99 protein-coding genes, 1 tRNA gene and 2 pseudogenes (1 of these 102 only partly in view) are annotated in these 114,696 nt (G+C 70.2%); 42 read left to right on the forward strand and 60 right to left on the reverse strand.

The window, feature by feature from the left end; translation table 11 throughout:
- Positions 1-163: 163 nt before the first annotated feature.
- The 4 genes from Q1V88_RS10220 (at position 164) to Q1V88_RS10235 (ending at position 3,192) form a co-directional block, all read left to right on the forward strand.
- Positions 164-742 carry a YdeI/OmpD-associated family protein gene (locus Q1V88_RS10220; protein ID WP_300681057.1) on the forward strand — a complete coding sequence of 193 codons (579 nt, stop codon included), beginning with the start codon at positions 164-166 and terminating at the stop codon, positions 740-742.
- 61 nt (positions 743-803) lie between these two features.
- A complete protein-coding gene (locus tag Q1V88_RS10225) occupies positions 804-1,205 on the forward strand; it encodes a DUF3054 domain-containing protein (RefSeq protein ID WP_300681059.1) in 402 nt (133 codons plus the stop codon).
- A gap of 4 nt (positions 1,206-1,209) precedes the next feature.
- A complete protein-coding gene (locus Q1V88_RS10230) occupies positions 1,210-2,202 on the forward strand; it encodes a MarR family transcriptional regulator (RefSeq protein WP_300681061.1) in 993 nt (330 codons plus the stop codon).
- A gap of 66 nt (positions 2,203-2,268) precedes the next feature.
- Positions 2,269-3,192 carry an NAD(P)-dependent oxidoreductase gene (locus Q1V88_RS10235; protein WP_300681063.1) on the forward strand — a complete coding sequence of 308 codons (924 nt, stop codon included), beginning with the start codon at positions 2,269-2,271 and terminating at the stop codon, positions 3,190-3,192.
- Positions 3,193-3,332: 140 nt separating this feature from the next.
- On the opposite strand, the gene Q1V88_RS10240 is transcribed toward Q1V88_RS10235, so the two are convergent.
- From Q1V88_RS10240 to Q1V88_RS10250, 3 genes are all read right to left on the reverse strand, one after another.
- A complete protein-coding gene (locus Q1V88_RS10240) occupies positions 3,333-7,985 on the reverse strand; it encodes a S8 family serine peptidase (protein WP_300681065.1) in 4,653 nt (1,550 codons plus the stop codon).
- Positions 7,986-8,192: 207 nt separating this feature from the next.
- The gene (locus Q1V88_RS10245) at positions 8,193-9,005 is read right to left on the reverse strand and encodes a hypothetical protein (protein WP_300681066.1); all 813 of its coding nucleotides are present in this window, start codon (positions 9,003-9,005) and stop codon (positions 8,193-8,195) included.
- Entirely contained in the window at positions 8,998-9,516 is a 519-nt protein-coding gene (locus Q1V88_RS10250; protein ID WP_300681068.1) for a SigE family RNA polymerase sigma factor, read from the reverse strand. Before Q1V88_RS10250 ends, Q1V88_RS10245 begins: the two co-directional genes overlap by 8 nt.
- A 127-nt stretch (positions 9,517-9,643) precedes the next feature.
- Here Q1V88_RS10250 and Q1V88_RS10255 point away from each other — a divergent pair, with 127 nt between their 5' ends.
- Both Q1V88_RS10255 and Q1V88_RS10260 read left to right on the forward strand, forming a co-directional pair.
- Complete coding sequence (locus tag Q1V88_RS10255; protein WP_300681070.1) at positions 9,644-10,330, forward strand: response regulator transcription factor; 687 nt, start codon at positions 9,644-9,646, stop codon at positions 10,328-10,330.
- Between the two features lie 24 nt (positions 10,331-10,354).
- Positions 10,355-11,563, forward strand: a complete 1,209-nt coding sequence (locus Q1V88_RS10260; RefSeq protein ID WP_300681072.1) for a HAMP domain-containing sensor histidine kinase — start codon at positions 10,355-10,357, stop codon at positions 11,561-11,563.
- Here Q1V88_RS10260 and Q1V88_RS10265 read toward each other — a convergent pair.
- Positions 11,550-12,002 (reverse strand): hypothetical protein, encoded by a 453-nt coding sequence (locus tag Q1V88_RS10265; protein WP_300681073.1) that lies wholly within the window; start codon positions 12,000-12,002, stop codon positions 11,550-11,552. The genes Q1V88_RS10260 and Q1V88_RS10265 overlap by 14 nt on opposite strands.
- Positions 12,003-12,169: 167 nt before the next feature.
- Between Q1V88_RS10265 and Q1V88_RS10270 the strand changes: the two genes are divergently transcribed.
- Positions 12,170-13,888: a long-chain-fatty-acid--CoA ligase gene (locus tag Q1V88_RS10270; RefSeq protein WP_300681074.1), complete on the forward strand. Its 1,719-nt coding sequence runs from the start codon at positions 12,170-12,172 to the stop codon at positions 13,886-13,888.
- A 61-nt stretch (positions 13,889-13,949) separates the two neighbouring features.
- On the opposite strand, the gene Q1V88_RS10275 is transcribed toward Q1V88_RS10270, so the two are convergent.
- Positions 13,950-14,222, reverse strand: a complete 273-nt coding sequence (locus tag Q1V88_RS10275) for a hypothetical protein (protein ID WP_300681075.1) — start codon at positions 14,220-14,222, stop codon at positions 13,950-13,952.
- Between the two features lie 59 nt (positions 14,223-14,281).
- Positions 14,282-15,592, reverse strand: coding sequence for an HNH endonuclease signature motif containing protein (locus Q1V88_RS10280; protein WP_300681076.1), 1,311 nt, complete (start codon positions 15,590-15,592; stop codon positions 14,282-14,284).
- A 140-nt stretch (positions 15,593-15,732) separates the two neighbouring features.
- Here Q1V88_RS10280 and Q1V88_RS10285 point away from each other — a divergent pair, with 140 nt between their 5' ends.
- A complete protein-coding gene (locus Q1V88_RS10285; protein WP_300681077.1) occupies positions 15,733-16,566 on the forward strand; it encodes an SDR family oxidoreductase in 834 nt (277 codons plus the stop codon).
- Between the two features lie 84 nt (positions 16,567-16,650).
- On the opposite strand, the gene Q1V88_RS10290 is transcribed toward Q1V88_RS10285, so the two are convergent.
- The 3 genes from Q1V88_RS10290 to Q1V88_RS10300 form a co-directional block, all read right to left on the reverse strand.
- Entirely contained in the window at positions 16,651-18,735 is a 2,085-nt protein-coding gene (locus Q1V88_RS10290; protein ID WP_300681078.1) for a hypothetical protein, read from the reverse strand.
- Between the two features lie 68 nt (positions 18,736-18,803).
- Complete coding sequence (locus Q1V88_RS10295; RefSeq protein WP_300681079.1) at positions 18,804-19,490, reverse strand: ATP-binding cassette domain-containing protein; 687 nt, start codon at positions 19,488-19,490, stop codon at positions 18,804-18,806.
- Between the two features lie 25 nt (positions 19,491-19,515).
- Positions 19,516-19,815 (reverse strand): hypothetical protein, encoded by a 300-nt coding sequence (locus Q1V88_RS10300; protein WP_300681081.1) that lies wholly within the window; start codon positions 19,813-19,815, stop codon positions 19,516-19,518.
- A gap of 274 nt (positions 19,816-20,089) precedes the next feature.
- On the opposite strand from Q1V88_RS10300, the gene Q1V88_RS10305 reads away from it, so the two are divergent.
- The 4 genes from Q1V88_RS10305 to Q1V88_RS10320 are packed head-to-tail and all read left to right on the forward strand — an operon-like array spanning position 20,090 to position 22,114.
- Entirely contained in the window at positions 20,090-20,674 is a 585-nt protein-coding gene (locus Q1V88_RS10305; RefSeq protein ID WP_300681083.1) for a carboxymuconolactone decarboxylase family protein, read from the forward strand.
- Positions 20,671-21,540: an RNA polymerase sigma-70 factor gene (locus Q1V88_RS10310; RefSeq protein ID WP_300681085.1), complete on the forward strand. Its 870-nt coding sequence runs from the start codon at positions 20,671-20,673 to the stop codon at positions 21,538-21,540. Before Q1V88_RS10305 ends, Q1V88_RS10310 begins: the two co-directional genes overlap by 4 nt.
- A 54-nt stretch (positions 21,541-21,594) precedes the next feature.
- Entirely contained in the window at positions 21,595-21,852 is a 258-nt protein-coding gene (locus Q1V88_RS10315; protein ID WP_300681087.1) for a type II toxin-antitoxin system prevent-host-death family antitoxin, read from the forward strand.
- A gap of 1 nt (position 21,853) precedes the next feature.
- Entirely contained in the window at positions 21,854-22,114 is a 261-nt protein-coding gene (locus Q1V88_RS10320; RefSeq protein ID WP_300681089.1) for a Txe/YoeB family addiction module toxin, read from the forward strand.
- Here the strand turns inward: Q1V88_RS10320 and Q1V88_RS10325 are convergent.
- On the reverse strand, positions 22,102-22,617 hold the full coding sequence (locus tag Q1V88_RS10325; RefSeq protein WP_300681091.1) for a DUF4279 domain-containing protein: 516 nt from the start codon (positions 22,615-22,617) through the stop codon (positions 22,102-22,104). The two genes, Q1V88_RS10320 and Q1V88_RS10325, sit on opposite strands and share 13 nt — an antisense overlap.
- A 50-nt stretch (positions 22,618-22,667) precedes the next feature.
- A complete protein-coding gene (locus Q1V88_RS10330; RefSeq protein WP_300681093.1) occupies positions 22,668-22,844 on the reverse strand; it encodes a DUF5302 domain-containing protein in 177 nt (58 codons plus the stop codon).
- Between the two features lie 223 nt (positions 22,845-23,067).
- Between Q1V88_RS10330 and Q1V88_RS10335 the strand changes: the two genes are divergently transcribed.
- Positions 23,068-23,400 (forward strand): hypothetical protein, encoded by a 333-nt coding sequence (locus tag Q1V88_RS10335; RefSeq protein WP_300681094.1) that lies wholly within the window; start codon positions 23,068-23,070, stop codon positions 23,398-23,400.
- A gap of 58 nt (positions 23,401-23,458) precedes the next feature.
- On the opposite strand, the gene Q1V88_RS10340 is transcribed toward Q1V88_RS10335, so the two are convergent.
- Both Q1V88_RS10340 and Q1V88_RS10345 read right to left on the reverse strand, forming a co-directional pair.
- Positions 23,459-24,133 (reverse strand): hypothetical protein, encoded by a 675-nt coding sequence (locus tag Q1V88_RS10340; RefSeq protein WP_300681095.1) that lies wholly within the window; start codon positions 24,131-24,133, stop codon positions 23,459-23,461.
- 111 nt (positions 24,134-24,244) lie between these two features.
- Positions 24,245-24,637: a hypothetical protein gene (locus tag Q1V88_RS10345; RefSeq protein WP_300681096.1), complete on the reverse strand. Its 393-nt coding sequence runs from the start codon at positions 24,635-24,637 to the stop codon at positions 24,245-24,247.
- A 114-nt stretch (positions 24,638-24,751) separates the two neighbouring features.
- Between Q1V88_RS10345 and Q1V88_RS10350 the strand changes: the two genes are divergently transcribed.
- On the forward strand, positions 24,752-25,375 hold the full coding sequence (locus Q1V88_RS10350) for a nucleotidyltransferase domain-containing protein (protein ID WP_300681097.1): 624 nt from the start codon (positions 24,752-24,754) through the stop codon (positions 25,373-25,375).
- The gene (locus tag Q1V88_RS10355) at positions 25,372-25,776 is read left to right on the forward strand and encodes a hypothetical protein (RefSeq protein WP_300681098.1); all 405 of its coding nucleotides are present in this window, start codon (positions 25,372-25,374) and stop codon (positions 25,774-25,776) included. Before Q1V88_RS10350 ends, Q1V88_RS10355 begins: the two co-directional genes overlap by 4 nt.
- A 62-nt stretch (positions 25,777-25,838) precedes the next feature.
- Here the strand turns inward: Q1V88_RS10355 and Q1V88_RS10360 are convergent, their stop codons facing one another.
- Positions 25,839-27,431, reverse strand: coding sequence for a calcium-binding protein (locus Q1V88_RS10360; RefSeq protein ID WP_300681099.1), 1,593 nt, complete (start codon positions 27,429-27,431; stop codon positions 25,839-25,841).
- A 241-nt stretch (positions 27,432-27,672) separates the two neighbouring features.
- Here Q1V88_RS10360 and Q1V88_RS10365 point away from each other — a divergent pair, with 241 nt between their 5' ends.
- Positions 27,673-27,969, forward strand: a complete 297-nt coding sequence (locus Q1V88_RS10365; protein WP_300681100.1) for a hypothetical protein — start codon at positions 27,673-27,675, stop codon at positions 27,967-27,969.
- A gap of 187 nt (positions 27,970-28,156) precedes the next feature.
- On the opposite strand, the gene Q1V88_RS10370 is transcribed toward Q1V88_RS10365, so the two are convergent.
- Positions 28,157-29,188 (reverse strand): XRE family transcriptional regulator, encoded by a 1,032-nt coding sequence (locus Q1V88_RS10370; protein WP_300681101.1) that lies wholly within the window; start codon positions 29,186-29,188, stop codon positions 28,157-28,159.
- A 30-nt stretch (positions 29,189-29,218) separates the two neighbouring features.
- Complete coding sequence (locus Q1V88_RS10375) at positions 29,219-29,791, reverse strand: hypothetical protein (protein ID WP_300681102.1); 573 nt, start codon at positions 29,789-29,791, stop codon at positions 29,219-29,221.
- 677 nt (positions 29,792-30,468) lie between these two features.
- Between Q1V88_RS10375 and Q1V88_RS19585 the strand changes: the two are divergent.
- A pseudogene (locus tag Q1V88_RS19585) lies at positions 30,469-30,807 on the forward strand (DUF2314 domain-containing protein); the annotation flags it as partial.
- Positions 30,808-30,852: 45 nt separating this feature from the next.
- Positions 30,853-31,113 (forward strand): annotated as a pseudogene (locus Q1V88_RS19590) (DUF2185 domain-containing protein); the annotation flags it as partial.
- Between the two features lie 914 nt (positions 31,114-32,027).
- Here the strand turns inward: Q1V88_RS19590 and Q1V88_RS10385 are convergent.
- From Q1V88_RS10385 to mfd, 6 genes are all read right to left on the reverse strand, one after another.
- Positions 32,028-32,552, reverse strand: coding sequence for a sigma-70 family RNA polymerase sigma factor (locus Q1V88_RS10385; protein ID WP_300681104.1), 525 nt, complete (start codon positions 32,550-32,552; stop codon positions 32,028-32,030).
- 61 nt (positions 32,553-32,613) lie between these two features.
- Positions 32,614-32,853 (reverse strand): twin-arginine translocation signal domain-containing protein, encoded by a 240-nt coding sequence (locus Q1V88_RS19595; protein WP_366914082.1) that lies wholly within the window; start codon positions 32,851-32,853, stop codon positions 32,614-32,616.
- Positions 32,854-32,855: 2 nt separating this feature from the next.
- The gene (locus tag Q1V88_RS10390; protein ID WP_300681105.1) at positions 32,856-33,719 is read right to left on the reverse strand and encodes a hypothetical protein; all 864 of its coding nucleotides are present in this window, start codon (positions 33,717-33,719) and stop codon (positions 32,856-32,858) included.
- A gap of 123 nt (positions 33,720-33,842) precedes the next feature.
- Entirely contained in the window at positions 33,843-34,292 is a 450-nt protein-coding gene (locus Q1V88_RS10395; RefSeq protein WP_300681106.1) for a MazG nucleotide pyrophosphohydrolase domain-containing protein, read from the reverse strand.
- A 2-nt stretch (positions 34,293-34,294) separates the two neighbouring features.
- Positions 34,295-34,882 (reverse strand): DUF4916 domain-containing protein, encoded by a 588-nt coding sequence (locus Q1V88_RS10400; protein WP_300681107.1) that lies wholly within the window; start codon positions 34,880-34,882, stop codon positions 34,295-34,297.
- A gap of 46 nt (positions 34,883-34,928) precedes the next feature.
- On the reverse strand, positions 34,929-38,450 hold the full coding sequence (gene mfd / locus Q1V88_RS10405) for a transcription-repair coupling factor (protein WP_300681108.1): 3,522 nt from the start codon (positions 38,448-38,450) through the stop codon (positions 34,929-34,931).
- 83 nt (positions 38,451-38,533) lie between these two features.
- On the opposite strand from mfd, the gene Q1V88_RS10410 reads away from it, so the two are divergent.
- Positions 38,534-39,502: a M15 family metallopeptidase gene (locus tag Q1V88_RS10410; RefSeq protein WP_300681109.1), complete on the forward strand. Its 969-nt coding sequence runs from the start codon at positions 38,534-38,536 to the stop codon at positions 39,500-39,502.
- A 16-nt stretch (positions 39,503-39,518) separates the two neighbouring features.
- Here the strand turns inward: Q1V88_RS10410 and Q1V88_RS10415 are convergent, their stop codons facing one another.
- The 8 genes from Q1V88_RS10415 to pstC all read right to left on the reverse strand — a co-directional run bounded on the left by Q1V88_RS10415 (position 39,519) and on the right by pstC (position 50,333).
- Complete coding sequence (locus Q1V88_RS10415; protein WP_300681111.1) at positions 39,519-40,220, reverse strand: lytic transglycosylase domain-containing protein; 702 nt, start codon at positions 40,218-40,220, stop codon at positions 39,519-39,521.
- A gap of 46 nt (positions 40,221-40,266) precedes the next feature.
- The gene (locus tag Q1V88_RS10420) at positions 40,267-41,040 is read right to left on the reverse strand and encodes a phosphate ABC transporter ATP-binding protein (protein ID WP_300681290.1); all 774 of its coding nucleotides are present in this window, start codon (positions 41,038-41,040) and stop codon (positions 40,267-40,269) included.
- Between the two features lie 183 nt (positions 41,041-41,223).
- Complete coding sequence (locus Q1V88_RS10425) at positions 41,224-42,750, reverse strand: substrate-binding domain-containing protein (protein ID WP_300681113.1); 1,527 nt, start codon at positions 42,748-42,750, stop codon at positions 41,224-41,226.
- A gap of 42 nt (positions 42,751-42,792) precedes the next feature.
- Positions 42,793-43,758, reverse strand: coding sequence for a sortase (locus Q1V88_RS10430; protein WP_300681115.1), 966 nt, complete (start codon positions 43,756-43,758; stop codon positions 42,793-42,795).
- Positions 43,755-46,514 carry a hypothetical protein gene (locus tag Q1V88_RS10435; RefSeq protein WP_300681117.1) on the reverse strand — a complete coding sequence of 920 codons (2,760 nt, stop codon included), beginning with the start codon at positions 46,512-46,514 and terminating at the stop codon, positions 43,755-43,757. Before Q1V88_RS10435 ends, Q1V88_RS10430 begins: the two co-directional genes overlap by 4 nt.
- A complete protein-coding gene (locus tag Q1V88_RS10440; RefSeq protein WP_300681118.1) occupies positions 46,511-48,094 on the reverse strand; it encodes a substrate-binding domain-containing protein in 1,584 nt (527 codons plus the stop codon). Before Q1V88_RS10440 ends, Q1V88_RS10435 begins: the two co-directional genes overlap by 4 nt.
- A 26-nt stretch (positions 48,095-48,120) precedes the next feature.
- Positions 48,121-49,329: a phosphate ABC transporter permease PstA gene (gene pstA / locus Q1V88_RS10445; RefSeq protein ID WP_300681120.1), complete on the reverse strand. Its 1,209-nt coding sequence runs from the start codon at positions 49,327-49,329 to the stop codon at positions 48,121-48,123.
- Entirely contained in the window at positions 49,326-50,333 is a 1,008-nt protein-coding gene (pstC, locus tag Q1V88_RS10450) for a phosphate ABC transporter permease subunit PstC (RefSeq protein WP_300681122.1), read from the reverse strand. Before pstC ends, pstA begins: the two co-directional genes overlap by 4 nt.
- A 402-nt stretch (positions 50,334-50,735) precedes the next feature.
- Between pstC and Q1V88_RS10455 the strand changes: the two genes are divergently transcribed.
- Together Q1V88_RS10455 and Q1V88_RS10460 are read left to right on the forward strand one after the other, a co-directional pair.
- A complete protein-coding gene (locus Q1V88_RS10455; protein WP_300681124.1) occupies positions 50,736-51,719 on the forward strand; it encodes an LCP family protein in 984 nt (327 codons plus the stop codon).
- Entirely contained in the window at positions 51,716-52,501 is a 786-nt protein-coding gene (locus Q1V88_RS10460) for a CDP-alcohol phosphatidyltransferase family protein (RefSeq protein WP_300681125.1), read from the forward strand. Before Q1V88_RS10455 ends, Q1V88_RS10460 begins: the two co-directional genes overlap by 4 nt.
- On the opposite strand, the gene Q1V88_RS10465 is transcribed toward Q1V88_RS10460, so the two are convergent.
- Positions 52,411-53,169: a hypothetical protein gene (locus tag Q1V88_RS10465; protein WP_300681126.1), complete on the reverse strand. Its 759-nt coding sequence runs from the start codon at positions 53,167-53,169 to the stop codon at positions 52,411-52,413. The two genes, Q1V88_RS10460 and Q1V88_RS10465, sit on opposite strands and share 91 nt — an antisense overlap.
- 141 nt (positions 53,170-53,310) lie before the next feature.
- Between Q1V88_RS10465 and Q1V88_RS10470 the strand changes: the two genes are divergently transcribed.
- Positions 53,311-54,690 carry a polysaccharide biosynthesis tyrosine autokinase gene (locus Q1V88_RS10470; RefSeq protein WP_300681127.1) on the forward strand — a complete coding sequence of 460 codons (1,380 nt, stop codon included), beginning with the start codon at positions 53,311-53,313 and terminating at the stop codon, positions 54,688-54,690.
- Positions 54,691-55,901: 1,211 nt separating this feature from the next.
- On the opposite strand, the gene Q1V88_RS10475 is transcribed toward Q1V88_RS10470, so the two are convergent.
- Genes Q1V88_RS10475 through Q1V88_RS10490 form a run of 4 tightly spaced genes read right to left on the reverse strand, consistent with a single transcriptional unit; the run spans position 55,902 to position 62,873 of the window.
- The gene (locus Q1V88_RS10475; RefSeq protein ID WP_300681129.1) at positions 55,902-57,035 is read right to left on the reverse strand and encodes a glycosyltransferase; all 1,134 of its coding nucleotides are present in this window, start codon (positions 57,033-57,035) and stop codon (positions 55,902-55,904) included.
- Complete coding sequence (locus Q1V88_RS10480) at positions 57,013-57,948, reverse strand: glycosyltransferase family 2 protein (protein WP_300681131.1); 936 nt, start codon at positions 57,946-57,948, stop codon at positions 57,013-57,015. The genes Q1V88_RS10475 and Q1V88_RS10480 overlap by 23 nt, the downstream gene beginning before the upstream one ends.
- Positions 57,945-62,171, reverse strand: coding sequence for a PKD domain-containing protein (locus Q1V88_RS10485; protein ID WP_300681133.1), 4,227 nt, complete (start codon positions 62,169-62,171; stop codon positions 57,945-57,947). Before Q1V88_RS10485 ends, Q1V88_RS10480 begins: the two co-directional genes overlap by 4 nt.
- Before the next feature lie 42 nt (positions 62,172-62,213).
- Positions 62,214-62,873 carry a hypothetical protein gene (locus Q1V88_RS10490; protein ID WP_300681135.1) on the reverse strand — a complete coding sequence of 220 codons (660 nt, stop codon included), beginning with the start codon at positions 62,871-62,873 and terminating at the stop codon, positions 62,214-62,216.
- 170 nt (positions 62,874-63,043) lie between these two features.
- Here Q1V88_RS10490 and Q1V88_RS10495 point away from each other — a divergent pair, with 170 nt between their 5' ends.
- The 3 genes from Q1V88_RS10495 (at position 63,044) to Q1V88_RS10505 (ending at position 67,469) form a co-directional block, all read left to right on the forward strand.
- Positions 63,044-64,456 (forward strand): hypothetical protein, encoded by a 1,413-nt coding sequence (locus Q1V88_RS10495; protein WP_300681136.1) that lies wholly within the window; start codon positions 63,044-63,046, stop codon positions 64,454-64,456.
- A complete protein-coding gene (locus Q1V88_RS10500) occupies positions 64,453-66,555 on the forward strand; it encodes a glycosyltransferase (RefSeq protein WP_300681137.1) in 2,103 nt (700 codons plus the stop codon). The genes Q1V88_RS10495 and Q1V88_RS10500 overlap by 4 nt, the downstream gene beginning before the upstream one ends.
- A 77-nt stretch (positions 66,556-66,632) precedes the next feature.
- Positions 66,633-67,469, forward strand: a complete 837-nt coding sequence (locus tag Q1V88_RS10505; RefSeq protein WP_300681138.1) for an ATP-binding cassette domain-containing protein — start codon at positions 66,633-66,635, stop codon at positions 67,467-67,469.
- Between the two features lie 155 nt (positions 67,470-67,624).
- On the opposite strand, the gene Q1V88_RS10510 is transcribed toward Q1V88_RS10505, so the two are convergent.
- Entirely contained in the window at positions 67,625-67,969 is a 345-nt protein-coding gene (locus Q1V88_RS10510) for a hypothetical protein (protein WP_300681139.1), read from the reverse strand.
- Between Q1V88_RS10510 and Q1V88_RS10515 the strand changes: the two genes are divergently transcribed.
- On the forward strand, positions 67,956-68,693 hold the full coding sequence (locus tag Q1V88_RS10515) for a hypothetical protein (RefSeq protein WP_300681140.1): 738 nt from the start codon (positions 67,956-67,958) through the stop codon (positions 68,691-68,693). The two genes, Q1V88_RS10510 and Q1V88_RS10515, sit on opposite strands and share 14 nt — an antisense overlap.
- Here the strand turns inward: Q1V88_RS10515 and Q1V88_RS10520 are convergent.
- The 3 genes from Q1V88_RS10520 to Q1V88_RS10530 form a co-directional block, all read right to left on the reverse strand.
- Positions 68,658-69,815, reverse strand: coding sequence for a glycosyltransferase family 4 protein (locus tag Q1V88_RS10520; protein ID WP_300681141.1), 1,158 nt, complete (start codon positions 69,813-69,815; stop codon positions 68,658-68,660). The genes Q1V88_RS10515 and Q1V88_RS10520 overlap by 36 nt on opposite strands.
- Positions 69,812-70,960, reverse strand: a complete 1,149-nt coding sequence (locus Q1V88_RS10525; protein ID WP_300681142.1) for a glycosyltransferase — start codon at positions 70,958-70,960, stop codon at positions 69,812-69,814. The genes Q1V88_RS10520 and Q1V88_RS10525 overlap by 4 nt, the downstream gene beginning before the upstream one ends.
- Before the next feature lie 114 nt (positions 70,961-71,074).
- Positions 71,075-71,812: a LuxR C-terminal-related transcriptional regulator gene (locus Q1V88_RS10530; RefSeq protein ID WP_300681143.1), complete on the reverse strand. Its 738-nt coding sequence runs from the start codon at positions 71,810-71,812 to the stop codon at positions 71,075-71,077.
- Between the two features lie 383 nt (positions 71,813-72,195).
- Here Q1V88_RS10530 and Q1V88_RS10535 point away from each other — a divergent pair, with 383 nt between their 5' ends.
- A complete protein-coding gene (locus tag Q1V88_RS10535) occupies positions 72,196-72,906 on the forward strand; it encodes a response regulator transcription factor (protein ID WP_300681144.1) in 711 nt (236 codons plus the stop codon).
- 94 nt (positions 72,907-73,000) lie between these two features.
- Complete coding sequence (locus tag Q1V88_RS10540) at positions 73,001-73,666, forward strand: sugar transferase (protein WP_300681145.1); 666 nt, start codon at positions 73,001-73,003, stop codon at positions 73,664-73,666.
- 29 nt (positions 73,667-73,695) lie between these two features.
- Here Q1V88_RS10540 and Q1V88_RS10545 read toward each other — a convergent pair whose 3' ends face one another.
- The 5 genes from Q1V88_RS10545 to glmU all read right to left on the reverse strand — a co-directional run bounded on the left by Q1V88_RS10545 (position 73,696) and on the right by glmU (position 79,434).
- Positions 73,696-75,456 carry an ATP-binding protein gene (locus tag Q1V88_RS10545; RefSeq protein ID WP_300681146.1) on the reverse strand — a complete coding sequence of 587 codons (1,761 nt, stop codon included), beginning with the start codon at positions 75,454-75,456 and terminating at the stop codon, positions 73,696-73,698.
- 233 nt (positions 75,457-75,689) lie between these two features.
- Positions 75,690-76,271, reverse strand: a complete 582-nt coding sequence (gene pth / locus Q1V88_RS10550) for an aminoacyl-tRNA hydrolase (RefSeq protein ID WP_300681147.1) — start codon at positions 76,269-76,271, stop codon at positions 75,690-75,692.
- Positions 76,272-76,280: 9 nt separating this feature from the next.
- Positions 76,281-76,730, reverse strand: a complete 450-nt coding sequence (locus Q1V88_RS10555; protein WP_300681148.1) for a 50S ribosomal protein L25 — start codon at positions 76,728-76,730, stop codon at positions 76,281-76,283.
- 248 nt (positions 76,731-76,978) lie between these two features.
- Entirely contained in the window at positions 76,979-77,968 is a 990-nt protein-coding gene (locus Q1V88_RS10560; protein WP_300681149.1) for a ribose-phosphate diphosphokinase, read from the reverse strand.
- A gap of 44 nt (positions 77,969-78,012) precedes the next feature.
- Positions 78,013-79,434: a bifunctional UDP-N-acetylglucosamine diphosphorylase/glucosamine-1-phosphate N-acetyltransferase GlmU gene (gene glmU, locus Q1V88_RS10565; RefSeq protein WP_300681150.1), complete on the reverse strand. Its 1,422-nt coding sequence runs from the start codon at positions 79,432-79,434 to the stop codon at positions 78,013-78,015.
- 161 nt (positions 79,435-79,595) lie between these two features.
- Between glmU and Q1V88_RS10570 the strand changes: the two genes are divergently transcribed.
- On the forward strand, positions 79,596-81,356 hold the full coding sequence (locus tag Q1V88_RS10570) for a bifunctional diguanylate cyclase/phosphodiesterase (protein ID WP_300681151.1): 1,761 nt from the start codon (positions 79,596-79,598) through the stop codon (positions 81,354-81,356).
- A gap of 2 nt (positions 81,357-81,358) precedes the next feature.
- Here Q1V88_RS10570 and Q1V88_RS10575 read toward each other — a convergent pair whose 3' ends face one another.
- Together Q1V88_RS10575 and Q1V88_RS10580 are read right to left on the reverse strand one after the other, a co-directional pair.
- Positions 81,359-82,582 (reverse strand): hypothetical protein, encoded by a 1,224-nt coding sequence (locus tag Q1V88_RS10575; RefSeq protein WP_300681152.1) that lies wholly within the window; start codon positions 82,580-82,582, stop codon positions 81,359-81,361.
- A 116-nt stretch (positions 82,583-82,698) separates the two neighbouring features.
- A complete protein-coding gene (locus Q1V88_RS10580) occupies positions 82,699-83,322 on the reverse strand; it encodes a TetR/AcrR family transcriptional regulator (RefSeq protein WP_300681153.1) in 624 nt (207 codons plus the stop codon).
- 106 nt (positions 83,323-83,428) lie between these two features.
- On the opposite strand from Q1V88_RS10580, the gene Q1V88_RS10585 reads away from it, so the two are divergent.
- From Q1V88_RS10585 to Q1V88_RS10620, 8 genes are read left to right on the forward strand one after another with little or no spacing between them, the layout of a single operon-like run.
- Positions 83,429-84,217, forward strand: coding sequence for a 3'(2'),5'-bisphosphate nucleotidase CysQ (locus Q1V88_RS10585; RefSeq protein ID WP_300681154.1), 789 nt, complete (start codon positions 83,429-83,431; stop codon positions 84,215-84,217).
- A complete protein-coding gene (gene cysD, locus Q1V88_RS10590; RefSeq protein ID WP_300681155.1) occupies positions 84,214-85,119 on the forward strand; it encodes a sulfate adenylyltransferase subunit CysD in 906 nt (301 codons plus the stop codon). Before Q1V88_RS10585 ends, cysD begins: the two co-directional genes overlap by 4 nt.
- Positions 85,119-87,020: a sulfate adenylyltransferase subunit CysN gene (gene cysN / locus Q1V88_RS10595; RefSeq protein WP_300681156.1), complete on the forward strand. Its 1,902-nt coding sequence runs from the start codon at positions 85,119-85,121 to the stop codon at positions 87,018-87,020. Before cysD ends, cysN begins: the two co-directional genes overlap by 1 nt.
- A 53-nt stretch (positions 87,021-87,073) precedes the next feature.
- The gene (locus Q1V88_RS10600) at positions 87,074-87,433 is read left to right on the forward strand and encodes a nuclear transport factor 2 family protein (RefSeq protein ID WP_300681157.1); all 360 of its coding nucleotides are present in this window, start codon (positions 87,074-87,076) and stop codon (positions 87,431-87,433) included.
- The gene (locus Q1V88_RS10605) at positions 87,430-88,227 is read left to right on the forward strand and encodes an SDR family oxidoreductase (protein ID WP_300681158.1); all 798 of its coding nucleotides are present in this window, start codon (positions 87,430-87,432) and stop codon (positions 88,225-88,227) included. Before Q1V88_RS10600 ends, Q1V88_RS10605 begins: the two co-directional genes overlap by 4 nt.
- Positions 88,228-88,248: 21 nt before the next feature.
- The gene (locus Q1V88_RS10610; RefSeq protein WP_300681159.1) at positions 88,249-89,400 is read left to right on the forward strand and encodes a sulfotransferase; all 1,152 of its coding nucleotides are present in this window, start codon (positions 88,249-88,251) and stop codon (positions 89,398-89,400) included.
- A 22-nt stretch (positions 89,401-89,422) separates the two neighbouring features.
- Positions 89,423-90,484: a hypothetical protein gene (locus Q1V88_RS10615; RefSeq protein ID WP_300681160.1), complete on the forward strand. Its 1,062-nt coding sequence runs from the start codon at positions 89,423-89,425 to the stop codon at positions 90,482-90,484.
- Positions 90,484-91,386, forward strand: coding sequence for a TIGR03619 family F420-dependent LLM class oxidoreductase (locus Q1V88_RS10620; protein WP_300681161.1), 903 nt, complete (start codon positions 90,484-90,486; stop codon positions 91,384-91,386). Before Q1V88_RS10615 ends, Q1V88_RS10620 begins: the two co-directional genes overlap by 1 nt.
- 97 nt (positions 91,387-91,483) lie before the next feature.
- Here Q1V88_RS10620 and Q1V88_RS10625 read toward each other — a convergent pair whose 3' ends face one another.
- From Q1V88_RS10625 to Q1V88_RS10640, 4 genes are all read right to left on the reverse strand, one after another.
- Entirely contained in the window at positions 91,484-93,184 is a 1,701-nt protein-coding gene (locus Q1V88_RS10625) for an MFS transporter (RefSeq protein ID WP_300681162.1), read from the reverse strand.
- A gap of 63 nt (positions 93,185-93,247) precedes the next feature.
- A complete protein-coding gene (locus tag Q1V88_RS10630) occupies positions 93,248-95,413 on the reverse strand; it encodes a hydantoinase B/oxoprolinase family protein (RefSeq protein ID WP_300681163.1) in 2,166 nt (721 codons plus the stop codon).
- 1 nt (position 95,414) lies between these two features.
- Entirely contained in the window at positions 95,415-97,526 is a 2,112-nt protein-coding gene (locus Q1V88_RS10635; RefSeq protein ID WP_300681164.1) for a hydantoinase/oxoprolinase family protein, read from the reverse strand.
- Positions 97,527-97,665: 139 nt separating this feature from the next.
- Positions 97,666-98,259 carry a TetR/AcrR family transcriptional regulator gene (locus tag Q1V88_RS10640; protein WP_300681165.1) on the reverse strand — a complete coding sequence of 198 codons (594 nt, stop codon included), beginning with the start codon at positions 98,257-98,259 and terminating at the stop codon, positions 97,666-97,668.
- 95 nt (positions 98,260-98,354) lie between these two features.
- On the opposite strand from Q1V88_RS10640, the gene Q1V88_RS10645 reads away from it, so the two are divergent.
- Genes Q1V88_RS10645 through Q1V88_RS10660 form a run of 4 tightly spaced genes read left to right on the forward strand, consistent with a single transcriptional unit; the run spans position 98,355 to position 101,329 of the window.
- Complete coding sequence (locus Q1V88_RS10645) at positions 98,355-99,185, forward strand: hypothetical protein (RefSeq protein WP_300681166.1); 831 nt, start codon at positions 98,355-98,357, stop codon at positions 99,183-99,185.
- Positions 99,182-99,448, forward strand: a complete 267-nt coding sequence (locus Q1V88_RS10650) for a hypothetical protein (RefSeq protein WP_300681167.1) — start codon at positions 99,182-99,184, stop codon at positions 99,446-99,448. The genes Q1V88_RS10645 and Q1V88_RS10650 overlap by 4 nt, the downstream gene beginning before the upstream one ends.
- Position 99,449: 1 nt before the next feature.
- Entirely contained in the window at positions 99,450-100,343 is an 894-nt protein-coding gene (locus tag Q1V88_RS10655; protein ID WP_300681168.1) for an alpha/beta hydrolase, read from the forward strand.
- Entirely contained in the window at positions 100,340-101,329 is a 990-nt protein-coding gene (locus Q1V88_RS10660) for a hypothetical protein (protein ID WP_300681169.1), read from the forward strand. The genes Q1V88_RS10655 and Q1V88_RS10660 overlap by 4 nt, the downstream gene beginning before the upstream one ends.
- A gap of 106 nt (positions 101,330-101,435) precedes the next feature.
- Here Q1V88_RS10660 and Q1V88_RS10665 read toward each other — a convergent pair whose 3' ends face one another.
- From Q1V88_RS10665 to Q1V88_RS10710, 10 genes are all read right to left on the reverse strand, one after another.
- Entirely contained in the window at positions 101,436-105,437 is a 4,002-nt protein-coding gene (locus Q1V88_RS10665; RefSeq protein ID WP_300681170.1) for a putative Ig domain-containing protein, read from the reverse strand.
- Positions 105,437-108,265 (reverse strand): 5'-nucleotidase C-terminal domain-containing protein, encoded by a 2,829-nt coding sequence (locus Q1V88_RS10670; RefSeq protein ID WP_300681171.1) that lies wholly within the window; start codon positions 108,263-108,265, stop codon positions 105,437-105,439. Before Q1V88_RS10670 ends, Q1V88_RS10665 begins: the two co-directional genes overlap by 1 nt.
- A 228-nt stretch (positions 108,266-108,493) precedes the next feature.
- Positions 108,494-108,575 (reverse strand) — tRNA-Gln (locus Q1V88_RS10675).
- A gap of 42 nt (positions 108,576-108,617) precedes the next feature.
- A complete protein-coding gene (locus Q1V88_RS10680; protein WP_300681172.1) occupies positions 108,618-110,201 on the reverse strand; it encodes a class I SAM-dependent methyltransferase in 1,584 nt (527 codons plus the stop codon).
- A 1-nt stretch (position 110,202) separates the two neighbouring features.
- Positions 110,203-110,388, reverse strand: a complete 186-nt coding sequence (locus tag Q1V88_RS10685) for a DUF6752 domain-containing protein (protein ID WP_300681173.1) — start codon at positions 110,386-110,388, stop codon at positions 110,203-110,205.
- The gene (locus Q1V88_RS10690; RefSeq protein WP_300681174.1) at positions 110,388-111,953 is read right to left on the reverse strand and encodes a LicD family protein; all 1,566 of its coding nucleotides are present in this window, start codon (positions 111,951-111,953) and stop codon (positions 110,388-110,390) included. Before Q1V88_RS10690 ends, Q1V88_RS10685 begins: the two co-directional genes overlap by 1 nt.
- A gap of 7 nt (positions 111,954-111,960) precedes the next feature.
- Entirely contained in the window at positions 111,961-112,215 is a 255-nt protein-coding gene (locus Q1V88_RS10695; RefSeq protein WP_300681175.1) for a DUF6752 domain-containing protein, read from the reverse strand.
- Positions 112,215-113,822: a LicD family protein gene (locus Q1V88_RS10700; protein ID WP_300681176.1), complete on the reverse strand. Its 1,608-nt coding sequence runs from the start codon at positions 113,820-113,822 to the stop codon at positions 112,215-112,217. Before Q1V88_RS10700 ends, Q1V88_RS10695 begins: the two co-directional genes overlap by 1 nt.
- Positions 113,819-114,277 carry an adenylyltransferase/cytidyltransferase family protein gene (locus Q1V88_RS10705; protein WP_300681177.1) on the reverse strand — a complete coding sequence of 153 codons (459 nt, stop codon included), beginning with the start codon at positions 114,275-114,277 and terminating at the stop codon, positions 113,819-113,821. The genes Q1V88_RS10700 and Q1V88_RS10705 overlap by 4 nt, the downstream gene beginning before the upstream one ends.
- Before the next feature lie 25 nt (positions 114,278-114,302).
- Positions 114,303-114,431 carry a hypothetical protein gene (locus Q1V88_RS10710; protein WP_300681178.1) on the reverse strand — a complete coding sequence of 43 codons (129 nt, stop codon included), beginning with the start codon at positions 114,429-114,431 and terminating at the stop codon, positions 114,303-114,305.
- Positions 114,432-114,631: 200 nt separating this feature from the next.
- Between Q1V88_RS10710 and Q1V88_RS10715 the strand changes: the two genes are divergently transcribed.
- Positions 114,632-114,696 carry the 5' portion of a nucleotidyltransferase family protein gene (locus Q1V88_RS10715; protein ID WP_300681179.1) on the forward strand. The gene runs 223 nt beyond the window's last position, so only the first 65 of its 288 coding nucleotides appear in the window; the start codon lies at positions 114,632-114,634; the stop codon falls past the right edge of the window.

The raw sequence follows: 114,696 nt of genomic DNA on the forward strand, positions 1-114,696 counted from the left end.
GGCTGGCTCCAAGTTCCCGAACAAGGACACCGCTCGACCAGACACCGGGCCCGCGGACGACCACTCAGAAGTCAGGGATCACCACGTGTCCCGGTCGGACGTTCGGCCCGCCCGCGGACCCACTCAAAGGCTAAATGTCGGCGGCTGGAGCTAGGGTCGCGACATGGCCTTGTCCGGTGAGGAGCTGCTGTTCCCCGACGCCGCGGCCTGGCGCGCCTGGCTGGAGGCGCACCACGCCGACACCGCGGCGGTCTGGCTGGTGCTCTCCCGCAAGGGCGGCACCGTCACCGACCTGGACTACGACGCTGCTCTCGACGCGGCGCTCTGCTTCGGCTGGATCGACGGCCAGACCCGGCGCCGTGACGAGCAGACCACGTTCCAGCGGTGGACGCCGCGCGGGCCGCGCAGCCGCTGGTCGGCGCGGAACGTCGGACACGTCGCCCGCCTGGAGGCGGCCGGTCTGATGCAGCCGGCGGGGCGGGCTGCCGTGGCGGCAGCCCAGGCCGATGGCCGCTGGGAGGCGGCGTACGCCGGCCCGGCGACCGCCGAGCTGCCGACCGAGGTCCTCGACGCGATCGCGGCGAACCCGGCCGCTGCCGCCACCTACGCGACCCTCACCTCACAGAACCGGTTCGCGCTCTACCACCGCTACCAGGCCCTCACCACCGACGCCGGGCGCCAGCGCAAGATCGCCGCCTACGTCGCGATGCTGGAGCGCGGCGAGACGTACTACCCGCAGTGAGCGGCACGGCCACGATGAGGGCGAAGTCGCCACGCCGAGGAGCGGCGGGGATCATGGAGACATGAGCACCCCGTCGACCACCCGTCCGCGCCGCGACCTGGGCCTGGTCTGGGTGCTGCTGCTCGACCTGATCGTGATCGTGGTCTTCGCCGCGATCGGCCGTCGCAGCCACGACGAGGGCGACGCCGTCACCGGCGTGCTGCGGACCGCCTGGCCCTTCCTGGTCGGCGGTGCGCTGGGCCACCTGATCAACCTCGCCGCGCTGCGCCGTGCCGCCGCCTCGATCCCGGCCGGGGTCGTGGTCTGGGTCTGCACCGTCGTCGGCGGGATGGTGCTGCGTCACCTCACCGACAAGGGCACGGCGTTCTCCTTCATCATCGTGACCACGGTCTTCACCGGCGTCTTCCTGCTCGGCTGGCGCGCGGTGGCTGCCGCGCTGGGCCGCCGGGGTGTGCGACCGTAGCGCCATGACCTCGGGCCCGGCCGTGGGGTCCAGGGCGGACCTGGGCTCCGAGCATCGACACCTCTACCGGACGTTGCTGCATCACCCGGGCGCCGACCCCGCCGAGCTCGCTGAGCACAGTGGCCTCGCGCCCAGCGTCGTACGCCGTCTTCTGGACGACCTGACCACTGCGGGTCTGGCCCAGTCCTCCCCCGCGGGCTGGGACGTGCTGCGTCCCGGTGACGACCTGCCCGACCTGCTCGCCGCCCAGCGTGCCTCCCTGGAGGCACTCGCCCGGCACCACGACGTCACCCGTCGCCTCGACGAGCTCTTCGTGGCCCAGCGCGGCGGCACCCACTACGAGGGCATCGAGCTGATCCCGCACTCCTCGGTCCTGGTCTCACGCACCGACGAGCTGCTGGCCCGCACCACCTCGATGGTGCGGGCCTTCGACCGGGCCCCGCACTACACCGTGTCGGACCCGGCCGACGTCGACGCCCAGATCGACCGGGAGTCGGCCCGGATGGCGACCGGGATCCGCTACCGGGTGGTCTACGAGCAGTCGCTGTGGGACGACCCGGTGCATGCGGCCAGCACGCTGCGTGCGGTGGCCGCCGGGGAGGAGGCGCGGATGGTCGACCAGCTGCCGACGAAGCTCTACCTGTTCGACGACGACCGGGCGCTGCTCCCGCTCGACCCGGTCCGGCATGCCGACGGCTCCAGCCTGATCGTGCACCCCTCGGGACTGCTGCGCGCCCTGATCGAGGTCTTCGAGCTGGTCTGGCGGACCGCCGCGCCGATCTCCCCGCCGAGCGACCTGGTCGCCTCCGACCTCAGCGAGCGCGACCGCGCCCTGCTGACCCTGCTCGCCGGAGGTGCCAGCGATGCCCGGATCACCCACCAGCTCGGCATCTCGCGCAGCACCGTGACCCGCACCATCGCCGACCTGTGCGCCCGGGTGAACGTCGGGTCGCGGTTCCAGCTCGGGGCCGAGGCGGTCCGTCGGGGCTGGCTCTGAGCCACGGCAGTGCCGCTACGTGGGACCTCGGCACCATGCCGCCCGCTCCCCCGGCAGGGTGACAGCGTGAGCACCCACCTCCCTCCCCAGTCCCGCATCCTCGTCGTCGGCGGCACCGGCATGATCGGCCAGCACGTCGCCCGCCTGCTCGCCGAGCAGGGCAACGACGTCACCATCGCCGGCCGCAACGCCCCGGCGGAGGGCTCCTGGGTCGAGGGGTTCGCCTTCCTGGAGGGCGACTACGCCACCGGCGGCCTCACCGTCGAGGAGCTCACCGGCTTCGACGCCGTCGTCTTCGCCGCCGGGCAGGACATCCGGCACGCGGGTGGGCCCGGCGACGACGACTTCTGGAGGACGTACCAAATCGAGGGCGTCCCGAACATCGCCGCGCGCGCCAAGGCCGCGGGGGTGAAGCGCTTCGTCCAGATCGGCTCCTACTACCACCAGGTCCGCCCCGACCTGGTCAGCAACGAGTACGTCGCTGCGCGCAAGGCGGCCGACGACGGCGCGCGTGCGCTGTCGGACGAGACCTTCGCCGCGATCACCCTCAACCCGCCGTCGATCGTCGGCGCCGCGCCGGGCGGCTCGGTCAAGCAGCTCAAGGGCCAGCTGCGCTGGGCCAACGGCGACCTGGCCGGCAAGATCCCGGACTTCGCTCCGGCCGGTGGCACCAACTACATGTCGGTGCGCTCAGTCGCCGAGGCCGTCTCCGGCGCCCTGGCCCGAGGCGAAGGCGGGACGGCGTACCTGATCGGTGACGAGAACCTGCGCTTCGTCGACTTCTTCAACCTGGTCTTCGCCGCCTCCGGCTCGGGCCGGGTGCTGGAGGAGCGCGACGAGGAGCACCCGTTCCTGCCCGACTGGGCGATCGTGCCCGGTCGCGGCAACGTGGTCGCCTACGAGCCCGACGCCGACGAGGTGGCGCTGCTGGGCTACCGCCGCGGTGACGTCGCCCCGATGATCGCGGAGATGGTGGCCGCGCTCGACTGAGCCAGAGCCGGGCCAGACCGGAGGCTGAGCCACACCCGACCGGCCCACGACACACGAAGGCCCCTCCCACAGGAGGGGCCTTCGCCGGTGTCACCCGTTCACTCCAGAGACTCCGGATACCGGGGTCTCAGGCGTCACGCTCACTTCGCGTGAGCGGTCAGCACCTCCTTGAGGTGCAGCAGCTGGGCCGCGGCACCGTTGGTGGCCGCTGCTCCGGCGGCCGGTCCCGACTGGGGCAGCAGGGTGAAGGAGGGACCCGTCACCGTGCCCCCGGCAGGCGGGGTCAGCAGCGTGGTCCCGGTCGGCAGCGGCACGTTGGCGTCGCTCACCGCCTTGTCGGGCGCACACGTCAGGGTCGCCGCGGTGGGGACGCCGGCGCAGATCCCGAGCGACTCGGCCGGCAGGCCGATCACGGTGTAGTGCCCGACGTCGTCGGTCGCCCCGATGCCGCCGTACATGCCGCCGTCCTTGGCCAGCGCCACGACCATGACGCCCGCCTTCGGGGTGCCATCGGAGGTGAGCACGGTGCCGGTCACGCTGGCACCGTCGCGGAGCACGACGTCTCGGGTGTTCACCTGACCCTCGACCAGGCTGAACGGTGCCGCCGTCGCCGGAACCTCGGCCCCGGTCCCCCGGTAGGCCCACGCCGCCCCGCCACACTGGCTCACCAGGCCGCGCGGGTGCTCGGTGGAAGCGGGCAGCAGCAAGGTCTGCACACAGATCGTGGACGTCGCGGCCGGCTGGTCGTAGCTGAACGACCCGGTCGCATCGGTGAGCTTCAGCGAGCTCATGTCGACCACACCGGTCGTGGTGTCACCCAACATCACCATCGCGTTGGCGATGGGGTTGCCGGCCGAGTCGAGCACCCGCCCGGCGACCGAGGTCGGGATCTGCAGCACCGCATCGATCCCGGTCACCGGGCTGCCCGGTGCCGGCGCGGTGACTGGGGTCGCCCCGCTCGGAGCGGTCGTGCCGTCCCAGGCGACGTCCTTCCAGCACTGCGCCTTCGCGGTCGACTTCGGCGTCACCGAGGACGGGTCGAAGCAGACGCTGTACGCCGTGCCGGCGGTCAGTCCACCGAGACGGTAGGTGCCGTCGGCGGCGGTGAGACCGTTCTGCACGATCGCGCCACTGGCATCGAACGCCTTCACCGTGACTCCCCCGATCGCGGCACCATTGCTGCCGGTGACCGTGCCGGCCACCTGGGGCTGCGCGGCACCGACCTTGTACCGGTAGTCGAAGGAGTCGACCACCTGATCGGTCGCAGTCAGGTAGGGCAGGATCAGGCTGAACAGGCCCGTGTCGCCCAACGTGATCACGTTGATACGTCCGGTGACCGTGCTACCGACGGCCGCCTGCGGGTCGATCCGCAGAGTCACCGTCGCCGTCGCCCCCGGCTTCACGTCGAACGTGTGCGCCACCATCGGGTCGGAGGTGGGCAGGTACGGGTCACCCAGATCGGTCCGCACCGCCGTGTCGAACCCTGCGGTGTAGGCGGTCGGCCTGATCGTCGCGGTCGCCTTCGGTGCGCCGTCGGCACCGAACGGCCCGACGTTGCCCGGCTGCGTGCTGTAGAGGCCGGGGGTGAGCTGACCTGACGCCGAGCTGAGCGTCGCGGTTGAGGTCGCCGACCCGTTGCTCGGCTGGGCGGCACGGCCGACGGCACTGGTGCCGGCCAACGCCAGCTGGGTGCCGGGACCGGCCACCGAGGCCTGGATCGCCACCGGCGCCGTCATCGCGACATCGAGCCGCCGAGTCTGCGGAGCGACGTTGAGCGAACCCAAGATGCCGAGCACGTCGGCGGGCATCTTCGCGGTGTAGCTGGGGTAGGTCACCGACTCCAGGGACGCCGTCCGCGGGTCGATGCCGTAGGACTGCGTGATGGAGGAGTCGTTGCGCACCGTCACGTTCACCCGGGTCTCCTGACCCGCCGGCAGCGTGGTCAGCGGGGCGTTCGTGCCGAGCGCGGCCAGACCCGAGCTGGACACGCCCGAGTTGTCGAACCCGATGGTGCCGACGTACGGCGTGGAGACCTGGCGGCCGAAGGTGGTGACGAGCTGCCAGACCACGATCTTCCAGTCCCCGGCCACCGGACGGGCGACGTTGAGGGTGGCACTGGAGCCGGCGTCCGCCACCGAGGCGTTGGACTGGACCGCCTGGACGATGCCGTTGGGGTCGACCAGGCCGACCCGCAGGCCCTGGGCCTCGTAGCCGAGCGGGAAGGCGACCTTCACCTGCAGGCTCTGCTTGCCCGACGGCACCGTCATCGCGAACGTGTCCTGCTGGGCCGGGGCACCGCCACGACCATTGCCTCCGGTCATGGTGCCGGTGAACCGGCCGCCGGTGGCGCTCAGCGGGACGACGACGCGCTGCGAGATCGGGATCACCGGAGCGGTGACGCCGCGCGGGGCGCCGAGGCCGAGCGTGATGGTGGAGTCACCGGAGGCCTGCGGCAGCGCCGAGGTGACCTTGACCGTGGCGCTGGCGTGCCCCTTGAGGGTGACCTGCGCGGGCGTCACCACGCCGGTGTTCTGCCACCGGTTGAGGTCGACGCGGTAGTCGATCGGGCCGGCGTACGGCACCGTCGCGACCGGGGCGCCGAAGGTGGCGTTGCGCTGGCTCGGCGCGGAGGCGAAGACCGCGGTCCAGGTCCCTGCTGCCGGGTGCACGACGTCGAAGCGTCCGTAGGCCGACGTACCGGTGGCGGCGACGCCGTTCTGCGGACGGGTGTTGCCAACGTAGGAGCCGTCGGGTGAGATCAGGCTCATGTTCACCGCGGTGTAGGGCGAGTCGACCGTCTCGGTGCCCTTGGCGCCATAGGCGTAGCGCAGTGCGAACTGGTCGATCCCCTTCGGCACCTCGAACGTCACCTTCTTGTACGTCGTCACGGCACCCCCCGCACCGAGGAAGGTCGGTCCGTCCTTGGCCAGAGCGGTCGACGCGTTGACGTAGCTGGCGGGCACCAGCTGCCGCAGCCGCGGCGCGAGCGAGACCTTCTTGTTCGACTGGTTGGTGATCGTGACGTTCCGGCTCACCGCGGCACCGGGGGCACCGGTGACCTGGAGCTGGTCGACGTCGGTGGTGAGCGCCGCGGTGCCCGGACCGGTGCGCTGGCCGAAGGTCCGCGCCAGGGTGACGGCGGCGAGCGCGTCGACCTGACCGGAGCCCTGCTGCTGGCCCGGGGCACCGATGTCGGTGGCGGTGGCGGTCATGATCTGACGGATCTGGGCCGGGGTCGGGGCGGTGCCGTGGTGGCTGGACTTGAAGGCGTCGACCACCAGGGCTGCCACACCGGCGACGAACGGGGCCGACTGGCTGGTGCCGCCGAAGAGCTCGATCGAGGAGGCCCCGCCCTTGTTGTCGGCGCAGCCGGGCTTGTCCCGCTTGTCGGTGCAGGCAGCCCAGCCGGAGTCACCGGGGGCGGCCAGGACGGGGAGCTTGCCGGACTGGGAGAAGCCGCCGGAGGAGAACGACGAGATGTTGCCGTTGATCCAGCGGTGCTTGGCGAACAGCGTGCCGGTGTAGCCGATCTGCTCGTAGGCCCGCAGCGTGGTGGTGGCGGCCGCACCGATCACCTTCGGGTCGACCGAGGGCGAGCCCATCGTCCCGGTCACGCCGGCGTCGCCGGTGGAGGCGACCACGGTCACGCCGGCGTCGACGGCAGCGTCGTTGAACTGCTGCACGGCGGCGCGGGTGGACTCGTCGGGGATCGCGTTCTGGCCGATCGACTCGCTCAGGATGTCGACGTGCCGGACCGTGACGGCGTAGTCGATCGCCTGGGCGATCACGCTCGGCAGCGCATAGCTGGGCGAGTCGTCGGTGCCGGTGCCGCCGCCGAGGATGTTGAGGGCGACGATGCCGGCGTCGGGGGCGACGCCCTTGATCCGGATGGTGCAGCCCTGCGGCAGGGCGTGCGAGACGTGCACGTAGTCGGCGAGGTCGTGCACCACGGTGCCCTGGGCCGCGATCGAGGAGGCGTCGCCGAAGATCTCCTCGCCGTACTGGACCGAGGACTCCGGGGCGCCGGAGAAGTTCTGGTAGTCGACGATCGCGCTGGTGCCGTCGGCACGGCGGTAGTCGGGTGCGGTCGGGTCGATCCCCTCGGCCATCACGGCGACCTTGACGCCCTTGCCGGTGGCGTGGTCCCAGGCGGCGTCGCTGCCGTCGGTGCTGGCGGCCTTGATCGCGGTCAGCGCCTCGGGCTCGAGCATCGGCTTGGCCGGGTCGGAGGGGCAGATCGCGTACGGGTCGGTCTTCGCGGTGGGGACCTTCGACGGCTGCTTCTTCGGGCCGCCCTTGCGTCCGGTCTGCTCCCGGGTGGCCTGGGCGGCGGTCGCAGGGCTGGTCACGTCGACACGCGTGTTCGGCACGATCGAGGCGACCCGCGGGTCCTGCGCGAGCTTCTGCGCCTGGGCCGGGGTCACCGTGGTGGCGACGGCGTTGACCAGGGTGAAGTGCTGGGCGCCGGTGAGGGAGACGCCCGCATCGCGCAGGACCCCGCTCTGCTGGCCGGTCGCGGCGGAACGGCGCGCACCGATGTGGGACGGGTCTGCCGGGGTGCCGTCGAGCTGGTTCTTCAGCAGCACCATCACCGCGCCGCTGGGCACGTCGGTGCCCGCCGCGACGCCGGTGGACTTCTGCGTGACAGCGCCGCCGGCCGACGACGTGCCCGACGCGCTGGGCGTGCTCGACGGGCTCGCCGTCGCCGCGGTGGCTGCAGCAGAGAGGGAGGACGCGAGCAGGACGGCTACCGCACCCGCGCTCACCCCCAGCCGGCCTGTTCTCAACCGCATGGTGATCTCCTCGTGTCAGAGTCATGAACGGCCAGGTGACCGCCGTCACACTCTTTCCCGCGGCGCCCCTGAGCGGGATGCGTCAGGGGTGCGCTGTTTGCGGCATGAAGCAAAAGCGCCAGGGGTCGCGCGGGGTGGATACCGAAACGAGGGGAGGCTGGCGTGGGCGGGCGGGGCGTTCCACTCCCCCACCGGCCCGCTGTCGGGTCAGCCGAGCCAGGCCCGATCCTGGGCGATCGCGGTCAGCGCGGTCACCGGGACCACCCCCTGGTCGGGCGTGGTCACCCGCACGATCGTCCCGTCGGCGATCAGCAGCGACACGATCGCCGGGCCGGACGACGGCACCGGACTGCGATCACGGCCGGTGAAGCGCGCACCTTGAGTGAGGACGATCCCACGGTCGGTGCGCTCGACAGTCCCGCCCCGGGAGCCGACCAGGTCACCGGGCACGGTGGCGGTGATCGGCACCGCGGTGGTGCGGTGCTCGATCATGACCGCGACCTGCGCCTCCCGTCCGCTCTGCCGGTACGTCGCCGACGCAGTGCGCACCGAGGAATCCGCGGTCGACAGGGCGAGGTCGAACGCCCCGGCGACCCTCCGGATCCACGCCGGCGCCCCACCGAGGCTGACTTGGGCGACGTCGTCGACCTGTCCCGCAGCGACGAGCGTCCGGGCGAGGGTCGGTCCCATCTGCGCCGCCGAGAGGGCGGAGGTGACAGCGGCCGGACGCGTCTGCGTGCCCGAGGTCGTCCGGCCCGCCCCACCGGCATGGGTGGCGGCCACCCCGGCGGCAGCGCCGAGGCCTCCGACCAGGACCAGGGAGGCCGCGATCCCGGTGATCCGCCGCCCGCGGGGGTGGCTCTCCCGAGCGTGCTCCTGGGTGCTGAGCCGAGCCTGCGCGCCACCGATCGCCGCGTCGACGAGGTCGGCGCGCGGTGCGGGCACGGTGGCCGCGGCACGCTGGAACAGGGCGTTCACCTGGGCGGCGAGCTGGTCGTCGTACGGGATCAGGTCAGTCATGGCAGGGGCCTTTCGCAGTGGTGGCTTCGGGGGTGGGGTGGCGCTCGACGACGGCACGCAGCCGGGCCAGCGCGCGGCTGGAACGGACCCGGACCGCGCCCGGGGAGATGCCGACGGTGGCGGCGACCTCGTCGACCGAGCGGTCCTCCAGGTGGCGCAGCACCACGATCGCCCGGTCCCGCGGGGTGAGGTCGGCCAGCGCCCGCTGGAGGTCGAGCCGGGCCGCCACGTCGGAGTCGTCGTAGCTGCCCTCGGGGATGCGGTCGACGGGCTGCTCGGTCGAGCTGCGCCGTCGCTTCGCCGACAGGAAGACCCGGGTGAGGGTGGTGTGGGCGTACGCCGCCGGATGCTCGATGTCGCGGCGTCCCCACACCAGGTAGAGCCGTTCCAGGGTCTCCTGGACGAGGTCCTCGGCGAGGTAGGGGTCACCGGCGAGGAAGAGCGCGGAACGGTGCAGGGCCGCCATCCACTCGGCAGCGAACGATCGGAACCCGTCCTGGTCGTGCGTCATCGGCCCACCTCGTCGGAGTCGTCCTGTGCTGAGTCTGGCCGCCACGGGGGCGGCCCTTCATGAACTCAGACGCACCACCCTCGGCACGGCGTTACAGGGATCGTCGTTCCTCGACCACACTGGAGACATGTCCGAGCCGTTGCACGTCCTGGTGGTCGAGGACGACCCGGACCTCCAGGTCACCACCCGACTGGTGCTCGAGCAGCAGGGCTGTGCGGTGCGGGTCGCGCCCGACGGGATCGCGGCGCTGGAGCTGCTCGCCCAGGCGCCGGCCGACGTCGCGCTGGTGGACGTCGTGATGCCGCGGATGGACGGGATCACCCTGACCCGGCGGCTGCGGGAGTCGGCGGCGTGGAGCGCGCTGCCGATCGTGATGCTGACGGCGCGGGACCTGAGCCACGACCAGGTCGCGGGGCTGGAGGCCGGCGCTGACGACTACGTGGTCAAGCCCTTCGACGGGGACGTGCTCGCGGCGCGCCTGCGTGCCGTCGTACGCCGCAGCCGGAGCGCTCCTGCCCCGGCCGACGACCTGGTGCGGCGCGGTGATCTGGTGATCGACCGACTCGGCGCCACGGTCACCCGCGGCGGAGCCGATGCGGCGCTGAGCGCCACCGAGTTCAGGATGCTGGAGGCGTTCGTCGACAACCTCGGCGTGGTGCTCTCCCGCGAGCGGCTGCTCGACCTGGTCTGGGGCAGCGCCGCCTGGCGCGACGCCCACGTCGTCGAGGTCACCGTGCAGCGGCTGCGGGCCAAGATCGGCGCGGACCAGGTCGAGACGGTGCGGGGGCTGGGCTACCGGATGGGGCGCCGATGAGGGCGGCGCGATGAAGGCCCGGCGATGAGGGTTCGCTGGTGGCGCTCGCTACGACTGCGGATCGCACTGTCGGTGACGGTGGTGAGCGCAGCGCTGATGATCGGCTCCGGGCTGGTGATCTCCCACGAGACCCTCGACGCCGCCCGCGACCGGCTCCGTGACCAGGCGATCGCCCACCTCGACGCCGCCACCCAGGTCTACTCCCTGACCGGGGACCTCGACTTCGGGGCCTCGGTCGACCCGGAGGCACCGCCGGCACCGTTGCGTGCCGAGCCGGTCGGCCAGCGTTGGACGTACTACGACGGCCACACCATGTGGGCCGCCACCCGGCTCTCCTCCCAGATCCTGGTCTCGGTCGAGGAGTCGGGGCGCGACCTCGCCTCGCTGCAACGCACGCTGCGGATGAGCATGATCGCTGTCGCCGCGGTCGGGCTACCGCTGGCCGCCCTGCTCGGCTGGGCGGCCGGCACCGGCCTGTCGCGACGGCTGCGCCGCAGCGCCGCGACCGCCGCCGACATCGGCCGCGGCTCCCCCGCCCGGGTGCACGCCACTGGCCACGACGAGGCCGCCGCCCTGGGACGGGCGGTCAACGCGATGGCCGACAGCCTCGACGCCCGGCTGCGCGAGGAGCAGGCCTTCACCGGCGAGGTCGCCCACGAGCTGCGTACGCCGACCACCGCCCTGGTCAGTGCCGCCGAGCTGCTCCCACCCGGCCCCGAGGCCGACATCACCCGTCGGCTGGTCGGTCGGCTGCGGGCCCTGGTGGAGGACCTGCTGGAGGTCTCGCGCCTGGAGTCGGGCCACGAGCAGGTCGCCCTGGTCGCGATCCCGATCACGGACCTGGTCCGCCCCGACGGTGCTGTCGACGCGGCGCTCCAGGCGCTCGGGGTGGCCGACCTGAGCGAGGTGCGCGATCCGGCGACGGTGCTGGCCGAACCTCGCCGGGTGGAGCGGATCCTGGCGAACCTGGTCGCCAACGCCGTACGCCACGGCGGCGGCGCACCGCGGATCAGCGTCGACGGCGCCCGGATCGTGGTCGCCGACGACGGCCCCGGCTTCCCGCAGGACCTGCTCGAGGACGGACCGCGCCGGTTCCACCACGGCGAGGGCGGCGGCACCGGGCTGGGCCTCGTGATCGCGGCCCGTCAGGCCGCCGTGATGGGCGCCCGGGTCGAGCTCAGCAACGCCCCCGAGGGCGGTGCCAGGGCCACGGTGGTCTTCACTTCGCGGTGAAGACGACCTCGGTGCGGTGGTGCCCGGAGGGGACGGTGCCGGTGAAGGTGATGCTGAGCTGGCGGTACTCGTGCCGCTTGAGGTGGCTGGCGCGGACCGTCACCGGGTAGCGCACGAGCTTGCCCGCGGCACAGTAGGGCGTGCAGGTGTTGGCGACCCAGGTGCCAACGGCGGTGGCCTGCGGCTCGCCCCACGTGCTCCAGACCAGCTTGTCGAGGTTCTCGTTGTCGTCGGCGCAGGCGAGGGTGACGCTCGTGGGCTTCACGCTGCGCTCGTTGAGGCAGCCGATCAGGTACGTCTTCACGGCGGTGCGCTGGGCCGAGGTGGTGGCCGCGACCGGCTTGGCGTCGGCGGCGGTGGCGGCACAGGCACTGACGGTCGCCAGCGCTGCGACGAGGGCCAGCGCGGAGGCCGAGGAGCGGGTGAGGCTGGTGATCATGAGGACTCCTTGAGGTCGAGAGGGGTGGTGCGCTCTCAGCGTGCTGCGGCTCCCTCTCACACGCGGCGCAGGAGCCTCACAACCACCTCACAGTCGCAGGGACCGCTGCTGGGGAGACTACGTGGCCACCTGGCGCCGACCGGCTCGCCCCTCCGTAGCCTGTACGGATGCAGATGAACGCCGACCGCACCTGGACCCAGTTCTACGCCCCGGGCACTCCGGACCAGATCGAGGTCGCGACGGGTTCGCTGGTGGACCTGCTGGAGGAGCGCGTCGCGCAGTACGCCGCCCAGGACGCGATCGCGTTCTTCGGGGCGACGGTGAGCTACGGCGAGCTCGGCGACCGGGTCGCGCGGGTCGCCCAGGGCCTGCACGATCTCGGCGTACGACGTGGGGACCGGGTCGCCCTGATCATGCCGAACGCCCCGCAGCACGTGGTCGCGTTCTACGCGGTGCTGCGGCTGGGCGCGATCGTGGTCGAGCACAACCCGCTCTACACGCGTGACGAGCTCGAGGGTCAGTTCCGCGACCACCGGGCGAGCGTCGTGATCACGTGGGACAAGATGGCGCCCGTCGTACGGTCACTGCCGGCCGACCTCGAGATCCGCACCGTGATCTCGGTCGACATCACCCGAGCGATGCCGCTGAAGATGCAGCTGCTGTTGCGGCTGCCGATCGCGAAGGCGCGTGAGTCGCGGGCGAAGCTGACCGCTGCGGCACCGGGCGCGATCCCGTTCCAGAGGCTGGAGCGCTCGGCCCCGATCGGTGCCGAGGGCGAGCGTCCGGGTGCCGACGACGTCGCCTGCCTGCAGTACACCTCGGGCACGACGGGGACGCCGAAGGGCGCGATCATCACCCACCGCAACCTGTGGTCGAACGCGCGTCAGGGCGCGGCGTGGATGCCGGAGTTCCCGCGCGGCGGGAGCTCGATCTACGGGCTGCTGCCGATGTTCCACTCCTTCGGGTTGCTGCTGTCGGTGATCTACTCCGTCGAGACCGGGTCGCGGGCGGTGCTCTTCCCGACGTTCGACCCCGAGCTGGTGCAGACCGCGGCCCAGCAGTTCCCGCCGACCTTCGTGCCGGCGGTGCCGCCGATGTTCGACCGGCTGGCGCGGGTGGCCAAGGAGGGCAAGCTGGACCTGAGCCAGGTGGTCTACGCGATCTCGGGTGCGATGACGCTGACCGACGCGGTCGTGGGCCGGTGGGAGAAGCTCGCCGGGTCGATGCTCAACGAGGGCTACGGCCTGACCGAGTGCAGCCCGGTGGCGCTGGCCAACCCGTTCGACGGGACCCGCCGGATCGGCACCATCGGGCTGCCGTTCCCCTCCACCGACATCAAGGTGGTCGACCCCGACCAGCCGTCGATCGAGGTGGCCCAGGGCGAGGCCGGTGAGCTGCTGATCCGCGGCCCGCAGGTCTTCGCGGGCTACTGGAACCGGCCCGAGGAGACCGCGGCGACGCTGCTCGACGGCGGCTGGCTGCGCACCGGCGACCTCGTCGTGCAGGACACCGACGGCTTCGTCACGGTCGTGGACCGCAAGAAGGAGCTGATCATCACCGGCGGCTTCAACGTCTCTCCCACCGAGGTCGAGAAGGTCATCTCCACGGTGCCCGGCGTCGCCGAGGCAGCCGTCGTCGGCCTGGTCCGCGGCAGCGGCATCGAGGTCGTCACCGCCGTGGTGGTGCTGGAGCCGGGCGCCACCTTCGACGAGGACGCTGCCCGCGAGACCGCGCGCGAGCACCTCGCCGAGTACAAGCGCCCCCGCACGTACGTCGTGTGGGAGGAGCTGCCCAAGTCCCTGATCGGCAAGGTCCTACGCCGCGTGGTGAAGGACACCCTGACCGCGGACCGGAAGGCGACCCGGGCGGCTGCGGTCGAGGAGTAGCCGCGGAGGACGAGGAGAGCGCGACTCGAAGGCGTCTGCGGGCCTGAAGCGCGCGCGGATCCTAGAGGTGCGCGGTCCAGCCACCCATGCCGCCGGCGCCGAGCGGCAGCAGCACCATCCATGCCACCATGAGGAATCGCTCGACCCGCGGGTTCGTCACCCGCTGCCAGGCGAGGCCACACACCATCGCAAGAGCAAACGTCGCACAGCTGGCAGCGAGGAACAGCTCGCCGGTCACAAGCGCCACCACGCTCGCGGCCGTCGCCAGCAGCGCCATGACGACGCCTGCGGCGGGAAGCGAGGTCCCAGTGCGGCTGGTGAGGGCATTCGGCATACGCCCCACCCTAGGGAGACTCCGGCAGGCTCGCAGGGAAATCCTGCGAGCGACGGCTCCTACTCCCGTCGGTGGAATCTGACCTCCCCGTCCTCGGTGAGCGTGTAGCCGACCTGCGGGTCGTGGATGACGTGATGATGCTCGCTGCACAGCAGCACGAGGTCGTTGAGGTCGGTCGTGCCGCCCTCGGCCCAGGGGGTGAGGTGGTGGGCCTCGCACCAGCGGGCGGGTCGGGTGCAGCCGGTGGCTTGGCAGGTGTGGTGCCGGAGCCGTAGCGCGCGGCGTTGGGCCAGGGAGGCCAGTCGTCGTTCTCGGCCCAGGTTCAGCACCTCGTCCTTCCCGCCGAGCACTGCAGGGATGATCCCAGCCCGACAGGCCAGGCGTCTGGCTTCGGCGGCTGAGATCCGTTCGGCGCCCTCAGGTCCGAGGACGGTGGCAGCACCCACCTCACGACGCAGATCCTCCAGCGACATCGTCACGATCAACTGGGTCGACTCGCCACCGTGATCGGGCAGGTCCGTTGGGTCGATGGCGTCGAGGAACTCGCAGAAGGCCTTGCCCAGTCGGTGGCCGTAGGGAATCTTGCGCCAGACCTGGGTGTCGGCTGGATCGACCACGTCGCCCTCGGTCGGGCGGGAGTCACCTCGTGGCGCGGTGTCGGTGCTGTGGTGGCGTGGGCTGGTGAAGGTGTGGAGGTAGTTCGCCAGCCGGATGGCGGCCAGGTCGGGCAGGACGCCCCAGATCCGGGTCGTGCCATCACCGCGTGAGCGCAGGGACAACCGACATGCTGTGCGGGCTATCGCATCCTCGCGTTCCAACAGTCGGCCCTCATGGGCCTCGGCTGCGTCGGGGTCCACTGCCTCCAGGACGCGTCGGCCCAGGATCCGCAGTTGACGCGGATCGAAGCGGCCTGCCAGGTCGACCAGGTGCTTCTCCGCGGCCTCGACCACCTCGGCCGAGACGTGGTCAGGCAGTTGCTCGATCGCGCGGCAGATCACCGGTGCCTGAGCCAGATCCACCGCCCCCGTCCTCAGGGCAGTGGCCACGTGGGGGCGGCGTACCAGCGCATCGGCCAAGGCGACCATGTCGCGGGCCGCAGCCCGCCCACGGCGCGTCTCATCGGCGATCCACCACCCGGGTGCCCGGGCGCCGCTCTCGGTCCGAACACCACCCTCAGCGGCGGCCGCCGTGATCAGCCCGGCACGCACCACTGTCACCGCACCCATCAGGGCGCTCAAACGCACCATCAATCGGGCACGCTCGGCCGGCTCCATCAGCCCAGCATCCATCTCACCGAGGGCTGCTATCGCGGCCTCGGCCTGCCGCACCACCACCTGGGCTGGGTGCGGGTCCGTCGTGTGTGACGTCACTGCAGGTCAACCCCTCTCTCACGCAGCGCGTCGTCGTCTACCCACGAACCTAGACACCCCCACCGACATTTCCTGGCGGCCCACAACCTGACCGATGAAACTGCCTCCCTCGCTACATCGACGCCCGATACGCTCGCCGCATGAGCGCACCCACCAGCGTCGTTGTCATCGTCGGCGTCGGCGGGATGGGCGAGCTCATCGCCCGGCGTCAGGGCGCGGGTAGGAAGCTGCTGATCGCCGACTTCAACCAGACGGCGCTGACCTCGGTCGCCGACGCTCTGAGCGGCGAGGGCTTCAACGTCGTCACCTCCCAGGTCGATGTCAGCGACGCCGCCTCCGTCACAGCCCTGGCAGCCCAGGCCGCCGCACTGGGTTCGGTCGACCAGGTGATCCACACGGCCGGCCTCTCCCCCGCCCAGGCCTCGAAGGAGGCGATCCTCGCCGTCGATCTCCTGGGGGTCGCGCACACGCTCGACGCCTTCGCCGACGTGATCGCGCCCGGTGGTGCCGGCGTCGTGATCGCCAGCATGGCGGGCCTCTTCGCCCAGGGCCGGCTGCCTGCCGAGGTCGAGGCGGCCCTGGCGACGACGCCGACCGCGCAGCTCGCCAGCCTTCCGATCTTCGCCCACCTGCCTGACGGAGGCCAGGCGTACTCGATCGCCAAGCGTGCCAACCAGGTCCGCGTCGCAGCGGCCAGCATCGCGTGGGGTGCCCGCGGTGCGCGGGTGAACTCGATCAGCCCCGGCGTGATCTCGACGCCGATGGGCGCCGAGGAGCTGGCCAGCGAGTCGGGCGCCGGGATGCGGGCGATGATCCAGGCCTCGGGCACCGGCCGGGTCGGCACCCCCGCCGACATCGCCGCGGCCACCGCATTCCTGCTCTCCTCGGAGGCCTCGTTCATCACGGGCACCGACCTCGCCGTCGACGGCGGCGTGGTCGCGGCGGTGCGGAGCGGCGCGCTGACGTTGGGCTGACCGCAAAGCCCTGACCCCCCGTCCGCCAGGCAACCTGGGTAGCCCCTGGCGTCGAGGAAACGACGGCGAGCCTGCTCAGTCTCGTCAGTCTCGCCCAGGCACCCACCGCTCCAACGCGCGCGTCAGGATCACCGCACTCGCCGACGCCACCAGTACGCCGATCACAACCCCCATCACCAGCAGCACCGTGGCGAACGAGGCGGACGGAACGAAGTACTGGTCACCTGTCTTCATCCCCGCGGCCAACACCCAGTACCCCACCACGCCGACCGCGGTCGCGATCACCAAGGGCAGGGCCACCTGGACCGCGACCAGCCCGGTCAACCACCGCCGACCCCGGCTGAGCAGGTGCAACGGCCCCAGAGTACGGCTTCCATCTCGGGAGTCCGCGGCCACCACATTGGCGGCGACGAACATCAACACCCCGATTCCCAACGCGCTGTAGAGCGTGATCCAGCGGCCCTTGAGAATCGGTTGCCATGCTCCGCTCACCCAGGAGTCCCCAACCTCGCTCACATGGATGAACCCCGGCACATCGGCGTACAGCCCCTGCTGAACGGCGCTCGCGTCGATACGGTGGCCGTCGACAGAGACCAGCGCAAGGCCGACGCCATCAAGTCCCTTCGGGGTCGTGCCCGCGGCCAGAGGTCTGACCGCCGAGCCAGGGGCGATGCCGTAGATCTGGGCGACGGGCCACAGGACGTCGCTGCGCTGCTGAGTCCGGTCAGCCTCAAGGGTGGTGGCGTCGCAACTGAGCCGAAGGGCGTTCAGCGCAGGGCAGGTCGCTTCGAGGACCGCGCCGCCGCGCTCGTCGTGGCCGACCCACACCGCGACCACGTCGTTCGGGAGCCTCTCCAGGTGGCGGGCCAAGGCATCGCCCCCACCCAACGGGTCGGCCTGGAGCACCCGGCCGGCGACCTCACGCTGAAGTTCGGCTGCACCGCGATACTGCACGCTCATCGAGCTCACCCAGAGTTGAACCTGTCCCAGGAGAACGATGCCAATCAGAAGCCCTGCCGTCATCCTCGCGGTCCGCCCCGGGAGCTGACCCAACCGGCGCCCGCCGATCAGACTCCCAGGGGCGACGGTTCGCACCGACGTCCACGCGATTGCTCGACCCAGCGCTCCCAGGAGCACAGCGACGAGGCTCGGAGCGAACAGCATGAAGATCGCGACCCCCACGACATACGCCAGCGTCCTGACCTGAGCGGTGTGACTCTGCGCCGGAACGACCACCGCTACCAGTCCACCAAGGAGGCCGATCAATGCGGCGATCGGCGCGCGGTCTCGTGCCTTCCACGGCAGCACCGTGGCAATCCGAGAGGGACGAAGTCCGCTGGCAGCGACCGCGATCACCACGATGATCGGCACCCAGAGCAACCGTGACGAGATCCGCTCCCAGCCCGCGCCGACATCCACTCCGGCCATCGAGAAGTTGAGCCAACCGGAGGAGAAGCCGATCCGTTGGAGGACAAGCAAGCCGACTGCCGCGACCGCGGCGCCCACGAGCGCAGCGGGAACCACCTCCACGAGGCGGAGCCCGAAGATACGGAGGCGACTGGCACCGAGGACTCGCAGGGTCAGGTCACGGCGGGCACGCTGTTCGCTCCCGATTCCACAGGCGGCCACGAGCGCGACCGCGCCCGGAACCACGAGGCAGGCAAGAAGCAGTTCGATGAGTTCGGCCGGTGTCACAGCGTTCAAGACGCTCAGACCGTGCCACCCGTCCGAGACCGTCTCGGACGGCCCGAAGCCAAGCGCCGGCCGCATCTGAGTGGCGTCGAAGGCTGCGGCAGTGGTGCGGACGTAGACCCGGCGTTCGTCGGGTGTCTCCAGACCAGTGGCTGCGATCTGGCCACTCGGCTCGCCGAAGCGTGCCCGTCCAGAGGAACCGAGGGTCTCAGCCGCGGCAGCCGAGAGGACCGCCTGCCCCGGCGCCGGCCACTGGGCTACGCCGCGTGGCAAGGGTGCATCTGGGGTGGAGGGCCAGATCGAGATGACCATGATCGAGTGATCGTTCACCGTGGCGAAGCCCTCGAACGAGACCAGGAGACGCCCTTGCTGACCCGGCTCCGCCAGGATCGGCCGCAGGGCCTCGGCGCGAACGTCCCGCTCATGTGCCAAGGACGCCGCGATCCCGAGGAGACCGAGGCCGAGGGTCGCGATCATGACAGCGCACCCCACGGCCAGCAGGCGGTGCCACCCCTGTCCTCGAAGGAACCACGGCCTTCGACGCTTCACGCCTGCTCGCTTCCCAGGCGTACGACGCTGTCGGCACGCTCGTAGACCCGCTGGTCGTGGGTGACGAGCAAGAGCGCGCATCCGGTGCGCTCGGGGAGTGAGTAGAGGAGGTCAGCCACCTTGTCACCGGTCTCACGATCGAGCGAGGCAGTCGGCTCATCGGCAAGGATGAGGGCCGGCTCATTCACCAGAGCGCGGGCCACCCCGATCCGCTGGCGCTGCCCTCCCGAATACTCCGTCGCGAAGCGATCCACGTCGCTGATCCCCACTTCGTCCAGCAGTGCCACGGCCCTGCCGCGCGCACCCGCCGCGGAGAGCCCTCCTAGCCTGCCCGCGACAGCGACGTTCTCCAGCGCCGTCAACTCCGGCAGGAGCTCGGCGTGCTGAAAGACAGCACCCACGGCTGAGGCGCGAAGGCGCCGTCGCCCGCCTCCGCTGAGGCGGTACAGATCAGATCCTTGGACCAGGACCCGACCAGAGGAGGGCCGAAGCAGACCCAGCACGCAGTTCAGGACACTCGTCTTTCCGGCGCCGCTCGGGCCGACCAGCGCCAACGACTGGCCGGCCCGAACGTCGAACGAGAGGCCTTGGAAGACGGAACGTCGGCTCCGCATCACGCCCAACTCCTCAACCCGGAGCGCAGGAGCGGTCACGGCACCAGCGCCGTCACCGGAGACCTTCATCATTCGCACGGTGCCAGGTCAGCCATCAGTTCCAGTCGCTGCACGGGTCCGAGGCCAGCGGCTTGTTGACACAAGCACGCACCGAGGTGATTCCGCTCGTCGTCTTCTTGACCGTAGTTCCGCAGCCGCTGCTGTTGTTGAGGCGGTTGCTGGTGTTGTTCCAGTAGCCGTAGACGCTGTTGCTGTCACACGCAGTGTCCTTGACACTGAAGGTGGTGTGCCCCGAGTCGTCCCACGCCTGTGCGCCCGTCACCGAAGCGAGACTCGCGTACGCGGGAGAGGCGAGGAGCGCGATGCCGGCGACGCCGAGCCCAACTGCCTTCATGGAGATGCCTTCCGTCCAGAACCATTGATTTCAATGCCGTGCGCCGCGTCAGTACGACGCGCGACGAGAAAAACTTATGACTCATGGCTGACAAGTTTTGACAACCGCCTCAGCTTGGGTGATCAATTTCAAAAACTTGTCACGCCGGTGACAAGCCGACCAGCACACAGCGCGGCAAAAAGCTGGCTTCGACAACAAGAAGAGACTTGACCTGTCACAACTCCCCCTCGGCCGGTGTCTTCATGCCAACACGACATCGAACCCAGGAGGAACCATGACCACTCGCATCCCCGCCAAGCCCCTCACCGGCGCCTACGGCACCGCGGTGAGGCTGATCAGCAAGCGGATGCTCGGCCGCGTGCCCGAGTCCGTCGGCGTGATGTGGCACAGCGTGCCGGTGCTGAAGGCGTCGATGGGCTACGGCCAGAAGGTGCGGAAGTGGCACCAGTGCGATGAGTCCCTGAAGACCTTCGCTCACATGGCGGTGGCGTCGTACATCGGCTGCACCTGGTGTCTGGACTTCAACTACTTCGCGGCTCAGCACGAGGGGTTGGACGTCGACCGGGCGCGGGAGATCCCGCGCTGGCGGACCTCCGACGTGTTCACTCCCCTGGAGCGCGACGTGTTCGCGTACGCCGAGGCGATGAGCTCCACGCCGTTGACCGTGACCGACGAGATGGTCGCAGGGCTGCTCGCTCAGCTCGGCCCCGGCGCCCTGGTCGAGCTGACCTCCGTGATCGGGTTCGCGAACCTGACCGGCCGGGGCAACATCGCGCTCGGGATCGAGTCCGAGGGGTTCGCCTCGACCTGCGATCTGCGGCCGCTGGCGGAGCGTCCTGACGTACAGTCGCCGGCATGAGCGACGACCCATTCGTCACCCATCGCAGCCTGCTCTTCACCGTCGCCTACGAGATGCTCGGCTCGGCGGTCGACGCCGAGGACGTGCTCCAGGAGACCTGGCTGCGGTGGGACGGCGTCGAGCGTGACGAGGTGCGCGACCCGCGCGCGTACCTCGTCCGGATCGTCACACGTCAAGCACTGAACCGCCTCCGCACGGTGCGTCGCCAGCGTGAGGAGTACGTCGGCGCCTGGCTGCCCGAGCCGTTGCTGACCGGACCCGACGTCGCCGACGACGTCGAGCTCGCCGAAGGCGTCTCGCTGGCGATGCTGACGGTCCTGGAGACGCTGAGCCCCACCGAACGCGCGGTCTTCGTGCTCCGCGAGGTCTTCGATGTGCCGTACGCCGAGATCGCGTCCGCGGTGGACAAGTCCGAGGCCGCCGTACGGCAGATCGCGCACCGCGCACGGTCCCACGTCGCCGCCCGCCGGCCACGCAGGCAGGTCGACCGGGGCGAGCAGCAGCGCGTCGTGGCGCAGTTCATCGCGGCCGTCTCGACCGGGGACATGCAGGGGCTGATGGACCTGCTCGCCCCCGACGTGGTGTTCCTGGCCGACGGTGGCGGCATCGCCAACGCCGTGAAGGTCCCGATCGTCGGGCTGAAGAAGGTCGCCAACCTGCTGCGCGCCTACCCCGCCTGGACCACCGACCCGTCGATCGAGACCGTCGTTCTCAACGGGGCCCTCGGCGTACGGTTCGACGACGCGAAGTCAGGCCCCACCCTGGTCAGCCTCGTCGTCGAGGACGGCCTGATCACGCAGGTGTTCGCGATGCGGAACCCGGAGAAGCTCGGGAGCCTGGCGGAGGAGGCCGAGCTGCGCAGGTGAGGGTTGTGCCTCCCGGAACCTCGACGTACGCTTTTCTGTACAGGAGGTTGCCCCGTGAAGACATTGAGCTACACCGAGTCCCGCGCGCGCTACGCGGAGGTGCTCGACAGCGTCGTGAACGACCGCGAAGAGGTGGTCATCACCCGCGCCGGCCACGAGCCCGTCGTGATGGTGTCCCTGGAGGAGTTCGAGTCGCTTCGCGAGACCGCTTACCTCATGCGTTCGCCGGCCAACGCTCGCCGCCTACTCGATGCCATGGAGCGCCTTGAGAGCGGCGCAGGCGAGGCACACGACCTGATCGACACCGACTGACATGCGGCTGACCTGGGACGCCAACGCCTGGGAGGACTACCTCTGGTGGCAGACCCAGGATCGCAAGGTGCTCAAACGCATCAACCTCCTGATCGTCGACATCCAGCGGCACCAGAACGACGGCATCGGCAAGCCAGAGCCCCTGAAACACGACTTCGCCGGCTACTGGTCGCGCCGCATCACCGACGAGCACCGGCTCGTCTACAAGGTGGCCGGTGACGAGATTCGCATTGCCGCGTGTCGCTATCACTACGGTCGCTGACCGTTACGGCGGCCAACACCACCACCTCGCAACAGAGCCCACCGAACCTTGCGCAGGTCCCACATCCGACCCTCGATCCAGTTGCTCGCCGCCCGCGAGAACGAAGCGCCCTCGACGTACTGGTCGACGTCCACCAGCGCACCCGCACGAGCGAGCCACCTGATCGCCGGCGCCGTCAGATGGAGCCCGGTGTCGCCACGGTCATCCAGCTCCTGGACGACCACCAGCGCAACGTCACACGAGCGCGCCGCGAGCACGCCCAGGGCGTCAGCCAGCCCGAACTCCAAACCTTCGATCGCCGACGAGAGCCCTTCCGTCCCGCCGGAGATGCTCTCACCCAGATCGAGATGTCTTTGCCAGCTCGACCACAGATACCGATGTGTCGGACGGGAGAGGCTCTGATCGCCGATGTCATGCGAGTCGTCTGGCTGGATCCCCAGGAACTCGGTGATCTCAGCCAGACGAAGATCGCTACTGGCGACGCGTAGATAGGCCCGGATCACACCCGCATACTGCCGCAGACATCACCGTTGAGCGCGAAGTGCCGGCCCGCTCAGGCCCCGCCGCCCCCGGCCTTGCGCCGATGCATCTGGGTGCCGACGTTGCGGTCCACCACCTCGGGGCCCTGGGCCTTCTCCTTGCCCGGCGACGCCGCATGCACGCCCTGCTCGCGGTGGTTCTTGTGGTCCAGGGCTTCCTTCATCTTGGCCTTGAGGTCCTCATTCGTCATGAGCCTCTCCTCTCCTCGGATCTCCTAGAAGACCTCCACCGTGACATCTCCCAGCAGCGCCGGACAACCCCTTTCTCTCCCGAACGCCCGCACCCCCGACGTACGCCGGCCACTTCGAACGAATGAAAATAGAACGCGTTCTAGTATTCGGTCGCGGGATCAGGCAAGATCGCCGTACCGTGCGCGGTGTCGTACCGCGAGCCCCGGCCCGACAGGAGCACCCATGTCCACCGCCTCACCGAACGCGACCCGCCCGTTCACCCGCCAGTCCACGGTCAACGACCTGGCCACGACGCTGCCCGGACGCGCGTTCAAGTCGATGATCGTGCGCCAGCTGCCTCCGGTCGCGACCGAGAAGGAGCGTCAGGACCTCGAGGAGATGACCCTCGGCCTGCCCCTGGAAACCCTGGTCGAGTTCTCCGAGGGCAAGCTCACCTGGGGCATCGCCGACTCCCTCCTGGACCTGGCCAACCGCAAGCCGCACCGCCTGATCGGTCGCGGCGTCAGCGCCGCCACCGGGGCACTGAGGAAGCGGTCCGCCCGCACGGCTGGGTGAGAGCGCCCGCTCCTTCCCGGCAGCGGAGGAGGCCGTCGTACGCCGGTCGACGCACGGCTCACCCCAGAGCGCGCACCGACAGCCGTGCCACGGCCACCGCCAGCGCCCGGCGAGGCGCCCGACTGCTGATCAGGTCGGACTCGACCACGTAGCGCCCCCGCTGCACCAGGATCGTCGTGTTGTGCGAGCGCACGCCGTGCGGCGCCGCGTTCCACGACCGGAAGCCGACGCTCGCCCGCCCGATCGTGGGGACCGCGAGCCGGCCGACCTTGACCTCGAGCGAGTCGTTCGAGTGGAGGCCGAAGCAGGCCCGGTACGACGACGACGCCTCCCCCAACGCCGCCGCGGCCTCGGCCCGGGTGGCGTAGAGGTGCACCGAGATGACCGGCACCACGCCGTGGTGGGCGATGAGGTCGCTGCCGCCCCGGCCGGTGTAGAGCATCAGACGCTGTGAGACGGCGTGCTCGGTGACGCCACCGATGCCCAGGCAGTCGGGGCTCACGGTCTGGAGCGGCCCGGTCAGCTGGAGCTCGCGGCTCCCGCCCGCGGCGCGTGGGATCAGGCGCCCCATCGAGGCGACGCTGGGAAAGTCACGTGCCGTGACCTTCGTCGTGGTGGCAGCACCGGTAGCGGTCGAGGACTCCGCCGAAGCAGCACGTGCCGCCGTGACGGTGCCCAGACCGAGGCCGACGACCGCGGTCAGGCCGATAGAGAACGCGGCATTCCAGCGCATGGATCCTCCCGAGATCCGCCCCGCGGCTCCCGCAGGGGTCGCCTTCATCACAGCACCGCGCTCGGGGGCGGACAACCCTCCAGGATGGGGATCCGGTGGACGTCGGGCGGGTCAGCGCACGGGTAGCGGCTGCCCGAGGGCACGCACCGCGAAGGCGCTCCCAACCAGCGCAAGGACGGGCATCCCGAGGAGGCAGGTCGCGTACAGCAGGTCGCTTCCCGACTCGAACCCCGACGTGAGCGCCCACACCACCGTCAGCACAACGAACGGCACCAGCGGGCGTCCCGCCGAGGAAGACCACTGCCGCGACGACCGGGTAGCGCAGAGCCAGGCGAGGACCGCGAGGGTCAGAGGAATCAGGCCGTCAACCCATCCCTCGGCCGCCATGGCCGTGCCGTCGGACACGTCCTGCATCATCGGGATGAGGAACCACGCTGAGAAGCCTCCCAGGAGTGCCAGCAGGCCGACGGTTGCCTGGCGGCGGAGCCGTGATGCGGTCGTCATGGGGCGACCCTAGCCATGATCAGTGGCGCCGACTGGCGAACAGGTCGATGAACACAGGGGAACATCGCGCCAATAATAGTTGACTCACGCCAATAATAGTTGCACCTTTGGGTGGTGGACCTCTCCCTCCCGCTGACAACCGTCTCACCGACACTCGATGCCGGCGTGCTTCAGGTTCTGGCCGCCACCACCGCTGGCTGCACGGCTGCCAACGTTCATCAGCGCCTCGCGAAAGGGAGCAACGAAGGCGTCCGGAAGGTTCTCGCTCGACTGGTGCAGCAGGGGGTCGTCATCGCTGATAGGACTACTCGCTATCCGGTGTATCACCTGAACCGTGAGCACGTCGCTGTGCCGCATATTGAAGCGCTGAGCCGGGTCAGGGACGAGATTCTGGCCCGCATCCGCACTGAGGTCAGCACGTGGACGATCCAGCCGGCTCATTCCAGTCTGTTCGGTTCCTTTGCCCGGGGAGACGCCACCAGCGTCAGCGATATCGACCTGCTGATCGTTGAGCCCGAGTCGCCGGCCCCGCTGGGCGACGCCTGGCTCACACAACTCGACCGCCTCGGCGAACGCATCCGCGCATGGACCGGCAATGCCGCCCAGATCGTCGCCCTCGACACCACAACCTTGGGCGAGATGGCCCGGGACGCCGATCCGCTGGTCGCCTCATGGCTCTCCGAGAGCGTGCATCTCCAAGGCGAGCAGCTGTCTGGTCTGCTCAGGAGGTTGCGATGAGTCCACGCGCCTCGGGCCGCGTGGTGGCGTGCACTCCTGCGGAGGGTCGTTCGCGCCGCGACCAGGCCCGGGCCTTCCTCGAGGTCGCAGAACTGGTGCTCACCGAGGACCGCCGCGAGGCCCACGTCGCCGCCGCGCTCGCCGTCCTGGCAGGAATCGCTGCTACCGACGCGATCTGCGGCCTCACCCTCGGACGGTGGAGTCGCGGCCAGGATCACGCTCAAGCAGCGACCCTGCTGGGAGACGTGGCCCTGCGCGACCAGACCTTGCCAGGCAAGCTCCGGCGCTTGCTCGCCGAAAAGGATGCAGCCCACTACTCCGCGAATCTCATCACACCAGAGAAGGCGAAAACGATGGTGCGCTACGCGACCGCACTCCTAGGGGAAGCCGACGCGCTTTAACCCGTCCCGACGCACGTCGAGACGTGGCTGCCGACGCTTGATGCAGCTCCACCGCGTGCGACTTACCTGCCGCCGGGGTTGGCCACGACCAGGCGGGTTCCCGTGGGCGCCAGGGCGGGCGTCAGCACGTGGGACCCGATCGGGGCGTACGGCTCGAGCACGGCGTACCAGTTCTCGAGATCGTGACGATCGCCGAGCGCGACCGAGATCGGATAGGCGCCGTCAGGTGTTCCCTGTGGGACCACGAAGCTCACCCGCCACACGCCCTTGCGGGCAGTACCGCTGGTCAACGTCAGCATCGGGATCCATGGGCGACCAGGCAGGTCGACGGAGAAGAAGACCTCCGTGACGGCGCGGTCGTCGGCCGCGGTGACCTCCACTGTGACCACAGGCGCTCGGTCCACCGTGTCGACGGTGGCGGGGCTCAGCCGTACCGAGATCAGCGAGGGAGGGGCGACGTCGGACGGACCCCCGATGACATCGAAGCCGCCTTTGCCATGCGCAAGCTGGCGCGCCCACGGACGAAGGGTCTCAGGCACCACCGCGAACGATTCCGGGCCATACCACTGTTGATAGCCGTCGACCTTGACCGGGTTCTCCACCGTCAGCATGACGTTCCACCGACCGCTTTCCGCACCACGCGGAACGACCACGGTGTGGCGCCAGATCGACTTCTTCGCGGTCCCTCTGACCTTCTCCAAGGTCATGTTCGCGCCGCTGTACACATAGGCGCCCCCGTTGGCCCGGCCGGGTTGCATCAGGTTCGCCACGATCAACCCCGGCCCGGCTGCGTCGTCGGTCACGGTGGCGGTGATCTCCAGTGCCTGCGACGCCGAGCGCACATCGACCGACCCACGACTCAGGGTGATCGAGCTGACCACCGGATCGGCGCGGTCGACGACCGAGTTGCGTACGACGAACATCCGGGACCGCACCACCTCGGTCTCCCGGCCGACACGGTCCTTGACCCGAACTGTGGCGTCGCGCGGGCCGGGCTGCACGAAGCGGTCGATCCGGAGCCGTAGCGCCCAGACTCCGTTGCGGGGCGTGCCGGCCACCAGACGTGCATAGCGCGTGTCATTGACCTGAACCGAAGCAACACCGGTGTCATCGCGGATCGCCACGCGCACGACCACCTCCTTGCGAGCGCGACTCACGTTGACGACACGCTTGTTGACAGTGACGCTGCCGATCACTGGGGCAGCGTTGTCCTTGGCGCAGCGCAGATACCGTTCTCCCCGCAGGTGCGGGACGTCGCAGAGGTTGAACCCAGGGCCGCCGTCGACCACGTCCACCCCGTCATCGCCGCTCACGGTGTCGTCCCCGGCCTGACCCAGGACGACGTCCGCGCCGCTTCCGCCGATGAGCCGGTCAGCCCCCGGCCCGCCCTCGATCCGGTCGTCGCCGGCTCCGCCGTCGATCAGGTCGTTACCGCCGCGCCCCTTGATCACGTCGTTCCCACCGAGGCCGCAGATGACGTCACGCTTCCGAGTGCCGATCAAGGTGTCGTTGCCCGAGGTGCCGACGATCGTGCAGCGCTCGCCGTTCGACGCCCGCACCGCCGCCTGCGCAGGTAGCGGTTCGGCCACAGCGGTCAGGGCGCCGAGGGCGAGGACGAGGGCGAGAAGCCTCGACGTGGGGCGAAGGAGCTGCATGGTGATCCCGTCACTAGTTGAGGCGAGCGGGTGTCACCTTAGGGCAGTGCCTGCGCCGAGGTGAGGCAGTTACCCTCACTGCCCCACGGCTGTCTCCGCGGGCCGGATGTGCCAGACCAAGGTGACGTGCACCTGTACGAGCGCAGGACCCAGCGCGCGACACCGGCCAGGAGCGCCGAATCCACCTTCACCCCACCCGAATGGGCGGCTAGGGAAACCCCAAACTCGATACCCTGGACGAATGCGCCACGCAGCCGCCTGGGCTCGCCAAGCACAGGCCGAATTGGGCGTCCTGCTGAACGACTGGGATCCCCTCGACGTGCTTTCTCCCAGGGATGTCGACGATCTACCAGGACTCGTCGATGAGTACGACGGCCTCCGCGACAGGCTCCTCTCACGCCTCCTCCGGGGTGCCAAGCAACAAGACATCGCTGCGTTCCTGACGGCCGACCTTGCCGCCCACTTCGGCATCGCTCATCCCCACGTCCCTCCCAGCGTCGTCGCTCGGCTCTTTGAATGGTGGGAGTCAGTCACGTGAGCAGCGTGAACGGGGAAGGCCCGCGCCATGACGCATTCGGCCAGGTGTGGCCGACACCAGTTCGCGCAGCAGCCCTGCCTGGCCCGGTGCTCAGTTCAAAGCTTGGGTCCTTGCTGAGTTCGTCGTGACAGCAGTGCGAACAGGTCATGACTGTGCTGGGCGCGCGCAGGCGCGTAGCGAGATGGGCTCACGCGCTCATCGGCACCAGATTTCGTACGAACTCCCGTACGTCCCGTGCGTCCAGGTTGAGGTCGCTGGCAGCGTCCTTGATCGTCAGCCGCGCCGCCTGGCCGTACATGACCTTTCGCAGCAGCTGCGACGTTTCCGGCACGATGCCGCCCGGCTCGGTGCTGCGGTAGCCCTGCTCGGACAAGGAGATGCACATCGAGCGGTACTGCCACGGCGTGAGCAGTTCCAGCTCCCGCAGCCGGTGCGTCATCGCCATCGCCGATACCTTCCAGAACGACCGTGACGCCAAGATCCGGTCCTGACTGGCTCCTCGCATCGACTGGGTAAGCACGGCGCTGCGAGGCATCAGGAAGCTGGCAGCGAACGCGTTCGCCTCGGCCTCCCGAACCTTCGAGGTGCTCGGGTCCATCTCGTCGTCTCCGTGCAACACCAAGTGCCCCAACTCGTGCGCTGCATCGAAGCGCTGACGCTCCGCTGACTTGGCGGTGTTGAGGAAGACGAACGGAACGGCGTCACGCCAGAAGCAGAAGGCATCGATGTCGCTGTACTCGTGGCGAAGCGCCGCGACCCGCACGCCCTTCGACTCCAGGAGATGGAGCAAGTTGGCGATCGGACGGTCGCCCAGGTTCCAGCGGTGACGGACGAGATCAGCGGCCTGTTCAGGATCCAGCTTGTCGAGAGATGGGATATCGGGATCGGGCAGCTTGAACCGTTCCTCGATGGCATCGAAGAAGGCGAGGGTCAACGTGGCATTGGCGAGCACTGCGTCACGACGGGTCGCCGTCGTCTTGCTGAGCTTCCGGAAGCTAGCTGCCGCTACCGGCACGGGTTCGATCGAGTCGCCCTCGAAGAAGGGCCGGGGAACTGACAGCGCGGCGGCAAGCCTGGCCAGGCTCTCTTCGCTGGGCGGCTGCCGGTCGTTCTCGTAGTTGGTGAGCGAGCGCAGCGAGACGCCGCTCTCCTCAGCGAGCTTCGTGAGCGTCAGTCCAAGTCGTAGGCGCGCCAAACGCAGGCGAGATGAGTTGAACATGTTGAGGTATCGGGAGGTCGGGCGACGGGGTCAGCGAGGCTCGACGGGAACGTCGACGTGGCCGTCACCATCGTCGGGCTGATCGAAGACCGACAGATCGCCGTCCAGTTCGAGGAAGGGCAGCGGGATACGCTCGGCCCAGCCGTTGACGATGCCACTGTTGGACATCTCGCCCGGACGGGAGAACTCCAGGTGCAGCCCGCGGTCGGTGCGCTCGTGCAGCAGGAACCACAGGTTGGCGCCCAGGGCTGCCTCGACCAGCTCGGACTCGGTGACGAAGTTCTCATCGTCCTCGAAGAGGCTGATCGTGCCGTCGTCGACGTGGGCCAGGGACTTGCGAGTCGACTTACCTTTGCGGTTGGTGTGCGGCTGGACGTGGAGTCCGGCCAGCTGGCCGACGCCGGTCGCCGAGGCGATTGTGAAGGAGATCAGGTGTTCAGGGTGGAGGAGCCGCAGCTGTCCCTCGACGTAGACCTCGCGCCAACCGGCGCTCGCGTACATCTGGGAGAGGTTCTCCATGCCGTCGAGGTAGATGTCGGTGCCGCGAGCAGAACGCGGCGCATGGGCGGTGCGGTTGTTGGCACGCGAGGCACCCGGCCGCATGGCGGTGTGGATGTCCGCCGACGACAGACCAAAGGCGGCTAGGCGCGCCTCGGGATCCGGTTGTGAGTCCGGCGCGTTTCGGTTGATGGCCACGAACTTCCCCTTCCGACGAGTTGCGCGAAATGCTACCACGATTGTGGTGCGATCTGGCGCAACCCGCTGGCCTCCCGTCTACCGGATCAGTGCTGGAGAACGCGGCCGGTCACAGGCAACAGTCTGCGCCGAGGAACCCACAGCGTCCCGATCCCGTGCCGACTCCCACCGACGCCGTGGCGCCTTCAAGACAAATCGGCTCGCCGCCCCTGCTCGGAGTGGGGTTCGCCGCCGGATTCGCAGCATCGGACGAACGAGGAATGTAGTTGACGACGACGATGACTTCATCGTGGTCAAGGGCAAGGGTCTACTGCACACGCGGGTGGCACTTGCCCGCCCCATAGCGGGCGGAGTGAAGCGCCCCAGTCTCACCCAACACTCGACCTAGCGGCCACCACGGCGACCTGCCACAACCCCTCGAACTTCTTGGTGATGGGTAACCACGTCCCGAGAGGCGCGTGGCACCCGGGGGCAATGCCTTGAGTGCCCTGAAACGGCCCACCACTCCGGAGGCAGCTGACGCTATTAGCCGAACGGGCCGAGGTACTTTCGGGGACGTGCGCTTGCTGTCGGGGCGTCGTGGGATGCTCGCCTCCGTGAGCATCCTGCGACGACGCAAGCAGCGCCCAGTCGACTTCGTACTCGGCGACGCCGAACTACGGCATGCCGAGGCCCCCAGGAGTTTCTTCATCCCGTCTGAGGTTGAACGCCGCTCACTCCACGTCGGCGACCTCGCGAAGTTGATGTTCGAAGTCGTCGATCCCGCCGACGACATGCCCTCAGCTGAGCGCATGTGGGTCGAGGTGACCGAGGTTGTTGACGGAGCGTACGTAGGACATCTCGCCAACGAGCCAACCGTCATCACCACCGTTGCCCACGGTGACCTGGTCCGCTTCGGGCCCGAGCACATCATCCAGGTTCCCGGGGACTGGGATCTCCTGGACAAGCGGGCCTTCGTCAGTCTCCGCTCGCACGCCGACGACCTGCGCCCGGGCTACGTCTACCGCGAGGCCCCCGACGATGAGGGCGACTCAGGCTGGCGGGCGCTGGTCGGCGACGAGACCGACGAGGAGACCAACGACCCCCACAACATCCTCATCCAGCCACTCGGGTTCCTGCTCGACCGATGGCCCGAGCTCCGGCCGCTTCTCGAATCCGAACCCGACCACGGAGCCTGGGAGTGGGACAACGAGGCCGGCCTCTACATCGACGTGACGACGGAGGAGTAGACCTCTTCCGACGCCGCAGCCGACGCTGTCGCGTACGGACCCCGGGCGGCACGTGTCGGGGCGAAGACGTGAGGGTTGCGACGGATCGTCTTCGCGGTGTTGCCAGCGACGGCTTCGACGACCTCCGCAGACTCCTCAACCAGGAGCGTTGGCCACCGCCTCGTGCGTCTGAGCAGGCTTTCGATGCGCGGCGCTCGCACATGGTGCCCACCAACGTCGGGACCTCGACGGCGCTTGGTCGATGCCGACGATGTACGGCTAGAACTCAACGCTCTCGACGACGGACCGGACAACGGAGGGGGTCCGTCCCACCACCAGGGCAACTTCGTCGCACGATGGACACGCGAGCGCGTCAACATACCTCGAGCTCAGACCCATCAGGGGCCCACCCGACAGTCGACGTACTGCGTGACCTCCGACGCTTCTCCACTCCTGAGTCTGGCTCACCCACGAGCCTCCCAATGGAGCCTCGTCCGAGTACTTGGACACGAAGACGGTAGTGAAGTCACGGGACGCGGCCATCAAGCACGACTGATCCAGGTGCGTCACGCGAACCACGACATCCTCCGAGCTGCTCAACTCGGAGCAACTCGACACGCTGATCGTCGGCCATCCCGACGTCGCCGCGAACCTCATGAGACCACTCTCGTCTTTAACGACCGGCGTGCCTGACGCCGCAATCTCAGCACGCTGACCAGACACAGTTGATTTTGAATTCATGCGAAAACCGACGACGGCCATGCAAACGACAAATCCGACGACCAGGACCGCCGCAGCAAAGGAGCGGACATCAATATTCCGGACGCCACCGGGCCGAGCATCCGAGCCGTGCGGCAAACTATTCGTCCCGCGATAACCTGGAGCAAACTCCGACAGCCTCAAGAGCGCATCCCTGACGACTTCCTCGTCTCGCCTCACTTGCCCCTCCCCCCATCCTGGCGGTCGCCGAAGCCAGAGCTTTGCAACGCACGCCTCAGCCGCGGAAGTGCCCTGAATATGAGACTTCGTACCGTCGACCTGGCAACACCCAGGACCTCAGCGATCTCCGCGTCTTCGTAACCTTCGTAGTACCGAAGCACCACACATGCCCGCTCGCGCGGCCGGAGCCCAGAAAAGGCTCGAATCAAGGCATCGCGATCAGAGTAGCGCGATTCTTCCGAAACCGATATTTCGCCATCCGCGAACACAAGGCGTCGAATTCGCAGCATCCGGTCACGACGACGGCGCGAATCAAGAAACTCATTGACGATCGTCTTCTTGGCGTACCCGAACGGATTCTCCGCCTCCGCGATTCCAGGCGAGGCAAGAAGACGAACCAAGGATCCCTGAAGCAGGTCTTCGGCTTCCGCCGGCGCCAAGACGTAGGCGACGCGCATCAGTTCATGACCACGTTGGGCCAACAACTCCGCGACCACGTCCGCAGGCACCCGCGCCGTCACATTCATACCCTACAGACGCACCGCGACGTGTCTCTGTTGCGACAACGAGGAAGTTTCTTCTTCACCGCTCGGCGATACCAGGCTCAACTGCAGCAACCACAGGTGGGTAGGACTCAGCCAAGGTGGCCCGGAGCCCCTCACTCTGAAGCAGCAGTTCCTCAAGGGAGAGTGCCGACGACTCGACCTCAGCAGCGCTGACCGGCCCCTGGCCGCCTCCGGTCAACGCCAGTGCGACTCCTGTGGCCGAGGCAGCGCCCATCAAGGACCGCCGAGTGATTCCGTTCATGCCTGACCTACCCATCCTTATCGAACCACCCTCGAACGCACGCCATCGCTGTACATCACGCCACCCCACGTCGTGTATCCACCACGGTCGCACGTCTGCGGCGACGTGATGTAGGCCCCGGAGTTATCGGTGTTGCGCGCAGGGGTGTGCCCAGGCTTGTGACACCAACGGGCCGTACCTGCCGAATTCAGATTCTTCCGATAGAAGTGGAAGTCCAGGCCGGGCCAGATCACGAGAGCTACTTTGAGATTGCTCGTATTGCAGTCATCAATCCAGCCATCCCGCCGCATTGCCGCCTTGATGCTGGCGACCGTCAACGCCGAGAATACGGATCCACCCTTCAGGCCAGGCTGCGCGAACGTGTTACTCGCGTAGTTGGACGCGTAGTTGTAGCAGTTGTTGTCGTTCCGCCTGGTCCCGTTCCAGAAACTGAAGTCGTTCCAACTCGTATAGAGCAGACTGCACACCGATGCGGCCGCTGCGGCGACAGCCGACGACTGCTCTCCCGTCGAGAGATCGAGCTCCGACATCACTGCCTCGGAGACAAGGCGGGATTCGGTCGGGCTGAGAGCGGAATCGAGATTCGTCTGCAGAAGCGAGCGCTCGGCGTCCGCCGCAGCACCAACCATCGCCTGTCGAAGCCGGAAGGTCGTCGGACGACCGCTCTTTTCCAAAACGTCCGCGTGCACGCCTGTTGACCGGACAATGAAGCCCCGGTATCCCAGGCGCGGCTCCTCGAACCCGATCGGGATCGGCGTCTCGCTTCCGTCGAGCAGACGCTGGGTCAGCTCTTCCCCCTCCAGCGCGGTCAAGACCCACCTTGGATTCGGCGTGCCCGAGAAAACGTCCAATTCGACTTCGATCACGAGCTCGACCTCCACAGGCGCCGGGGGAATTTGCGTTCCGATAGCGTCGATGTCACAACTCCACAGCTGCAACCGATCAATCAGCAACGCCGAAAACCCGGATAGAACTTGTCACCCGCGTGACAAATTCTCACCTAGCTACAGTGAGCCCTCGGAACGAGGAGAAGAGGAATGCTCATCTCCGCGCTCCGCTGCCTTCGCGGCCGCCCACAACCCCTCGATCTCCTCGATCGTGTACGGCCCCCCAGCAGCAACCTCAGGGTCGAACACGTGAGGATTGCGGCGGATCATCTTCGCGGTGAGGCCGGCGATGACATCATCCATGGTGAACTCGCCGGCCTCTTCGGCTACGGCTGCGTGGAAGTAGACCTGGAGCAGCAGGTCGCCTAGCTCGTCGCAGAGGTGAGCCCACGAGCCGGTGGCAGACCCCTCGGCGATGGCCTCGACGACCTCCGCGGACTCCTCGACGAGGTGCTTGGCCAGGGTCTCGTGCGTCTGAGCAGACTTCCAGGCGCAGCGCTCGCGCATGGTGCGCATCAGGGTGAGGAACTCGACGAGCCCCTCCCCCGACGCCTGCGGAGCCGCCATCGTCAGATCGCGCCCACGTGGTGCAGCAGCTGGCGCAGCAGCGAGGCTCGACCACCCTCGAGCTCCTCAGCGAACCCCTCGGAGATCGCCTCCTCCGGCGTCACCCAGGAGATCTCCAGGGCATCTTGCCTCGGGTGGCACTCCCCCGACACCGGCACCACGAACGCCAGCGACACGGCGTGCTGGCGCGGGTCGTGGAAGCGGCCGGTCGGCCACGGGAAGTACTCGGCGACCGCCGCCGGGACGATCGAGGCGGGCAGCACCGGGAAAGCCGTCGGACCGAGGTCCTTCTCCAGGTTGCGCATCAGGGCGTCACGGATCTGCTCACCGTGCAGCACCCGGCCCGAGACCAGCGAACGGGCGATCAGTCCCGTCGTGGACGACGAGCGCAGCAGCAGCCCGACCGCGACCACCGCACCGGCGGCGTCGACCCGGACCGGCAGCGCCTCGACGTACAGCATCGGGACCCGGCCACGGGTGGAGGCGAGCTCCTCCTCGCTCATCCAGCCCGGCTGGACGTCCCACGCCTTCGGGCCGTCCCACGGCTTCGGCTCCTCGCCGAACTCGTCGCCGAACGCTTCCATCGTCATGCGCGATCCTCCGTCATGGTCGAACCCTACCTAGCGTGCGAGCGGCTCAGGACCCAGCCACCGGGTCGATGACCTGGTCGATCACACCACGCGCCCACTCCAGCAGCGCGATGCCGTCCAGCGGCTTCACCGGGAACCCGCTCGACACCGGCCGCGGCACCAGGATGGTGTCGACCGCGTTCTTGATCAGCGACTTCGGGTACATCCGCTGCAACCGGACCTGACGCGACTCCGGCAGCGACACCGGGGCGAACCTGACGTTCTTGCCCGCGATCGTGACCTCGCTGATCCCCGCCGCCCGGGCCCGCGCCCGGAACCGGGCCACCAGCAGCAGTGAGAAGACCTCCATCGGCAGCTCGCCGTAGCGGTCCTTCAGCTCCTCGTCGATCGCATCCACATCAGCATCCGAACGCACCTCGGCCAGCCGCTTGTAGATCTCCAGACGCAGCCGCTCGCTCGGGATGTACTCGTGCGGCAGGTGCGCGTCTACCGGCAGCTCGATCCGGACCTCGTTGAGTTCCGGGGCGTCCTCGCCCTTGAACTCCGCGACCGCCTCGCCGACCAGCCGCACATAGAGGTCGAAGCCGACGTCGGCGATGTGACCCGACTGCTGCCCGCCGAGCAGGTTGCCCGCCCCACGGATCTCCAGGTCCTTCATCGCGATCGCCATGCCGCCACCCAGGTCCGAGTGCTGTGCCAGCGTCGCCAGCCGCTCGTGCGCGGTCTCGGTCAGCGGCTTCTCGGCCGGATAGAGGAAGTAGGCGTACGCGCGCTCACGGGACCGCCCGACCCGCCCCCGCAGCTGGTGCAGCTGGGAGAGCCCGAGGGTGTCGGCACGCTCGATCAGCATCGTGTTCGCGTTCGACACGTCCAGACCCGACTCCACCAGCGTCGTACAGACGAGCACGTCGAAGCGCTTCTCCCAGAAGTCGAGCATCACCTGCTCCAGCTGCTTCTCGTTCATCTGGCCGTGCGCCGTGGCCACCCGCGCCTCGGGCACCAGCTCGCGCAGCTTCGCCGCAGCCCGCTCGATCGAGTCGACCCGGTTGTGGATGTAGAAGACCTGCCCCTCGCGCAACAGCTCACGCCGGATCGCCGCGATCACGGTGCGCTCCTCGAACGCCCCGACATAGGTCAGCACCGGGTGCCGCTCGTCGGGCGGCGTGGTGATCGTCGACATCTCCCGGATGCCGGTGATCGCCATCTCCAGGGTTCGCGGGATCGGCGTCGCCGACATCGACAGTACGTCGACCGCGGTCCGCATCCGCTTGAGCTGCTCCTTGTGCTCGACCCCGAAGCGCTGCTCCTCGTCGACGATGATCAGGCCCAGGTCCTTGAACCGGATGTCCGGGTTCAGCAGCCGGTGCGTGCCGACCACGATGTCCACGGTGCCATCCTGAAGTCCAGACAGCACTTCCTTGCTTTCCTTCGCGGTCTGGAACCGGCTCAGCCCCTTGAGGTTGACCGGGAACCCGCTCATCCGCTCCATGAACGTCGACAGGTGCTGCGTCACCAGCAGCGTCGTGGGCACCAGCACGGCGACCTGCTTGCCGTCCTGGACCGCCTTGAACGCCGCCCGGACCGCGATCTCGGTCTTGCCGTAGCCGACGTCGCCACAGACCAGCCGGTCCATCGGCATCTCGCGCTCCATGTCGCCCTTGACCTCGTCGACGGTGGAGAGCTGGTCGACGGTCTCCTGGAACGGGAAGGCGTCCTCCAGCTCGCGCTGCCAGGGCGTGTCGGGACCGAACTTGTGCCCCCGGGTCGCCGCCCGCGCCGCGTAGAGCTTGATCAGCTCCGCCGCGATCTCGCGAACCGCCTTGCGGGCCTTCGCCTTGCGCTTGTTCCAGTCCGCGCCGCCGAGCCGGTCCAGGCTGGGCGCCTCGCCGCCGACGTACCGGGTGACCTGGTCGAGCGCGTCGGCCGGCACGAAGAGCCGGTCCGGCGGCCCGTTGCGCTTGGAGGCGCCGTACTCCAGGACGAGGTACTCACGGGTGGCGCCGCCGACCTCGCGCTGCTTCATCTCCACGAAGCGCCCCACGCCATGCTGCTCGTGCACCACGTAGTCGCCGGGCTTGAGCTCGAGCGGGTCGATCTGCTTCTTGCGTCGGGCCGGCATCCGCGACATGTCGCGGGTCGAGCCCTTCTGACCCGAGATGTCCTCGCCGGTGAGCACCGCCAGCCGGGCGTCGTCGTCGACGAAGCCGTGGCCCAGCACCCCGATCAGGACGTTGACCAGATCGGTGCCGAGCGGCTCGTCGTCACCGAGGATCCGGGCCGGCACGTCGTGCTCGGACAGTACGTCGACAGTGCGCTGCGCCGGGCCGTGCGCGGGCTGCACCACGACCGTGCGATACCCCGCCAGCCGGTAGCGGTCCAGGTCGCCGATGGCGCGCTCGACCTCGCCGCGATACGGGTCGACCGGGTGCGCCTCCAGGGTCCGCACCGGCACCCCGGCGGTGTCGGCGCTGACACCACTGAGCGTCAGGTCGGCCGCCTCGGCGTCGAGGCCGAACGGGCTGGTCGACCACCAGGTCAGACCCCGCGCCAGGGCGTGCTCACGGACGTCTCCCAGCTCCCAGTACGACGCCTTGCCCAGGTCGATCGGAGCCTGGCCGCCCGCCGCGGCCGAGGCCCAGGAGGCACCCAGGAACTCCTCCGAGGTGGCGCCGAGGTCGTGCGCCCGACGCCGGACACGCTCCGGGTCGAGCACCAGCACCCGGGTCTGGGCCGGGAACAGGTCGATGAAGAGCTCCATGTCGTCGACCAGCACCGGGGCCAGCGACTCCATCCCCTCGGCCGCGATGCCGTTGCTGATCTTGTCGGTCAGCTCCAGCAGCTGCGGGTGGGTCTCGCCCAGCGCCTTCGCCTTCGCCCTGACCTCCGGGGTCAGCAGCAGCTCACGGCACGGCGGGGCCCAGAGCCGCTCACGCTTCTCCAGGGTGCGCTGGTCGGCGACGGAGAAGGAACGGATCTCCTCGACGTCGTCGCCCCAGAACTCCACCCGCAGCGGGTGCTCCTCGGTCGGCGGGAAGACGTCGACGATGCCACCGCGGACAGCGAACTCGCCACGCTTCTCGACCAGGTCGACCCGGCTGTAGGCAGCGTCGGCGAGACGGCGTACGACGTCCTCGACGGGCGCCGTCTGACCGGCCACCAGCTCGACGGGCTCAAGGTCGCCGAGCCCCTTGACCTGCGGCTGCAGCACCGAGCGGATCGGTGCCACGACGACCTGGAACGGCTCGGCCTCGGGGTGGACCAGCTGGCGCAGCAGCGCGAGCCGGCGCCCGACCGTGTCCGAGCGCGGGCTGAGCCGCTCGTGCGGCAGCGTCTCCCAGCTCGGGAAGTAGCCCACCCGGTCCTTGCCCAGCAGCCCGGCGAGCACGTCGACCAGGTCCTCGGCCTCGCGACTGGTGGCGGTCACCGCCAGTACGGGCGCACCGCGGCGGGCCAGTCCGGTGATCAGGAACGGCCGCAACGCCTCAGGGCCGGTCACGTCCAGAGTGGTGAGATCCTCGCCGACGACCTCGGCGAGAGTGGCGACGGCGGCATCCGCGAGCGACAACACGTGAGAATCCTGATCCTGACACGACGACGGCCCCCGGCCAGGCGGACAGGGGGTGGTGACGGTGCACATTCTAGGCTGGCCCTGTGAAGACCCGTCTCCTCCGTGGCCTCGGTGCTGCCGTGGCCTGTGGTGGCCTCGCCGTCGGTGGGCTCAGCGCCTGCGACGACCAGCGGGTCGCGCCGAAGCCGTTCCCGACGTACTCCGGCACCCCGACGCCCAGCGCGACGCCGACCTCGGCGACCTCGCCGACCTCCCCCACCGGCTCGGCGAGCACGAGCACCTCCCCCACCGGATCGCTCAGCCCCTCGGCCACCACCCCGCCGCCGCTGCCGGGCACCGTCGCCCCGGCCTGGCTCGGCACCCGGGTGCTGAAGAAGAACAAGCACGGCGTCATCCCGCCGCAGCAGACCCCGCCGGAGCTGGTCCAGCGCGCCTTCACCCTGCCCGACACGCTGCCCGAGCTCTCCGGCAGCGGCTTCGCCTCCAAGACCACCAAGCCCGCGCCCGCCGACGTGATCGCACGCTCGACCTGGTCGGCGGCCTGCCCGGTCGCGGCCGAGGACCTGGCCTGGGTACAGCTCACCTTCTGGGGCTTCGACAACGAGCGCCACACCGGGGAGCTGCTGGTCGCCTCGACCGAGGCGAGGGACATCGTCAGGGCCTTCCACGCGCTGTGGGACATCAAGTTCCCGATCGAGCAGATGCACATCACCACCAAGGCCGAGAACAAGGCCAAGCCGACCGGAGACGGCAACAACACCTCGGCGTTCAACTGCCGGCCGGTGCGCGGGGCCACCGTCTGGTCGCAGCACGCCTACGGCCTGGCGGTCGACGTGAACCCGTTCCAGAACCCGTACTCCCAGGGCACCGGGCGGTCCCTGATCGTGCTGCCCGAGCTGGCCACGTCGTACCTGAACCGCTCCAACCCGCGGCCGGGCATGATCATGGCCGACTCCCCTGCCGTGCGGGCCTTCAGCCAGGTCGGCTGGCGCTGGGGCGGCTACTGGACGAAGGTCAAGGACCTCCAGCACTTCAGCCTCAACGACAAGTAGGCGGCGCCGAGCCGGCTCAGCTGGTCCGGGAGGCGTACTCCTGCGCCGCGGCGTAGACCTGGTCGACGTAGGTCTGGGAGTGGTTGTAGGAGTAGATCGCCGCCGCCCAGCTCGCCCCGGAGGCCAGCGAGCCTGAGGCGCACAGGTAGTGCGCGGCGGCCAGCGCGGCGTCGTTGATGTTCTGCGGGTCCGCGGTGCCGTCACCGTCGGCGTCGGCACCCCACGTCGCCCAGGTCGAGGGGATGAACTGCATCGGCCCGTAGGCCCGGTCCAGGTCGCCCAGCGGGATGCCGGTGATCGGGGCGCTCGGCACCCCGGTCGTGCTCAGCGTGCGGCCGTCGATGGTGCCGTGGTGGGACTCCACCCAGCCGATCCCGGCCAAGGTGGTCCAGCCCAGCCCGCACGAGGCCGGGGCGGCGAGCTGGGCGTTGGCGTAGGCCCGCAGCGCCACCGTGGAGATCCCCGCCTTGGCGGCGGTCTTCTCCACCCAGGCCTGCGAGACCGACGTACTCGCGCTTGCGCCCGACCCGGCCGTGCCGCTCCCGGAGCCCTGCGCGCCGGCCACCGACGGTGCCGGATCGGCCGGCGCCGCGACGACCGGGACCACGGCAGAGACCTCCACCGCGGCGCCGGGTTGGAACGCGAGGGTGGCGACGTACGCCAGACCACCGAGGGCGACCACGGTCGTCCCCAGCGAGCACACGGTCCGGGCGTTCATGCGGCGAGGCTAGCCGAGCGGCACAGCGACCAACGAGGGCACCTGCTCATCCGAAGCGACCGTGGACGTAGTCCGCGGTCCGGGGGTCCTGCGGGTTCTCGAACATGGCCGCGGTGTCGCCGTGCTCGACGATGCCGCCGGGGGTGTTGTGCGAGGCCAGGAAGAAGGCGGTCTTGTCCGAGACCCGCGCCGCCTGCTGCATGTTGTGCGTGACGATGACGATGGTGACCTCCTGGGCCAGCTCCTTCATCGTCTCCTCGATCACGCGGGTCGACGTCGGGTCCAGCGCCGAGCAAGGCTCGTCCATCAGCAGGACGCGCGGCTTGATCGCCATCGACCGAGCGATGCACAACCGCTGCTGCTGACCACCCGAGAGGCCGCCGCCGGGAGCATCGAGCCGGTCCTTGACCTCGTTCCACAGACCACCCAGCCGCAGGCAGCGCTCCACGAGCGCCTCCTTCTCGTCGCGGGAGGCCTTCTTGCCGGTCAGCTTGAGGCCGGCCAGGACGTTGTCGCGGATGCTCATCGCGGGGAAAGGGTTGGGCTTCTGGAAGACCATGCCGATGTCGCGACGGGCGTCGGTGAGCTTCTTCTCCGGGGCGTAGATGTCCTCGCCGTCGAGCAGCACCTGGCCGCCGAGCTTCGCGATCGGGACCAGCTCGTGCATCCGGTTGAGGGTGCGCAGGAAGGTCGACTTGCCACAGCCCGAGGGGCCGATCAGGGCGGTGATCTCGCCGGCCGCCATCGTCAGCGAGACCCGGTCGAGGACGAGGCGATCGCCGAACCAGCAGGAGACGTCGACCGCCTCCAACGTGGCCAGGGAGCTGCCGCTCGGAGTCACGGCGGGTGTCACGCCGGCATCGCCGGGCACGGGGATCACCACGGTCTGGTCGCTCAACGGAGGTTCCTTAAGTCTTTTAAATCAGTAGTCATACTGGGTGTTACGGAGAGATTGTGCCGGGTGGCCGCCCGATCGGCCACCCAGCACAGGGAGCTCAGAGCGTCACTTGACCTTGACGGAGACCGTCTTGGTGAACGCCTTCGAGGTCTTCGAGGCGGACAGGGCGACCTTGATCTTGTGGGTGCCCTTCTTGAGCTTCTTCTTGAGCTTGACCGTGGCCTTGCCGTTGGTGACAGTGACGGTGCCGATCAGCTTCTTGCCGTCGTAGACCTTGACCTTGGCGTCCACAGCGTTCTTCACCGGTGCGGCGAAGGTGAGAGTGAAGGACTTCGAGGTCTTCTTGATCTTGCTCAGCGTGACGCCGGTGACCGGGGTCGGGTTGCCGGCGGTGCCCAGGGCGGGCTTGGTGGTGCCGCCGCCGGTGGCCGGCGGGGTCGTCGTCGTGGTCGTGTACGCGGCCAGCGACGGCGGGGTGGTGTCGGAGATGCCGACGCCGCAGGCACCGTTGTCGGCGACGGACTTGAGCTGACTGAAGCCCGCGGCCTCGATCACAGAGCGAGCGGCGGCCGAGCAGAAGTAGCCGGTCGGGCCGAAGATCGAGTCGGCCAGCGGGGCGCCGGAGAACCAGGCAGGGTTGTCCTGGGCCTTGCCGCTGGTGTCCTTGGAACGGAGCACCGAGTAAACAGCACGGTCGGCCTTCCAGCCGGACTCCACCTTGACCAGCGAGGAGCCGAAGAAGCCGGCGCGACCGCCCGAGAACGGGACGACCGCGTTCGGGTCGTTCTTCAGCACCGTCGGGTCGTGCTCCTGGACCGACTTGTTGGTGCCGGGGATCTTGTCGTCGGTGTCGACGCCGACGCCCTTGCCGGAGTTGGCCAGGGCCACGCCGCCGTTGAGCTTGGTGAGCTGGGAGATGAAGAACTTGCCGGTGCCCGAGGAGGCCTGCGGGATCAGCGGGACGATGGCGCCGTCCTTGCCGCCGAGCTGGCTCCAGTTGGTGACGTCACCCTTGTAGATGCTCAGCAGCTGAGCACCGGTCAGGGAGGCGGGCGCGTTGCCGCCGGGGGCCGTCGCGGCCACCAGCGAGTCGACGGCGAAGGGGTACCAGACCAGGCCGTTGGTGTGGCCGTTGACGGTCTGGGCGCCGCCGTCCTCGGGGCCCGAGGAGGTGCGGGCGAACGCGACACCGGCGAGGTCGGTGGTGGACTGAAGAGCGTTCAGACCGGCACCCGAGCCGTTCGGACGGGTCGGGGTGGAGCCGTCGGCGAGCTTGATCGTGCTCGCCGTGGTGGAGACGGGGTACAGCGTGCCGGGGTCAACCGCACCGGCACCGTAGGAGGCCAACTTGTGGCCGGTCGAGCCGGCGGTGGCGTTGTACGCCTTGGCCAGGTCGCCGATCACGAACTGGATCGTGTCCGAGCCGACACCGACGAGGTCGGTGGCGGCCGGCGTCACGGCGGTGCCGTTGGGCGCGGCGTAGGTGGCGCCCGAAGAGCCCTCCGGCAGGTAGTCGCCGTTCGAGGCGGCCGACGTGTAGGCGGCCATCGCCGGGGCGATGACGGCGAGGCCGATGGCCGAAGCCGCCAGGCCAGCGACGCCGACCTTGGCGCCGATCTTGCGAACAGACATTCTGTTGCTCCCTGTGAGTTGGGTTTCTTTTCCTGATGCTCGTCACATCAAGTTCGGTAGCAGCCGCATGACCTGATCGGTCACCGACCACGCAAGGGCGATCACGACCGGTGTGGCGACGACCCACACCAGGACGGCGGCGAACCGGCGCCGCACGACAGTGATCGCGAAGGCCACGAAGGCCAGGAGGCCGAGCAGGACCACCAGCACCGGCAGTGCACCGGTGTCGCGGCCCATCGGCTTCTCCGCGTCGGGCACCGCGGCGGCGAAGACGCCGGCCGGGGTGGCCTTCTCGGTGGAGGCGTCGACGTAGACGACCGAGGAGGACTTCAGGGCCTTCAGCGGCCCCGATCCCTCAGCGGTCACCAGCGTCAGCCGACCGCCGTTGGCGGTCGTCGGCGCCGCCGGGACCGGGTCGCCGGCACGGCGGATCCCGGTCACCTTGTAGGTCACCTTGCCCTCGGCGTTCTGCACCTCGATCGGGTCGCCCACCTTGAGGCTGGTCAGGTCCCGGAACGGGGCGCCGTACGTCGTCGAGCGACCGAGCACGACCGAGGTGCCGGCCTGTCCCGGGAGCGGCGTGTTGCGCAGGTGGCCCGGGCCCGCCATCAGGTCGCCCGAGGCGGTGCCGTCCACGACGACCTCGTCGAGGCCGAGCGCAGGGATGGTCAGGATCGCCACCGGGGAGCCGGGCTGGACGGGCTTGCCGTCGAAGTCGAGCGCTCCGGTGGGGGCGGTGGCCTGGCTCAGCTGGGCCCGGTACTGGCCGTAGAGCAGCTCCTGGCTCCGGTCGTGGGTGGCGCTGCCGAGCAGCACCACCTGGACCAGCATCCACAGGCAGACCAGGGCGATCACGGTCAGCGCCGAGGAGGCCAGCGAGACGATCTCCTCCGGGTCGCCGGGGCGGATCTCGCGGGTCGGCCTGGCCTGCTTGGGCGGGCGCGGCTCGCGGGGCGCCTTCTGCGCCCGGCGTCGCGGAGCGGTCGGCTCCATCACGGTCTGGCTCACTTCAGCCCCCGCATCCGCAGCGCGACCTGGGCACCGAAGGAGACCAGCCCGGCGAGCAGGCCGCCGATCAGCAGCAGCGGCAGCAGGCTGCCCCCGATCGAGGAGCTGACCGCGACGGTCGTGGCCGAGCTGACGCCCGCCGCCGTCGGGGTGGTGGCCCCCGGCACGGTGGTGCCGGCGTCGGGCACGGTGCTGCCCGGCTTGACCACCGTCGGCGAGGTCACCCCGGCCGGCGTCGTGGTCGTGGTGCCGGGCGTCGTACCGGTCGTGATCGCCTTCTGCGCCAGGATCGCGGTCCGAGCCTTCTGGCCGGCGGCGTAAAGCGCCGCGGTGGCGCCGCTCTTGCGGATCGGCAGGTAGCCGTCGGGCAGCTTGCCGTTGCCGCGGCCGGCGACCTGGCCCTCGCTCAGCGAGATCTTGATGAACTCGCCGACGTGCTGGGCGGTCGCCTTGTCCAGGCCGGTGGCCTTGGCCGCGGTGTAGACCACCATCGTGCCCGGGTACGCGGTCGTGGACTTCTTCACCTTCGCCTGCGACAGCGTGAACGGCTTGTAGGCCTTGGTCGGCGTCGACAGCTTCACCGCCGCGGCCATGCTCGCCTGGGTCGGTGCCACGTAGTGACCCGGCTTGGCCTCCAGGGAGGCCATCGTCAGGCCGTAGCGGGCCGCGTCACCGAGCGAGATCGTGCCCATCATGAAGCGCTGGCCGATGCCCTGCACCGCGATCCGGCCGAGCTGCCAGGTGCCGGTGTCGAGGTTCATCACGCAGTACGTGTTGACGTTGGGCCAGTTGAACAGCATCGCCAGCGAGATCAGGCGCAGGCTGCTCACCGGGGCGGCGACCTTCGGGAAGTACGGCGACGGGTTGGCGTCCAGGCAGGTGTCGCCGGTCTTGCCCAGCTCCCAGGTGTCCAGCAGCGGCCAGGTGCTGACCGGCAGCTTGACCTTCTTGTAGGCCGGGTTGACCTTCATCCCCCACGGGTCGGCCTTGCCGTTGATGAACGCCATCGCCTTGGCGTCGGCGGCGATGTAGGACGTCATCTGGGTGATCGCGTCCGAGCCGGTCGACAGGGTCAGCAGCGCGGCGGCGGCCTCGGAGTCGTGGGTGGTGTCGAGCCCGGGGTTGAGCTTCTGGAACTCCGGGTCGAGGTTGATCGACAGCGGGTTGTCGGCCATCCCGGGGTGCTTGCGGCCCCAGGCGGAGGCGGCGTACGACTGCGTCAACAGCTTCGCGATCAGGCGTGCGTTGAGCTTGAGCGACATCTGTTGGCCCTGGTTGTTCGGCTTGTCGATGTCGAAGGCGACACCCCAGCCGGTCACCGCCGAGGGCGCGTAGGCGACGTTGTCGTCACCCTCGCGGCGCCCCGAGACCATCGCCGCGGCACCCGAGCCGGCGGTCATCTGGACGAAGCCGGCGTCGTCGGGCATCGCGTTCATCTGCCAGTTGAACCGCTTCTTGTTGAGGCAGTACGCCGGCGTCCACTGCAGCGCGGCCTGGGTCATCAGCTCCGAGCCGTAGAACGGCACCGCGTCGCCCTGGCCGATCAGGCTGCACACGCTCGGCGGTGCGGCGAAGGTCAGCGGGACGCTGATCCGGTTGCGCCAGTTCGACGGCGACCACCAGTACTGCGGCGAGACGGCCCGCTGGGCGCCCTGGGTCGGGTCGTTGACCGTGCCGGGGGCGTAGTTGCCGTCGCGGTTGCACAGCACGTCGGTGTTGTTGGCGCAGCTCAGGCCCTGGATCGGGATCACCACGAGGGTGCACGGCACGGTGCTGGAGCAGCCCAGCGAGGCGTTCTCGGCGCTGGTGCGGGCCTCGAAGTCGGCCAGACCGGTGCCGTCCTTGGCGGTGAAGGCGAACATCTCGTTCGGCGGGTCCACCGAGGCACCCGAGGACTCCGGCGGCATGTGGTTGGAGTCGCAGCCGGAGTAGAGCTTCTTGTCGGCCGTGATGTACGGAGTGATGTGCCAGTACGTCGACCCCTGCACGGTCGTGCACGAGCTCGGCAGCCGGCTCTGGTCGATGCCGGTGACCTGGCCGGACTCGGTGGCGTACCGATCGGCGTTCCAGAGCGCGAAGTCCTTGTAGATCGACGTGGTGCGCTCCAGCACGGTCGTGGTCCAGCAGGTGCTGGGCGAGACCTGCTGGGCGGCCGGGACGCTCGCGGAGTCGGTGCCGCGGCACTCCATCACGACGACCGGGTACTCCTGGTTGAGGCCGTTGGAGCCCAGGGGGTTGGTCGCCCGGCCACCGGTCGGGTGGGCGCCGGACCAGGTCACGTGGATCCGCTCGCGGGCCTGGAGGTCGGTGTGCTTGTTGACCGTGACGGTGACCCGGTTGGTGACCGTCTTCGGGGTCGCCTGGTTGTCCGGGTAGTACGTCCGGGTGACGTCCTTGGTGATGGACAGGCCGTCGCCGTGGGCGGTGCTGGTCTGCGACGTCGCCGGGATGTAGGTCGGGTAGTCCGAGGCCTGCACCGCGCTGTAGTTCTTCTCCTCGGTCGACGAGGCCGACGTGGAGGCGGTGGCCGACGAGGACGTCGTCGCGCTCGGGTCGACCGTCGAGGTGGCCGTGGCGCTCGGGTCGACCGTCGAGGTGGCGGTCGCGCTCGGGTCGACCGTCGTCGTCGCGGTCGCGGTCGGGTCGGCGGCGAGGGCCGGAGCGACCGCCCCGGCCAGGGTGAGCGCCAGCGCGGCACAGCCCGCGGCGACCGAGCTGAACGTCCGCACCCGGGCGGGGTTCACCGGGCGCCTCATGCCACACCGCCCTTGCGGCGGCGCAGCCAGGCGACGTACAGGCCGGGGACCAGGACGACGGCGAGCAGCTCGGCGACGGCGACGACGCCGAAGAGGCGGTTGTCGCCGGTGCGGGCCGAGGAGAGCTCGATCGCGTTGGCGGTGGCCCCGGTGGCCGCAGCGACGGTGGTCGTGGAGCCGTCACCGGTGGTGCCCGGATCGGTGGTGGTGCCGACGCCGCTGCTGCCCGGTGCCGCGCCCCCTCCCCCGGTCGGCGTGGTGGTGGTGCCGGTGGTGGTGCCCGAGCCGCCCGAGGTGGTGGTCGTGCCGCCGCCGGTCGCCGCCGCGGTGACGCCGCACGGACCGGCGCCGACCTTGTCGCAGGCCTCCGGCTTCGGGGCGATCTGGGCGAGGTGGTTGGCCTTGAGGTTGCCCGCCACGAACGTCGGGTTCTTGCACTGGGTCACGTCGCGGTTGCTCAGGTCGACGGCCGCGTCGGCGGTCTTGAGCTTCTTGACCTGGTCGAACCCGGCCTGCACCAGGTTGAGCGGCAGCGGCGAGTAGCCGTAGGGACCGGCCTTGGCCTGGCCCGCACACAGCGAGTAGGAGAGGAAGTCGGCCAAGGTCTGGCGCTTGGCCGTCGTCATCCGCTGATCGTTCGCCGCGGTCGGGATGATCATGTAGGAGTACGACGAGATCGGGTACGCCTGCACCTCGGGGGCGACGTAGACGCCGGAGAGGTCCTGGGTCAGGTACGTCGTCGGGTCACTCGGGTTCGAGGTGTTGATCTTGGCGTGCTGGAGGGCGACGGCGACGTTGTACTGCGTGGGCTGCACGAAGTAGCCGGCCTTGTTCTCCACCTTGACCACCGGGTACTTGGCGTTGAGCGGGTAGGCGTACTCGACGTAGCCGATGGTGCCGTTGCCGGCCGCGGAGCTGATCGTGTTCATCACCTGGTCCGAGCCCGAGGCGGCGATCTGCGCGCCCTTGCGGGGGTACTGCGAGGTGAGCTCGGCGCTGCCGCTGTAGGCCTTCCACAGCGTCGGGTTGGTCTTCGCCATCCAGAGCGTGAACTGGGCCGTCGTACCGGAGCCGTCCGAGCGCACCACCGGGTGGATGGTCAGCGAGGGCAGGGCGTGGCCGTTGTTGTCCTTGGTGATCGCCGGGTCGTTCCAGTTGGTGATCTTGTTGGTGAAGATCTTCGCGATCGTCTCCCCCGAGAGCCGGAGGTTCTGGTAGAGCTTGCCGCCCACATTGATGTGGTAGGTGAAGGCGGTGCCACCGGCCACGATCGGCAGGTAGGAGTAGGCCCGGTTGCTCTTGTCGGCGGTGTGCGTGATCGGGTCGGTGCCCTGGTACGGGATCTCGGTGATGCCGAAGTCGGTGACGCTGTTGGCGAAGTCCTTACGCCCCTGCGACGACCCGTTGTTGTTGAACGTGATCTGCATGCCCGAGGCCGACACGTCGGCGATCCACTGCTGCACGATGGTGAAGGACCAGGTCGAGCCGGAGCCCTCGATCTGGGCGTAGCTGGCGAACGCCGCCGTGGGGCGCAGCACGCCCAGTGCCAGGACGGCCAGGGCCAGGATCAGTGCGCGCATCGGCGACACCTTGAACAACCGCGCGCTCACGACACGCCTTTCTCAGAGGACTTCTTCGGGGTGGCCAGGCCGGTCAGGGCACGACGGAGTCGGCGGATCGGGCCGGGCTTGTTGCTCGCCGGGCGTGCTGCCAGGCGGGCCAGGATGAAGAGGATCAGGACCAGGATCAGCAGCACGCCGGCGGTGCCGAAGGCGCGGGTGATCATCATCGGGTCGGGGCTGCGGGCGCCGCCGAAGATCGTCAGCGGCAGCGAGTTCATCACGCCGTCGAACGGGTTGGTGACCATGAAGGACGCCATCCCGGAGGTGATCAGCACCGGCGAGGTCTCGCCGATGCCGCGGGCGATGCCGAGGATCAGGGCGGTCGCCAGGCCTGGACGGGCGGTGGGGAGGACCACGTGCCAGACCGTCTTCCACCGGCTGGCGCCCAGGCCGAGGGAGGCCTCGCGCAGGCTGCCGGGCACGACCCGGAGCACCACGTCGGAGGCGCGGGCGATGATCGGCAGCATCATCACCGCGATCGCCAGGCCGCCGGCCAGACCCGAGCGGGGCATCCCCAGCGCGATGATCCAGACGGTGTAGATGAACAAGCCGGCCACGATCGAGGGCAGGGCCGTCATCGCCTCGACCACGGTCCGCACGATCTTGGCGAACTTGCCGCCGACCTCGTTCATGAAGACGGCGGTGCCGACGCCGAGCGGCAGCGTGATCGCGATCGCGATCGCCAGCTCGATCAGGGAGCCGACCACCGCGTGCAGGATGCCGCCCTTGTTGAGCGGGTCCGAGGGGCTCACGCCGGCCATGTCGTGGGTGTAGAAGTTCAGGTGCTTCATCGCCGGCCAGCCGCGCTGGAAGACGAAGAAGATGGTGGTGGCCAGGGCGGCGAAGACGACGAACGCGCCCGCACCGATCAGCCAGCCGGCGATCCGGTCGCGGACGGTGACGATGTCGTCGGTCATCGCGGTGGTCAGCGCCAGGAAGGCGACGTTGGCGATCGCGAAGACCACCAGGAACCACCAGATCCCGGGCAGGGGCAGCAGCCGCTGGGTGATCACCCAGGTCATGCCGAGGGCCGCGATCCGCGAGCCCCAGAGCACGAAGCGGTCCTGGGCCGGCAACGCGCCGAGCCGGCCACGCGGGACGGGCGGTGTCTCGTCGAGCTCACGCAGCGGCAGGTACGTCGCCGGGGCCGGGATCGACTCGGCGGCCGCGTCGGCGGTGGGCGTGGTGGTCACGAGGTCTCAGCCCCCGACCGGCTGCGGCTGACGATGATCGAGGCCAGCGAGTTGACCACCAGGGTGATCAGGAAGAGCACGAAGCCGGCGGCGAGCAGGGCGGAGAGCTGGATGCCGGTGGCCTCGCCGAACCGGCCGGCGATCAGGGCCGACACCGTCGACGTACCGCGCTCGAGGATGTTCGGCTTGATCACGAACTCGGGGCTGATGATCAGCAGCACGGCGATGGTCTCGCCGAGCGCACGACCCAGGCCGAGCATGGTGCCGCCGATGATGCCGCCCTTGCCGAAGGGCAGCACGACGGTCTTGATCATCCCCCACTTGGAGGAGCCGAGCGCGAGCGCCGCCTCCTTCTCCCCCGGCGGGGTCTGGCTGAAGACCTGGCGCATCACCGCGCACGCCATCGGGAGCACCATCATCGCCACGGGGATCGCCGCGACGAAGACGGAGCCGATGTAGTAGCTCATGTCCGGCGAGGCCGCGTTGGCGTCGGTGTGCACCTTGAACAGCGGGATCCAGCCCAGGTGCTGGGAGACGAAGTGCGCCAGCTCGCTGGCGTGCGGCTCGACCAGGAAGAAGCCCCACAGGCCGTAGACGATCGACGGCACGGCGGCCATCAGGTCGACCAGGGAGACGAAGAAGCCCTGCAGCCGCGGCGGCGCGTACTCACTGATGTACAGCGCGGTGGCCAGCGCCAGCGGGAAGGCGAAGAACATCGCGACCAGCGCGACCTCCACCGTGCCCACCAGGACCGCCGCGATGCCGATCTTGTCGGCATTGGAGTCCCACTGGGTCTCGGTGAAGAACGTGAATCCGTAGTGCCGCAGGGTGGGCACCGACTGGTAGGCCAGGAAGAGGCCGATACCGCCGGTGATCACCAGCACCGAGGCACCGATGGCACGTGAGGTGTGCACGAAGATCGCGTCAGCGCCGGTGAGCTTCCGCGATAGACGGCGGGGCTCGGCGTCGACTGCATCGACGTCGCGCATGGGAAGAGTAGTCACGATTGCTTTCTTGTTTCCCTGGCCCGAGACGGCTTGCAAACGTGGTGAGTCTCAGGAAGCGAGGCGACCGGGAATGTCGTGACCGATGGACGCGAGGTGAACAGTTCCCGTCCGCCGCACGACACTCCCCAATACGGGTGAACCCCCGTCCGATCCGGTGCCCGACCGACCCCCGCTGCGCACAGTGGACGTGGCGTCGACCGAGGACGCCGGTCGCCGAGGAGGTCAGCGATGTCGCACGTCTGGGAAACCCGCACCACCGCCCCCAGGACAGACGCCTCTGCCCGACGCCTCGCGCGGCCGACCTCGTCCGACGCCGCGGGAGAGGGCACCCCGCCGGGCTCGGGCACACCACGCGGCACCCGGAACCCTCGCGGACGGCGACGGTGGTGGCGGCGGGTCGTGCTGGCACTGCTCGCGATTCTCCTCGTCATCGCCGCCGCCCTCGCGTACGTCGGCTGGCACACCAGCCACCAGATCACCCGGATCCCCGACGTCTTCTCCGGGCTCGGCGAGCGACCGGCCCGCAGCACGGGCGCCGCCGCCGGCGCCCTCAACGTGCTCCTGCTCGGCACCGACCGACGCTCCGACGTGCCCACCACCGGCTCCGACGCCCAGGCCGGTGCCTGGGAGGCCGGCGCCCAGCGCTCGGACACGATGATGGTGCTGCACCTGTCGGCCGACCGGCGCAATGCCTCCCTGGTCTCGATCCCGCGTGACTCGTGGGTGCCGATCCCCGGGCACGGCACCGCCAAGATCAACGCCGCCTACTCCTGGGGCGGCCCGCGGCTGGCCGTGGCCACCGTCGAGCAGCTCACCGGCCTGCGGATCGACCACCTCGCCGTCGTCGACTGGGACGGCTACAAGGCGATGATCGACGCGCTCGGCGGGATCGACGTGACCGTGCCGAAGACCGTCTACGACAGCTACCGCAAGCAGACCTGGACCGCCGGCGTGCACCACCTCGACGGTGCCCAGGCGCTGCTCTACGCCCGGGAGCGCTCCGGCCTGCCCGGCGGCGACCTCGACCGGGTCAAGCGGCAGCAGGCGGTGCTGCGGGCGCTGTCGGGTCGCACGCTGGCGGCCGCGACGAACCCGTGGACGGCGTACCGGCTGGTGAACGCCCTCACCCAGCACCTCTCCGTCGACGCGGGCTGGAGCACCGGTGACCTGGTCTCGCTGCTGACCAGCGTGCGGCACCTGTCGAGCTCGGCCGTCTCCTACCTGACCATCCCCACCGCCGGCACCGGCATGACCCAGGGCCAGAGCGTGGTCTGGGTCGACCGGGCCGAGTCCGCCCCGCTGTGGAAGGCCATCGGCGAGGACCGCTTCGCCGCCTGGGCCGCCGCCCACCCCTCCCTACTGACCCGAGGAACCGTCCGTTGAGCCTGACCGCCCGCCAGCCCCTGTCCACCGACATCCGACTCAACCTCAAGGCCCTGGCCGCCGCGCAGAAGTCGCCGCGCGGCACCGCGGCGTACTCCCGGATGGTCAACCGGCCGTTGGCCCGCCGGGTCGCCGCGTTCGCCCACGCCGTCGGGATCACGCCGAACCAGGCCACCGCCGCCAGCGCGACGCTGTCCCTGGCCGGGCTGGCGCTGCTGGCCCTGGTCGAGCCGCGCTGGTGGGTCGGCGTCGCGGTCGCGGCACTGCTGGCCGGCGGCTACGTGCTGGACTCCGTCGACGGTCAGATCGCTCGGCTCTCCGGGCGCGCGACCCGCTCCGGGGAGTGGCTCGACCACACCGTGGACTGCCTCAAGACCGCCTCGCTGCACCTCGCCGTGCTGCTGTCCTGGTACCGCTTCACGGTGGGGCACGCCACCGGCGTCTCCGACGCCTGGCTGTTGGCACCGCTGCTGTTCGAGGTGGTCGCGGTGACGACGTACTTCGGCCTGATGCTGATGCCGACCCTGCGCCCTGCCGCACCGGTGCCGCCAACCGCTCCGGTCGCGGCCTCGGCGCGGGCCGCCGAGGCGAGCGAGCACCCGCTGCGTCGCTGGCTGCTGCTGCCCACCGACTACGGCGCGCAGTGCTGGCTCTTCGTCCTGCTGGGCGCGCCGGCGCTGTTCCGCTGGGCCTACCTGGCGCTCTTGATCTGCTGCGCGCTGGCGTTGGTCGCCGCGCTGCGCAAGTGGTGGATCGAGCTGCGCTCGCTCGACGCCGCCTGAGCGGAGCCGTCCGCGTCGGCGGCTGAGCCGGCAGATCCGGGAGCGCCGGTGGCGCCGGGGGCCAGCGCGGCCAGCAGTGGCCGCACCGCCGTGTCCAGCACGGAGGCGAGCTCCCGCGTGGCGTGCGGCGTGGGCCGGCGTACGTCGGCGATGTCGTCGTCACTGGGCCGGCGGCGCTGACGCAGCGCCCGCAGCATCGGCATCTGCGCCAGCAGGACCTCGAGCCGCTGCGGGGCGCCGGACGCCGAGGCCGTCTGCGCCGGGTCGGCCAGGGCGATCAGGGCGCCGATCTCGGCGAGGGTGAAGGTGCGCCGCACCGCAGCGGGCACCATCCGCACCACGGCGGTGCGGTGGGCCCGCTCCAGGGTGAGGATCAGGTCGGCGCCCTCGATCTCGCGCGGGGTGAGCAGCCGGGCGCGGTGGGTCGGCACGGCCAGGCCGCGACCGCGCAGCTCGGCCAGCATCGTCATGTCGAAGCCGTCGCCGACCAGCGCCTCGGTCCCGGCCGAGGTGATGGTGAAGCCGTCGAGCCCTCCGGCCCGCAGCAGCGCCGCGACCGCCGGCGAGCGCCGCACGTTGCGCCGGCAGACCACCAGCACCCGCGGCATGTCGTTCGACCCCGATCCGGCTCCCGGTCCCCGGGCTGCCCCACGCTTCGCTGCTGCCATCACTGTTCCCCCATTCGTTCAGCACCCTGACCGTAAGCAGCCCGGCAGCCCCGCTCGGAGCAGAGCCGGAGGACTACCGCATATGAGGGATACCCCCTCATATGCGGTACGCCGAGGGCTGCGGCTGCGCACTCTCGTGGCATGGACCTTCGGGAGTACGCCGCCACCCTGCGCAAGCAGTGGTATGTCGTGGCGCTGTTCACCCTGCTGACCACCGTGGCCGGCCTGTACTACGCGACCTCCAAGCCGGCGGTCTACCAGGGCACCAGCCAGGTCTTCGTCTCCTCCTCGCCCGGGGCGACCATCCAGGACCTGGTGCAGGGCTCGAACTACACCCAGAACCTGGTCCAGTCCTACGCCGCCCTCGCCGCGATGCCGGTCGTGCTCGACCCGGTGATCGCCGAGCTGCACCTGAACACCACCTCCCGGGCGCTGGCCAAGCGGGTCACCGCGAGCACGACCCTCAACACGGTGATCATCAACATCGCCGTCACCGCGCCGACCGCCGAGGGCTCGGCGGCGATCTCCAACGCAGTCGCCAACCAGCTCTCCACCACGATCGCGGGCCTCAACCCGAGCGCCACCCACGACGAGGCGGTCCGGCTCCAGGTGGTCTCCCCCGCCTCGGTGCCCTCCGGCCCGATCGCCCCGCGCAAGAAGCTGATCGTGGCGACCTTCCTGCTGGCCGGGCTCGCCCTCGGCGTCGTGGTCGCGCTGCTGCGCCAGCTGCTCGGCACCCGGTTGCGCAACGCCGAGGAGATCTCCCAGGTCACCTCCGCCGCGATCCTCGGGTCGATCCCCCGGCTGGCCACCAGTGGGTCGGCCGCGGTGACGGCGTACTCGCCCCGCAGCATCGCCGCGGAGTCCTACCGCCGGCTCCAGACGAACCTGCAGTTCCTCGACGTCTCGGCGCCGGTGCGCAGCCTGGTCGTCACCTCGGCGCTCGGCGGCGAGGGCAAGTCGATGACCTCGATCAACCTCGCCCTGGCGATCGCGGAGAAGGGCCAGCGGGTGCTGCTGGTCGACGCCGACATGCGCAAGCCCTCGATCGCGGAGTACTGCCACCTGGAGCAGGCCGTCGGCCTCACCACCGTGCTGATCGGCAAGGCCGCCCTGCACGAGGTGGTGCAGCCCTGGGGCCACCCCACCCTGGAGGTCCTGACCTCGGGGTCGACGCCGCCGAACCCGAGCCAGCTGATCGACTCGATCGCGATGCACCAGCTGCTCGGTGACGCCCTCGACTCCTACGACGTGATCATCTTCGACGCCCCGCCGCTGCTGCCCGTCTCCGACGGTGCGGTGCTGGCCCGGCTGACCGACGGCGCCCTCGTGGTCGCCGGCTGCCACCAGCTGCGCCGCCACCAGCTGGTCGAGGCGCTGGCGACCCTGGAGACCGTCGGGGCACGCTGCCTGGGTGTGGTCGCCAACCGCACCCGGTCGCGCACCACGTCGTCCTACTACGGCGAGAAGCCGAGCCGGCCGTGGCGACGCAGCACCGAGCCGGTGGGCGCACGGGGATGACGCTGACGCCGGCTGCGGCCCGCGTCAGGACACCCCCCGATCCCTGGCAGACGATCACGCTCGGCATCGCCCTGCTGGTGCCGGCGCTGGTCGGCCTCAACCTGGACCTCAAGCACTCCCTCACCGTCGGGATGGCCGCCGGGATCGCGCTGGCGCCGGTCTGGATCGCCCCGGCCCGCCGGATGCGCGGCACCGGCGCCCTCGGCCTGACCGTGCTGCTCTGCGTCGTGACCTCGACCCTGCTGGGCCAGTGGACCTCGATGACCCACTCCTACCACCGCAGCGGCCTGATCGACTCCGCGATCATGCTGGTCGGCTCCGCGGCCGCGGTCGGGGCGCTGCTGTGGTGCCGTCGGGCGCTGCCGATGGGCGTGATCGCGATGTCGTACGCCGTCGGCGCGCTCGCCGCCACGGTGGTGAGCCCGACCGCCCGGGCAGCGGAGAACTCCTGGAAGTTCGGGGTCGGGCTGCCGATCGCGATCGGGGCCCTCGGTCTGGCGGCCGTGGTCGGCCGCTGGTGGTGCGACCTGCTGCTACTGGCGGTGCTGGCCGGGGTCGGCGCGGTCAGCGACGCCCGCTCCTCCAGCGCCCTGCTCGCACTGGCGATGCTGCTGGTGATCTGGCAGGCCCGGCCGCGCTTCCCCGGACGGGTCTCCACCGCCGCCGGCGGCCTGGTCTTCCTCACCGTCCTGGCCTACGTGCTCTACCGCGCCGCCGAAGCGGCCATCCTCAACGGCTTCCTCGGCACCACCACCGAGCAGCGCACTCAGGCGCAGATCGACCAGTCCGGCTCCCTGATCCTCGGCGGCCGTCCGGAGATCGGCGCCACCTGGGCGCTGCTGGGCGACCACCCGCTGGGGTACGGCGCCGGGATCGCGCCCAACGCCCACGACCTGCTCGTCGCGAAGACCGGGATGGCGTCCCTGGGCTACCCGCCCAACAACGGCTACGTCGAGCGGTACATGTTCGGCCAGGGCCACTTCGAACTGCACTCCCTGATCGGCGACTTCTGGGCGATCTGCGGCCTCGCCGGTCTGCTGCTGTGCGGCCTGATCGGCTGGGTGGCGCTGCGCTACGTCGGCACCTCGATCGCCACCGGCGCGGGCACCGCGCTGGGCTACTTCCTGGCCGTCCGGGTGCTGTGGGACCTGCCGTTCAGCCCGATCGCGAGCACCCTGGACCACCTCACCCTGGCGGTGGCGCTGCTGCTCCTACCGCGCGTGTCGGCCGGTGTACGTCGGCCGGCCGGCGGCACGCCGGTAGACCTCGGCATGGACCTCGGCGGCCTCGGCCCAGTCCCGTCCGCCCAGGTCGGGGCGGCCGGTCACCTGGTCGGCCGCCACGAGCGCGGCCGCCAGATCGTCCACCCGCACTGAGCGGGTGGTGCGGGAGGGAGCGGTCAGGACCGTGCCGGTGCCGGGCTCCGCAGCGCTGCCCGCCTCCGCGCCGGTCGCGGACTCCGCGCCGAAGCGTCGTACCCACTCCTGACCGACCTCCGCAGCGAGGGCGTCGGTGACCTCGCCGGCCGGGACCAGCACCGGCCGGTCCAGCGAGAGCGCGAGCAGCAGCGCACCGGAGTTGTGCAGCTCGCGGTAGGGCAGCACGACCACCGCGGCAGCGGTGATCTCGGCGGCCAGCTCGTCGTCGTCGAGGTGGCGCAGCAGGCACGCCACCCGCGGGTCGGTACGGGCCGCGGCCTCGATCCGCTCGGCCAGCGCGGGGTCGGCCGGAGCGCCGACGATGCGCAGCTCGAGGTCGGCCTCGGGGTCCGCCGCGAGGGCGTCGAGCAGCTCCTCGATCCCCTTGTAGGGCCGGATCAGGCCGAAGAAGAGCAGCCGGCGCGGCACCCGGGCGACGTCGGCAGGGACGGTGTACCAGTCCCGGTAGTGGCCGTGCGGCACCGTGGTGACGCCCGCCCCCGCACGCACCGGGGTGGTCTCGTTGAGCCGGATCACCTCGCCGGCCCAGCGGTCGGTGAGCAGCGCCAGCCGGCGCCCGATCCCGGTCGCCGGGGTGTGGGTGGCGACGTTGTGGGCGGTGCGGACCAGGCCCCGACCGGTGAGCCGGACCCGGCCCAGCAGCAGCGCGTAGCGCAGCTCGTTGACCCGGCGGCGCAGCCACGTCCGGCCCGCCAGCAGGGTCTCGGGCCACTGCACGTGCAGCACGTCCCAGCGCCCGACGAGGGCCTCGCGCCAGGAGAAGTGCAGCGGCTCGATCCCGCGGGTGTGGCTCAGTCCGTCCCAGAGCAGGGGCAGGTACGGGTTGCTGGTCGGGCGCGGCGCACGGAACGACATCAGCACCCGGACGTCGCCGGGCGTCGTCTCAGCGCGAGTATTCGGCGACAACCGACCCCCACGAGCCTCGCACCATGCCCGCACCGCGCAACGCCGTGCGGGTGCCTCGGGCCTCGTCGTGCAGCGATCCGAGCAGCCGACCGTAGAGCATCCGTGCCCCACCCCCGAGCAGCCGTACGCCGCCACGCAGCGTGCCACGCACCCGCGTGGTCAGCCGCGGCAGACCGGGACGGGCCAGGTGCACCTGAGCCCGCAGGTCGGAGTTGCCCAGCCGGGACGCCCGCGCCCTGACCCAGCCGCGGGTGGCCCGGTCGGCAGGGACCATGTCGAAGACGACGGCCTCGTCGCACCACACGATCCGCCCACCCGCACCACTGAGCTGGCGGGTGAAGACCGTGTCGGAGCCACCGGTGAGGCCGAACGCCTCGTCGAAGCGCAGGCCGAGCCGGCGTACCTCGCACAGGTCGAGCAGCAGGTTGTTCGTCGCCGCGGTGGAGACCTCGTCGCCGGTGGTGTGCCGCAGCCGGCGGAAGAAGCCGCCGGCGGTGATCCACGGGTCGGGGTCGCCCTCGAAGATCGAGACCACCGGACCGACCACGGCGGCGGGCTGGTGATGGGTGCCCCAGGCCGAGACCAGCTGGGCCAGCCAGCGCTGGCTGGGCTGCTCGTCGTCGTCGATGAAGACCAGCAGGTCGGCGCCCGCGGCCGCCTCCAGCGCGCTGTTGCGTGCGGCCGCGATCCCCGGCTCGGGCTGGTGCACGTAGCGCACCCGCGGGTCCGCGGCGGTGATCGGCGCGACGATCGGGGCCGCGCTGGGCTCCACATCGTTGTCGATCACCACCAGCCGCGCTCCGGGCACCTGGGTGAGCTGGCGCCGCAGCGAGGCGAGGGCGTGGCCGAGGGTGTCGGGCCGCTGGTAGGTGAGGACCGCGACGACCACCGTGGGCGTCGATGCCGGGTTCATGGCAGGTTCACCACCGCGAGGTCGTCCCAGGAGACCGCGATCGGGCTGTTCCCGACGGTCGGCGAGTAGGACTTCAGGGAGATCGCACCGGCGACCTGGTCGGCCGCGGTGGAGTCGGTCCGGGTGTAGGTCCAGGCACTCGGCTCGGCGGTGCCGGCCTTCCAGATCTTCACCCGCAGCGTGGTGGGGCTGGTGCCCTGGGCCTGGAAGCGGACCTGCACCCGCTCGCCCGCCGCGACCGTGATGCCCGGGACCGTGCTGGCTCCGACCAGGGCGGTGTTGTCGGCCAGCAGGTGGACGCCGACGGTGCCGTCCGGGTTGAACCGCACCCGGGCGGCGTACCCGGTGGCGCTGCCCTGGCGGGCTCCGACGTAGGCGAAGACGTAGTTGCTGCCCGGCAGCTTGTCGAGCCCGACGCTGGCGGTCACGTCGACGTCGCGGGCGGCGACGGCGTTGAGCCGCGACTCGTCGGTGATCCCGGCCGGCAGGGACTGGAGTCCGAGCCCGCCGGCGACGGAGAACCGGCTCGCGGTCCCGACCGAGGTCCAGGCCCCACCATTGTCGGCCGTGCCCCAGCCACCGCTCGCGCTGCGACCGAAGCTGTCGGCCGCGACCGTCGGGTCGGTCGGGGCGGCGACGGTGACGTCGTGACTGACGGTGCCGTGAGCCCCGGAGTCGTCGGTGACGTCGAGGGTGACCGTGTAGGTGCCGTCGGCGGCGTACGTGTGGCTGGCGGTGGCCCCGGTGGAACTCGAACCGTCACCGAAGTCCCAGGCGTAGGCGGTGACCGAGCCGTCGGGGTCTGCCGAGGCAGAGCCGTCCACGGCCACGGTCCGGCCCGTCGGGGTGGCGGTGAACGCTGCCGTTGGTGCCTGGTTGGCAACCGCCGTCACCTGGTGGGTGACAGTCCCGGTGCCCCCGCGGTTGTCGGTGACGGTCAGGGTCACGGTGTACGTCCCGGCAGCGGCGTACGTGTGCGTCGGGGTGGCCCCGGTGGCACTCGAACCGTCACCGAAGTCCCAGGCGTACGACGCGATCGAGCCGTCAGGATCGGCCGACCCGGACCCGTCGAAGGTGCCGGCGAGCTGAGCCATCGACGACGTGAACGCCGCGGTCGGGAGCTGGTTGGGCGCCTGCCCGGTGGAGCCGAGGGTGTAGTGCGAGGACACCGTGGCGGCGTCCAGCACCGTCGGGTAGACCGCGACCTCGGCGATGGTGCCAGCGAGGTAGTTCGAGCTCGACCCCCAGGTGACGTCGCCCCCGATCCGCCAGTAGCCGGTCGTGCCCTCGGCCTGCGAGGCGGCGTTGGTGCCCTGCAGGACGCCGTCGAGGTAGAGCCTCATCCCGCCGGGGCCCTGCGAAGCGACCACCTGGTGCCAGGCGCCGTCGTTGTACGAGCCGGTCGTGGTGATCGTGTTCGTGCCACCGTTGTAGATCCCGTAGACGACCTTGCCGTCGTTGGTCAGATAGACGTGCCGGTCGTAGTTGCTGGAGTTCCCGGTGGCAGCGTTGCCGAAGCCGATGATCTTGCCGCCACTCGTGCTGGTGGTCTTGAACCACGCCTCCAGGGTGTAGACCTGCGGGCTGGAGAAGGTGATGTTCGAGGCACCGCTGGAGCCCTGGGTGCCGGCGAACGTGACCCCGGCACTCGTGCTGGCTGCGACGCCTGCGAGCGGACCGGCCTGAGCGCGGGTGTAGGAACCCGACAGGGTGCCGCCGATCCCACCACTCTGCGAGGAGTCGGCCACAGCGCTGCCCGAGGGCTCGGCGAAGCGCCAGTACAGGTCGGGGTCGGCCTGATAGACGGCCTTGCCGTAGGCGTCGGTCGGTGCGGCCGGAGCCGTGGTGCTGCGCCCGGAGTCGGTGTAGTGCTGCCGCACCGTCTCCGTCGACAGCGCCGTCGGGTAGACCGCCACGTCGTCGATCGAGCCGTTGAAGTAGTTGCTGGTCGGCTGCGAGGTCCAGCCGTTGAGGTTGTCCCCACCGATGTGCCAGTAGCCCGCATAGGCCTGGCCGGTGGTGACGTCGGACCGACGCGCGACCCGGACCCCATCGACGTACAACGCCATCCCGGCCGAGGACATCTCCGCGACCACGTGGTGCCAGGCGTTGTCGTTGTACGACGCCGGCGAGGTCAGCGTGCTGACCGTGTTGTTGTAGACCCCGAAGATCAGCTTGCCCGCGTTCGTCATGTAGACGTGCCGGTCATAGCTGCCCGACGTCCCCGTCGAGGCGTTGCCGAAGCCGACGATCTTGCCGCCGCGCGTGGTGGCGGTCTTGAACCAGGCCTCGACGCTGAACGTGTCGGGTCCGGTGACAGCGGCGTCGGTGTTGTTCGCGACGCCGGTTGAGTCTCCGCTGAAGGTCGAGGCACCGTCGGTGTCGCCGGTGATCGCGCCCGGGGACGTCCATCCCGTCCCGGTGCCGCGGGTCAGGTCACTGACCCCGCCCCAGTCGTAGGAGGTGGTGCCGGTGCCCTCGCCCAGCCGCCAGTAGTGGTCGGGCGACGCGGCCAGGACATCGCTGGCGTACGTCGACAGCGTGCCGCTGGAGGCCACCGTCACGGTGATCCAGTCCGACATGGCGGTGTTGCCGTACGGGTCGGAGGCGACCACGCGGTAGCGCTGGCTGGAGCCCGGGGTGAGGCCGGTGTCGATGTACTTGTTGACCGGCATCTGCCAGAAGTGTGCGGTGACGGTGTTCTGGTAGATCGGCGGGTCGTTGGTCGAGGACCGGTAGAGCTTGTAGGTGATGGTGGCGTTGTCCGGGTCCGGGTTGCCCGGCCAGGTCAGACGCACCGCTCCCCCGGCGACCGAGAGCGCCGTCAGGTTGAAGTTGGCGCTCTTCAGGGTCGGGCCGACCTTGTTCGGCGCGATCCCGGCCCGGGCGAAGCGGACCAGACCCTGCTGGGCGACGTTGCCGACCTTGGGGAACTCACCGCCGTAGAGCACGTAGTCGGAGTTGCCGGTGACGGTCCACACCGCCTGGCCCTTGCCGGTGTAGGTGCCGGTCGCCCAGACCGGGTACCAGTCCAGGAACTCCGGGCGCGGCTGGCCGGCGTGGTCGGGGTAGCCGTAGATGTCGGCGGTGTTGGTGCCGCGCACGTCGTTGGTCACCGCGGTGGAGTGGTGGTACGTCCACGGGTTCGTCTGTGGGAAGCCGCCGGAGTTACCGCAGTAGTGCTTGTGGCTGGCCTCGTAGACGACGTTGCCGACCGGGTAGGCGCTGTAGGTGTCGCCGTGGCAGTCCTCGATCCAGCGCATCGTGCCAGTCGCCCAGTCGGCGCTGAACGCGCCTTCCATGTTGCCGCCGCCACCGAAGTGATAGCCCGAGCCGTAGAAGTTGGTGCCGTCAGTCTCCAAGGAGAGGACTCCGGACTGGGTGCCGGCGTCACGCACCTGGGTGTTGACCGGCAGGGAGAGCAGGGCCGAGCTGGTCAGGTCCAGCCGCGCCAGGCCGTAGCCCGGCGTCGAGGAGCCGTTGACGCTGGTGAAGCTGCCCGCGATCACGACCTGGGAGCCATCGGGCGACATCGCCATGTCCTGCACCGAGCCGTCACTCATCGTCGGGTTGAACGGCAGCAGGGTGGCCGCGGGAGCCGAGCTCACCGCGGCGACATTGACCCGGGTGGTGTTGTTCACGACACCGAAGGCGCCCCCCAGCACGACGGTCGAGTTGCTCGCCGCAACACTGTTGACCGTGCTGTTCGGCGTCGGCTTCCAGGCAGTGAGGGCACCGGTGGTGAGGTCGAACTGGGCGGCCCGGTAGCGGGCGGTGCCGTTGACGCTGGTGAAGCTGCCGACGACGTACAGCTTGGTGCCGTCGGGCGAGACCGCGAGGTCCTTGACCTGAGCGTTGAAGCTCGGCGCGAAGGTCGTGATCAGGTCACCAGTGGTGAGGTTGTAGGCCAGGAAGTTCGAGCGCGGGACCAGGTTCGTGCCCGCAGCAGCACCGGCAGGACGCGCGTTAGCGAACTCACCGCCGACGTAGACCGTGTTCCCGACGATCAGCTGCTTCCACACCACCCCGTCGATCTGGACGGTGGGCAGCGGGTCGGCCGAGACGGTGGCCGGGAGGCTGGTGTCGGCCGGAGCCGTATCGGCCTGGGCGGCCGGCACACCGAGGCCGACCAGCCCGACGGCGGCCAGTCCGGCAGTGGCCAGGGTGAGTGCCACCGTGGCGGCCAGGGTGCGGGGGCGATGAGGTGCTCGGAAGAGGTGCATGCGCGCGAATCCTTCTGGAGGGCGAGTCAAGGAGTCAGTGAGTCAGCGAGCCGACGGAGCCGGACCCTGGAAGGGCACGACCGTGCTGGTCGCGCCGAGGTCCACCTCGACCCGCAGCGGGGCCGTGGCGCCGGCAGGACGCCGGAAGACGTAGGTGCCCTGGGCCGAAGCGTGGGCGCCAATGCGCACCGCCACCGGCGTGGAGGCGGAGGTGGTCTCCACGGCGGGCGTCCGAGCACGACCGACGAAGAGATTGACCACGGCCCCGGCCACCGTGACCGGGGACGCGCTCTGGTTGGTCACCGTGACGGTGACGACGTACGACGCTCCCGAGGTCTCCCCCGGCAGCTTGCTGGTGACGTTCTTCTCCTGCAGCGACGCCACCCGTACGACGACACCGGGCCGCGCCTTCGCGACGGCGTCGAGGGCGACCGGGGCCGCGGTCGGGTGAGGCTGGGCCACGGCAGGCTGGGCCTGCCCGACCGGCTCCGCCACGACGGTCGGCTTGGCCGTCGGAGTCGGCTGGGCGATCGGGGGCCGGGAGGCGACCGCCGCGGCAGGTGAGACGCCCCGAGCGGGCGTGTGGCCGGCACTGACCGTGGTGTGGTGGTTCTGCACGATCAGGACCAGCGCAGCGATGATCGCCAGGCCGATGAAGGCTGCGGCGCTCGCGGCGAAGGTGGTCGAACGGCGACCGATCATTGGGTGTCCCCTTGGTGCGTCGGGGAGTCGACTGTCCCCGAGTGACTCCACTTCAGACCTTCGGACCGAGCGCCCGGGCCTGGGCCGAAACCGCCAGGGGGTTCCCCCAAATTGAGCACGTCGCCGTCGGGAGGCCCCGGCCCCACGCGGCGGCCCGACAGACTCGGCGCGTGACGTTGAAGAGCACGGCCGAGACCTCTGCGGCCTCACCGACGCCGCCGGCGCCGAGCTCACCGGCCTCACCCGCGGCATCGCCCTCCCCCGGCCGCCAGCGCAGCCCGCTGCGCGCCGTCGGCTCCACCGCGGTCGCCAAGGTGCTCGTGATGGGCCTGTCGGGGGCGCTCGGGATCGTCACCAGCCGGCTGATCATCAGCCACTTCGGCGTCGACGCCTATGCGCAGTACGGGCTGCTCGGCACCCTGCCCGCCCTGATGCCCTTCGCCGACCTCGGCATCTCCGCGGCGGTGCTCAACGTCATCGCGGGCTCCGAGGACCCCCGGCGCGACGTGCTGGTGCGTCGGATCCTCACCAGCGCACTGCGCCTGATGCTGGTCTCCGGTGCCGTGATCGCCCTGATCGGGCTGGCCGTCGGCCTGCTCGGCTGGTGGCCCGCAGCGCTGGGTGACGGCCTCCAGCCCGGCGGCGGCACCGTCGCCTCGCTGTGCGTGATGCTGTTCGGGCTTGCGCTGCCGCTCTCGATCGGGCCGCGGATTCTGGTCGCCCTGGGACGCAACCCGCTCCAGATCGCCACCCAGGCGATGGTCTCGCCGTTCATGCTCGGCTCGATCGGCCTGGTGATCGTGCTCGGCGTGCACGCCGGCAGCTACCTGGCGATCTTCTCCTACCTGGCCTCGGCGCTGGTCTCGCTGACCTGCCTGGTGCTGGGCGCGCGGCTGCTGCGCCCCCAGGTCGGTGCGGCGATCGCCGACGTCCCCCGGCTGCGCGAGGTGCCCGGCGTACGGGTGATGGACGTGGCCTGGCCGATGCTGGTGCAGATGCTGGCCCTGCCGGTGGCGATGCAGACCGACCGGCTGCTGCTCAGCCACGCCGCCGGGTCCGACACCCTGGCGCAGTACAACCTCGGCTCGCAGCTCTTCGCCCTCGTCCTGCAGACCATCTCGGCCGCGGGCGTCTCGCTGTGGCCGATCTTCGCCAAGGCCCGCAGCAGTGCCGAGATCCGCTCGCCGTTCCCGATGGCGTGGCTCTTCCTGGCCGGCTCCCTGGCGGTCTCGCTGGTGATGGTGGTGGCGATGCCGTTCATCGTCCACCTGGTCAGCGACGGGGCGATCCACCTGCCGACGATGCTGGTGCTCTGGTTCGTGGCGTTCACCTGCGTGCAGGGCGCGAAGTATCCGCTCGGGATGTACATGACCGACCTGGCCGGGCTGCGCTTCCAGGTGGTGCCGATCCTGATCATGGTGCCGCTCAACCTCGGCATCTCCTGGGCCCTGATCGCGCCGTGGGGAGCGGCCGGGCCGGTGGCGGGCTCCACCATCGCGGTGCTGTGCTGCCAGGTGCTCCCGTGTGCGTACTACGTCCGCCGCGACCTGGCCCGTCGGCGGGCCGCGGAGGTGACGCTGTGAGCGGGGCTGCCCGGATCGGCGTGGTGGTGGTCAACTACGCCAGCGCCGACCTGATCGCGACCAACCTGGCAGGGCTGGCCGATGGGGACGTGGTCGTGGAGGTGGTCGTGGTGGACAACCGCTCCACCTCCGAGGAGCGTCGCCGGGTCGGGGCACTGGCCACCGAACGTGGCTGGCACCTGCTCACGCCCGGCACCAACCTGGGCTTCGGGGTCGGCGCGAACCTCGGGGTGGAGGCGGCGTTCGCCCTCGGCCTCGACGTGGTCTGCCTGCTCAACCCCGATGCCCGGATCAGCGCCGCCGACCTGGAGACGCTGGCCGCACGGGCCCTGGCCGAGCCCGACACCCTGCGGGCGCCGCGGGTGGTCACCGAGGAGGGCCGCGACTGGTTCACCGGCGGCCGGATCGACCTGCGCGCCGGGACGACGCCGAAGGCCACGCTGAGCGACGATCCGGCTGCGGGACCGTACTGGCTCAGCGGTGCCTGCCTCGTCTTCACCGCTGCGGCCTGGGCGCGCACCGGGGGCTTCGCCCCGGACTTCTTCCTCTACTGGGAGGACGTCGACCTGAGCTGGCGCCACGTCGCGGCCGGCGGCCGACTGGCCTACGACGGCGACCTGACCGTGGTCCACGCCGTCGGCGGCAGCCAGCGTGACGAGGCCCGCCTCGGCCGCGGCCGCTCGCCCCTGTACTACCGCTACAACTGCCGTAACCGGCTGCTCTTCGCCGCCCGGCACCTCGATGCCCGCACCCGGCTGCGCTGGGCGCTGAGTGCCCCGCGCTACGCCCGCGAGGTGCTGCTGCGCGGCGGGCGACGCCAGCTGCTGCGGCCGTGGGCGCCGCTGAGCGCTCTGGTCCGGGGCACCCTCGCCGGGTGGGGCGCGCTGCTGGCCCGGTCGCCTGCGCGGTCAGGGCGGTCGGCTCGGTCTGCGCCGTCTGCTCCGTCGGCTCCCTCCGTGGAGTCCGGCACCGTGCGGGTCTATCGCAGCCTGCGCACCGCGCACCTGGAGCGGTTCGCCGAGCTGGAGCCCGCGACCGTCTTCTACCGGCACCGCAACTACGACTTCGACGCCACCCTGCTCGAGGGCCTGGACGTGCACCAGGTCGACGGCGCCCTCGACCTCGCACTGCGGCTGCTGCGCCGTGACGTGGCGACGCTGGAGGTCAACGAGCCGCTGATGCTGGCCGCGACCCGCACCAGCCTGGCGGCCGTGGCCGCGGTCCGGCTCCGTGGGGCGGTGCGGAGGCGTCGTACGCGGGTGGTGGCCTACGCCATCGAGAACCTCGACCCGTTCGCGACAGCCCAGACCCGGGTACGTCGTCGGGCGCGCCGCTCCGCCCACCGGATCGCGACCCGGCTGCTGGTCGGGGCCCTGGACCGGCTCGCGTTCGGCACCGAGGCCGCGGCGAGGACCTACCGGCCCTGGCTGCACGGACCGCGACCCGAGACCGCCGTGATCCCGGCACTGTCCACCCCGTGCCCCACCTGCCCGTCCAGCGGCGGTCCTCAGCAAGGCGAGCGGGCCGGGGTGGTCTTCCTCGGCGCCTTCGACGAGCGCAAGGGCCTGCGCCAGCTGCTCGCCGCCTGGCCGACGGTCGGTGACCTGGCCCCCGAGGCGACCCTGCGGCTGCTGGGCAAGGGGGCACTGGAGCCCCTGGCCCGGGCCGCAGCGGCCACCGACCCGCGGGTCACGCTCGCGGTCGATCCGAGTCGGGTCGAGATCCACGCCGCGCTGGCCGGGGCACGCGTGGTGGTGCTCCTCTCCCAGCCCTCCCCGACCTGGCGGGAGCAGGTCGGGCTGCCGATCGTGGAGGCGCTGGCACACGGCTGCGAGATCGTCACCACCGCCGAGACCGGGCTGGCGTCGTGGCTGCACGACCACGGGCACCGCCTGGTCGCCGCCGACGCCGCTCCGGGCGACCTCGCCGCGACCATCGCCGAGGCCCTGGCCTCGGCGCGGGGGCCGGCCGAGATCACCGCGGACCTGCCCGCCGTCGACGGCCGGCTGGCGGCCGACCGCTGGCTGCAGGAGCGGGGCGAGGCGCCGAGGGGAACGGTCCGCCGGCGGCGTACCGAGGCCGTGTCGGCCGCCCGCTAGACACAACTTGTCTGAGGAGTTGGCGCGATCCGCGCTAGTCTGCTGCCTGCACCGGCACCCCTCCCCCGAAGGCAGGCATGACCACCGCTCCCGGCTCCGCCACGTCCCCCGACACCGTCCCCGTCCCCGTCCTCGCCCTCACCGACGTCACCTTCCGGCGCGGGCCACGCACCATCCTCGACCGGATCACCTTCACCGTCGGAGCCGGTGAGCACTGGGCACTGATCGGCCCCAACGGCGCCGGCAAGAGCACCATCCTCAGCCTCTGCGGGGCCCTGGAGCACCCCACCGCGGGGACCGTCGAGGTGCTCGGCCAGCGCCTGGGCCGGGTCGAGCTCCAGGCCCTGCGACGCACCATCGGGCACGTCAACCCGCGCCACCCGCTGACCTCGCCGCTGACAGTGCGCGAGGTGGTGCTGACCGGCCTGACCGGCTCGATCGACAGGCCGCCGCGATGGACCCCGAGCGCCGAACAGGTCCGCCACGCCGACACCCTGATCGCCCAGATGGGGCTGGGCGGCAAGGACGAGGACCGCTGGCCCACCCTCTCCCAGGGCGAGCGCGGCCGGGCCCTGATCGCCCGCGCACTGATCATCGAGCCCCGCCTGCTGCTGCTCGATGAGCCCACCACCGGCCTCGACGTCGCCGCGCGCGAGCAGCTGCTCGCCACCATCGACGCCCTGGAGCACACCCACCCCGAGCTGGCCTCGATCGTGGTGACCCACCACCTCGAGGAGCTCCCGTCAAGCACCTCGCACGCGGTGCTGCTGCGCGAGGGCCGGGTGCTCGACGCCGGACCCGCCACCGACGTCCTCACCACCGCCCAGGTCTCGGCCGCGTTCGACTATCCGATCCGGGTCGGGGTCGACGCCGGACGCTGGTACGCACGGGCCCTGTCGCCTGGCTCACACTGACAACAAGAGGCTCCAAAAAAGCAATCCCCCACATTGGGTATATCAAGGCAAAATTCTTCCGAAAAGCGAAATTCTGCTCAGAAAAATTTTGCGGCCGCAGATAAGACACCTAGCGTGACGTCCGCGTCACGAACGATGCGTAGATATACCCGATTTCAAGGAGCCAGCACCTTGCTGTTGCCGAGACCCCAGGGCACTGCCCGCCCCTTCCCCCGCCGGACCGCCGGCATCGCCGCGCTCAGCGTGCTGGGCCTGATGGCCCTCGTACCTGCCACGACGAGCGCGTTCGCCACCACCGGTGGCAGCACCACCAGCACGACCAGCGTCACCTCGACGACGAAGTCGATGACCAGCTCGAGCACCCGCACCCGGCCCGCCTGGGCAGCCCCGCGTGCCGGCACGAGCACCCCCGCGAGCAGCGCACCGAGCAGCACCGCGAGCAGCACCCCCACGACGAGCACCTCCCCCTCCTCCTCGTCGACCGGCGTGCCCGCCTCCACCAAGCTGACCGTGCACGAGGGCGACATCAACGTCACCACCGCCGGCGCCGTGATCAGCGGCCTGGACGTGCACGGCGCGATCAAGGTCAACGCCCCCAACGTCACGATCAAGGACAGCATCATCCGATTCCGCAGCGGTGGCTACACCGCCGGGATCCAGAGCTATTCCACCGGCCTGACCATCTCCGACGTCGAGATCGCCCCGACCGTCACCTCGCCGAACTACAACGGCGTGATGGGCTCGGGCTTCACCCTGACCCGCGCCAACATCCACGGCGTGGTCGACTCGGTGCACATCTACGGCAACGACGTAGTGGTCCAGGACTCCTGGCTGCACGACAACACGCACTTCCTCAACGACCCGAACTGGGGCGGCAAGCCGTCCCACGACGACAGCATCCAGATCGTCAAGGGAGCCCGGATCACGATCCGCGGGAACAACTACTCCGGTGCCTACAACTCCGGCATCCAGGTCACCCAGGACAGCGGTGCCGTGTCACAGCTGACCATCACCAAGAACATGGCCGACGGCGGCGGGTGCACGATCAACCTGTCGGAGAAGGGCGGCGGCCCGCTCCAGGGCGTCACCATCACCAACAACCGCTTCGGCGGTCACCAGCGGGTGGCGAACTGCGCCATCATCAGGCCCGCGACCACCACGGTCGTCGCGACCGGGAACGCCTGGGTCTCAAGCGGCACCTCGGTGGCGCTGAGCCGCGGCTGACCCGGCCAGCACCTCGGCCATCTCCTCGCGGTAGCGGTCCAGGGAGAACCGGCGCTCGGCGTCGTGCCGTCCCCGGCTCGCCATCCGAGCCGCCGCGTCGGGGTCCTGGGCCAGCACCTGGAGGCCCTGCGCCAGCAGCGCCGCGTCACCGGGCTCCACCAGGAGTCCGGTGACGTGGTCCTCCACGATCTCGGCCAGGCCCTGCACCCGGGAGGCGACCAGGGGCCGTTCGGCCAGCAGCGCCTCGACGGCGGTGTTGCCGAACGGCTCCATCCGCGAGGGCACCAGCACCGCGTCGGCGGCGGCGACCACCGCGGCCGGGTCCTCGACGTAGCCGCAGAACTCGACCGCGCCGGCCAGATCGGGCTCGGCGGCACGGGTCCGGAGCTCGTCCTCGAACCACTCGTAGCCCTCGAAGACCGAGCCGCACAGCCGAAGCCGGGCATCGGTCCCCCGGGCCCGCAGCAGCGAGACCGCCTCCAGGGCGACGTCGGTGCCCTTGCGCGGCGAGAGCCGCCCGACCAGGACCACCTCGAGCGGGTCCTCGGCCCGGCGACGACGCGGCGGCGTCACCCGCTCCGGCGCGGGCACCCCGTTGTAGACCACCCGCGCCCGGCGGCGCAGCGGACGCATCGCCCGGACCAGCACGTCCTGGGAGCTCTGCGAGTTGGCCACCACCCGGTCGGCGAGCAGCAGCGGCAGCGCCAGCCCGAACCGGACCCAGCGCGGCACCGCGTCCTCGGCCTCGTGCACGTGACAGACCGTGGACCGGCCCTGCGAGCGAGCGACGGCGAGCCACCACGGGATGGTGACGGTGTTGACCAGCACCTCGTCGGGCTGCACCTCGCGGATCACGCCGATCGCGCGACGCACGAAGCCGGGCAGCGCGAGCGCGAGCCCGACCGCTCCCCGCGGGCTGAGCACGGCGTGGCGCAGCACCGGGGTGGGCAGCACCCGCACCTGGGCGCCGGCCTCCTCCAGCACCGCGACCAGGGCTCCGGTCGAGGGCAGCACGACGACCACGTCCCAGCCACGCTCGACGGCGCCCGCGACCGTCTCGGCCAGCTGCCGGTCCGACCCGTAGAGCTCGGCGGAGGGGTGGGCCACCAGCAGGGTGCTCATCCGACCAGCGCCCGCTCGGCATCCGTACGCCGGCCAGCGGACTGCCACACCGAGCGGCGCCGTGGGGCGAGCCGCTCGAACAGCCCCTCGTACTGGTCGGTGATCCGACTCCAGCTGAACTCCTCGGTGTGCCGGATCCGGGCCGCTGCCGACATCTGCATGGCCAGGATCGGGTCGCCGATCACCCGCTCCAGGGCCGTCACGATCGAGACCTCGTCGCGGACGTAGAGCGCCGCGGTGCCGGCCACCCAGCGGTTGTACGGGTTGTCGTGCGCGATCACCGGGTTGGCGCAGCCCAGCGCCTCGACCAGCGACGGGTTGGTGCCGCCGACGGTGTGGCCGTGCAGGTAGGCCAGCGAGTGGTAGCGCAGGGCCTGCAGCCGGTCCGGGTCGTAGATCGCCCCGACGAAGTCGACCTCGTCGCTGGCGGCGTCGAGCACCTGGCGGTGGTACGGGTCGGAGGCGTCGTACGTGCCGACGACGACCAGCCGCTTGCCCCACCGGCGTGAGGAGAAGGCGCGCACCATCTCCAGGATGCTGTTCTCCGGCACCGGCCGGGCGACCAGGGTGAGGTAGCCGCCCGGGGTCAGGCCGAGCTCGTCGAGCGCCAGCCTCGGGGCGTCACGCACCGAGGGCGCCCCGTAGGCGATGGTGACGATCTTGTCCCGCGAGACCCGGGTGGCGAGGTGGTCGGCGATCACCGGGTGGTCGGCGATCAGCTCGTTGCCCAGCCAGCAGCCGGCCCGCTCCTGGGCGTACAGGAAGATCCGCTGGAGGCCGGTCCAGCCGCGGCGCTTCCACTCGATGCCGTCCATGTTGATCACCTGCGGCACCCGCCGCAGCCGGAGCAGCAGGTTGAGCATCGCGGTGTTGTAGCCGAAGGTGACGCACAGGTCGCGGTGCCGGGCGGCGTGCGCGATCGCCTGGGCGTCGAACCACATCGTGCCCTTGGCACCGTCGTAGCGTGCCGGCAGCCAGACCCGCTCGATGCCCTTCCACTCGTCGGTCCGTGTCCGGGCCTCGGGATCGTCGTCCTGGCAGTAGACGACCACCTTCCAGCCGCGTGCGACGAGCTCGAGGCCGATGTTCTCCACGGCGGTCTCGAACCCGCCGTGGGCAGCCGGCACGCCGCGCGTGCCGAGCATCCGAACAGTCCTGCGTGCGGCCCTCATCGCCACGGTCCCTCCCGCTGGTTGCGTTGGCTGATGTCGCCCATACGACAGCGGCTCACGCGCCGGATCGCCCGTGGATCAAGGGATTCACGCATTTGGGGGACGGTGGTGGCGTCCGTCCTGCAGGCCGGGGCCGGTGCGGTCCACCTCGTAGGCCGCGACCGCCGCGAGCTGGCTGCCGACCTCCAGCCGGCGCAGCACCTCCTTGACCTGGGAGCGGACCGTGGAGGGGGCCACTCCCAGCCGCAGGGCGATCTCGGCGACCGGGATGCCCAGGTGCAGCAGCTCCAGGACGCGGCGCTGTCCGGTGCTCAGCCGAGCGATCCGGGCGGCGTTGCTCTCCCGGTCCGCGGCGGAGTCCAGCCACTCCGAGACGGCGCTGGCCCACTGCTCGCGGGGCATCACCGACCGGTTCTCCCCCATCCGGTTGAGCTGATCGACGACCTCGTCGAGGCCGATCGCGCCGGGCAGCACCAGCTCGGCGCCGCCGACCAGCAGCCCACCCCAGGCCGGGCCGGGTGCCGCGTCGGTGATCACCGCCCACGGCACGTCCACCTGCGTCATCACCGTCCGTGCTTCGTAGAGCAACGACCAGCGGTCCAGGGAGCAGACCATCAGCCCCACCCGGGGCACCCGGGAGGTGCCTCGCCGTGGCAGTGGCAGCACCGGACGGGCCCGTCCACGCCACGGCACTGCCGCGACGGTGAACCCTCGATCCATCAGTGCAGCACGGACTGCTTCCCCCACCAGAGCCTGGTCCGAGGCAACGAGTACCTCAAGTGCAGGCCCGATCCCGCCCTCGCCGCTCGCAGCTTGGTTGCTCACGCTCGACTCCCCATCGCGATTGTCATCGTCACGTCGGGGCACGCTGCCCCGGCGCTCACGTACCCCGTCATGGTCAGGACGGGATCGGGGCGAACGGGGCAGGAGAGGGACCGGCCACCCAGTATTGGGGACGCCGACCACGGGACCCCAGAGTCGGGCCTGGACGCGCCGTCGCGAGGACCGTTTCGGCTCCGCCTCTACCGCCGAAGGCAAAATCGGCACACAATCCCGTCATAGCGGAACGCTCGGGCCGTCCCCAAGATGAGGGAGCCTGTGGCACAGATGTTGATTCTGCGTCACCGGTCTTCAAACCATAGGAAGGCGACGGCGCTGCGGGGCCGTCCGAATCATCTCGGAGGCTTCACATGGCATTGGCGGGCAGCATGACTGAAACACCGCACGTCGCGCGCAAGACGAACGCGCGCGGACAGCTCCGGATCATGATCGTGGACGACCACCTGCTCTTCGGTGAGTCCCTCGACCTGGTCCTCACCGTCGAGGGGTACGACGTCCGGCGGGCGGAGATACCCGAGAGCGCCAGCTCGGCGGGAGGACTCGTCTCGGCCATCACCCGGGTGCAACCCAAGATCGTGCTGCTCGACCTCGACCTGGGCTCGTTCGGTGACGGCGTACGCCTGATCGGTCCGCTGGCCAAGGCCGGGATCAACGTCGTCGTCGTGACCGCGTCCTCGGACAAGGCCCGCTGGGGCGAGGCGCTGCGCCAGGGTGCCCGGACGGTGCTGCCCAAGTCGCGCCCGCTCAACGAGATCCTCGGCGTGGTGCGCCGGCTCCTCCAGGGGCTGCCGGTGATCACCCACCAGGAGCTGGAGTCGATGCTCACGCACGCCTCGGAGCAGCGCTCGGCCCAGGCCTCGATCCGGGACCGTCTGGCCCTGCTCACCCCGCGTGAGACCCAGGTCCTCGGCGAGCTGATGCTCGGGCGCACGGTGCACGAGATCGCGATGGCCAGTGTGGTCTCCGAGGCGACGGTGCGGACCCAGGTGAAGTCGATCCTGGCCAAGCTGGAGGTCTCCTCCCAGCTCGCTGCCGTCGGCCTGGCCCACCAGGTCGGGTGGCGCGCGCCGCAGGACTGAGAACTCGCTGAGTTCTTCCCTTAATTGCGGCATGCTGAGGGCGTTCTCCCCCGCTTACGTTGGGCGCACAGCCGAGCGATGAGTGGGGAGAACGATGGCTCTGCAGACAGCGACACCACCGACACCGCTGGTGGTGGTCCGGCCGGCGGCGATCACGGTGGCGCCTGCCCGCCTGAGCCGTACGGTCAAGGCGACCTGGGAGTGGTCCGCAGCCGCTCTCGGCATGCTCGTGGTGCTGCCGCTGCTGATCGTCCTCGCGTTGTGGATCAAGCTCGACTCCCGTGGCCCGGTGCTCTACCGGCAGACCCGCGTCGGTCGTGACGGCGTCCCCTTCACGGTGCTGAAGCTGCGCACCATGTACGTCGGCGCGGACCGTGCCTACGCCGCGCTGGTGGACGGCGTCGAGCCGGTCAAGCAGCGCACCGACGACCGGATCACCCGCGCCGGCCGGATCCTGCGCCGCACCTCCCTCGACGAGCTGCCGCAGCTGTTCAACGTGCTCGGCGGTCAGATGGCGCTGATCGGTCCGCGCCCGCCGCTGCCGCACGAGCTGGTGCTCTACTCCCCCCAGGCCCGCGCCCGGTTCGCGGTGCGGCCCGGGCTGACCGGCCTGTGGCAGGTCTCGGGCCGCGCCGACCTGACCTGGACCGAGGCGGGACGCCTGGACCAGCTGTACGTCGAGACCTGGTCGCTGCGTCGCGACCTCGCGATCCTGGCACGCACCGTGCCCGCCGTCCTGGGCGGGCGCGGGGCGTACTAGGCCACTGCTGCCCGGACGTCGGGGCAGGCTCAGCCCAGCGGCAGCCGCACCTGGACCCGGGTGCCGCGCCCCGGCTCGGAGTCGATCGTGACGGTGCCACCGTGGGCCTCGACGATCCGGGCGACGATCGCCATCCCGAGGCCGGTGCCGGGCAGGTTGCGCACCTGCGGGTCGGCGGAGCGGAAGAACTCCTCGAAGATCCGCTCCTGGTCCTCGGGGCTCATCCCGACGCCGGTGTCGCGGCAGGAGAAGACCGCCCAGCCCTCCTCGCGCAAGACCGCGACCTTGACCGAGCCGGAGACGGTGTACTTGACCGCGTTGCCGATCAGGTTGGCCAGCACCCGGCCGAGCTCGGCCCGGTTCCCGGCGATCATGGTGGGCTCGGCGCCGTGGGACTCGTCGATCAGCGCCAGTCCGGCCTGCTCGGCGAGCGGACGGTGTACGTCGACGGCGTACCGCAGGAGGGTGGTCAGGTCGACCCGCTCGCGCGGCATCCTGGCGGCGTCGGCCCGGTAGAGCGCGAGCAGCCCCTCGACGCTGTAGAGCAGCTCCTGGGTGGCGCGCTTCATCACCTGGACGGCATGCGGCACCAGCTCGGCGTCGGCACCGGTCTGCTCCAGCATGTCGAGGTGGAGCCGGATCGCGCTGATCGGGCTGACCAGGTCATGGGAGACGGTGGCGACCAGGCGCGACTTGTAGTCGGCGATCCGCTGCAGGTCGATGACGAGCTGGTGCTCGCGCTCCTGGGTGCGGAACGCGGCGATGCTGCGCCCCAGGTCGCGGGCGATGTCGGCGACGGCGCGGGCCTCGATCTCGCTCCACGGCGAGCGCTGCGTGGTCCGGGCGACGGTGAGCCCGCCGTAGCACTCGGCTCCGGCGCCGACCGGGACGAGCATCGCGTTGAGGGCACCCATCTCCTCCAGCAGCCGTTGGGCCTGCACGGCCCCGAGGTCGCTGCGGGTGGCGGCGCGGAGGCTGTCGGGGTCTGCGGCGGTGAGCTCGACCGGGGCTCCGCCGGCCTGCCAGGCGGCGATCAGGGCGTCCTCGCCCAGCGAGATCAGGGACTCCTCGCCGGTCCGGTCCCAGTCCTCGAAGAGGTGGTAGCGGACTACGTCGGCACTGAGCCCGATCTCGATGCTGCGTCGGGCGCGGCTCAGCGCCTCGGCGGGCGGCAGCTCCCCGGAGGCACGGCGCAGCACGGTGCGGGCGGCCTCGGCGAGCCGGGCCCGCTCGGCCTGCCGCTCGCGCTCCAGGACGGCGAGGATGGTGCGGGAGGCGAACCGGCCGAGCTCGTCGAGCCGGACCCACTCCGGCCCGACCGGCACGCGACCCGAGACCGGGACGTCGACGCTGAGCACCGCGACGATGTCGCCGCCGTCGTGTCGCACCGGGTAGTTGAGCGTGTCCAGCGGATGCCAGGCCTGCGGGTCGGGGTCCTCGGGGATGTCGGGCACCCAGGCGTACTCCGGGGCGACCGGGGTGCCCTGGGCTCCGCGGATCAGGTGCCAGCGGCCGTGGATCTCGCCGTTGCTGAACAGGTTCGGCCAGACCTCCGGCGGCACCGCCATCCGGTCGATGTCGTCGTCGTTGAGCGGCGTCCCGACAGCGACGGCGACCTGGAGGAAGCCGTCGTCACGCACCACCGACAGCGCGGCGACCCGGAAGCCGACCAGGCCGGCGAGGTCGTCGAGGGTGTCGTGCACCTCGGCCCGCGCCCGCTCGTCGCCGATCGGCACGGCCCGCGCCCGATGGTTGAGCTGGACGCTCTCGAAGTGGGACCGCGTCGGCACCGGCTCGAAGGGGATCGCCTGCGTGCCGACAGCGCTCTCGACAGGTCCCGAATCCGCATCGTCCCGCATGCCACTCCCCCAGAGATATCTCGCCCCACACGAGACCTCTACTGTGACACGCAGGGCGAAGGACGCCCAGTATCGGGGTCGCTCGGGCGCACGGAGAAGTCCTGGGGCTAGACCGGTCTAGGACCGGGACCCGCGTCGCCCCACGAGTCGAGCCCCGGTTCGGGCTAGGAGTTGAACCGGGACTGGGCCTTGTCCAGACCCTCGTCGATCAGGCACTCGATCGCGTCGGCGGCGGTGTCGACCTGGAACGGCAGCACCTTGCGCTCGGCGGTGGAGTAGTTGCCGAGCACGAAGTCGGCGACGTCCTGGCGACCCGGCGGGCGGCCGATGCCGACCCGGACCCGGTAGAAGTCGCCGGTGCCCAGCGAGCCGCGGATGGACTTCAGCCCGTTGTGGCCGTTGTCGCCGCCGCCGTACTTGAGGCGCATGGTGTCGAAGTCGATGTCGAGCTCGTCGTGGATCACGATCATGCGCTCGGGTGCGACCTTGAAGAACTGGGCGGTCGCCTTGACCGGCCCGCCGACCTCGTTCATGAAGGAACGCGGTCGGCACAGGATGACGCGAGGGCCGCCCATCGTCAGGCGGCCCTCGACTGTGTCAGAGCGCCCGGCCTTGTTCGACTTCCAGGAGCCGCGCAGCCGGGAGGCCAACTCGTCGTTGACCATGTAGCCGATGTTGTGACGGTTGCCTGCGTACGCCGGACCGGGGTTACCCAGGCCGACGACCAGCCAGACGTCGTCACTCATCGGCGTGGATCACTCGGCCTCGGTGGCCTCGGTGGCCTCAGCGGCGGGGGCCTCGAGCGCAGCGTCGTCCTCGTGCGTCTCGTGCGACGCGGCCTCGGCGGCGGCAGCGTGAGCAGCCTCCTCGGCGGCCTCCTCGGCCTCGACCTCGGCCTCGACCGCCTTGACGTCCTTGGCGTCGATGGCCAGGAAGTCGATGTGCTCGATGACGCGCTTGAGCGGGTCGACCTGGACCTGCTGGGTCTTGACGAACTGGGCCTTGCCGTCGATGTCGAGCTCGAGCACGGCGTGCACGCCGTGGTTGCGCAGCGCCATCGTGGTGACGTGGCCGGGCAGGTTGATGTGGGTGGCGTCGCCACCGGCGGCGTAGACGACGGCGGGGATCTTGCCCTCGCGGCGGGTGCGGCGGGCGGCGCCCTTGCCGAACTCGGTGCGGGCCTCAGCGGTGATCTTCTCGGACATGATGTCTCCTTGCGTGGGTCAGGCGGGATCGTGTCGATCCGGTCGAGAGACGACAAACGCCGCGCATCCACAGGACACACGGCGCCACACAACACAGCTGCCGGCCCAGTCGATCACGGAGTCAATCCTCCCTCGCCAAAGCGACAGGGGCAGCATACAAGTGCTGCGGATCGTCAACCCAATCGAGAGTCCTCCGACGGCCGGCGAGCGTCGAGCAACGCAGCGAACGCCCACCGGCCGTCAGAGGCTCAGGCCTGGCCCTCGAACATCGATGTCACCGAACCGTCGGTGAAGACCTCGCGGATCGCCCGCGCGACCATCGGGCCGACGGAGAGCTCGGTCATCTTGTCGAACTTCTTCTCCGCCGGGATGGGGAGCGTGTTGGTCACGATCACCTCGATCGCGGAGCTGTTCTTCAGCCGGTCCACGGCGGGGTCGGAGAGGATCGCGTGGGTGGCGCAGATGATGACGCCGGAGGCACCGGCCTCGACCAGCGCCTCGGCGGCCTTCACGATCGTGCCACCGGTGTCGATCATGTCGTCGGTCAGGACGCAGACCTTGCCGGCGACCTCGCCGACGACGCGGTTGGCGACGACCTCGTTGGCGACGTCGGTGCGGCGGGTCTTGTGGATGAAGGCCAGCGGTACGCCGCCCAGGCGGGCGGCCCACTTCTCGGCGACCTTGATCCGACCGGCGTCGGGCGAGACCACGGCGAGCTCGCCGAGGTGGCCGTCGCCGTACTTCTTCAGGATGTAGTCCGTCAGCAGCGGCAGCGCCATCAGGTGGTCGACCGGTCCGTCGAAGTAGCCCTGGAGCTGGTCGGCGTGCAGGTCGACGGTGATGATGCGGTCAGCACCGGCGGTCTTGAAGAGGTCGGCGATCAGTCGCGCCGAGATCGGCTCGCGGCCGCGGTGCTTCTTGTCCTGGCGGCTATAGCCCCAGAACGGCATCACGACAGTGATCCGCTTGGCCGAGGCGCGCTTGAGCGCGTCGACCATGATCAGCTGCTCCATGATCCAGTTGTTGATCGGCGTGGTGTGGCTCTGGATGACGAAGGCATCACAGCCTCGGACCGATTCCTCGAATCGGACGTAGGTCTCGCCGTTGGCGAAGTCGAAGATGTTGCTCGGCACCAGGTCCGTATCGAGGATCTCGGCGACCTCAGCCGCCAGCTCCGGATAGGCCCGGCCACTGAAGACCATCAGATGTTTTTCGGTGGTCTTCTTCACGTCCGTCACGTGAACGCTCCTCGGTGCATGGGTGCGGTTGCGGTGTCCGCAGTCTATCGAGGGCCTGCCTGGTCAGCCGCATCGGCCTGAGCCGTGCCCGGCCGCTTGGCCTGCGCCCAGCCCTCGACGACACGCTGCGGGCCTGCCGACAACGCCAGTCCCCCCGGGGGAACGTCGCCGCGGACCACGGTTCCGGCGCCCGTCGCGGCTCCGTCACCGACCGTCACGGGTGCGACGAACGTCACGTTCGAACCGCTGGTGACGTGGGAGCCGACAGAGGTGTGGTGCTTGTTCACGCCGTCGTAGTTGGCGAAGATCGTGCCGGCGCCGATGTTGGTCGACTCCCCGATCTCGGCGTCGCCGACGTAGGACAGGTGCGGCACCTTGGAGCCCTCGCCGATGACGGCGTTCTTGGTCTCGACGAAGCCGCCGATCTTGCCGTGCGCGCCGAGCACGGTGCCCGGGCGCAGGTAGGAGAACGGGCCGACGTCGGCGCCGGCACCGATCACGGCGAGGTTGGTGTGCGCCCGTACGACGGTCGCGCCCTCCCCCACCTCGGTGTCGCGCAGGGTGGAGTCGGGTCCGACGGTCGCGCCGGTGGCGATCGAGGTGGCGCCGTGGAGCTGCACCCCCGGCAGGATGGTGACGTCGGGGGCGAGCTCGACATCGGCGTCGATCCAGGTGGTCAGCGGGTCGATCACCGTGACGCCGGCACGCATCCAGCCGGTCAGGATCCGGTCGTTGAGCACCCGGCCGAGGGCGGCGAGCTGGACCCGGTCGTTGGCGCCCTCGATCTCGGCGGCGTCCTCGACGACGTAGGCACCGGCACCGAGCGCGTCGGCGACGGCCATCCCGACGGCGTCGGTGAGGTAGAACTCGCCGCTGGCGTTGGTGTTGCCGATCCGGGTGACGGCGTCGGCGAGGAAGGCGGCGGAGAAGGCGTAGATGCCCGAGTTCACCTCGGTGATCCGGCGCTGCTCGTCGGTGGCGTCCTTCTCCTCCACGATCGCGGCGACCTCGCCGGTGACGGCGCGGACGATCCGGCCGTAGCCGGTGGGCGCGTCGACCTGACCGGTCAGCACCGTGACGGCCCGACCCGAGGACTCGTGGTCGGCCACCAGGGCCGACAGGGTGGCGCCGCGCAGCAGCGGGGTGTCGCCGTACGCGACCAGGACGGTGCCGGTGACCTGAGGCAGGGCGCCGAGGCCGACCGCGACGGCGTGGCCGGTGCCGAGCTGCTCCTCCTGGACGGCGAGCACGACCTCGGGGGCGAGGTCGGTGATGTGCGGGCCGACCAGCTCACGCTGGTGCCCCACGACGGCGACGACGCGCTGCGGTGCGAGCTCCTCGACGGCGCGCAGGACGTGGCCGATCATCGACCGTCCCCCGACCGGGTGCAGCACCTTCGGCGTCCGGGATTTCATCCGGGTGCCACCACCGGCGGCCAGGACAACGACAGTCAGCTCACTCGTCACAGCCCCGATTCTAGGTCCGGCACCCGGCGCCTCCCGACCACCGCCACGGCCCGCGTCGGCGGGTCGTCCCGCCGACGGTCCGGGAAAAACCACCCGAAAGACCCGTGTCGCCCAGCGCCGTCGTGGCCCATGATGAGGGCGTCTCGAGGAGGAGTGCACGCATGCGATCAGCGCCTGGTACGTCGTCGGCGGCGCAGTCGACGTTCTCGCTGGACCTCGCCCACTCCTGGCACGAACCCCCGTCGGTGGGCGGCCACCGGGTCCTCCAGATCACCACCGGCGGCCTCTACCTGGCCGGCGGGACGATCGTGCTGCTGGCCGCGATCCTGCTCGCCGGGGACCAGGTCGACCGCGGCCCGATCGCGGCGGTGGCCTGTCTGGCGCTGACCGTCGGCGCGGTCATCATCGCGTGGGGCGACCGGTTCTCCCGGCTGACCTATCACCTGGCGGTGAGCCTGGGCACGGTGCTGATCGCCTCGGTGGTGATCCTGGCCGGCGGCGGGGCCGCCTCGGTGGCGATGGCGACGATCTTCCTGTTCGTGATCATCGACGCGATCTTCCTGTTCTCGCTGCGCGAGGCGATGGTCCAGATCGTCTTCTGCGCCTGCGCCTGTGCGGTCTCGCTGGCGGTGGTGGGCGACTCGGTGCGGCACGTGACCGGCAACCTGGTCCTGATCGAGGGCACCTTCCTCGTGGTCGGCACGGTGGTGGGCTGGCTGGCCCGGGTGGCGAACCAGGCCGAGGTCGACCCGCTGACCGCGCTGCTGAACCGGCGCGGGTTCGACCGCCGGCTCGACGACGACCTGGCCCGGTTCCGCCGCGACGGCGGCCCGCTGGCCCTGGTGGTGCTCGACGTCGACTACTTCAAGGCGATCAACGACGACGGCGGGCACGCCCGGGGCGACCGGCTGCTGACCGCGTGCGCCCGCGCCTGGGAGCGGGTGCTGCCCGAGGCGGCCGCCCTGGCACGCTACGGCGGCGACGAGTTCGCGCTGCTGCTGCCGGGCTGGTCGCTCGGACGTGCTGCCGACCTGGCCGACGATCTGCGGGCGCTGGCGCCGTACGGCATCACGGTCTCCTCCGGGGTGGCCTCGGCACTGGCCCGGGACTCGGGCTCGATGCTGGTCTCGCGCGCCGACGTCGCGCTCTACGAGGCGAAGAGCACCGGCCGGGACCGGACCGTCGTGCACGGCGACCCGGAGCGCTCCTCCAGCGAGCTGGAGAACGCGATCGCCGACGGTCAGCTGGTGCTGCATCTGCAGCCGATCGTGCAGCTCTCCTCCGATGAGGTGGTGGCCTACGAGGGGCTGGTGCGCTGGCTGCACCCGACCAAGGGTCTGATCCCACCGGACCGGTTCGTGCCGGAGGCCGAGCGCACCGGGGCGATCCACTCCCTGGGCGCCTGGGTGCTGGAGGAGACGGCGCGGCTCGTCACCTCCGCCCCGCGCCCGCGGGCCCGGATCGGGGTCAACATCTCGGTCAACGAGCTGCGCAGCGACTCCTACGTCGACCGGGTCACCGCGGTGCTGGAGCGCTGGGCCCTGCCCGGTGACCGGCTGATCGCGGAGATCACCGAGAGCGCCTTCGACGACGGCGATCCGCGGATCCTGGAGAACATCACCGGACTGCGCAAGCTCGGCATCCATGTCGCGATCGACGACTTCGGGGCGGGCTACTCCTCCCTGCACCGGCTGGAGTCGCTGCCCATCGACCTGATCAAGGTCGACGGGTCACTGATCCAGGCGATCAGGCCCGACTCCTACGACGCCCCGATCCTGGAGGCGATCGTCTCGATCGGGCGCAGCCTGGGCGTGCAGCTGGTCGCCGAGCACGTCGAGACCGCCCACCAGGCGGCGGTGCTGCGCCGGCTCGGCTACGACCTGGTGCAGGGCTACCTGTTCGGCCGCCCGCTGCCGCACTGACCTCAGGACAGCATCCGGCGCGCGACCGAGCGCTGTCGGGCGGCGATCCGGTCGGCGTACTGGGCCGGGCTGACCTGGTTCTGCTCGTAGAAGGGCAGCACCTGGGGCAGGTCGGCCAGGCGGATCCGCTCGACCACCGGCTGGTCCTCGGGACCCAGGTCGCGGCTGAGCTGCTGCCAGCGCAGCATGATGGAGCCGGTGCGGTGGCCCAGGGTCTCGAGCCAGTTCGCGACGCCGGGGTTGCCGTGGGCGATGACGAACCGCATCCGGCCGTCGGGGTCGGTGAGGGCCTGCGCCTTGGTCAGGCTGGTCTGGTGGGTCTCGTAGTCGGTGGACAGGTACCAGTCCGAGCCGATCTGGAACCCCTGATAGGTGCACTCCACGCACTCGGGCACGGTGACCACCAGGGCCTCGTCGTCCTCGAGCTCGTAGTGGCCCACCGAGGAGCGCTGCGAGGTGAGCCCGCCGGGCGTGCTCTGCGGGGTGGACAGCGTGTTGACCGGGACCTTGTTCTGGAAGAGGTCGGGGAAGACGAACCAGGTACGGATCGTGCCGGTCAGCGCCCGCGCGGCGAACGCGTACTTCTTGGCCAGCTGCTCGCGGGTCAGGACCGGGGCGGGCCTGCCGAGCTCGGCGGGGCACTCGATCCACATCGTGCCGCGCTCCTCGCGGTCCCAGTCGTTGTAGACCTCGCGCACGATCAGGGAGTTGGCGGTGTCGCCGATCACGACGTAGTCGGCCGGGGCCTCGACGCCGGGCGGGAGCTCGGGGCCGAAGGTGAGGGCGTAGGTGCCGTCGGGGGCGAACGTGATCGCTCGCTCGTCGAAGGCGGCCAGCGGGGTCGGGTTCCGCTCCGCGGTGTACTGCCCCGACATCACCTGGAACGACAGGTCGGCGGTGGTGCCGCGCCGTCCCCGCACGACGTAGGTCTCGCCGGGCTTCAGGGTCGCCTGGAAGTAGAGCGCGTCCGGGTTGTCCAGTCCCTGGCGGGAGAACTGGTGGGTGGCGTTGATGAACGTGGTCCTGCCAGGGTCGTGGCTGAACACGCCTTGGACGGCGCCGCGGATCCGCCCCGCCAGGTAGGAGTAGCCCTCCAGCAGGTCGGCCTCGGTGGTGATGTTCGCCGCCGTTCGGATCAGCGCCTCGGCCTCGCCGAGGGCCTCGGCCAGAGGCTGGGTGATGCCGGGCTCATCGAAGACGGGAGCGGTCGAGACAGGGTGATCCATGCCGCGGACGCTAGGGCTCGGACGGCCGGCCGAGGACCGATGTCCCAGCGACCGGGATCGGCGAAGACAGATCGGCCACGGCCTCCCCCGCGACCGGCTGCGCTCAGAGCACGGCCTCAGCCGCGCTCGGACTTCCTGCCGATCGCGCGCGCCACCGCGGTCGCGGTGAAGTCGATCAGACGGCTGTCGTCGAGGTCGCGCGCCCACTGGTGGACCATCGTGTCGGCCAGCCCCTGGATCGAGGACAGCACGTAGGGCAGCACCGCCGGGTCGTCGATCAGCTCGGCCCCCTCGGCCGCCGCGGCCTGGTGGAGTGCAGCGACCAGATCGGCGTTGTAGGCGTCCGCGGTCCGGCGTACGTCGCGGATGGACTCACGCTCGGCCAGCCGTCCCCCTGAGTCGCGCCAGGTCGCGGTGAAGCGGCCGACCCGCCGCCACTGCCGGGCCGCCTCGGGGATGAGGGCGCGGAGCAGCTCGGTGAGGCCCTGCTCGCGCGGGAGCGCGGCGAGGGACTCGCGGGCCTCGACCTGGCTCTCGGTCAGCAGGGTGATGAAGATGTCGCTCTTGTCGGCGAAGTACTGGTAGATCAGGCCGACGCTCATCCCGGCACGCTCGGCCACCGCGCGCATGGTCAGGGCCGTGTAGCCACCCTCGTCGAGCAGCGCCGAGGCCGCCTCCAAGGTGATCCGGCGCCGTGTCTCAGCATCGCCGTGCGTCACCTTGGCACGCGCGTCACTCATGGCCGAACGGTAGCGCAGCGGGTGTCGGCGACTCCCTTCCAGCAACCTATGAACAATGTTCAATTTGATATTGAACATTGTTCACACCTTCGGTACGGTCGCCCTCATGACCACGAACGAGGCCTTCGCGCCCCCGGCGCCCAGCGCCGATCGACATCGCGCCGATGCCGAGGCCGCCGGCCGGCTGGCCACCGCCGCCGGCGCGATCCTGCTCGACCTCCGCGACGCGCTGAGCGACCCGACATCGTCGCCCGACGCCGTCCGCAAGGCCGGCGACCGGCTGTCGCACGAGTTCCTGATGCACGAGCTGGGGCGCTCCTTCCCCGCCGATGCGGTGCTGTCCGAGGAGGGCGCCGACGACGCGGCCCGCCTGGGCGCCGCGCGGGTCTGGATCGTCGATCCCCTCGACGGCACCCGCGAGTTCGGCCAGGCCGACCGCTGCGACTGGGCGGTCCACGTCGCCCTGGTCGAGCACGGCGAGCTGGTCGCCGGCGCGGTGGCCCTCCCCGCACTCGGCACGACCCTGACCAGCGCCCAGGAGTTCGCGGTGATCGAGCCGCGCCCGGTCCCCCGCGTCCTGGTCAGCCGTACCCGCCGGCCCGCACCGGTGCTCGCCCTGGCCGACGCGCTCGGGGCCGAGCTGGTCGAGATGGGCTCGGCCGGAGCCAAGGCGATGGCCGTCGTGCGCGGCGAGGCCGAGATCTACGCCCACGCCGGTGGGCAGTACGAGTGGGACTCGGCCGCGCCGGTCGCCGTCGCACGAGCCGCCGGCCTGCACGTCTCGCGACTCGACGGCTCCGACCCCGTCTACAACCAGGAGAACCCCTGGTTGCCCGACCTGCTGATCTGCCGTCCCGAATGGGCGGCCCAGGCACTGGAGGTGCTGACACGATGACCCGGGCGATGACCCATCTCGAACGACTCGAGGCCGAGTCGATCCACATCATGCGCGAGGCGGTCGCCGGGAGCGAGAACCCGGTGATGCTCTACTCCGTCGGCAAGGACAGCGCGGTGATGCTGCACCTGGCGCGCAAGGCGTTCTTCCCCTCGCGGCTGCCGTTCCCGCTGCTGCACGTCGACACCACCTGGAAGTTCCAGGAGATGTACAAGCTCCGCGACGAGTCCGCAGCCGTGGGCGACTTCGACCTGCTCGTCTACCAGAACCCCGAGTGCGTCGAGCGCGGGATCAACCCCTTCGACCACGGCTCCTCGGTGCACACCGACCTGTGGAAGACCGAGGGCCTCAAGCAGGCGCTCGACCTCTACGGCTTCGACACCGCCTTCGGCGGGGCCCGGCGCGACGAGGAGAAGTCCCGGGCCAAGGAGCGGGTCTTCTCGGTCCGCTCGGCCGAGCACCGCTGGGACCCGAAGCGCCAGCGTCCCGAGCTCTGGCACTCCTACAACGTGCGCCGCTCCCCGGGGGAGTCGCTGCGGGTCTTCCCGCTGTCGAACTGGACCGAGCTCGACGTGTGGGAGTACATCCGCGCCGAGAACATCCCGATCGTGCCGCTCTACTTCGCCGAGAAGCGGCCCGTGGTCGAGCGCGACGGCACCCTGATCATGGTCGACGACGACCGGATGCCGCTGCGCCCGGGCGAGGTCCCCGAGCTGCGCAGCGTGCGCTTCCGCACCCTGGGCTGCTACCCGCTGACCGGTGCCGTGGAGTCCACCGCCGCCACCTTGACCGACGTGATCCAAGAGATGTTGCTCACCACCACCTCCGAGCGCCAGGGCCGGATGATCGACCACGACTCCAGCGCCTCGATGGAGAAGAAGAAGCAGGAGGGGTACTTCTGATGTCCCACCAGTCCCAGCTCATCGCCGACGACATCGAGACCTATCTCGCGCGGCACGCCACCAAGTCCATGCTCCGCTTCATCACCTGCGGCTCCGTCGACGACGGCAAGTCGACCCTGATCGGCCGGATGCTGTTCGAGTCGAAGCTCGTCTTCGAGGACCAGCTCAGCGCCCTGGAGTCGGACTCGAAGAAGTCCGGCACCCAGGGTGAGGGCCTCGACTTCGCCCTCCTGGTCGACGGCCTGGCCGCCGAGCGCGAGCAGGGCATCACCATCGACGTGGCCTACCGCTACTTCACCACCGAGAAGCGCAAGTTCGTCGTGGCCGACACCCCCGGCCACGAGCAGTACACCCGCAACATGGTCACCGGCGCCTCGACCGCCGACCTGGCGGTCATCCTGATCGATGCCCGCAAGGGCGTCCTGACCCAGACCCGCCGGCACTCCTACCTGGTCTCCCTGATCGGGATCAAGCACGTCGTGCTCGCGGTCAACAAGCTCGACCTGGTCGACTACTCCGCCGACGTCTTCGACGGCATCGTCGAGGACTACCGGGCCTTCGCCGAGGAGATCGGCCTGCGCCACGTCACAGCGATCCCGATCTCGGCGTACGTCGGCGACAACCTGACCGAGCACAGCGCGAACACTCCCTGGTACACCGGCCCCACCCTGATGGAGCACCTGGAGACGGTCGAGATCGACCAGGACCTCACCACCGGTCCGTTCCGGATGCCGGTGCAGTGGGTGAACCGTCCCGACCTGGACTTCCGCGGCTTCTCGGGCCAGATCGCCGGTGGCGTCCTGCGCCCGGGTGACCGGGTCCGGGTGCTGCCCTCGGGCCAGGAGTCGACCGTCGCGCGGATCGTGACGATGGACGGCGACCTCGACGAGGCGGTCGCCGGGCGCTCGGTGACGGTCACGCTCACCGACGAGATCGACATCAGCCGCGGCGACGTCCTGGCCACCGCCGACAGCCCGCCCGCGGTCGCCGACCAGTTCGAGGTGCAGCTGGTCTGGATGAGCGAGGACGAGATGATCCCCGAGCGTCCCTACCTGTGCCAGATCGGCACGATGACCGTTCAGGCCCGGATCACGAAGCCGAAGTACGCGGTCAACGTGAACACGCTCGAGCACACCGCCGCCACCACGCTGGGCCTCAACGCGATCGGCGTGTGCAACATCAGCTTCGACAGGCCGGTGCCGTTCGATCCGTACGTCGAGAACCGCGACACCGGCGGGTTCATCCTGATCGACCGCCTGACCAACACCACGGTCGGCGCCGGGATGGTGCGGCACTCGCTGCGCCGTGCCGACAACATCCACTGGCAGGCCGTCGACGTCGACGCCGCCGCCCGTGCCCGCCTCAACGGCCACCAGCCGCAGGTGGTCTGGTTCACCGGGCTGTCGGGCTCGGGCAAGTCCACCATCGCCAACCAGGTCGAGCGACTGCTGCACGCCCGCGGCGTGCACACCTACCTGCTCGACGGCGACAACGTCCGGCACGGCCTGGGCCGCGACCTCGGCTTCACCGAGGCCGACCGGGTGGAGAACATCCGCCGTGTCACCGAGGTCGCCCGGCTGATGACCGACGCCGGACTGGTCGTGCTGGCCTCGTTCATCTCGCCGTACCGCGCCGAGCGTGACGCGGCCCGGGAGACGATCGGCGCGACGACGTTCTGCGAGGTCTTCGTCGACACCCCGATCGAGGTGGCCGAGTCCCGCGATCCGAAGGGGCTCTACCGCAAGGCCCGCAGCGGAGAGCTGACCAACTTCACCGGGGTCGACGCCCCGTACGAGGCACCGCTGTCCCCCGAGATCCGGATCGACACCACCGCCGTCTCCCCCGAGGACGCGGCGGCCCGGATCGTCGAGGCGCTGCGCGCCCGCGGCGTCCTCGCCTGAGCACCAGCCCGACCACCAGCCCAGAGAACCAGCCCCGAGAACAAGGAGTCACCATGCCCACCCGTGACCAGGTCGCCGGAGTCCTCGACGCGTACGTCGAGGCCCTCGGCGCTCACGACGTCGATGCTCTCGTCGCCCTCTTCGCCCCCGACGGGGTCAAGCACGAGCCGCTCGGGATCGCCACCCACCGCGGTCATGCCGAGCTGCGCTCCTTCGACGAGGCCGCCGCCCGCGCCGACTTCACCGTCAGCCGGCACTCCCCCGTCACCATCGCCGGACGCTTCGCCGCGATGCAGGTGCTGGTGCAGGCCAGCGGGATGGACCCGTTCCTGGCGACCGACCTCTTCGAGCTCGACGACGACGGCAGGATCATCTCCCTCCAGGTGCTGATCGACATCGAGTCCCGGCCGTGACAGCGCCGCTCGTCGTCCCCGGCCTGGCCGGGAAGGTCGTCGTGGTCGCGGGCGTGGGTGACGGCCTCGGTCACGCGGTCGCCCTGCGCAGCGCCGCCGCGGGCGCAAGCGTCGTGCTGGCCGCCCGCACCGCGGCCCGGCTGGACGCGGTCGCCGAGGAGATCCGGGCGCTCGGCGGCACCGCACTCACCGTGCCGACCGACCTGACCGACGCCGCTGCGGTGGAGGCGCTGGCCGCGACCACGCTGGCCGAGCTCGGCCGGATCGACACCGTGGTGTTCAACGCCTTCGTCCAGCCACCGCACAGGCCGCTCCTCGCGACCGACGAGACCGAGATCCGCTCGGGCCTCGACATCAACCTGCTGGCCGCGCTGAGCGTCGTACGGGCCTGCGCACCGGCGCTGGTCGAGCACGCGGGCTCGGTGGTGATGGTCAACTCGATGGTGCTGCACAACCGGCTGCCGAACTACGGCGCCTACCGGATGCAGAAGGCGGGCCTGCTCGCCCTGGCCCGCAGCCTCTCCATCGAGCTGGGGCCCCAGGGGGTGCGGGTCAACTCGGTCGCACCGGGCTACATCTGGGCCGACAAGGTGCAGGCGATGGTGGGGCGCCAGGCCGCCCGCCGCGGCGTGGAGCCGACGGTGATCTACGACGAGATCGCCGCCGACGCCGACCTGCGCCGGCTGCCCGAGCCTGACGACATCGCCGCCACCGTGCTCTTCCTCGCCTCCGACCTTGCCCGGGCGATCACCGGGCAGTGCCTCAGCGTCGACTGCGGCCACACCCACACCTGACCTCCAGACAAGGACATCCCCATGACTGAGCGCCCTGAGAACGTCGGCACGATCGCCGAGTTCGAGGACCTGGCACGACACAAGACCGGTCTCGACGACTTCGGCGGTGACGACTACCGCGAGGGCCTCGAGGTCCTGATCCGCTCCTACGACACCGACGCCGCCCTGACCGAGCGCGGGCTGCTGATCGCACGCAAGCAGATCCTGGCGGTGCTGACCGGACGGCTGAAGAGCCAGCGGGGCTTCGCCGAGCACCCCGAGCACGTCGACGTACCGGTGGAGGCACCGATCTTCGTCAGCGGCATCGCCCGGACCGGCACCACCGCCACCCAGCGCCTGCTCAGCGCCGACCCGGCCCACCAGGGCCTGGAGATGTGGCTGGCCGAGAGCCCGCAGCTGCGGCCCCGGCCCGACGAGCTGGCGGCCAACGCCGACTTCGTCCGCTCCGATGCCTACTACCGTGCCCGCCAGTCCGCGGAGGCGGAGTTCATGAAGGTGCACTTCATGGGGGCCCAGGAGGCCGACGAGTGCTGGCGCCTGGTGCAGCAGACGGGGCTGTCGATCTCGTTCGTCTGCACCGCCTACCTGCCGTCGTACACCGAGTGGCTGACCCGGCAGGACTGGACGCCGGCCTACGAGCGATACAAGAAGAACCTGCAGCTGATCGGGATGCACGACACCGACAAGCGTTGGGCTTTGAAGAGCCCGAGCCACGTCTTCGCCGTCGACGCGATCATGAAGGTCTTCCCCGACGCCCTCTTCGTGCGCACCTTCCGCGACCCGCAGACCTCGATGGCCTCGACGTTCAGCCTGGCCGAGCAGGGCTCGGCGGGGATGTCGGAGGCGTTCGACAGGGCCACCATCGGCCGCTCCCAGTTCGACCTCTGGGCCGCCGGCAGCGAGTCCTTCCAGCGCGCACGTCGGCAGTACGACGACCGGCAGTTCTTCGACCTGGACTACCGCCACTTCGTCGCCGACCCGGTCGCTGCGATCGCCTCGATCTACGAGCAGTTCGGGCTCCCGTTCGACGCCGCGGCCCGCACCGCCGTCGAGGCCGCCCACCAGGAGAGCCTGGGCAGCCACCGCGCACCCTCGCACCGCTACGACCTGGCCGACTTCGGCGTACCGGCCGAGGAGATCGACGCCCGGTTCGCTGCGATCGCCGCCCTGTGACCCACCCACCACGGAGGAACCGATGAACCCCACCTGGGAGAAGTTCTGCACCGACCTGCTCAGCCTCGGCGATCTGCTGGAGGACGAGATCACACCCCGCGACGAGCTGACGCAGGCCGAGGGGATGCGCTACCTGGTGCGTCTGCTGCGCTACGCCACGATCAACTGCGTCGAGTACACCGACCCGCGCTACCCGGCGTTCTCCTCGGCGCCGAACCCGAACATGGCGACCAAGATCGGCGCCGACAACCCGGACAACGTCTATCAGCGTGCCAACATCTCCGGGGCCTACCGCTACCGGATCAGCGGCACCCGCGGCACGGTGCCGCTGCTGACCTTCGGCTCCCGGGCCAACCGGTATCACATCGACGGCACCATGCGGCAGACCGGCGACCTGCACGGCGACGACCTGGTCCTCGACGAGCTCGGCCGGTTCAGCTTCATCGCCTCGGTGGAGCAGCCCGAGAGCGGCACCTGGCTGCCGCTGGAGCCGGACTCCAACCTGATCTCGGTGCGGCAGACGTACGGCGACCGGCGTACCGAGCTGCTGGCCGACCTGACCATCGAGTGCCTCGACCCCCGCGGCGAGGTCGAGCCACTGGACACCGCGGAGATCGGCTCCCGGCTCTCCCAGGCGGTCGGGATGGTGCGGGGCACTGCCTCGACGTTCCTGGAGTGGTCGCGTCGCTTCCAGCCCGATGCCAACACCATCACCGCCCAGGACCAGTCCTTCTACCAGGGTGCGGGCGGCGATCCGTCGATCTTCTACCTGCACGGCTACTGGCGGCTGGCCGAGAACGAGGCCTGGGTGATCCGCACCGAGGTCCCCGAGTGCGAGTACTACAACTTCGTGCTGCAGAACTTCTGGCTGGAGTCGCTCGACTTCCAGCGTGCCCAGACCTACCTCAACAACCGCACCGCGACCCTCGACGACGACGGCCGCCTGACCATCGTGGTGGCCGCCACCGACCCGGGGTTCGGCAACTGGATCAGCACCGACGGTCACACCGAGGGCACCTGGGCGCTGCGCTGGATCAAGGCCGACTCCCATCCGATCCCGACCGCCGAGGTCGTGACCCTGTGATGAGCACGGAGCGCGCGGCGGTGCGGTGGGCGCTGCCCGGGGCGATGATCGCGGCCGGTGACCTCGCCGGGTTCGCTCGGTCCGCCGAGGAGGCGGGCTACGACGCGATCGCGATGCCGGACTCGGTCTTCTTCCCCGAGACGGTCAGTGCCGACTACCCCTACACCGCGGACGGGAAGCGGATGTGGACCGGCCAGACCCCCATGCCCGACCCGTTCATCGCGATCGCGTCGATGGCCGCGGTGACCAGCCGGATGCGGTTCTACACCAACGTGCTCAAGCTGCCGTTGCGCGATCCGCTGCTGACCGCCAAGCAGGTCGCCACGATGGCGGTGCTGTCGGGCAACCGGGTCGAGCTCGGCGTCGGGCTGTCCTGGATCCCTGAGGAGTTCGCTTTCACCCGCACCGAGATGCGCACCCGCGGGGCACGCACCGACGAGGCGATCGCGATCCTGAAGGCGATCTGCGCCGGCAACGGCCCCGAGTGGGTCGAGTTCCACGGTCGGCACTACGACTTCGACCGCCTGATGATCAGCCCCGCCCCCGACCGTCCGGTCCCGGTGTACGTCGGTGGGCACAGCGAGCCGGGCCTGCGCCGGGCTGCACGGCTGGCCGACGGCTGGATCTCGGTCAACGCCGACATCGCCGAGCTGCGCACCGTGCTGGCCCGGCTGGGTGAGCTCCGCGCCGAGCACGGTCGCGCCGACCAGCCGTTCGAGATCAAGGTGAGCGTCGACCCCCGCTGGGAGCGCGACGCCCCCGAGTTCGACGACCTGATCGCGCTGGGCGTCACCGAGTTCCGGGTCTCGCCGTGGGGCCGCTACGGCGCCGACTTCACCAATGCGGACGCCCGGATCGACGCGCTGCAGCGCTACGCCGAGGAGATGGGGATCGCGCCCTGACCCTCGGCGCCTGCCGCTGAAAGCCAACTGGCCACCCAGGTTCCCCCGGCTCGGGGGTCCTGGGTGGCCAGCTGTCATGAGAGGGCTCGTGAGCCCCTCAGAATGCGACGGCGTCCTCCTCGAGGATCGCGCCCGGAGCAGCAGGAGCTGCCGCCGCCGACCGGGTGCGACCGATGAAGAGGGTCAGCACCGCACAGGCGAGTGCCGCGATGGCGGCCACCAGGTAGACGGTCCCGAAGCCGTCCCCCAGGGACGAGCTCGCCAGTCCCTGGATGGCGCCCTGGGTGGAGGGGTCGTTCAACGCTGCCACCATGCCGTTCACGGCCTGCTCGGGGGCACCTCCGGCGGTCGCTTCGGCGGAGAACTGCCCGATCACACCGTCCCAGCCCGAGAGCCAGCCGAGCGGGGGCACCTGCGAGAGGCCTGCGACAGCATCCGGTGAGAGATGGGCGCCCGTCAGGATGCCGCCGATCTTGTCGCGCAACGCGGTCGCGCCCAGGGAGAACGCGATCACCGATCCGATCACCGGGCCGAGCGTGAAGCCCAGGTCGCGCATCACGCTGCTGGTCGCGCTCGCCATCCCGATCTGGTGCGGCGACACGTTGTTGAGGGCCACCGCGGTGAGCGAGCCACCGGTCAGGGCGAAGCCCACCCCGAGCAGCAGGAGCGGCGCGATCCACGCCGTCCAGGCCGGACCACCGAACTGCTCGGGGACCCCCAGGGTGAAGGTGGAGAGCCAGAAGGCGCCACCGGCCATGCATCCGAACCCGGCGGTGAGCACCCAGCGGGGCGCTGCCCGATGGATCAACCATCCGACGACCGGGCTGAGCACGAAGGCCGGACCCTGGATGAAGACGAAGAGGACACCGACCGCCCACACCGGTGCCTGGGCGAGCGCACCGACGCTGATCGAGGTCGAGAAGCACGCTGCCAGGAAGGCGAACATGCCCACCACAGCGACCACCGAGCCGAGCGAGAAGTCCTTGTTCGTGAACAGAGCGAGGTCCAGCAGCGGGCTCGGGCTGCGCAGCTCGACGACGACGAAGGCGACCAGAAGCACCGCGCCGACGACGTACCCGGCGATCACCCGGCCATCGCCGAAGCCGCTGTCGACGGCGGTGACGGTGGCGTAGAGCGCGGCGATCAGGCCGAGGGCGAAGGTGATCTGGCCCGGGAGGTCGAGGTGGCGACCCGCCGGGGCCGAGGAGTCACGCGTCCCGCACGAGATCGCCACCAGGGCCAGCGCGATCGCCACGATGATCCAGTAGGTCACGCGCCAGCCGTCGAACGTGTCGGTGGTGAAGTGCATCTGGGTCTGCGTGGCCAGGACCGGCGAGATCACGGCCCCGAGGGAGAGGAAGCCCGCCCAGGTGGCGATGATCCGCGACCGCCGGCCGTGGTCGTCGGTCAGCGCCGCCACCATCGACAGGCCGATCGGGAAGAGCAGCCCGGCACCGATGCCGATCACCGCCTGGGCGACGATCATGAACCCGATCGAGCCGGCGACGGCGGACAGCACCGCCCCCAGGACGACGAGCACGGAGCCGCCGATCAGGAGCCGCTTGCGACCGAAGAGGTCACCGAGCAGGCCGAAGGTGAGCTCGAAGGCGACGATCCCGATCTCGAAGGCCGCCGTGATCCAGGTCAGCCCCGACCCTGACGCATGGAACTCCGAGGCGAAGGTGCCGTTGAGGGCACCGGGGATGGCGTACGCGGTCATCGCCAACGCGACGGAGAGGTAGGCGGCCGCGTAGGTCAGCGCGGTCGACCCCTTGGATGAGACGACGGTGGTGCTCATGACATGTGTTCTCCCTTGAACAGGTGGTGATGGTGGTGTTCCCGAGATCTGCCGTCCGAGGCGTCAGGCAAGGGCGATGGCGCGCACCGGCGCGTCGTCGCGGTGTCGGATCTCGACGGAGAGCAACCCGCCGCATCCGGGACAGGCGAAGGCGTCGGCAACCAGGTCGGCGTGGAGCCGCACCCGCTCCCCCAGCTGCTCCGCAGTGAGGGCCGCGTGGCCGGCGTACTGCTTCCAGTCGGCGCTGGCCGGGCAGAGCGTCCGTCCGCAGTCGCAGGCGATGTGGTCGGCCACGATCCGCAGCTTGTCTCCGATGACGCGCTCGGCGCCCTCGACCGGAGCGAACTCGTCGCTCGCGGCTCGTTCCCAGCCACGCCGCTCAGCCCGTACGTCGCCACGGAGCGCCGCGGTGGCGGCCTGATCGACGCCGCCCTCGCCCAGCACCACGCCGTACTGGCGCAGCGCTCCGGCCGCCGAGATGCGTCCTTCCCGGACGTCGCGGGCGATGCCGTCGGGGTCGGCGTCCAGGGCGTCGCCCCAGCCGCCGCCGCCGTGGAAGGACCAGTCCATGACGTCGCCGGGGAAGAACATCTGCTCGCCGGGGTTGGAGTCGAAGACCGTGGCGTTCCCCTGGAGGTCACCGGCTCCGGTCACCGAACGGCCGGCCGCGAGCGCCTCGTTGACGTCGGTGCCGCGGAGCACGGTGACGGCGTGGGTGGAGCCGGGCATGCCGCCGTGCAGGCCGGTCGAGGACGGCATCGACATCGAGTGCGCCATGTGGACGCCGTGCACGAAGCCGGCGTCGTGGACGGTCCAGGCCGCCGACAGCGAGGTGCCACCGTGACGGCGTCCGGCACCGCCGGAGTCGGTGTTGAACTCGCGGCGCAGCCACAGCAGCGGGAAGGCGACCTCCTCCCCCTCCACGTTGTTGAACTGGTAGGAGAGGATCTCGTGCGGGCCGACGAAGTCGGCGCCGTCGGCCTCCGGCGTGGCACCGCCACCGCCGCAGAGCGCTTCGGTGAGAGCGCCACCGAAGCCGACGCCGTACTGGTTGAGACCGCCGATGTGGAGCACCTGGATCGCGCCGGTGGACTCCGCCATCGCGTCGGAGCGGCTGACCTCGTCGGTGCCGGCGAGGGTGGAGATCGCCGCGTGGGCGGTGTTCTTCACCATGTAGCCGCCGCCGACGGTCGCCGAGCCGCACGGGGCGGGCTTGGCGCAGTTGATGATCAGTCCCTCGGGGGCCTCGATCTCGATCGCCCGCATCACCCCGGAGTTCCACGGGATGTCGGGGGCGATCACCGGGAGCACCGAGGCGAAGACGCCGCCGCGCAGCCCGGCGATCGTGCAGTTCACGATCGAGGGCACCTGGGCCGCCGAGCGGGAGTAGTCGAAGAGCAGGGTGTCGCCGCGCTTGGTCAGCTCGACCTCGACCCGGTGCAGGCCCGGGTTCTTGCCGTCGGTGTCGAAGTAGTTGCGGGCGCCGAAGACGCCGTCGGGCAAGGCCCGCAGCCGCTCCCGGGTGGCGGCCTCGGACTTGTCCAGCATCGTCGCCATCACCCCGGTGACGACCTCGACGCCGTAGCGGTCGACGAGGCGGAGCATCCCCTTGCGGGCATGGGTGTTGGCCGCGATCATCGCCTTGAGGTCGAGGCCGAGGTTGGGGGCGAGACGGGAGGCCGACAGGATCAGGTTCCACACGTCGGTGCGGGTCCGGCCGCGTTCGACCAGCTTGGTCGGCGGGAGGATCAGCCCCTCCTGGACGTTCTCGGTGGCGTCGGGGCACCACGACGACGGCGTCATCCCGCCGATGTCGAGGACGTGGCAGCACGAGCCGACCCAGCCGATCCGCTCGCCGTCGACGATGACCGGCTCGACCATCGTGACGTCGGGCAGGTGCAGCGCACCCGAGTACGGGTCGTTGGTGATGAAGATGTCGCCTTCGTTGATCCCGCCGTCGTTCTCGAACTGGGCGATGATGTTGCCCACCACGAGCTCCATCGAGCCGGAGTGGAAGACGATGTGCGGCCCCATCGCGGCGATCTGGCCGTCGGGCAGGTAGACGCCCGTGTTGCAGTCGTTGGCCTCGAAGACCAGCGGCGAGCCGGAGATGTTCTTGAGCACCGCCGACTGCTGGGCGACGACGGCCAGCAGCCGGTGGCGCACGACCTCGAACGTGATCGGGTCGACGTACGTGCCGGGGGTGACGGTGGGGGCAGAGGCGGTCATCTCAGCTCTCCTTCGTGGTGATGACGGTGTTCTCGAGGCGGTCGATGACGGCTCGCTGGCCGGGGCCGATGAAGATGGTGGTGCCGGGGTGCTCGATGATCGCGGGGCCGGTGACCTCGTCACCCGGCTTCAGGCCGGTGCCGCGGACGACCTCGGCCTCGGTCCATCCGCCGGGTAGGTAGACCTGGCGGGTGCTGGGTCGCTCGACCTCCAGCGCCGAGCCACCGGAGATGACCGTGGTGATCTCCGGCTTGTTCAGCTCGCCCTTGGCCTGGACTCGGACCGAGGGGATCTCGACACCGGCGCCGGTGAAGACCGCCTCAGGGCCGTAGAGCTCCTCGAACTGGGCGATGAAGGCGTCGAGCAGGTCCTGCATGTCGGCCGCGGTCAGCTCGCCGGCCGGCAGCGCCACCGAGAGGCTCTTGGACTGCATCCGGAAGCGGACCTCGGCGTAGCGCAGCACGTGGATCCGGTCCTCCTCGGCACCCGAGTCCAGGAGCTGGGTGCGGACCTGGGCCTCCAGTCGGGCGAGGTTCTCCGCGATCCGGTCGGCCGGCAGCATCGCCGCCGCGCCCTCCCACACCGGCGTGGCCAGCGGGTCGGAGAACTCAGCGGAGACGTGCAGGTCGCTCATCGCAGCGCCGAACGCCGAGTGCACCGTGGCGGTCGACGGCACGATCACCGACTGCACGCCGAGCTCGTGGCCGAAGCCGTGACAGTGGGCACCGCCGGCGCCGCCGTACGCATAGACGACGAAGTCCCGCGGGTCGTGACCCTTGCCGACGGTCAACGTGTCGAGCAGGTCGGCCATCTTGTGGTCGGCGATCTGCTTGATCCCGGCCGCCGCCTCCTCCACCGAGATGCCGAGCGGGTCGGCCACGTGCTCCTTGACCGCGCGGACGGCGGCGTCGCGGTCCAGGGCGAAGGTGCCGCCGAGGAAGTACTCGGGGTCGATGATGCCGAGCACGACGTCGGCGTCGGTCACCGTCGGGCGGGTGCCGCCGCGCATGTAGCAGGCGGGACCGGGCACCGATCCGGCCGACTCCGGGCCGACGAGCAGCTGGCCGTCGACCACCTGGGCGATCGAGCCGCCGCCGGCACCGATCGCGGTGACCTGCACGGCCGGCTTGAGCACGTGGTAGCCGTTGACCTCCTGGCGCGGGCTCACCACCGGCTCGAAGTCCAGGATCATCCCGACGTCGAACGAGGTGCCACCCATGTCCGTGGTCAGCACGTTCGGGGTGCCGAGCTGCTCGGCCAGCTTGGCCGAGGCCAGCACGCCGCCGGTCGGCCCTGAGGTGAGCACGGAGACGGCCGTCTCACCGCAGCGCTCGGGGGTGATCACGCCACCGCCGGAGTCGAGGATGCGCAGCGTCCCGGTCATGCCGCGGCGGTGCAGCGACTCCTGCAGGCTCGCCATGTAGCGCGCCACGTGCGGCCCGAGGTAGGCGTTGAGGGCGGTGGTCGCGGTGCGCTCGTACTCGCCGAGCACCGGGGCGAGGTCCGAGGAGACCGAGAGGTAGACCTCAGGCGCCATCTCGCGCACGATCTCGGCGACCCGCAGCTCGTGGGCCGGGTTGCGGAAGGACCAGAGCAGCACGATGGCGATCGCCTGCACCCCCTGGTCGAGCAGACCCTGTACGGCGACCCGGACCGACTCCTCGTCGAGCGGGGCGATCACCGCGCCCTTGTAGTCGATCCGCTCGACGACCTCGGCAGTCAGCTCACGCGGGACCACCGGCTGCGGATGCTCACGTCGCGAGAAGTGCGTGATCTCGTGGATCTCCTTGCCCGCCCAGTGGCCCATGCCACGCTGGATCAGCAGCGTGTCGCGGAACCCGTTGGTCGTCAGGATGCCGGTCTTGACGCCCTTGCGCTCGATCAGCGCGTTGGTCGCGACCGTGGTGCCGAGACCGAAGTAGTCGACCTGGGAGAGCAGCGAGCCCTCCTCGAGGCCGAGCTCGGCCTCCGCCAGGGCGAGCGCGTTGTTCACGCCGCGGGCGGGGTCGTCGAGGGTGGTCGGCGTCTTGAGCAGGCGTGCCACTCCCTCGTCGTCCAAGAGGACGGCGTCGGTAAACGTGCCGCCGATGTCGATGCCGACGTAGTAGCTCACGGGTTCCTCCGATGAATCGTGTGACTGTGGTCACTGAACGTGACGCACATCATGCAGACTCACTCGACAGACTGTCAATCGAGAGACGAAGAACGCCCCTGGGGTCATCCCCAGGGGCGTTCGGTGTCGCGAAGGTCGCTCAGCCGACGAGCAGCGAGTACCAGGAGTCGGTCAGCACGTGCAGCGCGGTCGGGCGGGTGACCAGGTCGGTCCACCCGCCGACGTGGGCCCAGCGCCGGGAGTAGTACTCCAGCTGCGCGAAGGCGGCCAGAGCGCGCGCCCGACGGGTCTCCGGCGCGAAGCGACCGGCGATCGTGAGGCCCTCGGTGATCTCGGCGATCGCCGTCTCATGCCAGTGATCGACCATCACCTGCACCGCGGCCTCCACGTCCGCAGCCTGATTCGCCACGACGACGTACGGCATCATCTGCGGCCAATGGTCGAACCGGCGCGCGAAGAACGCCTCGATCTTGCCGCGCTCGCCCGAGGCGACCACCTCGGTGAGGGTCGGCTTGTCGGTCGAGACGACCAGTTCGGAGACCTCGCCGAGGAGCGCCGCGATCAGCTCCGACTTCGACGAGAAGTGCAGGTAGAACGTGGCTCGGTTGGCCCCCGCCCGAACAGCGATGTCGTCGACGGTCGTGCCGACGTACCCCTTCTCACCGAAGACCTCGAGGGCCGATGCCAGAAGCAGGCTGCGGGTCATCTGCTTCTGCGCACTCCTGAGGCTCACGGGGCAATGATAGGCGATCGCTCGATCGCGCCAGATGGACAACATCATGTCGTGTCAGTTGACAGTGAGCACGGTCACATGCGACCGTCTGGCCTATGGGCACCCTTGTCTTCGCCGGCACCACGTCGCATGTCAGTGGCATCGTCCGCGCCCCGCATGCGGACTCCGACAACGGCGCCGCGCTGGCCGCCGCCTGGGACGCGATGGCAGCCGAGATCGCCGCCGCCGACCCCGACGTCATCGTCCTGATCGCCCCCGACCACCAGGAGGCGTTCGGACTGGAGAACCTCCCGATCTTCGCGATCGGCTCCGCCGAGATCCACCGGGCGATCCGCGAGCACGGCATCCCGGTCGACGACGTCGCGGGCGCACCGCAGACCGCCCAGGCGCTGCACGCCTCGCTGGTCGCGGCGGAGTTCGACGTCGCGATCGCCCACGAGATGCCGCTCGACCACGGCTTCCTGGTCCCGGTCAAGCGTCTGGGGCTGCAGCAGCGTCGCGTCGTTCCGCTCTACCTCAGCTGCAACCAACCGCCGCTGCCGACGCTGAAGCGCTGCCAGGGGCTGGGGGTCGCGCTGCGTCGCGCGATCGAGGAGCTCCCCGCCGAGACCACGGTGGCGGTGCTCGGCCTCGGCGCCCTCTCGCACTGGGTCGCCGTCCCCCGGATGGGCGAGATCAACGAGGAGTGGGACCGCCGGGTCCTCGACTGGTTCGAAGCCGGGGAGCTCGACGCGATCGCCGCGATGACCGATGCCGAGATCCTCGAGGAGGCCGGCAACGGAGCGCTCGAGATCAGGACGTGGCTCACTGCCGCCGCCTGCGCCGGTGGCCCCGCCCGCACGCTGGCCTACGCCCCGATGGCCCCGTGGGTCACCGGGATCGGCATCACCGAGCTCGCGATCGCCGGGATCGAGGCGGTCCGATGACCCTCGTCGCCCTCAGCCACCTCGCCCACGACCTCGACCGCCGGCCGACCGCCCCGCAGGAGCTACTCGCCGATCCGCGCGGCTTCCTGGCGGGCTACGACCTCTCCCCCGCCGAGCTCGAGGCAGTGCTGGCCCTCGACGCCCACGGACTCGTCGCGCTCGGCCTCAACCCGATGCTGATGTGGAACATCCTCGGCGCTGCCGGTGTCGGCCCCCTCGACCTCTACTCCCACACGCTGACTCTGAAAGAAGCAGGACACTGAGATGACCATCTGGACCGACACCCTTGGCGCCGAGGTGCGCTTCTACCAGGCCGGACCGTGGCGCACCCGCGCCCTGGAGGCCGGCACCGGCGACCGCCACGTGATCCTGCTCAGCGGCATCACCGGTCACGTCGAGGGGTGGAGCCGCAACATCACCGACCTGGCCGCGCAGGGCTTCCGCGTGCACGCCATCGACGCCCTCGGCCACGGCTTCACCGACAAGCCGACCGACGTCGACTACGTCGCTCCGACCTTCGCCGAGCATGTGATCGCCTTCATGGACGCGGCCGGGATCGAGCAGGCCGACATCGTCGGCCAGAGCCTCGGTGGCTGGATCATGCTGTACGTCGCCAAGGCGTACCCCCACCGGGTCGGGAAGATGGTGCACGTCACCGGTGCCGGCATCCTCCTCGATGACGAGGCACGCGCCGCCGAGGCAGCCAACGTCGGGGACCAGGTCGCCTCGGTGACCACCAAGGCCCTGGAGGCACCGAGCCGTGAGTCGGTGCGCCAGCGCCTGGAGTGGCTGATGTACAAGCCTGAGACGGTCACCGACGAGCTGGTCGAGACCCGCTACCAGATCTACTGCCTGCCCGACTCGCGCGAGGCGATGCCGAAGCTCGTCGCCCAGGCCCCCGGTGCCGCCAACCGGCCGTACATGCTGACCGAGGCCGACCTGGCCGCCCTCCCCCACGAGACCCTGATCCTGTGGTCCGACCACAACCCGACCACGCCGCCCGAGGTCGGCCGGCGCGCCGCGGAGATCATGCCGAACGCCTCGTTCGACATGATCACCGACGCCGGGCACTGGCCGATGTTCGAGCAGCCCGAGGCGTTCAACAAGGTCGTCGGAGCGTTCCTCACCGGCTCGGCACCGCGGGGGCGTGAGGCGTGAGCGTCCCGATCACGCTGGCGTGCGAGCGCTACGACCGCACCGAGGCGCTGCGCGACGGCCGGGTCACGGTCGCCGGAGTCGACCTCACCTACCTGCCGCAGCAGGTCGAGAAGACCTTCTTCCGGATGGCACGGTTCGGCGAGTTCGACGCCGCCGAGATGTCGCTGTCGTCGTACGTCCTGGGGCTGACCCGGGAGAACCCGCCGTTCGTCGCGATCCCGGTCTTCCCGTCGCGCTTCTTCCGGCACAGCGGGATCTACGTCCGTGCCGGCTCCGAGGTCACCGAGCCGATGCAGCTCGCCGGCGGCACCGTCGGGATCGCCGAGTGGCAGCTCACCGCCAACGTGTGGATCCGCGGGATCCTCGCCGACGAGTACGACCTCCCGGTCGACGCCGTCTCCTACCGGACCGGCGGCCTGCTGGAGCCGGGTCGCCCGGAGAAGCTCAAGGTCGAACTGCCGGCCTCGATCAAGGTCAGCCCGATCGGGGCCGACCAGACCCTGTCCCAGATGCTCGCCGATGGCGAGATCGACGCGATCTACTCACCCCGCGCCCCGCAGGGGTTCGGCGGCGAGGGCGCCCCGATCCGGCGGCTCTTCGCCGACTCCCGCGCCGCCGAGCAGGAGTACTTCGCTCGCACCGGCATCTTCCCGACGATGCACGTCGTGGTGCTGCGCCGCGACGTGTACGAGAAGAACAGGTGGCTGGCCCGCTCCCTCTTCGAGGCGTTCTCCGAGGCGAAGGCACTGGCCGAGGAGAACTTCGAGGAGACCGCAGCGCTGCGCGTCATGCTGCCGTGGTTCCTCGACGAGGCCGCGGCCACCCGCGAGCTGATGGGCGACGACTTCTGGGCCTACGGCCTGGAGCCGAACCGGCACGTGCTCGACACCTTCCTCGGCTACGCGCTGGACCAGGGCATCGCCGCTCACCCGATCTCCGCGGACCAGCTGTTCGCACCCGAGACACTCGAGACGACGCTGGTCTGACCCTGCTGCCCCGGCTGCCGCCGCTGAAAGCCAACTGGCCGCCCAGGTTCCCCCTACTCGGGGGTCCTGGGCGGCCAGCTGTCGTGATCGAGCCAGGCGGTCGGGCCTAGCGGAGCACGCGGACCTTGAGGGTCTGCGTGCGGGCCGCGTAGGCCTGCGAACCCGAGTACGCCACCTTGAGCACCGTCACACCGCGCTTGGCGATGGTGCCCAGGCGCAGCGTGGCCACCCCGTTCACCACCCGCACGGTGCGGGTCCGGGCGTGCTTGCCCGAGCCGATGGTGACCCTGACCGTGCCGGTCACCGTGGTGCGGGCGTGGCCGGTGATCCGGACCTTGACCCGGACGTGGGTGCGCTTGGCGTGGACCTTCGGGTTGACCACCCGCGAGGTCAGGGTGGTGAGCGCCACCGCACCGGCCGGAGCGGCTGCGGCCGCAGCCGAGGAGGCAGCCGACGCCGGGGCGACGACGTGCACCACGACCTGCGTCACCGACGGCCGGGACGTCTCCACCCCGGCGTACGACGCCGACAGCACGTAGTCGCCGACCTTGAGCGCCCCGGCGGGCAGGGTGAGGGTGGCCACCCCATCGGTCAGGTCGTCGCTGGTGGCGGTGTCGGCACTGACCGTCGCCGTGGCCAGCGTGGTGCCGGCCAGGCTGAGAGTGACGGTGCCGGTCGGGAGGGTGTCCCCGCCGATCACCCGGACACCGACGGTGGTCGGCGTACCGGCGACGGCGGCGATGTCGCCGGAGAGCACCACGCGCGGCGTGGAGACCTGCTTGGTCGGGTCGATGCCGATGATCTCGGGGTTGTGGTCCGAGGCCCGGAACGGCTGGTCGTTGTAAAGGAAGACCGGGTTGTAGTTGGCCCGGCTGTACTCCCCCGCGACCTGCTCCTCGGCGTTGATCTGCCACACGTCGACCCCGGTGACCAGCTTGACGCCGCGGGTGTTGGCGAAGACGTGGTCCAGGGAGCCGGCCATGCCGTCGAAGGAGTAGGTGTACTCCCCGCCGTTGAAGGCACCGTTGAGCTCGGTGAAGCCACCGGCCTCGATGGTCTGGATCGGGTCCTCGGACGAGTTGGCGTTGTAGTCACCGGTGAGGAAGACGCTCTGCGTCCCGACCCGGTCGGCCATGTCGTTGGCGAACTTCACCAGCGCCGTGGCCTGGGCGACACGGTCCGGGTTGGCGTTGCCCTGCCCGGTGCCGTCGTTGGTGCCCGACCCCTTGGACTTGAAGTGGTTCACGATCACCTCGAACGCGTGGCTGTCGGCCGAGCCGGCGGCCTTGAACGCCTGCGCCAGCGGCTCCCGTGCGTTCACGAACGCGGCCGAACCGGTCAGGATCGTCGAGTCGCCCACCGGCGCGACCAGGGCCGGCTGGTAGATGAACGCGGTCCGGATGGCGTCCTGGTCGGAGACGGCCGGCTGCTTCGAGGCCGGCGGCGAGGGCACGTAGGCCCAACGGTCGTAGCCGGCGGCGGCGTTGAGCGCAGCGACCAGGCGGGCCGGGCCGTAGTCACGACCGCGGTCGTTGGTCGGGTCGTAGCCCGGCGGCAGGCACGACAGCGACGTGCCGGTCCCAGCCGCAGCAGCCGAGGTGGCACCGACGGTGGGCTTGAAGGTGCCCGTGCACGAACCGGTGCCCCACGGGGTGAGCCCCTTGATCAGCGAGCGGTAGAGCAGCCCGTTCTCGATCTCCTCCAGGGAGATGATCGCGGTGGCGTTGCCGCCGTCGGCCTGCGCGGTGCCCATCGTGTTGATCGCCTTCACGATCTTCGCCTCCTGGTTGTAGAAGGCGGCGGTGAGCGCCGCACCACGCGGACCGGGCTGACCGGTCGCGGTGATGGTGCAGGTGTTGTCGGTGACCTTCACGCTGGCACGGTCGGTGTAGTACGTGCAGGTGCCCAGGTTGGCGCGCTCGAAGGCGTCACCGGTGGTCGGGAAGTAGTTGAGCACGTTGAACGTGCCGATGCTGAACTTCCCGCTGGCCTTGAGCACGTCGGCCGGCTTGAGGTTGGCCGTGCGGGTGTCGGAGAAGGTCGCGACCTGGCTGCCGTCGACCTTGTCCAGGGGCGCGGTGCCGAGCTCGACACGCGGCTGGACGTGCCACTCGTCGCGCAGCTGCATCAGGATCAGCTTGCCGTTGTCCCCGGAGTCGAACGTCACCTGGGAGCCGATCCGGACCGGGTTGGTCGGGGTGAGCCAGGAGAACTCCTTGCCCGAGCTGCCCGAGAACGACCCCTCCTTGGCGTCGTCCAGGATGATCTTGCGCGCGTTGTTGTCGGCCGTGACGGCGGCGACGGCACCGGTGTTCTGGGCGTCGGCGATCTCGGTCGGGGTGATCAGCTGCTTGTCACCGCGGGCGAGCAGGATCTCGCCGTACCAGTTGGTGTCGTAGTTGTCGGTGACGGTCCAGTGCTGGTCGGCCGAGGGCTGCATGTCGATCAGCTCGCCCTCGTGGGACTCCTTCTCCGCAGCCGTGTCCAGACCGGCCCACACCCCCTGTCCCCCACCGGGACCGGTGTAGGGCACCACGGTGCCGAGCGACGTGGCGAGCTTCGTCACGGTCAGCGGCATCGACTTGTAGGACGCGTCCACGATCTCGGTGGTGGTCTGCGTGCAGGTGCTGGTGCAGGTGCCCGCCGCGAACTCGGTGACCATGCCGCTGACCTGGACCGAGTCACCGACGTTGAGGCCGGCGTCGATCGTGCTCTGGTAGACGAAGACCGCGTTGGACGGGTTGCCGCCGTACTGGGCGATCTCGGCGCGGTCGCGCGCGGCCGGGTCGGTGCTGGGCTCCTGGATGTAGAAGCCCTTCAGCCCGGTGCGGTAGATCGCGGTGACGACACCCTGGGTGGTCACCTGCTGGGCGCCGTACGGCGACAGGTTGCCGATCCCCTGGATGTCGTGGATCGGCACGATCGCGCCGCCGACCACGATGGAGAACGAGACCGTGGTGGTGGCCTGGTCGGCGTCGGTGACGGTGACGGTCACCGCGGAGGTGCCGGTCGCCGACGGCGTACCGCTGATCGTGCCGGTGTCGGTGGCCAGCGTCAGCCCGGCGGGCAGGCCGGTGGCGCTGAACGTGTACGGCGCGGTGCCACCCGACGCGGCGACGGTGAACGGGGTGATCGCGCTGCCCTTGTTGCCGACCTGGTCGCCGGGGCCGGTCGCGGCCAGCGGCGGGTGGTCGGTGACGGTGATCGAGAAGCTGGCCGTCACCGTGGCCGGGGTGGCGGCGGAGTCGGTCACGTCGACCTTGACCGGGAAGGTGCCCGCGGCGGTCGGCGTGCCGCTGATCTGGCCGGCAGCGCTGAGGCTCAGTCCGGCCGGAAGCGGGCTGCCGGACTGGACGGTGTAGGTGTAGGGCGAGGTGCCGCCCGAGCCGACCACCGAGAACGGGGTGATCGCCGTGTTCGTCACGAACGCCTTGTCCGCCACCGTGGCGACACCGAGCGGGATGACCCCCGAGGACTTCTGCGGGGTCGGGGCCGCGGTGGTGATGTCGGCGGAGGTGACATCGGTGTCGACGTGGTTGGTGCGGTTCAGCGACAGCGCCGCGGTGCCGGTGGCGGTGCCGACGGTGCCCTCGTAGGCAGTCGCGGCACTGGAGGAGACCAGGTCGATGATGCCGCTGGTCCCGGCCAGGTTGCCGGTGGTGGTGACGGCGCTGCTGCTGGTGCTCAGGAAGACCTGACCGCCGGCAGCGGCCAGGTTGAGGGCCGGGTTGCTGACCAGGTCGGAGCTGAACGCGCTCCCGACGGTGCCGGCCGCGCTGGCCTGCACCAGGTAGTAGTCGTGCGGCTGCACCGCACCGCTGAGCGGAGCGATGTTGGAGTAGGCGGCGCCGGAGTAGGTCGCCGACCGGTAGTGCAGGTAGACGCCGGTGAGGTCGATCGCGGCCGAGGTCGGGTTGTAGATCTCGACGTAGTCGGCGTTGTACAGGGCCCCGGTGTTGCCACCGGCGCCGTAGACCTCGTTGATCACCAGACCGGTGCCGGTCGGGTTCGCGTGCGCGACGGGGGCGAGGGCCAGGCCGGCACCCACCAACGCCATCGCGGTCAGGGACGTGGCCGCCGTACGGGCGGCCGTGGTGCGAGTGCGCATCAGTGCTTCACCTTGAACTTCTTCGTGACCGTGACGGCCTTGACCGTGGGGCTACCGCTGTAGCGGAACGTGAGGGCGACCTTCTTCGAGCCGCGCTTGATCAGCTTCGGCAGCGCGGTGGTGGCGCGGCCGTTGCGGATCGTGACAGTGACCTTGCGGACGCCGGGGCCGGTGATCGTGACGGTGCCGTTGGCCAGGGCGCCGTTGACTCCGGTGACGACCAGCTTCACCCCGGGCCGCTTGACCTTGCCGACCTTGACGGTGGTGGCGGTGGCGGTGATCCGGCCTGCGACCGCGACCGGCGTCGCCGGCACCACGGTGTAGCTGACCGGTGCCGCCGTGGAGGCAGCGAAGGCCGCCGCGTCGGTCGGGGTGAACGCAGCGGTGACGCTGAGCTTGCCGGCCGTCTTCGCGACGTACGTCGTGGTGGCAGTGCCCGAGGCGTTGACGCTCACCGGCGCACCGATCGCGGTCCCGTTGACGGAGAACCGCACCGTGCCCGCGGCACCGGCCGGAGCGACGGTCGCCTTGAGGGCGAGCGAGGCACCGGGCTTCGCGCCGGCCGGCGTGGTGACCGCGACCGTCGTGGTCGTGGCGGCCGCCGCAGCGGTGGCGACGGCGAGGTCGAAGTGCGTGATCGTCGCGGCGCTGGGGCTGCTGGTGGTGAACCGCAGCGCGGTGGCGTCGGCGGGGACCGTGAAGGTCAGCGTCGCGGCACCGGCAGCGGTGACGTCGGCGTGGGCCAGCTCGGCGGTGCCGTTGCTGACCGTGAGGGTGAGCGCCTTCGGCGTACCCAGCGAGGTCAGGTCCAGGTTGGACAGGTGCGTCGTGTAGGTCCGACCGGGCACCAGGGTGGCCGGCAGGTCGTCGCTCCAGATCGCCCGGCGACCGAAGTCGGCCGTCGCGGCGTCGGTGGTGGAGGCGTGCAGCTGCTTCCAGAAGCTGTCGATCCACAGCTCGGAGTCGGTCTTGCCGACGTCGCTCCAGGTGCCGTTCTTGAACGCGGCGAAGTTGTCGCCGCCGGTGGACAGGAAGCTGAGCGTGGAGACGGTGTAGGTCTTCGCCGGGTCGATCGGCTTGCCGTCGAGGTAGACCGCCTTGACGTGAGCGTAGGTGCGCCACTGGTCGGGGGTGTAGGTCTGGTCCATCGTGTTCGAGCCCGACAGCACGACGCGGACGTTGTCACTGACCTGGATCGCCTGGAACGGACGGGCCGGGATCGACCAGGTGCCGTCGGTGGTCGACTGGACGGTCTGCCACTGCTCCTCGAAGACCTTCACGATGTCCGAGCCACGCATCCGGCCGTAGACCACGGTGTTGGTGAAGGGCAGCACGTTGTTGGCCTCGGCGTAGGTCACCACGCCGTCGCCGTTGTCAGCGTTGGTGCTGGTATCACCGCCGTAGAGCAGCTCGTCGCGCAGGCCACCGGAGTTGGTGAAGGCGAGGTCGGGCTTGCCGAACCCCTCGGTACCCGGGATGGAGGTGTCGGCCAGGGCGTCGGCGACGAGGTGTCCCAGCGTCGACTCGAGCTGGCGCTGGTCGCGCCCGGTGCGCGGGTCGGAGGCGGCGATCGTGTAGTCGCCGGTGCCGTCGGCGCCGTACGTCCCACCCTCGTAGGCGGTGGTGATGTCGTCCTTGATGTAGCCCGCGACCTGGTTGCCCTTGGCCGTGGCCTTGTCGATCGCGGGGTCGAGGATCGCCTTGACCGCCTGCAGGTTGGGGCGGCTCATGTCCGGGACGACGTTGGCCGTGGCGAGGTTGGCCGGCTGGCTCGCGGTCACCGACGGGGTCGCCGTACCGGCGCCGTGGACGGTCAGGTCGACCTCACCGACATAGTCGCCGTAGTCGCCGGTCTGGATGATCGGGCGGGTCCGGCCCGGCTGGCCGGGGACCGGCGCGTTCCAGGCGTAGCTCTTGTGGGTGTGGCCGGTGAAGATCGCGTTCACCTTGGCGCTGAGCTTGGTCACGATGGCGGCGAAGGTGCCGCCCTGGGCGACCTCGCGCTCCAGGCACTGGGCGTCGGTGAGGGCGGGGATCATCGTCGAGCAGTCCGAGGTGCCCTCGGGGGCACCGGCGTGCAGCGTCGCGACCACGATGTCGGCCTCGCCGTTGCTCTGGTCGCCGTCGGTGAGCTGCTGCGCGTAGGTGTTGACCGCCGCGACCGGGTCGCCGATGGTCAGGCCGGTCAGACCGGTCGGGTTGACCAGGGTGGGCAGCTCGTCGGTGATCGCCCCGATCACGCCGACCTTGAGGTTGCCGACGGTGATGATCTTGTACGGGGCGAAGACCGGCTTCTTGGTGGCCGTGTCGACGACGTTCGCCGCGACATAGCCGTACGACGCCTGCGGCACGATCCGGTCGCGCAGGTCGGTCCAGCCCTTGTCGTACTCGTGGTTGCCGGTGGCCGAGACCTGCAGACCGAGCGCGTTCATCACGTCGATCGTCGGCTTGTCCGGGTTGGCCGACCCGTCGGCGTTCTCGTAGCTCGAGGAGTTGAACAGCGAGGCGCCGACGTTGTCGCCGGCCGAGAGGAAGAGGCTGCCGGCGAAGCCCGCCCGGGTGGCGTCGTCACGCTCGCTGTCGAGCACCTCGCCCAGGCGCAGCGGGATCGCGGCCTGGGTGCTCTGCGACCCGTTGTTCCAGATGGGGGTGTCGCGCCGGCTGTCGAGCCGGCCGTGGAAGTCGTTGATCCCGAGCAGCCGGACCGTCTGGCCCGGGTCGGTGGTGTCGGCCGCGTGGGCCGGTGCTGCCAGAGTGAGGCCGCTGCAGGCGACCGCGAGGGTGGCCACGCTCAGAGCGCCGACCCGAAGACGTGAGGTGCTGAACACGTTGCTCCAACTGAGGTGCGGTGGAGGCGACGCCACTGACACTGGGGTCCCCAGGTCGCCCGAACCCCCATACCTTGGCTGACTCAGGGGATTCTTGGGTAACGCTCAGGTAAAGATTGGTCCTCGATCCATCCGGAGAGGGCCGGCGGCGGACCGGACGAGCACCCGCGAATCGTCAGCGCAGTCGTCGGCGCCGTCGTCGGCGCGGGCGCAGCGCGTCGGGCGGTGTGGCTCCCCGGGTAGGAGTCGAACCTACGTCGCTAGTCCTGATTCAAAGTCAGGCGGGCCCTGCCGGCAGACCAACCGGGGAAAGCGCGTCACACACTAGTTGACGCGAGTCGGGTCACGGGGCTCACCCCCGCGGGAAGACCACCTTCATCCGCGCCACGGCGGGGTCGGGGAGGTCGTACATGTCGGTGCCCGGTGCGACCTCGAGATACTCGATCACGCCGCCGTAGCGGGCGAGCTCGGCACTGAGCCAGTCCACGTCGAAGCGACGGGTCAGGCCGACCGGCTCCGGCATCGGCAGGTCCGCACCGGGGCGGGTCGCGGAGAACTCCAGGAAGAGCGCCCGGCCCCCGCGCAGCGTCGCCGAGGCGAGCCGGAAGAGGTGGTGGCGGGCCTCCTCGTCGAGGGAGCCGATCAGGCCGCGGGCGTAGAGGTGGTGCGGGTCGCGGGAGAGCTGCCCGATCAGGTGCATCACCATCCGGGCCTCGTTGAGCACGATCATGTCGACCAGCACCCGCTCGGCGAGCTCGGGCGTCTCGACGCTGCGCTCCTCACGGATCCGGCGCATCGTGCCCAAGCCGGGACGGGAGTAGTCCATCGCGAGCACGTCGTGCCCGTGCTCGCCGAAGTGGAAGGAGTCGCGGCCGTTGCCGGCGCCGAGGTCGACGACCTTGGCCCCCTCCCCCAGCTGCGGCTCGACCCAGCGGGCGAACTCCGAGGGGCCGGTCGGGATCCGGTCGATCCCCGGCGGCGTCAGCACCGAGAGCCACAGCGGGACCTCGGTGCGGAAGCCCCGGAACCAGCCGTCGAGGCGGCGGGTGCCGATCGGTGAGTCCTGGTAGCGGAAGCCCGGGTCGGGCACCCGCCAGTTCTCGCCGTAGATGAACGACAGCATCGCCTCGGGGTGCTTCGGTGCGGGGAACTCGCGTCCCTCCAGCTCGATGGTGCCGAGCGGGAGCAGGTCGGCCTCGACGTCGAACTTCCCGTTGCGGTTGCCGAACTGGTAGAACGTGCCGCCGCTGCTGTCGGGGATGGTGAACGCCGAGAAGATGTCGATGTGGGCGCCGCGGCCGTCCGAGAGCGGCCAGATCACCTTGATGTCGCCGGCCGACATCCGCAGCACGTTCCAGTCCAGCTCACGCAGCGCGCGCTGGATCCGGTAGCTCTCGGCGATGATGTCGGCGGGCGTGGTGTGGTGCGTGTAGTAGCACAGGTCGACGTCGGAGTCGTGGCCCAGCATGGTGCCCTGGCGCACGGCGCCGAGCAGCGCGCCGTAGCAGAGGTAGGCCTCCACCCCGCAGCGCTCGCGCAGCTCCTTGAGCACCAGCGCCGAGGCCTCCAGCAGCTCGGCCTTGACGTCGGAGGAGGTCTCCTCGAAGGCGTGCGCCAGATGGCCGACCTTGTCGATCGAGTACGGCGCCCCGGTCTCGTCCACGAAGGCCACCCGTGTCGGGGCGTCATCGAAGGCGACCTCGGCGTCGTGCAGCACGACGGTGCCGTCGTACGTCGCCAGCCGGAGGTGCGTGCTGCCGGTCAGGTACGGCACCAGCGCGCGCGGCCACTCGATCCGTGCCGTGCCCGCGTCGAGGGTGCCGTCACGACCGGGGGTGAACGACCAGACGTACTGGTCGTCGAAGAAGATCAGCAGCGGCTGCTGCGGTGCGCCGTCGACGCGGAGGCCACGGCGAGTGATCTCGGTGGCGGACACGTCAGATCGAGGCTCGCAGGGCGGCGGTCAGCTCGTCGACGCGGGCGTGGTCACCGTCCTCGATCGCGATCAGGATCTGGGCGACCTGGTCGGTCAGCTCCTCCACCCGACGCCGCAGGACGCGGTTGTCCGCGACCTCGGCCTCCAGTCGCTCCACGCGCTCGCGCAGGGTCTCGACGGCAGCCATCACTTGCTCACTTTCGTTGGGGCGGGCCAGGTGACGCGCATACGACACACGGCCGGGTCGGGGAGGTCGAACATGTCGGCACCCTCGACGGTCTCACGGTAGTCGATCCGCCCACCGGCGGCGGTGATCTCGGCGGCGATCAGGTCCGGGTCGAGTCGGCGCACCAGTCCGTGCGGCTGCGGCTCGGGAGCATCGGGGGCACAGGCCTGGAACTCCAGGAACATCGCCTGGCCGCCGCGCAGGGCCACCGACGCCATCCGGTAGAGGTTGGTCCGGGCCTCCTCGTTGAGGCACCCGAGCAGGTGCCGGGCGTAGAGGTGGCGCGGGTTGCGAGCGAGCCGGGCGCCGAGCACCAGCACCCGTCGCAGCTCGTTGAACATGGTCTGGTCGGCACGGACCTGGCCGGGGATCCGGCGGGTCCGGGCGAACGAGCGCCGGGAGAAGTCGATCGCCCGCACCGCGTGACCGGCGGCGGCGAAGTAGCGGGTGTCACGACCGGTGCCGGCACCGAGGTCGGCGACCTTGTCGGTGGGGTCGATCTGGCCGGCCACCCACTGCGCGAACGTGGTCGGCGTACGGCCGATCTCACGGGCACGCTGGTCGTAGACGTCGTTCCAGGCGGGCAGGTCGTCGCGGAAGCCGCGGAACCAGCCGTTGAGCCGCACCACGCCGATCGGGTTGTCGCGGTGGACGAACGACGGGTCCGGCACCTTCCAGTGCGGACCGTAGACGAAGGCGAGCATCGCCTCGGGGTTCTTCGGGGCCGGGAACTCCAGGCCCTCCAGGGTGACGGTGCCCAGCGGCAGCAGGTCCGCGGCGGCGTCGAAGCTGCCCGAGCGGTTGCCGAACTGGTAGAACGTGCGCCCGCCCTCGCCGTGCCCACCGGGGATGGTGAAGGCGCCGAAGATGTCGATGTGGCACTTCAGGCCACCCGAGAGCACCCGGACGACCTTGATGTCGCCGCCCGACATACGGGTGACGAGCCAGCCCTGGGCGCGCACGATCCGCTCCACCCGGTAGCTCTCCCGGATGATGTCGACCGGCGTGGTCTGGTGACTGTAGAAGCACAGGTCGACGTCGGAGTCGTGGCCGATCATCTTCCCGTTGCGGACCGCGCCGAGCAGCGCGCCGTAGCAGAGGTAGGCGTCGACGCCGGCCTCCTCGCGCAGCACCGCGAGGACCTCCTGGGTCGCGACCAGGATCTCGCGCTTGATCTCGGCGGGGGTCTCCAGGAAGGCACGGCCGAGGTGGCCGACCTTGTCGACCGAGAGCGGCTCGCCGGCCTTGTTGACCACGGCGATGCGCTCGGTGGAGTCACCGAACCGGTGCTCGGCGTCGAACCAGACGGTCGAGCCGTCCACGCTCTGCAGCCGCAGCTCGGTGATGCCGTGCAGGAAGCGGACCAGGTTGCCTGGCCAGGCGACGAAGACCCGTCCCTCGTGCTCCTCACCGTCGCGCTCGGGGGTGAAGGACCACAGGTACCGGTCGTCGAAATGGACCATCACCGGCTCGTGGGGGGCCTCGGTGAGCCAGATCCCCTCGGCCGTGATCTCGGCAGACGTCACGGGAGACTCAGATGGTCTTGCGGTACTGCGACAGGAGCTCGCGGACCTGCTTCTCGTCGCGGTCCTGGATCGGGACCAGGAGCTCGGCGACGACGTCGGAGAGCTCGGCGATCTTGCGGTGCAGCTGGCGGTCGGCCTCGAGCTCGGCCTCCAGGGCTGCGACGCGGCTGCGCAGAGTGCGCTCGAACGCCTTCGACCCCCGGACCTTGTCGCGGACCTTGCGGGCGACGTCCTTCGCCTTCTCGCCGGTGGCGTTGACCATCAGAGGGTCTCCTTCTGCTGTGACGGGGCCGGCCAGGTCACGCGCATGCGTGCGACGGCCGGGTCTTCATTATCGAACATGTCGACGCCGGGAGCGATCTCCAGGTAGTCGACGTGGCCTCCGCTGGCCGCGATCTCGGCGACGAGGACGTCGGGGTCGAGCCGCTGGACCAGACCGGCAGGCGCCGGGGCGGGGGCACCGGGTGCCTCGACCGCGAACTCCAGCCACATCGCCAGCGGACCGTTCTCCGCGGTGCCGTCGCCGGCGCGCAGGGTGCTGGCGCCGATCCGGAAGAGGTTCTGCCGGGCGGCCTCGTCGAGGCAGCCGAGCAGCTGACGTGCGTAGATGTGGTGCGGGGTGCGGGCCAGCTCGCCGATCAGGTGGAACACGTGCCGGGTCTCGTTGAGGATCACCTGGCGGGGCACGATGTTCTGCTCGCCGGTGGCCTTCTTCAGGGCCCGCACCTCCACGGCCGAACGCCGCGAGTAGTCCGAGGAGCGCACCGCGTGCCCCTGCTGGGCGAACCACAGACCGTCGCGACCGTTGCCGGCACCGAGGTCGAGCACGCGGGAGTCCGGAGCGATCCGCTCGTGCACCCAGGCAGCGAAGTCGGAGCCGGTGGTGGCGACCGTGGACTTCGGGCCCGCGGTGCCACGCAGCGTGACGGTCCAGTCCCCCATCCGGGTGCGGAAGCCACGCAGCCAGCCGTTGAGCCGGCCCATGATGACCGGGTCGATGTACGGGGTGAACGCGGGGTCCGGGACCCGCCACGACTCGCCGTACAGGTAGACGAGCATCGCCTCGGGGTTGGCCGGCGCCGGGAACTCGTAGCCGTCCAGGGTGACCGTCGTGAGCGGCAGCAGGTCGGCGCGGGCGTAGGTGTCGCCGTGCTCGCCGAGGATGTAGTAGACGTCGCCGACGAAGAACGACGAGAAGATGTCGATGTGGCAGTTGCGGCCGTCCGAGAGCGGCCAGATCACCTTGAGGTCACCGCCCGACATCCGGAGCACGTCCCAGCCCAGGTCCTTGAGCAGCCGCTCGATCTTGTAGGTCTCGCGGATGATGTCGGCCGGAGCGGTGTGCTCGGAGAAGTAGCAGATGTCGGTGTCGGAGTCGTGCGCGATCATGCCGCCCTCGCGGACGGCACCGAGCAGGGCGCCGTAGCCGAGCCACGCCTCGACGCCGCAGCGCTCGCGCAGCTCGCGGATCACGGTCTGGGAGCCGACCAGGATCTCGGCCTTGATCTCGTCCGAGGTGGACTCGAAGGAGCGGGTCAGGTGCCCCATCTTGTCGATCGCATACGGGTGGCCGTCCTTGTCCACGAACGCGACCCGGGTCGTCGCCTCACCGAACCGGTGCTCGACGTCGCCGAGGACCTCCCCGTCGAGGGTCGCGACCTTGAGCCGGACGACGCCGTCGAGGTACGGCGTGAGCACGTGTGGCCACGCGATCTGGGTGCCCCCCTGCGTTTGCGTGCCGTCGCTGCCAGGGGTGAACGACCAGATGTGGCGGTCGTCGAAGTAGACCAGGACCGCGGGGCTGGATCCGCCGACACCCTTGAGGAAGAGCCCGTCGTGATCGATCCGCACCCGGGCAGGTGAGGTCAAGAAACAGCCTCCGCGGCGCGCTTGAGGTGCTGGCGCAGCGCGGTGCTGGAGGTCTGGATGGAGTACGGGAAGTAGCAGACCTCGACGCCGACCTCGGCCATCTGCTTCTCCAGGTTGTCGCCCTTGGGCGTGCCCTTCCAGTCGTCGCCCTTGAACAGGCGGTGGAAGCGCACGTCGCGCCAGGCGTCACGCTTGTCGAGCGTCGTCTCGACGTACGTCGCGTCGACGATGCCGATCGCGTCGACGATCGCCTCCCGCTCGACCAGCGGCACCGTGGGCCGGATCCCCTTGCCCTGCTCGCACATCTCGTCGGAGACGATGCCGGCCACGAGGATGTCGCAGCGGCTGCGCGCCTGGCGAAGCATATTCAGGTGACCCACATGGAAGAGGTCGAAGACTCCGGGGACATACCCGATGATCTTCTCGCCCGTCTGGTCGCTGGCCTGGTCACTCACTCGGTCATCCTAGCGCCGAGAACGTTCAAATCCGGTTCTCCCGCCGCTCACCCCCGCCGAACGCAGGCATTCCGGCGACCTCCGACATCGGATAGCGCGGCGACAGGGTGCCCGACGGTGACTGCACGGTCTCGTAGGCGATGCCGGTCACCATGCGGGAAACTCCGACGCGCATCTCCGGCTCCCGTCCGCTGTGCCGACGCTTCGGCCCGCCTAGAACGCGTCCATCCAGATCCCGCCCTGCGACTCCAGCACTCCTTGCGATCGTGCTCCTGGAGCCGGTGCGACGGAAGTGGCGTCAGACGTCAAGGACAAACGTGGCTGTCAGCATGGGTTCCCGCCTACGATGTTGACATGGACACCGTCGATGTCGAGCGCCTACGCGAAGCGTGTGAGCGATACGGCGTCGCACGCCTGGA

The sequence above is a fragment of the Nocardioides sp. genome (genome assembly GCF_030150155.1).
Lineage (GTDB): Bacteria > Actinomycetota > Actinomycetes > Propionibacteriales > Nocardioidaceae > Nocardioides.

Coding starts and splice junctions, on each gene's coding strand:
- Q1V88_RS10220 (WP_300681057.1), top strand. CDS start 164: ATGGCCTTGTCCGGTGAGGAGCTGCTGTTCCCCGACGCCGCGGCCTGG.
- Q1V88_RS10225 (WP_300681059.1), top strand. CDS start 804: ATGAGCACCCCGTCGACCACCCGTCCGCGCCGCGACCTGGGCCTGGTC.
- Q1V88_RS10230 (WP_300681061.1), top strand. CDS start 1,210: ATGACCTCGGGCCCGGCCGTGGGGTCCAGGGCGGACCTGGGCTCCGAG.
- Q1V88_RS10240 (WP_300681065.1), bottom strand. CDS start 7,985: ATGCGGTTGAGAACAGGCCGGCTGGGGGTGAGCGCGGGTGCGGTAGCC.
- Q1V88_RS10245 (WP_300681066.1), bottom strand. CDS start 9,005: ATGACTGACCTGATCCCGTACGACGACCAGCTCGCCGCCCAGGTGAAC.
- Q1V88_RS10250 (WP_300681068.1), bottom strand. CDS start 9,516: ATGACGCACGACCAGGACGGGTTCCGATCGTTCGCTGCCGAGTGGATG.
- Q1V88_RS10255 (WP_300681070.1), top strand. CDS start 9,644: ATGTCCGAGCCGTTGCACGTCCTGGTGGTCGAGGACGACCCGGACCTC.
- Q1V88_RS10260 (WP_300681072.1), top strand. CDS start 10,355: ATGAGGGTTCGCTGGTGGCGCTCGCTACGACTGCGGATCGCACTGTCG.
- Q1V88_RS10265 (WP_300681073.1), bottom strand. CDS start 12,002: ATGATCACCAGCCTCACCCGCTCCTCGGCCTCCGCGCTGGCCCTCGTC.
- Q1V88_RS10270 (WP_300681074.1), top strand. CDS start 12,170: ATGCAGATGAACGCCGACCGCACCTGGACCCAGTTCTACGCCCCGGGC.
- Q1V88_RS10275 (WP_300681075.1), bottom strand. CDS start 14,222: ATGCCGAATGCCCTCACCAGCCGCACTGGGACCTCGCTTCCCGCCGCA.
- Q1V88_RS10285 (WP_300681077.1), top strand. CDS start 15,733: ATGAGCGCACCCACCAGCGTCGTTGTCATCGTCGGCGTCGGCGGGATG.
- Q1V88_RS10290 (WP_300681078.1), bottom strand. CDS start 18,735: ATGATCGCGACCCTCGGCCTCGGTCTCCTCGGGATCGCGGCGTCCTTG.
- Q1V88_RS10295 (WP_300681079.1), bottom strand. CDS start 19,490: ATGAAGGTCTCCGGTGACGGCGCTGGTGCCGTGACCGCTCCTGCGCTC.
- Q1V88_RS10300 (WP_300681081.1), bottom strand. CDS start 19,815: ATGAAGGCAGTTGGGCTCGGCGTCGCCGGCATCGCGCTCCTCGCCTCT.
- Q1V88_RS10305 (WP_300681083.1), top strand. CDS start 20,090: ATGACCACTCGCATCCCCGCCAAGCCCCTCACCGGCGCCTACGGCACC.
- Q1V88_RS10310 (WP_300681085.1), top strand. CDS start 20,671: ATGAGCGACGACCCATTCGTCACCCATCGCAGCCTGCTCTTCACCGTC.
- Q1V88_RS10320 (WP_300681089.1), top strand. CDS start 21,854: ATGCGGCTGACCTGGGACGCCAACGCCTGGGAGGACTACCTCTGGTGG.
- Q1V88_RS10330 (WP_300681093.1), bottom strand. CDS start 22,844: ATGACGAATGAGGACCTCAAGGCCAAGATGAAGGAAGCCCTGGACCAC.
- Q1V88_RS10335 (WP_300681094.1), top strand. CDS start 23,068: ATGTCCACCGCCTCACCGAACGCGACCCGCCCGTTCACCCGCCAGTCC.
- Q1V88_RS10340 (WP_300681095.1), bottom strand. CDS start 24,133: ATGCGCTGGAATGCCGCGTTCTCTATCGGCCTGACCGCGGTCGTCGGC.
- Q1V88_RS10345 (WP_300681096.1), bottom strand. CDS start 24,637: ATGACGACCGCATCACGGCTCCGCCGCCAGGCAACCGTCGGCCTGCTG.
- Q1V88_RS10355 (WP_300681098.1), top strand. CDS start 25,372: ATGAGTCCACGCGCCTCGGGCCGCGTGGTGGCGTGCACTCCTGCGGAG.
- Q1V88_RS10360 (WP_300681099.1), bottom strand. CDS start 27,431: ATGCAGCTCCTTCGCCCCACGTCGAGGCTTCTCGCCCTCGTCCTCGCC.
- Q1V88_RS10365 (WP_300681100.1), top strand. CDS start 27,673: ATGCGCCACGCAGCCGCCTGGGCTCGCCAAGCACAGGCCGAATTGGGC.
- Q1V88_RS10370 (WP_300681101.1), bottom strand. CDS start 29,188: ATGTTCAACTCATCTCGCCTGCGTTTGGCGCGCCTACGACTTGGACTG.
- Q1V88_RS10375 (WP_300681102.1), bottom strand. CDS start 29,791: ATGCGGCCGGGTGCCTCGCGTGCCAACAACCGCACCGCCCATGCGCCG.
- Q1V88_RS19595 (WP_366914082.1), bottom strand. CDS start 32,853: ATGGGTAGGTCAGGCATGAACGGAATCACTCGGCGGTCCTTGATGGGC.
- Q1V88_RS10395 (WP_300681106.1), bottom strand. CDS start 34,292: ATGGCGGCTCCGCAGGCGTCGGGGGAGGGGCTCGTCGAGTTCCTCACC.
- Q1V88_RS10400 (WP_300681107.1), bottom strand. CDS start 34,882: ATGACGATGGAAGCGTTCGGCGACGAGTTCGGCGAGGAGCCGAAGCCG.
- Q1V88_RS10415 (WP_300681111.1), bottom strand. CDS start 40,220: ATGAACGCCCGGACCGTGTGCTCGCTGGGGACGACCGTGGTCGCCCTC.
- Q1V88_RS10425 (WP_300681113.1), bottom strand. CDS start 42,750: ATGTCTGTTCGCAAGATCGGCGCCAAGGTCGGCGTCGCTGGCCTGGCG.
- Q1V88_RS10435 (WP_300681117.1), bottom strand. CDS start 46,514: ATGAGGCGCCCGGTGAACCCCGCCCGGGTGCGGACGTTCAGCTCGGTC.
- Q1V88_RS10440 (WP_300681118.1), bottom strand. CDS start 48,094: ATGCGCGCACTGATCCTGGCCCTGGCCGTCCTGGCACTGGGCGTGCTG.
- Q1V88_RS10465 (WP_300681126.1), bottom strand. CDS start 53,169: ATGGCAGCAGCGAAGCGTGGGGCAGCCCGGGGACCGGGAGCCGGATCG.
- Q1V88_RS10470 (WP_300681127.1), top strand. CDS start 53,311: ATGGACCTTCGGGAGTACGCCGCCACCCTGCGCAAGCAGTGGTATGTC.
- Q1V88_RS10480 (WP_300681131.1), bottom strand. CDS start 57,948: ATGAACCCGGCATCGACGCCCACGGTGGTCGTCGCGGTCCTCACCTAC.
- Q1V88_RS10485 (WP_300681133.1), bottom strand. CDS start 62,171: ATGCACCTCTTCCGAGCACCTCATCGCCCCCGCACCCTGGCCGCCACG.
- Q1V88_RS10490 (WP_300681135.1), bottom strand. CDS start 62,873: ATGATCGGTCGCCGTTCGACCACCTTCGCCGCGAGCGCCGCAGCCTTC.
- Q1V88_RS10505 (WP_300681138.1), top strand. CDS start 66,633: ATGACCACCGCTCCCGGCTCCGCCACGTCCCCCGACACCGTCCCCGTC.
- Q1V88_RS10520 (WP_300681141.1), bottom strand. CDS start 69,815: ATGAGCACCCTGCTGGTGGCCCACCCCTCCGCCGAGCTCTACGGGTCG.
- Q1V88_RS10525 (WP_300681142.1), bottom strand. CDS start 70,960: ATGCTCGGCACGCGCGGCGTGCCGGCTGCCCACGGCGGGTTCGAGACC.
- Q1V88_RS10535 (WP_300681144.1), top strand. CDS start 72,196: ATGACTGAAACACCGCACGTCGCGCGCAAGACGAACGCGCGCGGACAG.
- Q1V88_RS10540 (WP_300681145.1), top strand. CDS start 73,001: ATGGCTCTGCAGACAGCGACACCACCGACACCGCTGGTGGTGGTCCGG.
- pth (WP_300681147.1), bottom strand. CDS start 76,271: ATGAGTGACGACGTCTGGCTGGTCGTCGGCCTGGGTAACCCCGGTCCG.
- Q1V88_RS10555 (WP_300681148.1), bottom strand. CDS start 76,730: ATGTCCGAGAAGATCACCGCTGAGGCCCGCACCGAGTTCGGCAAGGGC.
- Q1V88_RS10570 (WP_300681151.1), top strand. CDS start 79,596: ATGCGATCAGCGCCTGGTACGTCGTCGGCGGCGCAGTCGACGTTCTCG.
- Q1V88_RS10575 (WP_300681152.1), bottom strand. CDS start 82,582: ATGGATCACCCTGTCTCGACCGCTCCCGTCTTCGATGAGCCCGGCATC.
- Q1V88_RS10580 (WP_300681153.1), bottom strand. CDS start 83,322: ATGAGTGACGCGCGTGCCAAGGTGACGCACGGCGATGCTGAGACACGG.
- Q1V88_RS10585 (WP_300681154.1), top strand. CDS start 83,429: ATGACCACGAACGAGGCCTTCGCGCCCCCGGCGCCCAGCGCCGATCGA.
- cysD (WP_300681155.1), top strand. CDS start 84,214: ATGACCCGGGCGATGACCCATCTCGAACGACTCGAGGCCGAGTCGATC.
- cysN (WP_300681156.1), top strand. CDS start 85,119: ATGTCCCACCAGTCCCAGCTCATCGCCGACGACATCGAGACCTATCTC.
- Q1V88_RS10600 (WP_300681157.1), top strand. CDS start 87,074: ATGCCCACCCGTGACCAGGTCGCCGGAGTCCTCGACGCGTACGTCGAG.
- Q1V88_RS10610 (WP_300681159.1), top strand. CDS start 88,249: ATGACTGAGCGCCCTGAGAACGTCGGCACGATCGCCGAGTTCGAGGAC.
- Q1V88_RS10615 (WP_300681160.1), top strand. CDS start 89,423: ATGAACCCCACCTGGGAGAAGTTCTGCACCGACCTGCTCAGCCTCGGC.
- Q1V88_RS10620 (WP_300681161.1), top strand. CDS start 90,484: ATGAGCACGGAGCGCGCGGCGGTGCGGTGGGCGCTGCCCGGGGCGATG.
- Q1V88_RS10625 (WP_300681162.1), bottom strand. CDS start 93,184: ATGAGCACCACCGTCGTCTCATCCAAGGGGTCGACCGCGCTGACCTAC.
- Q1V88_RS10630 (WP_300681163.1), bottom strand. CDS start 95,413: ATGACCGCCTCTGCCCCCACCGTCACCCCCGGCACGTACGTCGACCCG.
- Q1V88_RS10645 (WP_300681166.1), top strand. CDS start 98,355: ATGGGCACCCTTGTCTTCGCCGGCACCACGTCGCATGTCAGTGGCATC.
- Q1V88_RS10650 (WP_300681167.1), top strand. CDS start 99,182: ATGACCCTCGTCGCCCTCAGCCACCTCGCCCACGACCTCGACCGCCGG.
- Q1V88_RS10655 (WP_300681168.1), top strand. CDS start 99,450: ATGACCATCTGGACCGACACCCTTGGCGCCGAGGTGCGCTTCTACCAG.
- Q1V88_RS10665 (WP_300681170.1), bottom strand. CDS start 105,437: ATGCGCACTCGCACCACGGCCGCCCGTACGGCGGCCACGTCCCTGACC.
- Q1V88_RS10685 (WP_300681173.1), bottom strand. CDS start 110,388: ATGGCTGCCGTCGAGACCCTGCGCGAGCGCGTGGAGCGACTGGAGGCC.
- Q1V88_RS10695 (WP_300681175.1), bottom strand. CDS start 112,215: ATGGTCAACGCCACCGGCGAGAAGGCGAAGGACGTCGCCCGCAAGGTC.
- Q1V88_RS10710 (WP_300681178.1), bottom strand. CDS start 114,431: ATGGTGACCGGCATCGCCTACGAGACCGTGCAGTCACCGTCGGGCACC.